This is a genomic window from Nonomuraea sp. NPDC050547 (assembly GCF_044457345.1).
Classification (GTDB): Bacteria; Actinomycetota; Actinomycetes; order Streptosporangiales; family Streptosporangiaceae; genus Nonomuraea.
In genome coordinates, this window is sequence record NZ_JBITGW010000004.1 from 114108 (window position 1) to 227954 (window position 113847).

General features: G+C 71.2%; 100 protein-coding genes (2 of these 100 running past the window's edge). 70 read left to right on the forward strand and 30 right to left on the reverse strand.

All coding sequences use genetic code 11. The features are described from left to right. Positions 1 to 231, reverse strand: the 5' end (the start) of a protein-coding gene (locus ACIBHY_RS11310) for a D-arabinono-1,4-lactone oxidase (RefSeq protein WP_397306627.1). Its footprint begins 1149 nt before the window's first position; the window shows 231 of its 1380 coding nt (coding positions 1-231); its start codon is at positions 229 to 231; its stop codon lies beyond the left edge, outside the window. A 328-nt stretch (positions 232 to 559) separates the two neighbouring features. On the opposite strand from ACIBHY_RS11310, the gene ACIBHY_RS11315 reads away from it, so the two are divergent. Continuing rightward, positions 560 to 1537 (forward strand): aldo/keto reductase, encoded by a 978-nt coding sequence (locus ACIBHY_RS11315; protein ID WP_397306628.1) that lies wholly within the window; start codon positions 560 to 562, stop codon positions 1535 to 1537. Here ACIBHY_RS11315 and ACIBHY_RS11320 read toward each other — a convergent pair. Both ACIBHY_RS11320 and ACIBHY_RS11325 read right to left on the reverse strand, forming a co-directional pair. After that, positions 1522 to 1965, reverse strand: a complete 444-nt coding sequence (locus ACIBHY_RS11320) for an NUDIX hydrolase (protein ID WP_397252370.1) — start codon at positions 1963 to 1965, stop codon at positions 1522 to 1524. The two genes, ACIBHY_RS11315 and ACIBHY_RS11320, sit on opposite strands and share 16 nt — an antisense overlap. Continuing rightward, the gene (locus tag ACIBHY_RS11325; protein ID WP_397252371.1) at positions 1955 to 2623 is read right to left on the reverse strand and encodes a TetR/AcrR family transcriptional regulator; all 669 of its coding nucleotides are present in this window, start codon (positions 2621 to 2623) and stop codon (positions 1955 to 1957) included. Before ACIBHY_RS11325 ends, ACIBHY_RS11320 begins: the two co-directional genes overlap by 11 nt. 164 nt (positions 2624 to 2787) lie before the next feature. Here ACIBHY_RS11325 and ACIBHY_RS11330 point away from each other — a divergent pair, with 164 nt between their 5' ends. The 4 genes from ACIBHY_RS11330 (at position 2788) to ACIBHY_RS11345 (ending at position 8496) form a co-directional block, all read left to right on the forward strand. Continuing rightward, on the forward strand, positions 2788 to 5892 hold the full coding sequence (locus ACIBHY_RS11330; RefSeq protein WP_397306629.1) for a bifunctional cytochrome P450/NADPH--P450 reductase: 3105 nt from the start codon (positions 2788 to 2790) through the stop codon (positions 5890 to 5892). A 243-nt stretch (positions 5893 to 6135) separates the two neighbouring features. Next, entirely contained in the window at positions 6136 to 6810 is a 675-nt protein-coding gene (locus tag ACIBHY_RS11335) for a response regulator transcription factor (protein WP_397252373.1), read from the forward strand. Beyond that, complete coding sequence (locus ACIBHY_RS11340; RefSeq protein WP_397252374.1) at positions 6807 to 8120, forward strand: ATP-binding protein; 1314 nt, start codon at positions 6807 to 6809, stop codon at positions 8118 to 8120. The genes ACIBHY_RS11335 and ACIBHY_RS11340 overlap by 4 nt, the downstream gene beginning before the upstream one ends. Beyond that, entirely contained in the window at positions 8104 to 8496 is a 393-nt protein-coding gene (locus ACIBHY_RS11345) for a VOC family protein (protein ID WP_397252375.1), read from the forward strand. The genes ACIBHY_RS11340 and ACIBHY_RS11345 overlap by 17 nt, the downstream gene beginning before the upstream one ends. Here the strand turns inward: ACIBHY_RS11345 and ACIBHY_RS11350 are convergent. After that, a complete protein-coding gene (locus ACIBHY_RS11350; protein WP_397252376.1) occupies positions 8473 to 9765 on the reverse strand; it encodes a sulfatase in 1293 nt (430 codons plus the stop codon). The two genes, ACIBHY_RS11345 and ACIBHY_RS11350, sit on opposite strands and share 24 nt — an antisense overlap. A 105-nt stretch (positions 9766 to 9870) precedes the next feature. On the opposite strand from ACIBHY_RS11350, the gene ACIBHY_RS11355 reads away from it, so the two are divergent. Both ACIBHY_RS11355 and ACIBHY_RS11360 read left to right on the forward strand, forming a co-directional pair. Next, a complete protein-coding gene (locus tag ACIBHY_RS11355) occupies positions 9871 to 10668 on the forward strand; it encodes an NAD(P)H-binding protein (protein WP_397252377.1) in 798 nt (265 codons plus the stop codon). 67 nt (positions 10669 to 10735) lie between these two features. Then, on the forward strand, positions 10736 to 10894 hold the full coding sequence (locus ACIBHY_RS11360) for a hypothetical protein (protein WP_397252378.1): 159 nt from the start codon (positions 10736 to 10738) through the stop codon (positions 10892 to 10894). Between the two features lie 7 nt (positions 10895 to 10901). Here the strand turns inward: ACIBHY_RS11360 and ispG are convergent, their stop codons facing one another. Together ispG and ACIBHY_RS11370 are read right to left on the reverse strand one after the other, a co-directional pair. Continuing rightward, the gene (gene ispG / locus ACIBHY_RS11365) at positions 10902 to 11996 is read right to left on the reverse strand and encodes a flavodoxin-dependent (E)-4-hydroxy-3-methylbut-2-enyl-diphosphate synthase (RefSeq protein ID WP_397252379.1); all 1095 of its coding nucleotides are present in this window, start codon (positions 11994 to 11996) and stop codon (positions 10902 to 10904) included. After that, entirely contained in the window at positions 11993 to 13729 is a 1737-nt protein-coding gene (locus tag ACIBHY_RS11370) for a 1-deoxy-D-xylulose-5-phosphate synthase (RefSeq protein WP_397252380.1), read from the reverse strand. Before ACIBHY_RS11370 ends, ispG begins: the two co-directional genes overlap by 4 nt. Positions 13730 to 13893: 164 nt before the next feature. On the opposite strand from ACIBHY_RS11370, the gene ACIBHY_RS11375 reads away from it, so the two are divergent. From ACIBHY_RS11375 to ACIBHY_RS11410, 8 genes are all read left to right on the forward strand, one after another. After that, positions 13894 to 14949, forward strand: a complete 1056-nt coding sequence (locus ACIBHY_RS11375; RefSeq protein WP_397252381.1) for a polyprenyl synthetase family protein — start codon at positions 13894 to 13896, stop codon at positions 14947 to 14949. Continuing rightward, a complete protein-coding gene (locus ACIBHY_RS11380; protein WP_397252382.1) occupies positions 14946 to 15899 on the forward strand; it encodes a 4-hydroxy-3-methylbut-2-enyl diphosphate reductase in 954 nt (317 codons plus the stop codon). Before ACIBHY_RS11375 ends, ACIBHY_RS11380 begins: the two co-directional genes overlap by 4 nt. Next, positions 15896 to 17284 (forward strand): family 2B encapsulin nanocompartment shell protein, encoded by a 1389-nt coding sequence (locus ACIBHY_RS11385; RefSeq protein WP_397252383.1) that lies wholly within the window; start codon positions 15896 to 15898, stop codon positions 17282 to 17284. The genes ACIBHY_RS11380 and ACIBHY_RS11385 overlap by 4 nt, the downstream gene beginning before the upstream one ends. Then, positions 17284 to 19434: a germacradienol/geosmin synthase gene (locus ACIBHY_RS11390; RefSeq protein WP_397306630.1), complete on the forward strand. Its 2151-nt coding sequence runs from the start codon at positions 17284 to 17286 to the stop codon at positions 19432 to 19434. Before ACIBHY_RS11385 ends, ACIBHY_RS11390 begins: the two co-directional genes overlap by 1 nt. Continuing rightward, positions 19431 to 20759: a family 2B encapsulin nanocompartment shell protein gene (locus tag ACIBHY_RS11395; RefSeq protein WP_397306631.1), complete on the forward strand. Its 1329-nt coding sequence runs from the start codon at positions 19431 to 19433 to the stop codon at positions 20757 to 20759. Before ACIBHY_RS11390 ends, ACIBHY_RS11395 begins: the two co-directional genes overlap by 4 nt. Before the next feature lie 133 nt (positions 20760 to 20892). After that, the gene (locus tag ACIBHY_RS11400; protein WP_397306632.1) at positions 20893 to 22338 is read left to right on the forward strand and encodes an alpha/beta fold hydrolase; all 1446 of its coding nucleotides are present in this window, start codon (positions 20893 to 20895) and stop codon (positions 22336 to 22338) included. An 11-nt stretch (positions 22339 to 22349) separates the two neighbouring features. Beyond that, positions 22350 to 22802: a hemerythrin domain-containing protein gene (locus ACIBHY_RS11405; protein WP_397306633.1), complete on the forward strand. Its 453-nt coding sequence runs from the start codon at positions 22350 to 22352 to the stop codon at positions 22800 to 22802. Continuing rightward, the gene (locus ACIBHY_RS11410) at positions 22799 to 23149 is read left to right on the forward strand and encodes a nucleotide pyrophosphohydrolase (RefSeq protein ID WP_397252388.1); all 351 of its coding nucleotides are present in this window, start codon (positions 22799 to 22801) and stop codon (positions 23147 to 23149) included. The genes ACIBHY_RS11405 and ACIBHY_RS11410 overlap by 4 nt, the downstream gene beginning before the upstream one ends. Before the next feature lie 508 nt (positions 23150 to 23657). Here the strand turns inward: ACIBHY_RS11410 and ACIBHY_RS11415 are convergent. Further along, positions 23658 to 25760, reverse strand: coding sequence for an ATP-dependent RecD-like DNA helicase (locus ACIBHY_RS11415; protein WP_397252389.1), 2103 nt, complete (start codon positions 25758 to 25760; stop codon positions 23658 to 23660). Between the two features lie 55 nt (positions 25761 to 25815). Between ACIBHY_RS11415 and ACIBHY_RS11420 the strand changes: the two genes are divergently transcribed. From ACIBHY_RS11420 to ACIBHY_RS11445, 6 genes are all read left to right on the forward strand, one after another. Next, positions 25816 to 26676: a 3-methyladenine DNA glycosylase gene (locus ACIBHY_RS11420; protein ID WP_397252390.1), complete on the forward strand. Its 861-nt coding sequence runs from the start codon at positions 25816 to 25818 to the stop codon at positions 26674 to 26676. 48 nt (positions 26677 to 26724) lie between these two features. Further along, positions 26725 to 27501, forward strand: a complete 777-nt coding sequence (locus ACIBHY_RS11425; RefSeq protein ID WP_397252391.1) for an SDR family oxidoreductase — start codon at positions 26725 to 26727, stop codon at positions 27499 to 27501. A 16-nt stretch (positions 27502 to 27517) separates the two neighbouring features. Next, a complete protein-coding gene (locus tag ACIBHY_RS11430) occupies positions 27518 to 28876 on the forward strand; it encodes a pyridoxal phosphate-dependent decarboxylase family protein (protein ID WP_397306634.1) in 1359 nt (452 codons plus the stop codon). 59 nt (positions 28877 to 28935) lie between these two features. Next, on the forward strand, positions 28936 to 31767 hold the full coding sequence (locus ACIBHY_RS11435; RefSeq protein WP_397306635.1) for an alpha-L-fucosidase: 2832 nt from the start codon (positions 28936 to 28938) through the stop codon (positions 31765 to 31767). A gap of 21 nt (positions 31768 to 31788) precedes the next feature. Beyond that, positions 31789 to 33465 carry a glycosyl hydrolase family 28-related protein gene (locus tag ACIBHY_RS11440; protein ID WP_397306636.1) on the forward strand — a complete coding sequence of 559 codons (1677 nt, stop codon included), beginning with the start codon at positions 31789 to 31791 and terminating at the stop codon, positions 33463 to 33465. A 118-nt stretch (positions 33466 to 33583) separates the two neighbouring features. Next, complete coding sequence (locus tag ACIBHY_RS11445) at positions 33584 to 35419, forward strand: family 10 glycosylhydrolase (RefSeq protein WP_397306637.1); 1836 nt, start codon at positions 33584 to 33586, stop codon at positions 35417 to 35419. Positions 35420 to 35423: 4 nt separating this feature from the next. Here ACIBHY_RS11445 and ACIBHY_RS11450 read toward each other — a convergent pair whose 3' ends face one another. Further along, the gene (locus tag ACIBHY_RS11450) at positions 35424 to 36065 is read right to left on the reverse strand and encodes a cupin domain-containing protein (protein ID WP_397252396.1); all 642 of its coding nucleotides are present in this window, start codon (positions 36063 to 36065) and stop codon (positions 35424 to 35426) included. A 207-nt stretch (positions 36066 to 36272) separates the two neighbouring features. On the opposite strand from ACIBHY_RS11450, the gene ACIBHY_RS11455 reads away from it, so the two are divergent. Next, complete coding sequence (locus ACIBHY_RS11455; RefSeq protein WP_397252397.1) at positions 36273 to 38183, forward strand: M14 family metallopeptidase; 1911 nt, start codon at positions 36273 to 36275, stop codon at positions 38181 to 38183. Between the two features lie 44 nt (positions 38184 to 38227). Here ACIBHY_RS11455 and ACIBHY_RS11460 read toward each other — a convergent pair whose 3' ends face one another. The 3 genes from ACIBHY_RS11460 to ACIBHY_RS11470 all read right to left on the reverse strand — a co-directional run bounded on the left by ACIBHY_RS11460 (position 38228) and on the right by ACIBHY_RS11470 (position 41664). Further along, positions 38228 to 39712, reverse strand: a complete 1485-nt coding sequence (locus ACIBHY_RS11460; protein ID WP_397306638.1) for a sodium:solute symporter family protein — start codon at positions 39710 to 39712, stop codon at positions 38228 to 38230. A gap of 24 nt (positions 39713 to 39736) precedes the next feature. Then, on the reverse strand, positions 39737 to 40501 hold the full coding sequence (locus ACIBHY_RS11465; RefSeq protein WP_397252399.1) for a sugar isomerase domain-containing protein: 765 nt from the start codon (positions 40499 to 40501) through the stop codon (positions 39737 to 39739). 179 nt (positions 40502 to 40680) lie between these two features. Further along, a complete protein-coding gene (locus tag ACIBHY_RS11470) occupies positions 40681 to 41664 on the reverse strand; it encodes a LacI family DNA-binding transcriptional regulator (RefSeq protein WP_397252400.1) in 984 nt (327 codons plus the stop codon). A gap of 81 nt (positions 41665 to 41745) precedes the next feature. On the opposite strand from ACIBHY_RS11470, the gene ACIBHY_RS11475 reads away from it, so the two are divergent. From ACIBHY_RS11475 to ACIBHY_RS11500, 6 genes are all read left to right on the forward strand, one after another. After that, complete coding sequence (locus tag ACIBHY_RS11475) at positions 41746 to 42945, forward strand: AGE family epimerase/isomerase (protein WP_397252401.1); 1200 nt, start codon at positions 41746 to 41748, stop codon at positions 42943 to 42945. After that, positions 42945 to 43670, forward strand: coding sequence for a 6-phosphogluconolactonase (locus ACIBHY_RS11480; RefSeq protein ID WP_397306639.1), 726 nt, complete (start codon positions 42945 to 42947; stop codon positions 43668 to 43670). Before ACIBHY_RS11475 ends, ACIBHY_RS11480 begins: the two co-directional genes overlap by 1 nt. Next, entirely contained in the window at positions 43667 to 44875 is a 1209-nt protein-coding gene (gene manD, locus ACIBHY_RS11485) for a D-mannonate dehydratase ManD (protein WP_397252403.1), read from the forward strand. The genes ACIBHY_RS11480 and manD overlap by 4 nt, the downstream gene beginning before the upstream one ends. After that, a complete protein-coding gene (locus tag ACIBHY_RS11490) occupies positions 44872 to 46173 on the forward strand; it encodes a mannitol dehydrogenase family protein (protein WP_397306640.1) in 1302 nt (433 codons plus the stop codon). The genes manD and ACIBHY_RS11490 overlap by 4 nt, the downstream gene beginning before the upstream one ends. Positions 46174 to 46309: 136 nt before the next feature. Next, positions 46310 to 47557 carry an erythromycin esterase family protein gene (locus tag ACIBHY_RS11495; RefSeq protein WP_397306641.1) on the forward strand — a complete coding sequence of 416 codons (1248 nt, stop codon included), beginning with the start codon at positions 46310 to 46312 and terminating at the stop codon, positions 47555 to 47557. Between the two features lie 43 nt (positions 47558 to 47600). Next, positions 47601 to 48902, forward strand: coding sequence for an MFS transporter (locus ACIBHY_RS11500; protein WP_397306642.1), 1302 nt, complete (start codon positions 47601 to 47603; stop codon positions 48900 to 48902). A gap of 1 nt (position 48903) precedes the next feature. Here the strand turns inward: ACIBHY_RS11500 and ACIBHY_RS11505 are convergent, their stop codons facing one another. After that, positions 48904 to 51945, reverse strand: coding sequence for a BTAD domain-containing putative transcriptional regulator (locus ACIBHY_RS11505; protein WP_397306643.1), 3042 nt, complete (start codon positions 51943 to 51945; stop codon positions 48904 to 48906). A gap of 59 nt (positions 51946 to 52004) precedes the next feature. Here ACIBHY_RS11505 and ACIBHY_RS11510 point away from each other — a divergent pair, with 59 nt between their 5' ends. From ACIBHY_RS11510 to ACIBHY_RS11530, 5 genes are all read left to right on the forward strand, one after another. Then, positions 52005 to 53507 (forward strand): MFS transporter, encoded by a 1503-nt coding sequence (locus ACIBHY_RS11510; RefSeq protein ID WP_397306644.1) that lies wholly within the window; start codon positions 52005 to 52007, stop codon positions 53505 to 53507. A 114-nt stretch (positions 53508 to 53621) separates the two neighbouring features. Then, a complete protein-coding gene (locus ACIBHY_RS11515) occupies positions 53622 to 54794 on the forward strand; it encodes a serine hydrolase domain-containing protein (protein ID WP_397306645.1) in 1173 nt (390 codons plus the stop codon). 34 nt (positions 54795 to 54828) lie between these two features. Then, complete coding sequence (locus tag ACIBHY_RS11520) at positions 54829 to 55017, forward strand: hypothetical protein (RefSeq protein ID WP_397306646.1); 189 nt, start codon at positions 54829 to 54831, stop codon at positions 55015 to 55017. 129 nt (positions 55018 to 55146) lie between these two features. Beyond that, positions 55147 to 56742: an alpha/beta fold hydrolase gene (locus ACIBHY_RS11525; RefSeq protein ID WP_397252411.1), complete on the forward strand. Its 1596-nt coding sequence runs from the start codon at positions 55147 to 55149 to the stop codon at positions 56740 to 56742. Between the two features lie 53 nt (positions 56743 to 56795). Beyond that, positions 56796 to 57290 (forward strand): beta-class carbonic anhydrase, encoded by a 495-nt coding sequence (locus ACIBHY_RS11530; RefSeq protein ID WP_397252412.1) that lies wholly within the window; start codon positions 56796 to 56798, stop codon positions 57288 to 57290. 30 nt (positions 57291 to 57320) lie between these two features. Here the strand turns inward: ACIBHY_RS11530 and ACIBHY_RS11535 are convergent, their stop codons facing one another. After that, a complete protein-coding gene (locus ACIBHY_RS11535; protein WP_397252413.1) occupies positions 57321 to 57722 on the reverse strand; it encodes a hypothetical protein in 402 nt (133 codons plus the stop codon). A 112-nt stretch (positions 57723 to 57834) separates the two neighbouring features. Here ACIBHY_RS11535 and ACIBHY_RS11540 point away from each other — a divergent pair, with 112 nt between their 5' ends. Continuing rightward, a complete protein-coding gene (locus ACIBHY_RS11540; RefSeq protein ID WP_397306647.1) occupies positions 57835 to 59082 on the forward strand; it encodes a hypothetical protein in 1248 nt (415 codons plus the stop codon). 14 nt (positions 59083 to 59096) lie between these two features. Here ACIBHY_RS11540 and ACIBHY_RS11545 read toward each other — a convergent pair whose 3' ends face one another. The 3 genes from ACIBHY_RS11545 to ACIBHY_RS11555 form a co-directional block, all read right to left on the reverse strand. Further along, positions 59097 to 59501 (reverse strand): SRPBCC domain-containing protein, encoded by a 405-nt coding sequence (locus tag ACIBHY_RS11545; RefSeq protein WP_397306648.1) that lies wholly within the window; start codon positions 59499 to 59501, stop codon positions 59097 to 59099. A gap of 45 nt (positions 59502 to 59546) precedes the next feature. Continuing rightward, a complete protein-coding gene (locus ACIBHY_RS11550) occupies positions 59547 to 60299 on the reverse strand; it encodes an alpha/beta fold hydrolase (RefSeq protein ID WP_397306649.1) in 753 nt (250 codons plus the stop codon). Between the two features lie 146 nt (positions 60300 to 60445). Then, entirely contained in the window at positions 60446 to 61399 is a 954-nt protein-coding gene (locus ACIBHY_RS11555; protein ID WP_397252417.1) for a hydroxyacid dehydrogenase, read from the reverse strand. Between the two features lie 85 nt (positions 61400 to 61484). On the opposite strand from ACIBHY_RS11555, the gene ACIBHY_RS11560 reads away from it, so the two are divergent. The 19 genes from ACIBHY_RS11560 (at position 61485) to ACIBHY_RS11650 (ending at position 79142) form a co-directional block, all read left to right on the forward strand. Further along, entirely contained in the window at positions 61485 to 63110 is a 1626-nt protein-coding gene (locus tag ACIBHY_RS11560; RefSeq protein ID WP_397306650.1) for a TIGR04028 family ABC transporter substrate-binding protein, read from the forward strand. 20 nt (positions 63111 to 63130) lie between these two features. Then, positions 63131 to 64012 (forward strand): ABC transporter permease, encoded by an 882-nt coding sequence (locus ACIBHY_RS11565; RefSeq protein WP_397306651.1) that lies wholly within the window; start codon positions 63131 to 63133, stop codon positions 64010 to 64012. Further along, on the forward strand, positions 64009 to 64776 hold the full coding sequence (locus ACIBHY_RS11570; RefSeq protein ID WP_397252420.1) for an ABC transporter permease: 768 nt from the start codon (positions 64009 to 64011) through the stop codon (positions 64774 to 64776). The genes ACIBHY_RS11565 and ACIBHY_RS11570 overlap by 4 nt, the downstream gene beginning before the upstream one ends. Then, entirely contained in the window at positions 64773 to 66290 is a 1518-nt protein-coding gene (locus tag ACIBHY_RS11575; protein ID WP_397306652.1) for a dipeptide ABC transporter ATP-binding protein, read from the forward strand. The genes ACIBHY_RS11570 and ACIBHY_RS11575 overlap by 4 nt, the downstream gene beginning before the upstream one ends. After that, positions 66287 to 67261, forward strand: coding sequence for a putative FMN-dependent luciferase-like monooxygenase (locus tag ACIBHY_RS11580; protein WP_397252423.1), 975 nt, complete (start codon positions 66287 to 66289; stop codon positions 67259 to 67261). The genes ACIBHY_RS11575 and ACIBHY_RS11580 overlap by 4 nt, the downstream gene beginning before the upstream one ends. Continuing rightward, on the forward strand, positions 67258 to 67827 hold the full coding sequence (locus tag ACIBHY_RS11585) for a CMD domain protein (RefSeq protein ID WP_397306653.1): 570 nt from the start codon (positions 67258 to 67260) through the stop codon (positions 67825 to 67827). Before ACIBHY_RS11580 ends, ACIBHY_RS11585 begins: the two co-directional genes overlap by 4 nt. Then, complete coding sequence (locus ACIBHY_RS11590; protein ID WP_397306654.1) at positions 67824 to 68375, forward strand: alkylhydroperoxidase domain protein; 552 nt, start codon at positions 67824 to 67826, stop codon at positions 68373 to 68375. Before ACIBHY_RS11585 ends, ACIBHY_RS11590 begins: the two co-directional genes overlap by 4 nt. Next, a complete protein-coding gene (locus ACIBHY_RS11595) occupies positions 68372 to 68989 on the forward strand; it encodes a VOC family protein (protein ID WP_397306655.1) in 618 nt (205 codons plus the stop codon). The genes ACIBHY_RS11590 and ACIBHY_RS11595 overlap by 4 nt, the downstream gene beginning before the upstream one ends. Then, a complete protein-coding gene (locus tag ACIBHY_RS11600; protein ID WP_397252427.1) occupies positions 68986 to 69498 on the forward strand; it encodes an OsmC family protein in 513 nt (170 codons plus the stop codon). Before ACIBHY_RS11595 ends, ACIBHY_RS11600 begins: the two co-directional genes overlap by 4 nt. A 23-nt stretch (positions 69499 to 69521) precedes the next feature. Beyond that, entirely contained in the window at positions 69522 to 72251 is a 2730-nt protein-coding gene (locus tag ACIBHY_RS11605; protein WP_397306656.1) for a glycoside hydrolase family 2 TIM barrel-domain containing protein, read from the forward strand. A gap of 201 nt (positions 72252 to 72452) precedes the next feature. Continuing rightward, a complete protein-coding gene (locus ACIBHY_RS11610; RefSeq protein WP_397306657.1) occupies positions 72453 to 73151 on the forward strand; it encodes a helix-turn-helix domain-containing protein in 699 nt (232 codons plus the stop codon). 10 nt (positions 73152 to 73161) lie between these two features. Continuing rightward, complete coding sequence (locus ACIBHY_RS11615; RefSeq protein WP_397306658.1) at positions 73162 to 74397, forward strand: condensation domain-containing protein; 1236 nt, start codon at positions 73162 to 73164, stop codon at positions 74395 to 74397. 45 nt (positions 74398 to 74442) lie between these two features. Further along, positions 74443 to 75249, forward strand: coding sequence for a lysophospholipase (locus ACIBHY_RS11620; RefSeq protein WP_397252431.1), 807 nt, complete (start codon positions 74443 to 74445; stop codon positions 75247 to 75249). A 4-nt stretch (positions 75250 to 75253) separates the two neighbouring features. Further along, positions 75254 to 75727, forward strand: coding sequence for an NUDIX domain-containing protein (locus ACIBHY_RS11625; protein WP_397252432.1), 474 nt, complete (start codon positions 75254 to 75256; stop codon positions 75725 to 75727). Beyond that, a complete protein-coding gene (locus ACIBHY_RS11630; protein WP_397252433.1) occupies positions 75724 to 76266 on the forward strand; it encodes a maleylpyruvate isomerase family mycothiol-dependent enzyme in 543 nt (180 codons plus the stop codon). The genes ACIBHY_RS11625 and ACIBHY_RS11630 overlap by 4 nt, the downstream gene beginning before the upstream one ends. Before the next feature lie 31 nt (positions 76267 to 76297). Continuing rightward, on the forward strand, positions 76298 to 76882 hold the full coding sequence (locus tag ACIBHY_RS11635; RefSeq protein ID WP_397252434.1) for an ArsR/SmtB family transcription factor: 585 nt from the start codon (positions 76298 to 76300) through the stop codon (positions 76880 to 76882). Then, positions 76875 to 77624: an SRPBCC domain-containing protein gene (locus tag ACIBHY_RS11640; protein WP_397306659.1), complete on the forward strand. Its 750-nt coding sequence runs from the start codon at positions 76875 to 76877 to the stop codon at positions 77622 to 77624. Before ACIBHY_RS11635 ends, ACIBHY_RS11640 begins: the two co-directional genes overlap by 8 nt. 83 nt (positions 77625 to 77707) lie before the next feature. Then, positions 77708 to 78070: a hypothetical protein gene (locus ACIBHY_RS11645; protein ID WP_397252436.1), complete on the forward strand. Its 363-nt coding sequence runs from the start codon at positions 77708 to 77710 to the stop codon at positions 78068 to 78070. A gap of 247 nt (positions 78071 to 78317) precedes the next feature. Further along, the gene (locus ACIBHY_RS11650; protein ID WP_397306660.1) at positions 78318 to 79142 is read left to right on the forward strand and encodes a phosphotransferase; all 825 of its coding nucleotides are present in this window, start codon (positions 78318 to 78320) and stop codon (positions 79140 to 79142) included. Positions 79143 to 79501: 359 nt separating this feature from the next. On the opposite strand, the gene recQ is transcribed toward ACIBHY_RS11650, so the two are convergent. Then, entirely contained in the window at positions 79502 to 81310 is a 1809-nt protein-coding gene (gene recQ, locus ACIBHY_RS11655) for a DNA helicase RecQ (RefSeq protein ID WP_397252438.1), read from the reverse strand. A 53-nt stretch (positions 81311 to 81363) separates the two neighbouring features. Then, complete coding sequence (locus tag ACIBHY_RS11660) at positions 81364 to 82515, reverse strand: MFS transporter (RefSeq protein ID WP_397306815.1); 1152 nt, start codon at positions 82513 to 82515, stop codon at positions 81364 to 81366. Between the two features lie 91 nt (positions 82516 to 82606). On the opposite strand from ACIBHY_RS11660, the gene ACIBHY_RS11665 reads away from it, so the two are divergent. Beyond that, positions 82607 to 83317 carry an SDR family NAD(P)-dependent oxidoreductase gene (locus ACIBHY_RS11665; protein ID WP_397306661.1) on the forward strand — a complete coding sequence of 237 codons (711 nt, stop codon included), beginning with the start codon at positions 82607 to 82609 and terminating at the stop codon, positions 83315 to 83317. 28 nt (positions 83318 to 83345) lie between these two features. Then, complete coding sequence (locus tag ACIBHY_RS11670) at positions 83346 to 83591, forward strand: type B 50S ribosomal protein L31 (protein ID WP_397252440.1); 246 nt, start codon at positions 83346 to 83348, stop codon at positions 83589 to 83591. Between the two features lie 10 nt (positions 83592 to 83601). Here ACIBHY_RS11670 and ACIBHY_RS11675 read toward each other — a convergent pair whose 3' ends face one another. Further along, on the reverse strand, positions 83602 to 84513 hold the full coding sequence (locus tag ACIBHY_RS11675) for a sugar kinase (RefSeq protein WP_397252441.1): 912 nt from the start codon (positions 84511 to 84513) through the stop codon (positions 83602 to 83604). Positions 84514 to 84688: 175 nt separating this feature from the next. Between ACIBHY_RS11675 and ACIBHY_RS11680 the strand changes: the two genes are divergently transcribed. The 9 genes from ACIBHY_RS11680 to ACIBHY_RS11720 all read left to right on the forward strand — a co-directional run bounded on the left by ACIBHY_RS11680 (position 84689) and on the right by ACIBHY_RS11720 (position 92760). Continuing rightward, positions 84689 to 85414, forward strand: a complete 726-nt coding sequence (locus ACIBHY_RS11680; protein ID WP_397252442.1) for a hypothetical protein — start codon at positions 84689 to 84691, stop codon at positions 85412 to 85414. Positions 85415 to 85500: 86 nt separating this feature from the next. Continuing rightward, entirely contained in the window at positions 85501 to 86193 is a 693-nt protein-coding gene (locus ACIBHY_RS11685) for a maleylpyruvate isomerase family mycothiol-dependent enzyme (RefSeq protein ID WP_397306662.1), read from the forward strand. 13 nt (positions 86194 to 86206) lie between these two features. Continuing rightward, a complete protein-coding gene (locus tag ACIBHY_RS11690) occupies positions 86207 to 86437 on the forward strand; it encodes a DUF6343 family protein (RefSeq protein WP_397252444.1) in 231 nt (76 codons plus the stop codon). Between the two features lie 67 nt (positions 86438 to 86504). Then, positions 86505 to 87488, forward strand: a complete 984-nt coding sequence (locus ACIBHY_RS11695) for a LacI family DNA-binding transcriptional regulator (RefSeq protein WP_379608998.1) — start codon at positions 86505 to 86507, stop codon at positions 87486 to 87488. Between the two features lie 99 nt (positions 87489 to 87587). Next, the gene (locus ACIBHY_RS11700; RefSeq protein WP_397306663.1) at positions 87588 to 88934 is read left to right on the forward strand and encodes an ABC transporter substrate-binding protein; all 1347 of its coding nucleotides are present in this window, start codon (positions 87588 to 87590) and stop codon (positions 88932 to 88934) included. Further along, positions 88934 to 89857 (forward strand): carbohydrate ABC transporter permease, encoded by a 924-nt coding sequence (locus ACIBHY_RS11705; protein WP_397252447.1) that lies wholly within the window; start codon positions 88934 to 88936, stop codon positions 89855 to 89857. Before ACIBHY_RS11700 ends, ACIBHY_RS11705 begins: the two co-directional genes overlap by 1 nt. Further along, positions 89854 to 90711 carry a carbohydrate ABC transporter permease gene (locus ACIBHY_RS11710; RefSeq protein ID WP_397306664.1) on the forward strand — a complete coding sequence of 286 codons (858 nt, stop codon included), beginning with the start codon at positions 89854 to 89856 and terminating at the stop codon, positions 90709 to 90711. The genes ACIBHY_RS11705 and ACIBHY_RS11710 overlap by 4 nt, the downstream gene beginning before the upstream one ends. Positions 90712 to 90715: 4 nt before the next feature. Next, a complete protein-coding gene (locus ACIBHY_RS11715; RefSeq protein ID WP_397306665.1) occupies positions 90716 to 92221 on the forward strand; it encodes a glycoside hydrolase family 13 protein in 1506 nt (501 codons plus the stop codon). Positions 92222 to 92232: 11 nt separating this feature from the next. After that, positions 92233 to 92760 (forward strand): carboxymuconolactone decarboxylase family protein, encoded by a 528-nt coding sequence (locus ACIBHY_RS11720; protein ID WP_397252450.1) that lies wholly within the window; start codon positions 92233 to 92235, stop codon positions 92758 to 92760. A gap of 3 nt (positions 92761 to 92763) precedes the next feature. Here the strand turns inward: ACIBHY_RS11720 and ACIBHY_RS11725 are convergent, their stop codons facing one another. From ACIBHY_RS11725 to ACIBHY_RS11760, 8 genes are all read right to left on the reverse strand, one after another. Continuing rightward, positions 92764 to 93759: a LacI family DNA-binding transcriptional regulator gene (locus ACIBHY_RS11725; RefSeq protein WP_397252560.1), complete on the reverse strand. Its 996-nt coding sequence runs from the start codon at positions 93757 to 93759 to the stop codon at positions 92764 to 92766. Between the two features lie 12 nt (positions 93760 to 93771). Further along, the gene (locus ACIBHY_RS11730) at positions 93772 to 95142 is read right to left on the reverse strand and encodes a GH1 family beta-glucosidase (RefSeq protein ID WP_397306666.1); all 1371 of its coding nucleotides are present in this window, start codon (positions 95140 to 95142) and stop codon (positions 93772 to 93774) included. Next, positions 95139 to 95942, reverse strand: a complete 804-nt coding sequence (locus ACIBHY_RS11735) for a carbohydrate ABC transporter permease (protein WP_397252561.1) — start codon at positions 95940 to 95942, stop codon at positions 95139 to 95141. The genes ACIBHY_RS11730 and ACIBHY_RS11735 overlap by 4 nt, the downstream gene beginning before the upstream one ends. Beyond that, a complete protein-coding gene (locus ACIBHY_RS11740) occupies positions 95942 to 96871 on the reverse strand; it encodes a carbohydrate ABC transporter permease (RefSeq protein WP_397252452.1) in 930 nt (309 codons plus the stop codon). Before ACIBHY_RS11740 ends, ACIBHY_RS11735 begins: the two co-directional genes overlap by 1 nt. Beyond that, entirely contained in the window at positions 96868 to 98157 is a 1290-nt protein-coding gene (locus ACIBHY_RS11745; protein ID WP_397306667.1) for an extracellular solute-binding protein, read from the reverse strand. The genes ACIBHY_RS11740 and ACIBHY_RS11745 overlap by 4 nt, the downstream gene beginning before the upstream one ends. A 183-nt stretch (positions 98158 to 98340) precedes the next feature. Then, complete coding sequence (locus ACIBHY_RS11750; protein WP_397306668.1) at positions 98341 to 100899, reverse strand: FtsX-like permease family protein; 2559 nt, start codon at positions 100897 to 100899, stop codon at positions 98341 to 98343. Next, positions 100896 to 101645, reverse strand: coding sequence for an ABC transporter ATP-binding protein (locus tag ACIBHY_RS11755; protein WP_397252456.1), 750 nt, complete (start codon positions 101643 to 101645; stop codon positions 100896 to 100898). Before ACIBHY_RS11755 ends, ACIBHY_RS11750 begins: the two co-directional genes overlap by 4 nt. Further along, a complete protein-coding gene (locus ACIBHY_RS11760; protein ID WP_397252457.1) occupies positions 101642 to 101875 on the reverse strand; it encodes a hypothetical protein in 234 nt (77 codons plus the stop codon). Before ACIBHY_RS11760 ends, ACIBHY_RS11755 begins: the two co-directional genes overlap by 4 nt. Positions 101876 to 102265: 390 nt before the next feature. Here ACIBHY_RS11760 and ACIBHY_RS11765 point away from each other — a divergent pair, with 390 nt between their 5' ends. Together ACIBHY_RS11765 and ACIBHY_RS11770 are read left to right on the forward strand one after the other, a co-directional pair. After that, positions 102266 to 102400, forward strand: coding sequence for a hypothetical protein (locus tag ACIBHY_RS11765; RefSeq protein ID WP_397306669.1), 135 nt, complete (start codon positions 102266 to 102268; stop codon positions 102398 to 102400). After that, complete coding sequence (locus ACIBHY_RS11770; RefSeq protein WP_397252459.1) at positions 102388 to 103053, forward strand: LuxR C-terminal-related transcriptional regulator; 666 nt, start codon at positions 102388 to 102390, stop codon at positions 103051 to 103053. Before ACIBHY_RS11765 ends, ACIBHY_RS11770 begins: the two co-directional genes overlap by 13 nt. A 146-nt stretch (positions 103054 to 103199) precedes the next feature. Here the strand turns inward: ACIBHY_RS11770 and ACIBHY_RS11775 are convergent, their stop codons facing one another. The 3 genes from ACIBHY_RS11775 to ACIBHY_RS11785 form a co-directional block, all read right to left on the reverse strand. Beyond that, positions 103200 to 104528 (reverse strand): MFS transporter, encoded by a 1329-nt coding sequence (locus tag ACIBHY_RS11775; RefSeq protein WP_397306670.1) that lies wholly within the window; start codon positions 104526 to 104528, stop codon positions 103200 to 103202. Between the two features lie 283 nt (positions 104529 to 104811). After that, positions 104812 to 105708: a serine/threonine-protein kinase gene (locus ACIBHY_RS11780; RefSeq protein WP_397252461.1), complete on the reverse strand. Its 897-nt coding sequence runs from the start codon at positions 105706 to 105708 to the stop codon at positions 104812 to 104814. 45 nt (positions 105709 to 105753) lie between these two features. Then, a complete protein-coding gene (locus tag ACIBHY_RS11785) occupies positions 105754 to 107508 on the reverse strand; it encodes a class I SAM-dependent DNA methyltransferase (RefSeq protein WP_397252462.1) in 1755 nt (584 codons plus the stop codon). A gap of 76 nt (positions 107509 to 107584) precedes the next feature. Between ACIBHY_RS11785 and ACIBHY_RS11790 the strand changes: the two genes are divergently transcribed. The 4 genes from ACIBHY_RS11790 to ACIBHY_RS11805 form a co-directional block, all read left to right on the forward strand. Next, positions 107585 to 108355, forward strand: a complete 771-nt coding sequence (locus tag ACIBHY_RS11790) for a PP2C family protein-serine/threonine phosphatase (RefSeq protein ID WP_397094837.1) — start codon at positions 107585 to 107587, stop codon at positions 108353 to 108355. Positions 108356 to 108518: 163 nt separating this feature from the next. Continuing rightward, complete coding sequence (locus ACIBHY_RS11795; protein WP_397306816.1) at positions 108519 to 109322, forward strand: CHAP domain-containing protein; 804 nt, start codon at positions 108519 to 108521, stop codon at positions 109320 to 109322. Positions 109323 to 109408: 86 nt separating this feature from the next. After that, positions 109409 to 112588, forward strand: a complete 3180-nt coding sequence (gene icmF, locus ACIBHY_RS11800; RefSeq protein WP_397306671.1) for a fused isobutyryl-CoA mutase/GTPase IcmF — start codon at positions 109409 to 109411, stop codon at positions 112586 to 112588. 30 nt (positions 112589 to 112618) lie between these two features. After that, positions 112619 to 113847: the 5' portion of a pyruvate dehydrogenase gene (locus ACIBHY_RS11805; RefSeq protein ID WP_397306672.1), read on the forward strand. The gene runs 505 nt beyond the window's last position; only the first 1229 of its 1734 coding nucleotides appear in the window; the start codon lies at positions 112619 to 112621; its stop codon lies off the right edge, out of view.

Consider the following 113847-nt stretch of genomic DNA (forward strand, 5'->3'; position numbering starts at 1 on the left):
GGCGACGGTCGCGGTCGAGCGCTCGGCGTCGATCTCCACCGTGGGCGGCAGGCCGTCCAGGCGGACCAGGTCGTGGCCGGTGTCGGCGACCAGGCTGAAGGAGTGGCCGCTGCCCAGGGCCCGTACGCGCGGCGCTGCCGCTACCACGCGGCGCAGCTCGTCGAGGGATTGCGGCCGGTGGACGCGGGCCGCGCCGAAGGTGACGTTGCCCGCCCAGTTCATGATCGGCATGTCGGCTCCTGATCTGGCGTCGCTCGTCCCCGCGGGCGCGACGAGCCCGCGGGGGACGAGCCCACGGGGACGAGCCTGCGGGTGTGACGAGCCCGCGGGGGACGCGTTCGGCCTCGCGCACGGATGGTGCCCCGGAAGCGCTCGCTCAGCCGCTGGATGGGCGGCAGAATACGGCACTCGCGGACGTACGGCAGGGCGAACCCCGCCGTCGCAGGCACGTCGTGGAGAGCCCCGGTTGCCCCGAAGGGAGACGCCGAAAGGCGCGGCCACGGGACGGCCGTCGCGCCGGGTGTCCTGCCCGGCTGCGCCCCGTTCTAGGGTGGAGCCCGTGGAGCAGCGAGCATTCGGCAGGACAGGACAATCCGCCTCGGTCGTCGGCCTCGGCACCTGGCAACTCGGCGCCGACTGGGGGACCGTGGACGAGCGCGACGCGCTCGCCATCCTCGACGCCGCCGTCGCGGCGGGCGTGACCTTCCTCGACACCGCCGACGTGTACGGCGACGGCCGCAGCGAACGCCTCATCGGCCGGTTCCTGCGCGAGCACGACGGCCTCACGGTCGCCACGAAGATGGGCCGTCGCGGTCCGCAGGATCCGGCCGAGTTCACCCTGAAGAACTTCGTGGAGTGGACCGACCGCTCGCGCGCCAACCTCGGCGTCGACCGGCTCGACCTGGTGCAACTGCATTGCCCGCCGACCCCGGTGTTCGACACCGGCGAGGTCTACGACGCGCTCGACACGCTCGTACGGGAGGACCGGATCGCCGCCTACGGAGTGAGCGTCGAGACCTGCGACGAGGCGCTGGCCGCGATCGCCCGGCCGGGTGTCGCCTGCGTGCAGATCATCCTCAACGCCTTCCGCCGTAAGCCGCTCGAACGCGTGCTCCCGGCGGCGCACGCGGCCGGGGTCGCGATCATCGCCCGGGTGCCGCTGGCGTCAGGCCTGCTGTCGGGGCGCTTCCGCCGCGACACCGTCTTCGCCGCCGACGACCATCGCGCCTACAACCGGCACGGCGCGGCGTTCGACGTGGGGGAGACGTTCTCCGGCGTCGACTACGAGACCGGCCTGGAGGCGGCGGCCGAGTTCGCCGCGCTCGCCCCGGCCGGGGCGAGCCCCGCGCAGACGGCCCTGCGCTGGGTGATCCAGCAGCCTGGGGTGACCACGGTGATCCCGGGCGCCAGCACGGTGGACCAGGCCAAGGCCAACGCCGCTGCCGCCGCCCTGCCCGCGCTGCCGCCCGAGACGCTGGCCGCCGTCGAAGACCTCTACGACCGCCGTATCCGCGCCCAGGTTCACAACCGCTGGTAGCCCTCACCGAGCAGGCGCAGGGCGTCGGCCGCGGCGGGGGAAAGCGCCGTACCCGAACCCAGGTCCGTGATCGGCAGCCAGGTCACCGCGTCGGTGGTGCCGTTCGTCTCGGTCACCGCCGGAGAGCCCGGGGCGACCTCGGCGGCGTAGAACAGGCCGGTCAGGTGCCAGCTCACCCCGAGCCGGGTCACCGCGTACGTCCTGGCGGCGACCAGGCGCGCGCCGGTGAGGTCGAGGCCGGTCTCCTCGCGCAGCTCGCGGGCCAGCGCCTGCTCGGGCTGCTCGCCGGGGTCGATCCCGCCGCCCGGCAGGTGCCACGCGCCGGGCGGGAAGATCGGGGAACTCTCCGACAGCCGGGTCAGCAGCAGCCGCCCGGCCGAGGTGACGATGGCGTAGGCGGAAACGCGCGTGCGTATCTCACCGTTCAAGGCGAGCCTCCGTCCCGAGGCGAGCGTCCGATCCAAGCCGAGCGTCCGGCCCAGGGCGAGCATCCGGTACGGCGAGCGCGAGGGTGGTGTCGAGCATGAGGCGCAGGGTCGATTCGCAGGCGGCGAGGTCGTAGTCGTCGGTCAGGTACCGGGTCACGATCCCGTCGAACCCGCTGAGGAAGAAGCGGGCGATCTCCTCGGCGGGCAGCGCGAGATCCTGCCCGGCGCGCGTGGCGGCGTCGGCGAGCAGGCGCGCCGCGGTGGCGTCGAGGTCGTGGGTGAACTCGGAGGCCACCTGGCGCAACACCGGGTCGCGCAGGGACAGCATGATCAGCTCCACCAGCAGCCGGTAGCGCTCGCGCTCCTCGGTGACCGTCCGCCACAGCTCGTTGACCAGCGCCGAGACCGTCTCGCCGAAGCCGGCGTCGGTGGGCATGGCCGCCTGGACCCGGGTGACCAGGGATCTGCCGAGGTCTTCCAGCACCGACCGGTAGAGCTCCTGCTTGGAGCCGAAGGTGTAGTGCACCATCGCCTGCGCGACGCCCGCTTCGGCGGCGATGGCCCTGGTGCTCCCGGCCGCGACGCCTTCGCGGGCCATGAGCCCGATCGCCGCCTCCACGATCTGCGGGCGCCGCTCGGCGGCGGGAACATGAGCCATGCCCGCACCCTATCGGCTGTGACCTGCGCGAAGTTCCGATGTCCCAACGGCCCCGACACCCCCGGACACGCAGAAGCGGGTGCTGTTCGATCGACTTAGTCGAGTGACAAAGTCTCGTGCTAGCCTGGCGGCGAAGGCGTACACCAGCAGAAGGGAACGTTCGCGTGTCCACAGCCGAGATTCCGTCGCCGCCCGCCCTGCCGATCGTCGGTCATGCCCTGAGCGTGCCGGTGGACCGGCAGGTCGCCTACCTGTGCGAGCTGGCCGGCACCTGGGGCCCGATCTTCAAGCTGGGCGCCTTCGGGGAGGAGTCCGTGATCGTCACCGGCCTCGACCTCGTCACCGAACTCTGCGACGAGACCCGCTTCCGCAAGAACGTCCACCCCGACCTGGTCAACCTGCGGCCCCTGGCGGGCGACGGGCTGTTCACCGCCTACGGCGACGAGCCCAACTGGCGCAAGGCGCACGACATCCTGCTGCCCGCCTTCTCCGTCTCCGCCATGCGCGGCTACCACGCGACCATGCTCGGCGTCGCCAGGAAGCTGGTGGACTCCTGGTCGCGGGCCGGGCAGGAGCCGGTACAGGTGAGCGCGGACATGACCCGCCTGACGCTCGACACCATCGGCCTGTGCGGGTTCGGCTACGACTTCGCCTCCTTCGAGAGCGCGGAGCCGCACCCGTTCATCGGCTCGCTCGTCGGCGCGCTGAAGTACGCCCAGGCCAAGGGCGCCTTCATCCCCGGCCTCGACGTCCTCTACCGCAAGCGCACCCGGCGCTTCCACGAGGACGTGCGCGCCATGGAAGAACTCGTCGACGAGGTGATCAGGCTGCGCAGGGAGTCGGGCGACCAGAGCACCGGCGACCTGCTCGGCCGCATGCTCCACAGCACCGACCCCGAGACCGGCGAGCCGCTCGACGACCTCAACATCCGCTATCAGGTGATCACGTTCCTGATCGCCGGGCACGAGACCACCTCGGGCGCGCTCTCCTTCGCCCTGTACTACCTGGCCAGGAACCCGGCCGTGCTGGCCAGGGTCCAGGAGGAGGTGGACACGCTGTGGGGCGACGTGGCCGAGCCCGACCCGTCGTACGCCGACGTGGGCAGGCTGAGCTACACCCGCCAGGTGCTGATGGAGAGCCTGCGGCTGTGGCCGACGGCCCCGGGGTTCGCGGTGGAGGCGCTGGCCGACACGGTGATCGGCGGCCGGTACGAGATCAAGGCCGGCGAGTCGCTGTTCGTGCTGACACCCCAGTTGCACCGCGACCCCGCCTGGGGCAGGAACGTGGAGCTGTTCGACCCCGGCCGCTTCGCCCCCGAGGCACAGGACGCCCGGCCGCCGCACGCGTTCAAGGCGTTCGGCAGCGGTGAACGGGCCTGCATCGGCAGGCAGTTCGCGCTGCACGAGGCGACGCTGGTGCTGGGACTGCTGGCGCACCGCTTCCACCTGACCGGCGATGCGGACTACGACCTGGAGGTCAAGGAGACCCTCACACTGAAGCCCGACGGCTTCACGCTCCAGGTCGAGCCCCGCACGGCCGCCGACCGCCGTACCCGCCCCGTGGCCGAGGCGGCGGAGCCGGAGCCGCAGGTGAAGAGGGCCGCGCCGGGCTCGGCGCTCTCCATCCTGTACGGCTCCAACATGGGCACCTGCTCGGCCATCGCCCACGACCTGGCCGCCGAGGCGGAGGAACGCGGCTTCGCCGCCAAGGTCTCCTCCCTGGACGAGGCCGCGGGCACGCTGGCCGACACCCCGGTCGTCATCGTGGCCGCCTCCTACAACGGCCGCCCGACCGACGACGCGACCCGGTTCATGGACTGGCTGGCCACGGTGGACACGGTGCCCGGCACGCCGTACGCGGTGCTGGGGGTGGGCGACCGCAACTGGGCGGTCACGTTCCAGCGCGTCCCCAAGCTGATCGACGAACGGCTGGCCGAGACGGGTGCGAGCCGCCTGGCCGAGCGGGGCGTGGTGGACGCCTCCGGCGACCTGGAAGGCGCCGTCGACGCCTGGACCGCCAACCTGTGGCAAGCCCTGGACGGCTCGGAAAAGGCCTCGCCGGACGGGCCCGCGTTCCGCCTGGAGTCCGTGATCAGGTCGCCCGCCGAGGAGCGCGCCGAGCACCACGGCGTGCGCCCCATGCGCGTGCTGCTCGCCGAGCCGCTCACCCACCCGGACGGCCGCCAGAAACGCCACCTCCGCCTGGAACTGCCGCGGGGCGTCACCTACCGCACCGGCGACCACCTCGCCGTCCTGCCGGAGAACCCGCCGCACCTGGTCGAGCGCGCCGCCGCCCGCTTCGGCCTCGACCCCGCCCAGCTCGTACGGCTGCGCCAGGCCCGCCGTACCCGCACCCAGCTTCCCCTCGACACCCCGGTGACCGTGCGCGAACTCCTGTCCGGCTTCCTGGAGCTGCAGCGCCCGGCCACCGCCCACCAGGTGCGCACGCTGGCCGCCCACACCCGCTGCCCCCACACCAGGGCCGGCCTGGAAGCCGCGGACCCGGCCCAGACGACGGTCCTGGCTCTGCTGGAGGAGTATCCGGCGTGCGAGCTGCCGTTCGAGGTGTTCCTGGAGCTCATGCCGGCCCTGCGCCCGCGCAACTACTCGATCTCCACCTCCCCGCTGGCCCGCCCCGACGCGGTGGACCTGATGGTCTCGCAGCTGAGCGGCCCGAACCGGACCGGCGCCGGATGGTTCCACGGCGTCGCCTCCAGTCACCTGTCCGAGGTCGAGCCGGGCGCCGCCGTGCAGGCGCGGGTGGTGCCGGGCCCGGCCGCCTTCCACGGCCTGGCCGACGAGCGCACCCCGGCGATCCTGGTCAGCGCGGGCACCGGCCTGGCCCCGTTCCGCGCCGTCGTCATGGAGCGCCTGCACCGCCGCGCCCGCGGCACGCTGCTGTGCTACTTCGGCTGCGACGCCCCGGACATCGACTACCTGCACCGCGCGGAGCTGGAGGAGGCCGAGGCGGCGGGCGTGGTCAGCCTGCGCCCGACGTTCAGCGAGGCTCCGGAGAACGGCCTGCGCTACGTGCAGGACCGGCTCCTGCGCGAGGCGGACGAGGTGTGGCGCGTGCTGGAGGACGGCGGCCGCGTCTACGTCTGCGGCGATGGCGGCCGCATGGCCCCGGCGGTGCGGGCGGCACTGGCCCGCGTCCACGGCGAGCGCACCGGCGCCGGCCGGGCCGCGAGCGAGGCCTGGCTGGAGGAGCTGCGCGTCGCCGAACGCTACAACGAGGACGTGTGGGAAGGGTCGGCTTCTCGGCCGTGAACGACCGAGCTCGCGGCTCCTCGTCACCCCGATATCCGGCGAGATCGTCGCGTGGTCTACAGCCGCATGCCCACGCCCAAGTACCGGCGCGAGATGTTCACCGAGACCGACGGTCAGGGCACCGCTCAGACCTCCACGATGTGGGCTGCCCCAGACATACGCTCCCGGAATTCCACTCCAGATCACGCTGAAGATTGCCTGAGGGGCGTTTTGTCCGGTCCGGTGGGTTCGCATAATGGGCGGATGACCAGTTCGGCGCGGGTGATGGTGATCGAGGACGCGGAGGCGATCCGGCTCGCCGTGCTGTCCGGGCTGGGGTCGGCGGGGTACGTGGCCCGCGGCGTGCCCGACGGCACCGGCTTCGAGCAGGAGCTCAACACCTTCCAGCCCGACCTGGTCGTGCTCGACCTCATGCTGCCGGGCCGCGACGGGTTCGCGCTGCTGGAGGTGGTGCGCGGGCGCAGCGACGCCGGGGTCATCGTGCTCACGGCCAGGGACGGCGTCTCCGACCGGCTGCGCGGGCTGCAGGCGGGCGCCGACGACTACGTGGCCAAGCCGTTCGAGCTGTCGGAGCTGACCGCGCGGGTCGGCGCGGTGCTCAGGCGGCTGCGCCGTACGCCGTCGACGCTGCAGATCGGCAGCCTGATCATCGACGTGGACAAGGGACTGGTCCTGCGTGACGGCCGGCCGGTCGAGCTGACCAGGACCGAGCTGCGGCTGCTCGGCCACCTGGCGCTCCACCGCGGCCAGGTGCTGAGCAAGACGCAGTTGCTCACCAGCGTCTGGGGCTACGACGCCTACGACCCCAACCTGGTCGAGGTGCACGTCAGCGCGCTGCGCCGCAAGCTCGAAAGCTCGGGCGAGCGGGTCCTGCACACCGTGCGCGGGCTCGGCTACGTCCTGGACGGACCCCGATGAGACGGTACGGCCGGCCCGCCGGCTCACTGCGCGGCCGGGTGGCCGGGGCGACCCTGCTGGTCGTCGCCGTCACGCTGGTCGTGCTGCTGCTGGCCGTGGACGCGTTGTTCGGCCTGCTGGCCAGGAACCAGGCCCAGGACCGGCTGGTCGACCGCGCCCAGTTCGCCGTCCAGCTCGACCGGCGCAAGGTCATGCCGGACCGGCTGGTGCGCCGGGTCAGCGGCGCCGGCATCGAGGCGGTGCTCGTGGACCTGGCCGGCCGCCGCCACACGCTCGGCGGCTTCGCGGCCGATCTCGGCGACCTGACCCTGACCAGGCGGCTGCCTGGCGGCGGGCTGCTCACGCTCTACGCCGACACCGAGTCGATCGACGGGCCGCGCACCACCCTGCGCATGCTGATGCTGGTCGCCGGCCTGGCGGCGCTGGCCGCGCTCGGCTTCGTGCTGCCCGTCGCGCTGCGGCGCGCGACCCGGCCGATGGACGACCTGGCGGGGCTGGCCAGGCAGATCGCCCAGGGGCAGCGCGGCAAGCGGCTGGCGCCGGAGCGTACCGACACCGAGCTGGGGCGCACCGCCGCCGCGTTCGACTCGATGCTCGACTCGCTGGAGGGCGCCGAGCAGCAGGCCCGCGAGTCGGAGAACCGCTCACGGCAGTTCCTCGCCGACGTCGCCCACGAGCTGCGTACGCCGCTGGCGGGCATCCAGGCGACGGCCGAGGCGGTGCTCCAGGCGCCCGCCGCGATGCCGGCCGAGGAGCGCGAGCGCATGCAACTGCTGCTGGTGCGCGAGACGCGGCGGGCCGGACGCCTGGTCGACGACCTGCTCGCACTGGCCAGGATCGACGCCGGGCTCGGCCTGCACCGCGAGCCCGTCCAGTTGCGGGCGTTGTGCGAGGCCGAGGCCGACCGGGTCATGCTGCGCGCGCCGGAGATCACCGTGGCGGTCGAGGGGGAGGAGGCCGCGGTGATCGGTGACGCCCAGCGGCTCGGCCAGATCATCGCCAACCTGCTCGACAACGCCCGCCGGCACACCCCGCCGGACGGCCTGGTCACCGTGACGGTCAAGGGCGAGGCCGGTGAGGCGATCGTGGACGTAGCCGACACCGGCCCCGGGGTGCCGCCGTCGGCACGCGACCTGATCTTCCACCGGTTCGTCCGCCGGGACACCGCCTCGGGCGGCGCCGGGCTCGGCCTGCCGATCGCCCGCGGCCTGGCCCTGGCCCACGGCGGCACGCTGACCTGCGAAGAGTCGCCGTCGGGTGCGGTGTTCCGCCTCCGCCTGCCAGCATGGGCGGATGGCACTGCTCCATGACATCGTGTTCGACTGCCGTCACCCCGCCGCGCAGGCGAGGTTCTGGGCGGAACTGCTCGACGACTACGCCGTGGCGCCGTACGACGAGGCGGAGCTGGAGCGCCTGCGCGCCCGCGGCCTGTCCGGCCCTGAGGAGGACCCGACGGTGCTGGTCGAAGGGCCGCCGGGGGCGCCGAGGCTGTGGTTCGTCCTCGTGCCCGAGCCCAAGACGGTGAAGAACCGGGTGCACCTCGACGTGCGCGCCGCCGACGTCGAGGCCGAGGGCGTACGCCTGCGGGCGCTCGGCGCCGTCGAGTCGGCCAGGCACGAGGACTGGATCGTGCTGGCCGACCCCGAGGGCAACGAGTTCTGCCTACAGCCCGCGCGCAGTGGCTAGCTGCTTGGCCAGGTCGTCGGCGCGTACCCGGTTCTCCAACTGGTGGGGGTCCTTGCGCAGGTCGTAGTACTCGCGGAACTTCACCCCGCCGCCGCCGTCGTAATACTCGGTGTAGATGCGGGAGCCGGTGTAGACCGAGGCCCAGACGCCTGGTCCCGGCCCGTCGGCCTGGCCGTGGAACTCCAGGAACAGGTGGCTCCGCCTGCCGCCGCGCAGCAGCGACCTGCCGTCCATCCGGGTACGCGGCCGGATCCCGGCGGCGTCCAGGATGGTCGGGGCGACGTCGATGTTGGCGGCCAGGCGGTTGTCGTCCGTGCCCTTGCCGAAGCCGCCCGCCGGCCACGACAGGTAGAACGGCACGCGGAAGGCCGGCTGGTAGGGCACGCTCTTGCCGATGTGGCCGTGGTCGGCCCAGCTGAAGCCGTTGTCGCCGATGAAGATGATCAGCGTGTCGTCGAGCTTGCCCTGCGCCACGAGCTCCGCCCTGACCGCCTTGAACAGGTCGTCCACCGACTTCAGCGTGCGCAGCTGGGCCTGGCGGACCTTCTGCCCCGCTGCCAGGTCTTGGGTGGCGTTCTGTATGTAGGGCGGTTTGTCGCTCTTGTCGGTCTCGGCCACGGCGGGGTTGCCGTCCCAGGCGGGCACGGGCAGGTTGGCGTATTTGTCCTCGGGGGTGTTCGGCCCGTGGGAGGCGTACGGCGACAGGTACAGGAACCACGGCTGGTCCTTGTTGGCCTTGATGAACTCCAGCGCGTGCCGCCTGACGAGCGTGGTCGTGTAGCCGGGGCGGCGGCCCACGGTGCCGTTGACGTTCCACTGGGCGCGGCGGTAGGCGGGGCGCATGATCGCGAAGTCGTCGAAGTTCGGCGGGGCCTGGTTCAGGTCCCAGGCGTTGAGGTATTTGCCGAACAGGCCGGTCCGGTAGCCGCCCGCGCGCAGGTGGCTCTGCACCGTGGTGTCCTGGTCGAGCCGGCCGGGGGCGGTGTTGTCGACGACGCCGTGGTTGCGGGCGTAGCGGCCCGACATGATCGACGCGCGTGAGGGCGAGCAGAGGGGCGTGGTGACGCAGCCCTGGGAGAACGCGACTCCCTGCCCGCCGATCAGGTCGACGATCGACGGGATCGCCCACTCGGTCTCCCTCCTGTGATCGTCGGTGACGATCAGCAGGATGTTGGGGCGTTTCGGCTTGGCCGCGGCGGCGGGGGCGCTGGTGACCGCGGCTGCGGCAGCCGTACCTGCGATGAAGGTTCGTCTGCTGAGTTGACTCACGTCGCTGACCTCCAGAAAGCGGTGGTCCGCAATTATTGGCCGCTCTTGTGGGTTGATTTCCCAGCGAATGGGGCATTCCCAGCTTTCCTTAAGAAGGGGTGCGGCATGAACGAGATCCTGGTTCTGGGGGCGACGGGCTCGACGGGGCGTCGCCTGACGGGCCTTCTGCGGTCCTCCGGCCATCCGGTACGGCCGGCGTCAAGGCACGGTGAGGTGCGCTTCGACTGGAACGACCGCGCCACCTGGCGGCCCGCTCTGGCCGGAGCCGACCGCATGTACGTGATGGCGCCGGACGATCTGCCGGTCGACCCGGAGTTCGTGGCGGCGGCGGTCGAGGCGGGTGTGCGCCGCATCGTGCTGCTGTCCAGCGGCGGCATCGAGGTGATGGGCGACGAGCGGCTGATGGCCGCCGAGCGGGTGGTGCGCGGTTCCGGCGTGGAGTGGACGATCCTGCGCCCGTCGTGGTTCGACCAGAACTTCGACGAGGGCGCGATGCGCGAGGCGGTGCTCGCCGGTGAGGTCGCGGTCCCGCTGGGCGAGGCCCGTCAGGCCTTCGTGGACGCCGGTGACATCGCCGCCGTGGCGGCGGCGGCCCTGGTCGGGGACGGGCACGCGGGGCGCTCGTACGAGGTGACGGGGCCGCGCGCGCTGACCTTCGCCGAGGCGGTGGAGATCATCGGCCGGGCCTCGGGGCGGACCGTGCGCTACCTGGGCTCGGAGGCGGACTACCTGGCCGTCATGACCGGGTTCGGGCTGCCGGAGCCGGACGTGCGGGCGGAGATCGAGGCGTTCGCGGCGCTGCGTGCCAAGGGCGACGCCGTACCGACCGACGTGGTGCGGCGGGTGACGGGCCGGCCGCCCAAGTCCTTCGAGGATTTCGCGGCCGACGCGAGGTGGGGTTGACACCACTCCGTCTGTAGTACTACGTTGACAGCACTTCAAACGAAGTGGTCTCAAACAAAGGAACCAGATGCGAATCAAGCTCCCCAGCTCCATCACCGGCACCACCACCGAGCAGGCCGACGGCCGCGCCGCCAAGCGCGAGCACGCGGTCCGCGCCATCCAGCCCACCGGCCGCGCCAACCTGTCCCGCCGCCCCACCGCCGCCCCGCGCAGGAGCTCCTACTGAGCCGCTCCTACTGGGGCTGCTCCTCCGCCAGGCGCAGGGCCTCCTCGATCAGGGTCTCCACGATCCGCGACTCAGGAACGGTCTTGATCACCTTGCCCTTCACGAAGATCTGACCCTTGCCGTTGCCCGAGGCCACGCCCAGGTCCGCTTCGCGGGCCTCGCCCGGCCCGTTCACCACGCAGCCCATGACCGCCACACGTAGCGGGAACGGGAAGCCCTCCAGCCCGGCCGACACCTCCTCGGCCAGGCGGTAGACGTCCACCTGTGCCCGTCCGCAGGACGGGCACGAGACGATCTCCAGCTTGCGCTGCCGCAGCCCCAGAGATTCGAGGATGCCGATGCCGACCTTGACCTCCTCCACCGGAGGCGCCGACAGCGAGACCCGGATCGTGTCGCCGACGCCCTCGGCCAGCAGCACCCCGAAGGCCACCGCCGACTTGACCGTCCCCTGCATCAGCGGCCCCGCCTCGGTCACGCCGAGGTGCAGCGGGTAGTCGCAGCGCGCGGCGAGGCGGCGGTAGGCGGCGATCATCACGACCGGGTCGTGGTGCTTGACCGAGATCTTGATGTCGCGGAACCCGTGCTCCTCGAACAGGGAGCACTCCCACAACGCCGACTCCACCAGCGCCTCCGGCGTCGCCTTGCCGTGCTTCTCCAGCAGCCGGGGGTCCAGGGAGCCGGCGTTGACCCCGATCCTGATCGGGACGCCCGCGTCCGCCGCCGCCCGCGCGATCTCGCCCACCCTGTCGTCGAACTTCTTGATGTTGCCCGGGTTCACCCGCACCGCCGCGCACCCGGCGTCGATGGCGGCGAAGACGTAGCGCGGCTGGAAGTGGATGTCGGCTATCACCGGGATCTGCGACTTGCGGGCGATGTCGGCGAGCGCGTCGGCGTCGTCCTGCGTCGGCACCGCCACCCGTACGATCTGGCAGCCCGCCGCGGTCAGTTCCGCGATCTGCTGCAGCGTCGCGTTGACGTCGTGGGTGGGCGTGGTGGTCATCGACTGCACGCTCACCGGCGCGCCCCCGCCGACCGGCACGCCGCCCACCATCACCTGCCGCGAGACCCTCGGCCTCCTCGTCGGCATTCCGAGCTCGATCATCGGGCCAGCTCCTTCCGTACGGCGTGCGCGATCCCCGGACCGGTCAGTCCCGCGTCGGCCAATAACCGCTCGCGCGAGCCGTGCGGGACGAACGCGTGGGGCAGCCCGAGATGGCGCACCCGTGTCCCGCCCGCGCACGCCTGCCCGATCGCCGCTCCCGCCCCACCGGCCACCACGCCGTCCTCGACGGTGACGACCAGGTGGTGCGCGGCGGCCACCCGGACCAGGCCGGGGGCGACGGGCAGCACCCAGCGCGGGTCGACCACCCGCACCCCCACGCCCTCCTCCGCCAGTGTCGCCGCCGCCTCCACGCACGCCTCGGCCGTCGCGCCGACCGCGACGAGCAGCACGTCGTCGCCGGTGTTCCACAGCACGTCCAGGCCTTCGGAACGTTCCACGGCGGCAAGCTCGGAGTCCGCACCGGCCTTGGGGAAGCGCAGCACGGTCGGGCCCTCCACCGCCACGGCCTCGCCGAGCAGTTCGCGCAGCCGCCGGCCGTCGCGCGGCGCGGCCACCCGCAGGCCCGGGATCGCCGACAGGATCGCCAGGTCCCACATGCCGTGGTGGCTGGGGCCGTCGGGACCGGTGATGCCCGCCCGGTCCAGGACGATCGTGACCGGCAGCCGTTGCATGGCCACGTCCAGGAGCACCTGGTCGAAGGCGCGGTTGAGGAACGTGGCGTAGACGGCGACCACCGGGTGGAAGCCCTCAAGCGCCAGCCCGGCCGCCGACACCATCGCGTGCTGCTCGGCGATGCCCACGTCGAACATCCGCCCAGGGAAGCGCCTGCCGAACGCCTCAAGCCCGGTGGGTCCCGCCATCGCCGCGGTGATCGCGACCAGGTCGGCCCTGGCCTCGCCGAGCGCGCACAACTGCTCGGAGAAGACGTGGGTCCAGGTCCGGCCCCCGGCCGACAGCGGTTTTCCGGTACGCGGGTCGCTGGCCGGGACGGCGTGCATGTGCTCGCCCAGATCCAGCTCGGCGGGGCGGTAGCCGTACCCCTTGCGGGTCTTGCAGTGCACGACGCTGGGGCTCGGCAGCGTGCGCGCGGTGCGCAGCGCGCGCTCGACGGCGGCGACGTCGTGGCCGTCGACGGGGCCGAGGTAGACGAAGCCGAGGTTCTCCAGCAGCGTGCCGAGGTTGCGGGCGCAGCCGCCGTGGGTGGGGGCGTAGGAGCGGCCGTTGTCGTTGAGCACGATGACGACCGGGCGGCCCTCGCCGTCGCTCAGGTTGTTGAGCGACTCCCAGGCCAGCCCGCCGGTCAGCGCGCCGTCGCCGACCACGGCCACCACCGCGCGGTCTTCCTCGCCCTTGAGCCTGCGGGCCTTGGCGATGCCGTCGGCGTAGGCGAGCGCGGTGGAGGCGTGGGAGTTGTCGATGTGGTCGTGCGGCGACTCCTCGCGCGAGGGGTAGCCGCTGAGGCCGCCGTGGGCGCGCAGGCTGTCGAAGTCGGCCCGCCGGCCGGTGAGCAGTTTGTGGACGTATGCCTGATGTCCAGTGTCAAACAGAAGTGTGTCCTCCGGGGAATGGAAGACGCGGTGCAAAGCAATCGTGATCTCGACCATGCCGAGGTTCGAGCCGAGGTGCCCGCCCCTCGCCATGACCTTCTCGATGAGGAACTCGCGGATCTCGCGAGCCAGTGTCCCCAGGTGCGCGGCTGGGAGAAGGCGCAGGTCGCGGGGGCAGGTGATGGTTTGGAGCAGAGATTCGTCCAGGCCAGGAGGGGCCGCCATGATCGCTCCACAAGGGTCGGCTGCGGTCGTGGTCGAATACTGGCTCCGCCGGGGGACGTCCGTGAACCGGGTGTTCCGGTCAATGGAACGACCGATTTCACTCTGGGTATTCGTGACCTAGCTTCTCGTGTGTGTCCGACGATCTCGAAAGAGGAGAACGGATCATGACGGCGGAGGTTGCGGAACCCCCCGTGGAGCCGGTCGACACGACCATCCACAGGGTCAGGACAGCGGTCGACGACCTGCTGAGCGAGTTCATCGACACCCACCCCGCTCCCGTCGCCGACCCGGAACTGGCCGAGGGCCACCGGCTCCTGCGCGAGTTCGTGGTCAAGGGCGGCAAGCGGATCAGGCCCCTTCTCTGCTACTGGGGGGCGCGCGGCGCCGGCGGCACGGACGAGGTGGCCCCGGTGGCCGCGGGCGCCGCGCTGGAGCTCTACCACGCGGGCCTGCTCATCCACGACGACATCATGGACGGCAGCGCCCTGCGCAGAGGCCGGCCCACCCTGCACAGGAGCTTGGCGCGCCCGCCGCGCCATCCGGGAGCCGAGCCCTTCGGCCACAGCGCAGCCGTTCTCCTCGGGGTGCTCGCCCAGGCCTGGTCCGACGAGCTCTTCGGCGATACGGGCGGCGCGCCCAGACGGCTGTTCAACCGGATGCGCGCCGAGGTGATCGCCGGCCAGTACCTCGACATCCAGTCGCACCTCGACCCGGAAGCCGAGCGCGCGCTCACCGTCATCCGCTACAAGACCGCCAAGTACACGGTCGAGCGCCCCCTGCAGATCGGCGGCGCCCTGGCCGGCGCCTCCCGCTCGCTCCTTGAGTCCTACTCACGCTTCGGGCTGCCGCTCGGCGAGGCGTTCCAACTGCGTGACGACGTCCTGGGCGTGTTCGGCGACCCGGGCGTCACCGGCAAGCCCGTCCTCGACGACCTGCGCGAGGGCAAGGCCACCGTCCTGATCGCGCACGCCTACGCCGAGGCCACCGGACCCGCGCTGCGCCTGCTGCGCGCCTGGCACGGCAACCCCGACCTCGACGAGAAGCGCGCCGCCGACCTGCGGCAGATCATCGTCGACACCCGAGCACTCGCCCGCGTCGAGACGATGATCGACGGCCGGGTCCGAACCGGACTTGAGGAGTTGCGGACATGCGCGATCGACCAGCACGCCCGGCAGGGGCTGACCCTTATGGCCGACCGGCTCACGCACCGCAGCGCGTGAAGCGGGTCCTGCTCGCCGCCCCGCGCGGCTATTGCGCCGGGGTGGAACGTGCCATCCGCACCGTCGAGGAGGCCCTGAAGAGGTACGGCCCGCCGGTCTACGTCCGTAAGCAGATCGTCCACAACACCTTCGTGGTCGCCGACCTCACCAAGCGGGGCGCGGTCTTCGTGGACGAGCTCGACGAGGTGCCCGACGGCTGCCTGGTCGTCTTCTCCGCCCACGGGGTCTCGCCCGCGGTCAAGGACACCGCTGCCGTCCGCGGCCTGCGCAGCATCGACGCCACCTGCCCGCTGGTCACCAAGGTGCACAAAGAGGCGGTCAGGTTCGCCGAGTCCGGCTACGACATCGTGCTCATCGGCCACGCGGAGCACGAGGAGGTCGAAGGCACGCTCGGCGAGGCCCCCGACCGCATGCACGTCGTCGACCCGGCCCGCACCGACGAGCTCGACCTGCCGGCCGACCGGCCGATCAGCTGGCTGTCGCAGACCACGCTCTCGGTGGACGAGACCATGGGCGCGGTCGAACGCCTGCGTGAGCGCTACCCCCGCCTCGTCGACCCGCCCAGCGACGACATCTGCTACGCCAGCCAGAACCGCCAGGAAGCGGTCACCGCCATCGCCCCCGAGTGCGACCTGGTGATCGTGGTCGGATCCTCCAACTCCTCCAACTCCCGGCGCCTGGTCGAGGTCGCGCTCGCCGCCGGCGCCCGCGCCGGCCACCTCGTGGACGGCGTGGCCGAGGCCGAGGAGAGCTGGCTCGACGGCGTGGAGACCGTCGGCGTCAGCTCCGGCGCCTCCGTCCCCGAGCACCTCGTGGCCGAACTGCTCGGCTGGCTCGCCGAGCGCGGCTTCGCCGACGTCCAGACCGTGACGCTGGCCGAAGAAAGCCTGATCTTCTCCCTCCCGCCCGAGCTCCGTGAGCTCCGCTCCCCGATAGGTGGTGTCCTGTGACCGAATCCGTCCTGAACAACGAGAGCCCCCTCAGCCTCGGTACGAAGGCCGCGCGCAACCTGGCGACCACGACCAAGACGCAGCCGCAGATGCAGGAGATCACCTCCCGGCACCTGCTCAAGGCGCTGCCGTGGGTCGAGGTCGTCGGCGGTGCGTACCGGGTCAACCGCCGGCTCACCTACACGGTCGGGGACGGAAGGGTCACCTTCACCAACACCGGAGCGGCTGTGCGGGTGATTCCCGCGGAGTTGTGCGAGCTGCCCGCGCTGCGCGGCTATGACGATATCGACGTGCTGACCGCCCTGGCCGACCGGTTCACGCAGCGCGAGTACGAGGCCGGATCGGTGATCGTCGAGGCGGGCACCCCGGCGACCGAGGTCGTGCTGGTGGCGCACGGCAAGGTCAGCCTGCTCGGCGAGGGCGCGTACGGCAAGCAGACCGTGCGCGGCGTGCTGGCCGACGGCGACTACTTCGGCGACAGGTCGCTGGCCGGCGAGGCGGGCACCTACGACCTGACCGTCCAGGCGGTCACCGCGTGCACCGTGCTCGCGCTGCCCAGGTCGGCCTTCGACGAGGTCGCCGACCAGACCGACGGCCTGCGCGAGCACGTCGAGGCGTGGGCCGCCGACCCCGACCGGTCGCTGAACGCCCATGGCGAGGCGGAGATCGTCCTGGCCTCCGGCCACACCGGCGAGCCGACGCTGCCGGGCACGTTCGTCGACTACGACCTGGCGCCGCGCGAGTACGAGCTGAGCGTCGCCCAGACGATCCTGCGGGTGCACACCCGCGTGGCCGACCTGTACAACGAGCCGATGAACCAGACGCAGCAGCAGTTGCGGCTGACGGTGGAGGCGCTGCGCGAGCGCCAGGAGAACGAGCTGGTCAACAACCGCGAGTTCGGCCTGCTGCACAACGCCGACCTCAAGCAGCGCATCCACACGCTGACCGGCCCGCCCACCCCGGACGACTTCGACGAACTGCTCGCCCTGGTCTGGAAGAACCCGGCCGTCCTGATCGCGCACCCGCGGGCGATCGCCGCGTTCGCCCGCCAGTGCACCGAGCGGGGCATCTACCCGCAGAGCGTGGAGGTCAACGGGCAGAAGGCGCCGTCGTGGCGGGGGGTGCCGATCCTGCCGTGCAACAAGATCCCGGTCAGCGACTCCGGCCTCAGCTCGATCATGGCGATGCGGGTGGGCGAGGCGGCCCAGGGTGTCATCGGCCTGACCCGCACGGGGCTGCCGGACGAGTACGAGCCCGGCCTGTCGGTGCGCTTCATGGGCATCAACGACAAGGCCGTCATCTCCTACCTGGTCACGACCTACTACTCCGCGGCGGTGCTCGTGCCGGACGCTCTCGGCATCCTGGAGAGCGTCGAGGTGGGCTGATGGCGTATGAGCTGCCTGACTTCTACCTGCCGTATCCGCCCAGACTGAACCCCCATCTGGAGACCGCCCGCGCGCACACCCGCGCGTGGGCGGCCCGGATGGGCTTCTTCGACGACCCCGACATCTGGGGCCCCGCCGACCTGGAGGCGCACGACTACGGCCTGATGTGCGCCTACGCCCACCCCGACTGCCCGGCACAGGAGCTCGACCTCGTCACCGACTGGTACGTCTGGGTGTTCTTCTTCGACGACCACTTCCTGCACGCCTTCAAGCGCACCAAGGACCTCAAGGGCGCCCAGGCCTACCTGGACCGCATCGACCTGTTCATGGCCGACGACCCGCCCGAGCCGACCAACCCGGTCGAGCTGGGCCTGAAGGACCTGTGGGCCAGGACGGTACCGGCGATGACGGACGGGTGGCGGCGCCGCTTCGTCACCGTCACCCGCGATCTCACGCAGGAGTCGATGTGGGAGCTGTTCCACATCGACTCGGGTCTCGTCTCCAACCCCATCGAGTACATCGAGGCGCGCAGGAAGGTCGGCGGCGCCCCCTGGTCGGCCTGCCTGGTCGAGCACGCGGTCGCCGCCGAACTGCCCGCCCGCCTCGCGAGCACCCGGCCGATCCGGGTGCTCACCGAGACGTTCGCCGACGCCGTGCACCTGCGCAACGACCTGTTCTCCTACCAGCGGGAGGTGGCGGCGGAAGGCGAGCTGTCCAACTCCGTGCTGGTCTGCGAGAACTTCTTCGGCTGCGACACCCAGCGCGGCGTCGAGATCACCAACGACATGATCACCTCGCGGCTGCACCAGTTCGAGCACACGACGCTCACCGAGCTGCCGGTCCTGTTCGCCGAGCACGCGGTGGCGCCGCACGAGCAGGAGCGGGTGCTGCGTTACGTCAAGGGCCTGCAGGACTGGCAGGCCGGCGGCCACGCCTGGCACCTGGCCTCCAGCCGCTACACCAAGGCCAGGCGCGAGCACGGCCCGCTCAACGTCTCGCCCGCGCACGTGAAGAGCGGCCTGCGCAACTTCTCCCACCGCCCCTACACCGAGACCACGGTACGGCTGCCGCAGATCTCCATGCCGTTCACCGTCCGCGACAACCCGCACCTGGAACAGGCTCGCGCGAACGCGGTGCGCTGGTGCCGGGAGATGGGCTTCGGCGACGGCCTGCCCGGCCTGCCGTCCACAGCGCTGTGGAGCGAACGGCAGCTGACCAGCTTCGACTTCGCGCTGTGCGCCTCCGGCCTGGCCCCCGACGCCTCAGCGGAAGCCCTCGACCGGGCGACCCAGTGGCTGGCCTGGGGCACCTACGCCGACGACTACTATCCGCAGGTCTTCGGCGCCAGTCACGACCTGACCGGCGCCAAGCTGTCCAACCGGCGGCTGCGCGAGTTCATGCCCCTCGGCCGGCTCCCGCTCACCCCGGCCGTCAACGCCGTGGAGCGAGGGCTGGCCGACCTGTGGGCACGCACCGCGGCCCTGCTCTGCGAGGAGGACCGGCGGGCCTTCCGCCACGGTGTCGAGGTCATGCTCGACAGCTGGGAATGGGAGATCGCCAACCTCATCCAGAACCGGGTGCCCGATCCGGTCGACTACCTCGAGATGCGCCGCCTGACGTTCGGCGCCGACCTCACGTTCAACCTGGCCCAGCTCCATCTCCCGCGGCGCCCGCCCGGCGAGCTCTTCCGCACCCGCGAGCTCCTCGCCCTGTCCAACGCCGCGGCGGACTACGGCGCGCTGCTCAACGACCTGTTCTCCTGCCAGAAGGAGATCCAGTTCGAGGGTGACCTGCACAACGCCGTGCTGGTCATGCGCAACTTCTTCGACTGCGACCTGGACGGGGCCGTCACCATCGTCAACAAGCTCATGACCGCCAGGATCACCCAGTTCGAGCACGTCGCCGGCACCGACCTGCCCGCCATGCTCGACGCCCGCGGCGCCGACGACGAGACGCGGAACGCGGTCGCCCGCTACGTGACCGGGCTGCAGGACTGGATGGCCTCCGTCCTGCGCTGGCACGCCCAGACCACCCGCTACCCCGAGACCGAGCTACGCCGCCGCTCCGCCGTCCGCTGGACCCAGGGCCCCACCGGCCTCGGCACGGCGGTCCGCCGGATCCACTCCCTGCTACCGATGGGCGCGCCATGACAGAATCCCTGCTCAGCCTCGGGACCGCGGCGGCGCGCAAGCTCGCCACGACCACCAAGACCGTCCCGCAGATGCGGGAGATCACGCCACGCCACCTGCTGCACGTGCTGCCGTGGGTGGAGGCGGTCGGCGGCGTGTACCGAGTGAACCGGCGGCTCAACTACACCGTGGGCGACGGGCGGGTGAGCTTCACCTCGGTCGGCGCCGCCGTACAGGTGATTCCGGATGAACTACGCGAGCTGCCGTCGCTGCACGACTTCGAGGATCCGGCCGAGCTGCGGGCGCTCGCCGAGCGCTTCGTCCAGCACGACCTGGTCGAGGGGCAGGAGGTGCCGGACGGGCAGATCGTGCTGGTCGCGCACGGCAAGGTCGCCAGAACCGGCATCGGCGGGTACGGCCGCGCCACCGTCGTCGGCATGCTGGCCGACGGCGACCACCTGGGCGACCTGACCGGCGAGGGCGCCCAGCCCGCCAGAGCGCTGACGGCCTGCACGGTGCTGGTGCTCTCCCGGGAGGACGCCGGCCGCCTGCGCGAGCGCTCCGACAGCCTGCGCGAACACCTCGACCGCCCCGCCAGGACCGGCCCGAGCAACAAGCACGGCGAAGCCGAGATCGCCATGTCCGCCGGCCACAGGGGCGAGCCGACGCTGCCCGGCACGTACGTCGACTACGACCGCGGGCCCCGCGAGTACGAGCTGAGCGTGGCCCAGACCGTGCTGCGGGTGCACACGCGGGTCGCCGACCTCTACAACGGGCCGATGGACCAGACGGAGCAGCAGCTCCGCCTGACCATCGAGGCGGTGCGCGAACGGGAGGAGCACGAACTCGTCAACAACCGCGACTTCGGGCTGCTGCACAACGTCGACCTCAAGCAGCGCTTCCAGACCCGCACCGGCCCGCCCACCCCGCACGACATGGACGAGCTGCTGTCACGCCGCCGCAGCTCCCACTACTTCTTCGCCCACCCCCGGACGATCGCCGCCCTCGGCAGGCAGTGCACCGCCCGCCGCATCCAGCCGGATGTCACCGAGGTCAACGGCGCCAAGGTGATGGCCTGGCGCGGGGTGCCGATCCTGCCCACCGACAAGATCCCGATCAGCGAGCAGGGGCTGAGCTCGATCATCGTCATGCGTACGGGGACGGAGAAACAGGGCGTGATCGGACTGACCCGCACCGGGCTGCCCGACGAGCACGAGCCCGGACTGTCGGTGCGCAAGCTGGGCATCGACGACAAGGCGATCATCAGCTACCTGGTGACCACCTACTACTCGGCGGCGGTGCTGGTGCCCGACGCGCTCGGCGTACTGGAGAACGTCGAGGTCTGAGTACGTCGGCGGGATGACGTCCGGGGTCGGCCGTCCGGCCGACCCTCGGGGCGCCGTGCTGGGTATTTCGGCTGATCCGCGGGGTGCTGGTGTTCCTGGAGTATCCATCGGGAACACGAAAGAAAGGCCCCCAGTGCGTATCCGTACCGCCCTCGTCCTGCTGACCCCGCTGGTGGCCGTGGCCGCCTGCGGCACCGCCGCCACCACGGCCAAGCCCCAGCCGAGCGCGCCCGCCGCGGCCTGGCGTCCGTGTCCCGGCGGCGAGGGGGTCGAGTGCGCTGACGTCACGGTCCCGCTCGACTGGAGCCGGCCGGGCGGCCCGGTCATCGAGATCGCCGTGGCCCGCAGGAAGGCGCCCGTGTCCGAGGGCACGATCGTGTACCTGCCCGGCGGCCCCGGTCAGCCGGGCGTCGAGATGCTCATCGGGAGCAAGAAGTTCGGCGGGCTCGAACGCCGCCACGACATCGTCAGCATCGACCCGCGCGGCGTCGGCGCCAGCAGCCCGCTCACCTGCCCGGCCGCGCAGGTCATGGCGCTCGGGCCGGAGCGCCTCCCCACCACCGACGCCCAGTTGCGCGAACTGCGTCAGGCCTCCGCCGCCCTCGCCGAGGCGTGCAGAAAGGCCACCGGGCCCGCGTTCGACCACCTCGACAGCGCCAGCGCCGCCCAGGACCTCGACCGGGTCAGGCAGGCCATCGGAGCCGACAAGATCACGATCTACGGTCACTCGTACGGCACGCTGCTCGCCCAGGAGTACGCCGCCAGGTTCGGGCAGCGGTTGCGCGGAGCCGTACTGGATGGAGTGATGGACCACAGCCTGGACCGGCGGACCTTCACCGTCAGCGCGGCCAGGGCGCTGGAGGAGTCCTTCGGGCAGTTCGTGACGTGGTGCGCCAAGGACAAGACGTGTGAGGTGGACGATCCGGTCGCGGCCTACCGGCGGGTGCTCGCCAAGGCGGAACGCGGCAAGCTGGGCGAGGACGAGAACGGGCGGGCGTGGACGCCGTACACGGTGACCGCGACGATCGACGCGATGCTGTTCACGCCGTCGTGGCCGGCCGTGGGCCTGTTCCTGAACACACTCGACAAGGGCAGGCCGTGGCGGACCGACGGCGACGACACCCTCCCCAAACGGATCAACCACGCCGACCCGATCGTCTGCCAGGACTACGCGATGGCCTACCGCGACGCCGCCGAGATCAAGGCCGACCTCGCCGCCGCGGCCGCCGTCGCGCCGACCGTCCGCTACTCGCCGAACGCGATGAAGGCGGTCCTGACCTGCCAGGGCTGGCCCGCGCCGGTCAAAAACCCGCAACACCCGCCCACGTCCGGGGCGACCACGCCACTGCTGCTCCTGCAGAGCCGCTACGACAACGCCACCCCGGTCACCTGGGCCTCGAACGTGGCCAGGCACCTGGGGAAGCGGGCCCGCCTGACCGTGCTGCCCGACTGGACCCACGCCATGAAGCTCTACAACAAGGGCTGCCAGGCACGTTACGCCGCCGACTACCTGTCCTCGCTCAAGCTCCCGCCCGCGAGCCCGGCATGCACCGGCACGCCACCCGGCGTGACCCTCTAGGATCGGGGCCCGTGAACCAGATCGCCGCGTTCGGAACCCAGCTCATCGAGGTGCACGACTGGCTGAGGAGTGAGCTCGCACGGTTGCGCGAGGACCTGGAGTCCGGCGGACGCCCGGCCGACCTGCGCGCCCACTGCCTGGCGTTCTGTACGGCGGTGACCCGGCACCACACCGGCGAGGACGGCGTGGCCTTCCCCGCGCTCGCCGAAAGCCACCCGGAGTTGCGGCCCGTCATCGCGCAACTGGAGGAGGACCACCAGCTGGTGGCGCACCTCCTCGAACGCATCGAATCCCTGGACGGCAGCGACCCCGAGGCCGCCCTGTCCGAGCTGGACGGCCTGACCGCCATCCTGGAGTCACACTTCACCTTCGAAGAACGCAAGATCGTCGCCGCGCTTGATGCCCTTGACCTGCCTGAATGGCGGGACCATCGGCCCGACTACCTGGCGCGGGACGACTCGTGAGCACCGAGATCGAGGAACTGGCCGCCCGGTTCCGCACGTTCGTGGAGGCCCGGGACTGGGAGCAGTTCCACACCCCGAAGAACCTGGTGATGGCGCTGGCAGGGGAGGTGGGGGAACTGGTGGCCGAGTTCCAGTGGCTGGCTCCCGGCGAACCGCTGGATGAGGCGGCCATGGGGCGGGTGCGGGCTGAGCTTGGGGACGTCACCGGGTATTTGGTGCGGTTGGCGGACGTGCTCGGCGTGGACCTGATCGCCGACGCTCACGCCAAACTGGACCAGAGCGAGAAGCGATACGACGCCGACACCTACCGAGGCTCAGCCCGCAAAGCCCCACCCCTACCCCCTTAACCCCACCCGACCTCCTGCCCTTGGGCTTTCCACCCGGGCTTCCCGGCCCGGCTCCCTCCCGGGACTTCCTAGGCCTGCGACTCCGGCCCCCGGCCTGGCCTTCGGGCCTCGGCTCGCAGCCCGCGAAGCCTCCGCCGTGCGCCGCCGGCCCTGGCTCCGGGATTACCAGAGGTGTGTCCTGGACGTCTTCGGGGCGATAGAAGCTGGTGCCGCCTACCGTCTGGAGGTCGTTCTCTGGCAAGGCCGGTGATCTGGGTTTCGGGTGGCTGGAGCAACGCGGTTACCTCGTGGGCGACTGTTTCGGTGGGCACCGCCTTGCTGTACGCGCAAGCCGCGCCGGAGGCGCACGTGAGGGCGTCCGAGCGGAGCGAGGTCCATTGACCAGGGCGGGCTCCAACTGCCTGACCACTTGGCTGGGCAACGGGTGGGACCTAAAGAAAGAACGCCCGACCGAAGGGAGGCCCTTTGACCCAGGAAACGTGCGAAGCGAAGCGGAGCACCATGCCTTTCAGAGGCCCGCAGCCTCCAGCCGGGCCGTCAGGGTGGTGTTGCGGCGGTGGCCCAGGCGGTGGACGGCGAGGTCGAGGGCGTTGCGCTGGCCCACCAGGACCACCCAGGAACGTGCCCGGGTCACCAGCGTGTACAGCAGCCGCCGCCGTAGCATGATGCCGCCCGACTCGGCCACCATCGGGGCGACCACGAACGGGTACTCGCTGCCCTGTGCCCGGTGCACGCTGATCGCGTAGGCGTGGGTGAGGTCGTCGAGTTCGTCGAAGGTGTAGGTGACGAGGTCGCCGTCGTCGATCTGGACGTCGGCCTGGCGTTCCTCGGGGACGAGGCGGGTCAGGGTGCCGGTCTCGCCGTTGAAGACGCCTTTGTCGTAGTTGTTGCGGATGGGCATGACCCGGTCGCCCACGCGGAAGAGGGTGGCGCCGGACCAGTGTTCCGGCTTGTCGGCGGCGGCGGGGTTGCGGACCTCCTGGAGGCGGCGGCCCAGTTCGGCGGTGCCGGTGGTGCCTTTGCGCATGGGGGAGAGCACCTGCACCTGGGCGGGGGTGATCTGTTGTTTGCGGGGGATCGCCACCGTGGCCAGGTGGACCACCCGGTCGGCGATCGCCTCCGGGTCGTCGAGTTCCTCGAACCAGAAGCCGCCGCCGCCCGGCAGCGCGGGCAGGTCTCCGGCCCGGATGCGGTGGGCGGCCTTGATGATGGCGCTGCCCTCGGCCTGGCGGAAGACGCGGGTCAGGCGTACCCGGGGAATGCTTTCCACGGCGAGCAGGTCGGCGAGTACGCTGCCGGGACCCACGCTGGGCAACTGGTCGCTGTCGCCCACGAGCAGCAGGTGCGTGCCGGACGGCAGCGCCGCGGCCAGTCTGGTGGCCAGGCCCAGGTCGAGCATGGAGACCTCGTCGACCACGACGAGGTCGGCCCGCACGGGAGTCTCGTCGAACAGCGCGTCGGGGTCGGGTTCGTGGGCGAGCACGCGGTGGATGGTCATCGCGGGCAGCCCGGCCAGCTCCGACAGGCGTTTGGCCGCCTTGCCGGTGGGGGCGCAGAGCGTGACGGCGCCGCCCATCGCGCGTACGGTCGCCGCCAGGGCCTTGACCGTGTGGCTCTTCCCGCAGCCCGGCCCGCCCGTGAGGATCGACAGGGTGCTGGTCAGGGCCATGGTGACGGCGGCGCGCTGGTCGTCGTCGAGGCTTTCGTCCTCCTGGTAGGAGCGCAGGGTCAGCGTGGAGCGGGCGCGGGCCAGCCGGGCGAGTTCGGTGGTGAGCCTGAGCTCGCGGCTGTGGAGCTCCTTGGGGTAGACGGCGTCGGCCTCGCGCACGACGCGGCGCTCGGCGGTCAGCGCGTCGAGGCCCTGCCTGATGAGGTCCTCGTCCTGCTCGATGAGGTCGATGGTCTGGGTGACGAGCGCGGTGGGGGACAGGAAGCAGTGGCCGCCGCCGCTGGCCGCGGCGTCGAGCCGGTCGAGCAGCGCCGCCTGGATCCGCTGGGGACTGCTCTCCGGTACGCCGGAGCGCAACGCGATCCGGTCGGCGGTGGCGAACGCGATGCCCCTGACCCGGTCGATCAACTGGTAGGGGTCCTTGGCCAGCACCTCGCCCGACTCGGCGCCGAACACCTGGTAGATCTTGGCCGCGAGCAGCGGGCTGACCCCGAAGCCCTGGAGCACGACCATCAGCTCGGCGACCGCTTTCTGCTCCCGCCAGGCCTCGACGATCTGGGCCTGGCGGACGGGGCCGATGTTGATGACCTCGCGCAGGCGGCCGGGCTCGGCGTCGATGACGGTGAGGCTCTGCTCGCCGAAGTGCCCGACGATGGCCTGCGCCAGCCTCGGCCCGATGCCTCTGATCAGGCCGGATCCGAGGTAGAGCTGGATCGCGCGGATCGTCGACGGGGTGATCCGCTCGCAGCCGGTGACCGCGAAGCGGCGGCCGTGGCGCGGATGGTCCTCCCAGGCGCCCAGAAGCCTGACCGTTTCGCCGGGCTGCACCCCGCCCAGCGCCCGCCCGGCGGCCACGAACCCGGGCCGGCCGTCGCCGCTCATGCGGGCGACGGTGTAGGCGTCGTCACGCACGAAGACCAGCTGCTCGACGGACGCTTCCACGTCTCGAACATTAGGCCATGGCACCGACAGAGAACCGCACGCCTACCATGATGCGGTGGAGACGCTGGAGGAGCGGGAGTGGCGGCGGCGGGCCGAGGCGCACGAGCGCCGGGTCGACGCCTGGGTCGGGCCGCATCTGCGCAGGCGGCAGGAGCGCGAGACGCATCCGGTCGAGGACTTCCTGTTCAGCTACTACAGCTTCCGCCCGGCGAAGCTGCGCCGCTGGCACCCGGGCGCCGGGGTCGTGCTGCTGGGGGCCGAAGGGCTCGGGGCCGAGTACGTGGACGTCGAGGGCGGGCAGCGGCTGGACACGAAGGGCCTGCTGGACAAGCGGCTGGCCATGGTCGAGTGGACGGCGCGGCTGCTGGGGGCGACCGCCGGCCGTACCGGGCAGTTCGGGTGTTTCGGGATGCACGAGTGGGCGATGGTCTATCGCACCGATGCGGTACGGCACGCCAGGCAGCCCCTCAGGATGGCGCCCAAGGAGATCGCGGCGGTGGTGGAGGCGCGCGGGGTGCGTTGCAGCCACTTCGACGCGTTCCGGTTCTTCACGGAGGCGGCCAGGCCGCTCAACGTGCTGGAGCCCACCCGCGAACGGCAGGCCGAGATGGAGCAGCCCGGCTGCCTGCACGCGAACATGGACCTCTACAAGTGGGCCTACAAGCTGTCGCCGCTGGTGCCGAGCGAGCTGATCGCCGACTGCTTCGCGCTGGCGCGGGAGATCCGCGAGGTGGACATGCGAGCCAGCCCGTACGACCTGAGCGCGCTGGGCCACCGGCCGATCCCGATCGAGACGTCGGCGGGGCGGACCGAGTACGCCGCGCTGCAGCGGGGGTTCGCGGAGCGGGCGGCGCCTCTGCGCGCGCGGCTGCTGGGCGTGTGCGAGGAGCTGATGGCGATTGACGCCCCGGTGTGAGGAGAACTAGGTTCTGGATACCGGCTGGTCGGTACAGGAGCGTGGTGTATGCACATCAGGGGCAAGGTCGCCGTGGTCACCGGAGCGGCGGGCGGGATCGGGCGGGCGATGGCCTCGCGCTTCGCCGCGGAGGGTGCCGCCGGGGTCGTCGTCGCCGACCTGGACGGTGACGGCGCCGCCGCCGTGGCCAAGGAGATCGGCGAGCGGGCGGTAGCCGTACAGGCGGATGTGTCCGTCGAGAGCGAGGTGGCGGCGCTGGCGAGCACGCCCTTCGGGCCCGTCGACCTCTTCTGCTCCAACGCCGGCGTCATCGCCGGCCACGGGCTGGACGCGAGCGACGCGGAGTGGGGCACGTTGTTCGGGGTCAACGTCATGGCTCACGTGTACGCCGCTCGCGCCGTGGTGCCCGGCATGGTCGAGCGGGGCGGCGGCTACCTGGTCAACACCTGTTCGGCCGCCGGGCTGATCAGTTGCCCCGGCGACGCCCCCTACGCGGTCACCAAGGCGGCGGCGATCTCCTTCGCCGAATGGGTCTCCATCCACTACGCGGGCAAGGGCGTCAAGGTCAGCGTGCTGTGCCCGCAGGGCGTGCGGACCGGGATGCTCCGGCGCGGCGTCGAGGAGGACCACCTCACCGCGCGGGCGGTCGGCGCCTCCGGCCCGATCCTGGAGCCGGAGGAGGTCGCGGCCGCGGTCGTCGCGGGCGTCGAGGCCGAGCGGTTCTTCATCTTCCCGCACCCCGAGGTGCCCGAATACGTGCGGCGCAAGGCCGGCGACCCCGACCGGTGGCTGGCCGGGATGTCGCGGTTCGTGGAGTCGTTGTAGCGGATATGGTGCCCGGGTGGAGGAACTGAGCCGTCTGTTCCGCTTGGCCGCCGAGCATGGGGCCGGCTACCGCCGCTCACTGCCCGACCGGCCCGTCGGCGTGCCCGTCGACCAGGACGCGCTGGTCGAGGCGTTCTCCGGGGCGTTGCCCGACGGACCCACGCCGCCGGAGCGGGTGCTGGCCGAACTGCTCGCCGCCGCCGCGCCCGGCCTGGTCGCGAGCGCGGGGCCCCGGTACTTCGGGTTCGTGGTCGGCGGCGCCTTGCCGGCGGCGAGCGCGGCCGACATCCTCACCGCGGGCTGGGACCAGATGGCGACCAACGTCGTCTCCTCGCCCGCGGCCCTCGCGGCCGAGGCCGTCGCCGGGGGCTGGCTGAAGGAACTGCTGGGGATTCCCGCGTCGGCTTCGGTGGGGTTCGTCACGGGATGTCAGGCGGCCAACACCGTCGGCCTGGCCGCCGCGCGGCACCAGGTGCTCGCGGAGGCGGGCTGGGACGTGGAACGGCGCGGGCTGTCCGGCGCGCCGCCGATCCGGGTGCTGGCCGGAGCGGAGCGGCACGGGACGATCGACCGGTCGCTGCGGCTGCTCGGCCTCGGGACCGACGTGGTGGAACCGGTGCCGGCCGACGCGAACGGCGCCATAGACCTCGGGTCACTGCGGGAAAAGCTGCGCGCCGGTCCCCTCATCGTCTGTCTTCAGGCGGGCAACGTGAACACCGGCGCCTGCGACCGGCTCAGGGAGGCGTGCGAGCTGGTCCACCGGCACGGCGGGTGGGCGCACGTGGACGGGGCCTTCGGGCTGTGGGCGGCGGCCGGTCCTTCCATCCGGCACCTGGTGGACGGCTTGGAGCTGGCGGATTCGTGGGCCTGCGACGGGCACAAGTGGCTGAACCTTCCCTATGACTCGGGGTTCGCGTTCTGCGCCCGGCCCGAGGCGCACGGGGCGGCGATGTCCTACGCGGCCGCGTACCTGGTCGGGTCGGGGGGCGCGCCGGAGGGCGCGGACCTCACCGCGGAGTCCTCGCGGCGGGCCCGCGGGTTCGCGGTGTGGGCCGGGCTGCGGGAACTGGGGCGCGACGGGGTCGCGGCGCTGGTCGAGCGCTGCTGCGCTCTTGCTCGCCGGTTCGCCGACGGGCTGGGCGCGGCCGGGTTCGAGGTGGTCAACGACGTGGTGCTCAACCAGGTCCTGGTCGGGTTCGGCGACGACGCGCGTACGGAACGGGTGGTGGCGACGGTCCAGGCGGACGGCACGTGCTGGGTGGGTGGCACGACCTGGCGAGGACGGCGGCTGATGCGGATCTCGGTGGCGAACGCCACCACCACCGAGGCCGACGTGGACCGCTCGATCGCCGCGATCATCCGCGCCTCGGTATAGGCGGCCGCACGCTTGACCGCGTTGCAACCGCTTGCAATCATCGGATGTCTGGAGGTGCCATGCGATCTCGCGCACTCGCCGTCATCCTGGTCCTGTTATCCGGCCTGCTCTGGGCCCTGCCTGCCCGGGCGGAGGTCGAGCATCCGCGTCAGAAGTGGATGCGCGACTCCACCGCCGGGCTCTTCCTTCACTGGGGCATGTTCACCGCCCCCCGCCACCTCGACTGCGCGGCCTGGGAGCGCGACGTCACCGGGGGTGGCTGGACCGCCGACTACTGGGTGGACGAGGCGCGCAAGCTCGGCGCCTCGTACATCGTGCTCGCGACCTTCCACAGCAGACTCGGGTACGCCCGCCCGTGGCCGTCCAAGATCCCCGGAAGCTGTGCCACGGAGCGCGACCTGCTCGGCGAGCTGGTGGCGGCCGGCAAGGCCAAGGACGTGCGGATCATCCTCTACATGACCGACGACCCGCAGTGGCACAGCGAGCAGGGCGTGCGGACCCTCGACTCGGCCGCCTACTCCGCCTACAAGGGCCGGCAGGTGGACCTGACCACGCGCGACGGCTTCGGCATGTATTCCTACGACCTGTTCTTCGAGGTCATGGAGAACTACGCGGACCTGGCCGGCTTCTGGATCGACAACGACAACGCCTACTGGGAGCGCAACCGGCTCTACGAGCAGATCAGGGAACGGCGCCCGTCCTGGTTGCTGAGCAACAACAACGAGGACACGCCGATCATGGACACGGTCAGCAACGAGCAGAAGACCGGCATGACCCCGTCCTACGACTACCCGCAGGCCGTGTGGACGCCGATGCCGCGCCTGGTCGAGGCCGACTACAAGCTGCCGACCACCGGCCAGTGGTGGTACGACGGCGGCGACCACCCCGTCGACACCCGGCTCAGCACCGGCCGCTACATCACCAACGCGGGCTCGTCCATGAAGTCGCTCATGGCCGAGACCCCGATGGTCAACGGGAGGTTCCCGCCCCAGCAGGAGGCGTTCAACAACTTCATGGCCGGTTGGGTCCCGCCCATCCGCTCCGCCCTCTACGGCACCGAGGGCGGCGGCTACATGTACGGCGGCATGCGGCCGGGCTTCTGGAACGACGGGGCGCACGGGGTGATCACGGTGGAGCCGGGCGCCCGCACCCAGTACGTCCACGTGGTGACCCGCCCCCGCACCGACCACGTACGGCTGCGCGACAACGGCTACCGGGTCACCCGCGTCAGCGACCTGCGTACCGGCAGGAGCCTGCGCTTCCACCAGTCGGCAGGACACCTGACGATCCTGGGCGTCACCGACTGGGACCCGTACGACACCGTCTTCAAGGTCGAGACAGCGGGCCGGCGCTTCTACCACGACAAGATCCGCGCCACCGCCCCAGAACTCGTCGACGGAAATTTCTCGACCTACTGGGATAACAAGGGCCAGCTCCCTGCCTCCACCACCCTCGACCTGGGCCGCCGCCGCGCCCTCACCTCGCTGGCGGTCAACCAGCGTGAAGGGTCGCCCACCTACGCCCGCGAGAGCTTCGGCCGTCCCGAGGACTCCGCGCGCGTCAAGGACTACCGCGTCTTCCTGAGCTCCGACGGCAAGACCTGGGGCGGCCCCGTACGCTCCGGCGCCCTGCCCAGCGCCCGCGGCGTGCAGTTCATCGACCTCGGCGAGCAGAGCGCCCGCTACGTCAAGCTGGAGGTGCTCAACACCTGGGGCGGCCCGCAGGCCCCGCGCTACCACCGCCAGGTGCAGATCGACGAGATCAAGGTCGCCTACGCGCACCCGTTCTCGGCCGGCCCCGCCGCGCCCCTGGAGGCCGAGCACGCCGACCGCGCCCGCGGCGCCCGGCCCGACCTGTGCCGCACCTGCTCCGGCCACGCCCGGGTCACCGGCCTGCGGCACGGCACGCTGACCTTCGACGACGTGACGGCGCCCGAGGACGGGACCTACCGGCTGCAGCTCGACCACACCTCCGGCACGGACACCTCGGTGAGGGTCGCGGTGAACGGGGCCGCGCCCGTCGAGGTCCCGGTCAAGGCCGACGCCGAGGACGTGCCGGTCTCGACGGCGCTGGCCGTACCGCTCAAGAAGGGCGCGAACACGATCGTGCTGTCGGCGAGCGCGGCCGGGATCGACCGGATCGCGGTCGCGCCCCTGCCGCCCGCCTCCCAGGTCCCGACCACGACGCTGACCGTCGAGCCGGGCGGGCTGCAGTGGGCGGGTCCGGGTCAGCAGGCGATCAAGGTCTCGGCCACGCTGCGCCTGGACGCCGACGACCAGCTCGACCAGGTCAGGCTGGCGCCGGCGGCCCCGCAGGGCTGGACGGTCCAGGGCGACCCGGCGACCGCGGCCACGCTGCGGCTCGGCCAGACGCTGTCGGCGACCTGGACGCTCACCTCGCCGCCCGGCCAGGACGTCACCGCGGCCGACATCCCGATCACCGCGGCCTTCCAGGTGCTCGGCCGCCCCGCCCAGACCTCCAAGCAGGTCCGGGTACGGCCCCGCCCGGCCGACCGGGTATGGATGCGCGAGGCCGAGGACTCGGCCAACCAGCTCGGCAGCTCCGGAATCACCGGCTGCGGCCCGTGCTCAGGCGGGCAGAAGGTGCGCAATCTGGGCGGAGGACCCGACGCGTACGTGCTGTTCGAGAACGTGAGCGTGCCCTCGGCCGGGACCTACACGCTGTTCGCCGACTACACGGTCAACGGTCCCCGGTCGTTCTTCGTCACCGTCAACGGCGGCACGCCGGTCGAGGTCCAGGTGGACGGCGTCGGCAACAACACGCCCTACACCACCCGGGTCCCGGTGACCCTCGGCGCCGGGCAGAACACCATCAAGATCCACAACGACACCGGTTCCGCACCCGACCTGGACCGGCTCTCGCTCGGCTGACCCACCCGGAGGAGCACCGCCATGCACGACACCGTGACCCGCCGCGCCCTGCTGGGCGTGGCGGTGGCCGCCGCGGCGGTCCCCGCACTCGCCACCCCGGCCCGAGCGGCCTTATCCGAGGAAGACCGCGGGCCCAAGGACGACTCGGCCGCGCTCCTGGAGCAGTGGGCGCAGGCGCCCGGCGCGCACCCGCTCGTCCCCGACGTCTCCCGCGCCGGCTACCGCCTCGGATCCAGGCTGCCCAGGCACGGGCGCGTGGTGACGAAGGTGACCGACCACGGCGCCAAGGCCGACGGGAGCACCGACTGCGCCCCGGCCTTCGACGCCGCGCTCAGGGCGGCCGGGGAGCGGGGCGGCGGCGTCGTGCTGGTGCCGCCGGGCACGTACCTGCTGAACTCCCCGGTCTTCATGCACTGGTCGAACGTGGTTCTGCGTGGCTCGGGCCGGGACCGGACGATCCTGCGCTTCGCCAGGAGTCTCGACGACGGCTACCGGCCCGCCCGCCAGTCGAACGGCAACAGCCGCTGGTCGTGGACGGGTGGCCAGGTGTGGTTCATCTCGCCGGAGCGCCGGGCGCTGTCGGAGTCGGAGGACTTCGCCGGCACCGAGAACTGGCTGATGGGCGAGACGCTCGCCGAGGTGTCGGCGGCCACCCGCGGCGCGCGCACGCTCGTGGTCTCCGGCACCGCCAAGCTCCGCGCGGGCGACATGGTGCTGCTGGAGACCGAGAACCGGCCCGACGCGGGGCTGCTGAAGCACCTGGCCGGCGACATCCCGGGCACCCGGGCCTATGACTGGCCGCGCCGCGCGCCGCAGCTGGTGACCGGATCCGGCGGGCAGTACGTGCAGTACGCGTCCTTCCAGTGGCCGGTCAGGGTGGCGGCCGTCCTGGGCCCGCGCATGGTCAGACTGGCCGAGCCGATCCGTTACGACCTGCGCCCGGAATGGCCGGCCCGGCTGCGCGCCCTGGGCCCGACCGTGCACGACAGCGGCGTCGAGCACCTGACCATACGCAACGCCGTCGTCCCGATGACCGCCCACAACCGGCACCCCGGCTCCAACGGCGTCTGCTTCCAGGCGGTGCACGACTGCTGGGCCCACGACGTCCGGGTGGAGAACTGCGACCTCGGCTTCGGCTTCACCACGGCCAAGTCGAACACGCTCAGCCGCGTGGCCGTGGGCGGCCGGGCCGCGCACCACAGCTTCGCCTGCCGGATGCAGTCGCACGACAACCTGGTCGAGGACTTCGAGATCGAGGCCTTCACCGTCCCCGTGCCCGCGGGCGCCGTGCACCACGGCCTCAACCTGGAGGGGCTGTCCTCCGGCAACGTCTGGCGGCGCGGCACCATGGCCGAGGGCACCTTCGACACCCACCGCGGCCTGCCGTTCGAGAACGTCAGGACCGACATCACCCTGGTCAACAACGGCCGGGTCGGGGGCTCGGGCGCCTCGGGGCCGTTGTTCGGCGCGCGCATCGCCCACTGGAACGTCCGCATCATCGGCGGCAGCCCGTACGCCCTGACGATCGCCGACGTGGCACCGCGCAGCGTGTCGATCGGCATCCAGGGCGCGAGCGGCGGCAGCGAGCTCACCCCCGACTTCACCGGTGACCTGGAGGCCTTCCAGGGCGATCACGGGGTACGGCCGCGCGTCCAGGACCTTTACCAGGCGCAGCGGGAGATTATTGACAGGGACTGATAGGGAGAAGAAGCTTTCTTTCGTGACGACAGGTCGTGGTGTCTTAGCCGTCCTTGCCCTCCTTCTCACGTCCCTCCTCAACCCGGCGCCAGCCGCGGCGGCAGCCGTGGCGTGCGCCGTGGATCCGGCCACGCCCAAGCGGCAGTTCCGCGCGATGTGGGTGGCCAGCGTCGCCAACATCGACTGGCCCAGCGCCACCGGGCTGAGTGTGGCGGCGCAGCAGGCCGAGTTCCGCTCATGGCTGGACCTGGCGGTGCAGAAGCGGATGAACGCCGTCGTGGTGCAGGTCAGGCCGACGGCGGACGCGTTCTGGCCGTCGCCGTTCGAGCCGTGGTCGAACTGGCTGACCGGGACGCAAGGGGGCAACCCCGGCTACGACCCCATGGCCTTCATGGTGGCCGAGGCGCATGCCAGGAACCTGGAGTTCCACGCCTGGTTCAACCCGTACCGGGTCGCCAACCACGCCGACCCTAACCGCCTCATCTCCACCCATCCGGCCAGGAAGAACCCCGGCTGGCGCTTCGCGTACGGCGGCAAGCTCTACTACAACCCCGGCATTCCCGCCGTGCGGTCCTTCATCCAGGACGCGATGATGGACGCGGTCACCAAGTACGACGTGGACGGCGTGCACCTGGACGACTACTTCTATCCGTATCCGGTCAGCGGGCAGGCGATCCCCGACTCGGCCACGTTCGCGCAGTACCCCAACGGCTTCACCAACATCAACGACTGGCGGCGCGACAACGTCAACCTGCTGATCAAGGAGCTGGGCCGGCGCATCCACGCGGCCAAGGCGCACGTGCGGTTCGGCGTCAGCCCGTTCGGCATCTGGCGGAACGCGGGCGCGGACCCGCTGGGCTCCAACACCTCCGGCCTGCAGTCCTATGACGCGATATATGCGGACTCGCGGCGGTGGGTGAAGGAAGGCTGGCTCGACTACATCACCCCCCAGCTCTACTGGCACATCGGCTACAACGTCGCCGACTACAAGGTGCTGACCGCCTGGTGGGCCGGCGTCGTCAGGGGCACGGACGTGCAGCTCTACGTGGGCCAGGCCGCCTACCGCGCCGGCGTCGACCCCGCCTGGCAACGCACCGCCGAACTGTCGGACCACCTCACCTACAACCGCCAGCATCCCGAGGTACGCGGCGACGTCTTCTTCAGCGCCAAGGACGTCAAGGCCAACCGGATCAACAGCGTCTCCACGATGACCGCCGCCCACTACACCAAGCCCGCCCTCCTGCCCGAGCACGGTTCGGCGGCGGCGCCGGGCGCACCGTCGATCACCTCGGCCACCCGCGGCGGCGGCGGCGTGGCGCTCGCCTGGCAGGGCGGCGGCACCGCCTACGCCGTCTACCGGGTGAACGGCTCGCCCGCCGCCGACCCGTGCTTCTTCGCCGACGCGCGCAACCTGCTGATTACCACCCGCGCCACCACGTTCACCGACGCCACCGCCGCGGCCGGCAGCACGTACACCTATTACGTGAGCGCGCTCAACCGGACCCACCAGGAGAGCGGCCAGAGCGCGGGCCGGGTGGTGACCGGGGGCGACGGCGGCACGTTCAGCGTCATCGTCGACAACGCGGGCGCCGGATTCACCGCCGGGGCGAACTGGGGCACCTCAACCTTCTCCGCGCAGCGTCACGGCGCCGACTACCGGTACGCCCCGCCGGTGGCGGCCAGCGACCCGGCGTGGTTCAGCGCGGCGATCCCGGCGGCGGGCAGCTACCGGGTCGAGGTCTGGTATCCGGCGGATCCGGGCTACAACAGCGCCACGCCGTACCTCGTCGCGGGGCAGACCATCAGGGTCGACCAGCGGACGGGCGGCGGGACGTGGCGCGGCCTCGGCACCTTCACGCTGCCCGCGGGCACCGCGAACGTCGTCGGCGTCAGCAGGTGGACCTCCACCACCGGCTACGTGATCGCGGACGCGGTGCGGATCACCAAGGTCTGACCGCTCAGTAGGCGCGCAGGTGGCCGCACATGCCCAGGCGCGGCTCCGGCACGGCGGCCGACACCCCGGCCGCGGCGAGCAGCGTGCTCTCGCCGCGGCCGAGGTGGTCGAGCCGCACGGCGGTCTGCCGCGTCTGCGCCAGGATGCGCGACTCCCACAGCTCACGCCAGCGCGCCACCTTCGGCGCCACCAGGTGTACGGCGAGGGCGTGCAGCTCGGCCAGCGCCTGCGGGCCTTCGGCCCGGACCCGCTCGCGCCAGACCTCGAAACCCCGGACCGCCAGATCCCTGCGATCCGGGTCCGGGGGCAGCGCCGCGGCCCGCGCGTAGGCCTCCCGGGAGGCCAGGATCTCCTCGGGGAAGATCATGACGGCGTCACCGGCCTCGGGCAGCCCGGCGTTCTCCATGACGACGAGGATCTCCAGCTCACCGAGCACCCGGTGGACGGTGCCCGGCGTGAACCACACCACCGTGCCCGGCTCCAGCGGGTGCTCGCCGTACCCCTGGGCGCTGAGGGTGGCGAGCGTGCCCTCGCCCTTCAGCACCACGTAGCCCTCGGTGGATGCGGTGTGGAGATGAGGGGAGCCGCCACAGTCGTAAGGGCGCAGGTGGGAAAGGCCGACCGCGCCCGGGAAACCGTTTTCCATGGCGTCCATACAAGCACGCGAGCCTTGCCGGGCGTGCCGCCGCGGCTTTCAATGATCTCCTAGGCTGATCTAGGAGGAGCCGTGCGTGGCTTACGTGTGTCAGCAAGTGTCCTCGCCTTAACCCTGTTAGCCGTTCTGTCCGCGACCCCTGCCGTGCCCGCCGCCGTGACGGCGGCGCCCCCGGCGGAACCGGAACCCGCCTCCCTCATGACCCTCTCGGTCCCCGACCGCGCGACCCTCGAACGCCTGGTCGCCCAGGGCACCGACCTCACCGAGCGGGTACGCCCGCAACCGGACGGCAGCATCCGTGCCGACGCCGTCCTCACCCCGAGCCAACTGGCCGAACTCCGGCCGCTCGGCGTCGCCAAGGCCGACCCGGCCGCCCCCGCTCCCGCCCCGCCCCAGGCCAAGGGCGCCGCCGTCGCCGACCAGATCGTGATCGAGCGCGCCGTCTTCTGGAAGACCCGCGACGGCTACTTCCTGTCGGTCGAGGCGACCAGCAGCGCGGGCGGGCCCGCCGTGCTGACCGCCGCCTGGCGCGGCTCCCGAGGCAGCGGCGGCCAGGTGCCGATGGTCGCGTACGTGGACGCGGGCGCCTATCTCGGGCACCAGTTCGCGACGCCGTCCCCGGTCGCGAGCCGCCCGCAGTGGGTCACCGTCACCTCGGCCGGCGGCGGCACCGCGCAGGCCCGGGTCAAGGAATGGCCCGACGGCGAACGGCCCGACCGTAACGTGCCCGGATACCAGAAGGACTTCGTCACCCAGTACATGCCGCCCGACCAGCTCAACGAGCGCGTACGGGCGCTGCACCGGCGATATCCCCGCCTGACCGACATCATCGCCCTGCCCAACAGGACGAACGGCTACCGCCGCCACGCCCAGGGGCAGTTCGGGACCGTGGTGGTCACCTCGCTGGCCTACGGCTCCGAAGGCGGCAACGACCTGGCCGTGGAGCTGGTGGACCCGGGCGCGCCCGACCGCCCGCTGCGGGTGACCGTCAACGGCAAGATCATCTCGGTGAGCCTCGCCACCGGGCCCACCGGCGCGCTCGCCAGTACCGCGGCCCAGGTCGTCGCCGCGATCAACGCGGGCGCCGGAACGCTGGTCAAGGCGGCGCCGTACCGCAACGACCCGGGGACGGGCGTGGTGGCGGCCGCGGCGCTCACCCAGCTGACCGACTTCCTGAAGGCGCCGGCGAGCGTCTCGCGCAAGCCCGCGACGGTGCTGGCGCTGCGCGTCGGCGAGCGGCGGGACGGCTCACGCACCGGCGTGCTCGCCTACGCCCAGGAGCACGCCCGTGAATGGGTGACCCCGCTGGTCACGATCGAGGCGGCCGAGCGGCTGCTGCGCAACTACCATCGCGACCCGGCCACCCGCAGGCTGCTGAGCCGCACGGACATCTTCATCGTGCCGACGGTCAACCCGGACGGCGCCAACTACAGCTTCTACGACTTCAACCTGCAGCGGAAGAACATGGTCAACCACTGTCCCGCGCAGCAGGCCGACCCGGCCCTGCGCAACACGTGGGGCGTGGACATCAACCGCAACTACGCCTCCGGCTCGCTGTTCGACGGCTACTTCGGCGCCTCCACGAACTGCCAGAGCGGCAATTTCGCGGGCCCCGCCGAGCACTCCGAGGCCGAGAGCCGCAACGTGATCTGGCTGGCCAAGACCTTCCGCAACATCAAGTTCGCGCTCAACGTCCACAGCTACGGCGGCTACTTCATGTGGCCGCCCGGCGCCTACAAGCTCGACGGCCGAGTCCCGCTGCCCCGGCCGAGCGCCGGCGAGGAGGCCTACTTCCTCAAGTCGGCGCGGACGATCGAGGAGGCCATCGCCTCCTCGCGCGGCACCGTGACCTGGCCGCAGCAGACGGGCCCGGTCACCGACGTGCTGTACTCGGCGGCGGGCAACTCCGCCGACGAGCTCTGGTACGACTACGGCGTCTACGGCTGGGACTTCGAGGTCGGCAGCGACATCTGGGACCCGGTCACGAAGACGTGGCAGGGAGTCGGCTTCCAGCCGCCCTTCGAGGAGGGGCATCAGGAGGCGCTGGAGTTCGCCACCGGGCTCATCAGCCTGATCGGCGTCGCGGCCGACTACCGGCGTAAGGATTGAGGCACGGGTGCCCGCTCCGTCGAGGGGCGGGCACCGCGCCCTGATCACGCGCGGGCGCTGACCTCCGCCTCGTCGCCCAGCGAGTCCACGAGCTCGTCGGCCTTCTGGCCGCGCCACGGCAGCAGGAGGCCGACGAGCACGAACACCGCCAGCGAGCACAGCACCGGCCCGCCGACCTCCACCCACCGCGGAACCACCACGACATACTTGACCAGCGCGAACACGACCAAGCCCGTGGCCCACGAGGCGATCGCCGCGAACGGCCCGCAACGCCGGAAGGCCGGCAGCATGCCCAGCAGCATCGGGATCGCGATCGGCCCGACCAGCGCCCCGAACCACAGGATGATCAGCCCGAGCACCCCGCCGAAGCTGTCGGCGGTCAGCGCGATGCCCATCGACAACGCGATGAACAGGAACGTCGCGACCCGCCCCGCCAGCAGTTCCTTGGCCGAGGACAGGTGACCGGCGCGCTTCCAGACCGCGGGGACGATGTCGCGGATCACCACGGACGAGATCGCGTTGGCGTCGGAGGAGGTCATGGCCATCGTGTGCGCGAACATCCCGGCCAGCACCAGCCCGATCAGGCCGCTGGGCAGCAAGGACTGGGTGAGCAGTGCGTACGACTGGTCCGGCTGCGCCAGCCCCGGCAGCAGCACCGGCGCCGCCCACATCGGGAAGAACAGCACCAGCGGCCAGACCAGGTACAGCCCGGCCGACAGCAGCGCCGCCCGGCGCGCCGAGGCCCCGTCGGGCGCGGCGATGAAACGCTGGGCCAGGTTCCAGGTGCCGCCGTTGTAGGACAGCGTGTTGATCAGCAGGTAGACCATGACGAACGCCATCGTGTACGAGCCGTTGAACGGCTGCCCGTGCCCCTCCGGCAGCCGGTCCCACAGCGTCCAGATCGCCGGTACGCCGCCCAGCTTCGCCAGCACCGCCACGAACAACGTGATCCCGGCGACGAGCTGGATGACGAACTGCCCCAGGTCGGTCAGCGCGTCCGCCCACAGCCCGCCGATCGTCGAGTAGATCAGCGTCACGCCGCCGGTCAGCAGCACACCCCACGCGATCGGCACCCCGGCGAACACCTGCAGCAGCAGCGCCGTCGCCGCCCACTTGGCGCCCACGTCGAAGACCTTCAGCGCGGTGCCGCTCCACGCCAGCACCTGCTGCGTGGGCACGTTGTAGCGCGTGGACAGGTACTCCAGCGGCGAGATGATGCCCAGCCGCCGCCGCAGCCTCGGCCAGCGGGGCGCGAACAACGCCGACCCGATCAGCATCGCGATCGTGATGCCCAGCGCCCACCAGACGTAGAGGGTGAAACCGGCCGTGTAGGCGATGGCGGCGTTGCCGACGAACACCGCTGCGCTGTAGCCGGACATGTGGTGCGAGATGCCGGACAACCACCACGGCATCCGGCCGCCTGCGGTGAAGAAGTCCCTGGCGTCGTGGACGCGGGACTTGGCCCACCATCCGATCGCCAGCATGACGAGGAAGTATCCGCAGATGACCAACCAGTCGAGCACGCCCATGGAGGCTCCTTGGGGGGTTGAGGATCACAACCAGCGCACGCGCCCGCGGAAGCGGTGCAGGAACACGGCGTTCGCCTCGTCACCGCCGGGGGCGTTGCCGCTGCGCCAGATGTCGGGCTTCGCGCCCCGCTCCGCCAGCAGCGCGATCGCCGCGGCCATCAGGCAGTTGAGCGCGTAGGCGTTGGCGAACGTGGAGATCGCGCCGATCCGCTCGGTGATCCCGTCGATCTCCAGTACGGCGTCGCCGACCGGCACCTTCGTGTCCACGTGCACGTCCACGAGGTCGTGCAGGTTCTTGCCTGACGGGTGGCGGGCCGGGTGGTCCGGTGCGGTGGAGTCGGCGTGGATCCGCGACGACACCCCGATGACCGTGGCGCCCCGCTCACCGGCCGTCAGGGCCGCGTCGATGAGCGCCGCGTTGATCCCGTAGGCGTTGACCAGGATGAGCAGGTCGTCGGCGCCGATCCGGTTGTCCTCGACCACGAGCCTGCCGTAGCCGGGGGTGCGTTCCATGGCCATCGAGCGCAGCGCGCCGCCGGACAGCAGGGTGCCCTCGTCCAGGACGGCCGAGACGTTGACCAGGCCGCCCGCCCTGAAGAACACCTCCTGCGCCGCGAGGTTCGAATGGCCGCCTGGCCCGTACACGAAGATCAGCCGATCCCGCGCGGCGTGGTCGGCGACCAGCGTGGCGGCGGCCTGGATGTTGCCGGCCTCCTCGGCCTCGATGCGGGCCAGCAGGTCGGTGATCGTCTCGAAGTAGGCGCGCATGAGCGCGGCGGGTCCGGTCACGGGCTCGACTCCTCCGGCCGGGGCATGAAAGCGATTGCACGGAATCTAGGCCGACCTCTCGTTCGCGGTCAACCCCCGCGACCTCTTCACCCTGACCGCGGCCCGGCGGTCATGCCCTCGCCATGCCACGCCCTCTGCCGGTCATCGCCGGAGCCCCTGCGGCGCGGCCGGTGTCCTGCCTACGGAGTGGGACCGGTGGAGTCGCGGGGGGTGAAGACGCCCGGCAGGCGGCGCGACTCCGGGGGCGCGTCGGGGGCCTCGATGTGCCTGGTCAGGACCTCCATGGCGGTCTGGCCCAGGTCGTCCATGGGAGCCGAGACCGTGGTCAGGCGGGGGGTGACCGTCTGGGCCAGCAGGACGTCGTCACAGCCCACCACGCTGCGGTCGCCGGGCACCGACACGCCACGCCCCGCCAGCTCGGCGAGCACCCCGCACGCCATCAGGTCGTCGAAGGCGAACGCGGCCGTGGCGGAGGTGCCGATCAGCGCCTCACCGGCCTGCCGCCCGCCCTTGTACGTGGCGCGGAACGGCCCGAGCTCCACCAGGTCCACGCCCCGCCCGCGCGCCCACCGGCGTACCGCCTGCGAGCGCCGCCCCGCCGCCCATGACGCGCTCGGCCCCGCGAGCAGCGCGAACGAGCGATGCCCCAGCCCGTACAGGTGCTCACCGGCGTCGAACAGCGCGGCCGTGTTGTCGCACACCACCGAGGACATCTCGCGCAACGTCCGGTTCACCAGCACGATCGGCAGGTCGCCCGCCGCCTCGCGCAGGGCGGCCGCGGGCGAGCGCGGGGAGGCGGCGATCACCCCGTCGACCTTGCCGCGGAGCTGGTTCACCAGGCGTACCTCGGTGGCCGCGCTCTCCTCGGCGTCGATGAGCATGAGCGCGCTGCCGACCCGGTCGGCGGTGCGCTGCACGGCCCGTACCAGCAGAGGGAAGAACGGGTTGGTGATGTCGGGCACGAGGAGCCCGACCATCCCGGCCCGCCCCGTGACCAGCCCGCGCGCCGCCGAGCTGGGCTGATAGTCGAGCTCGCGGGCGGCCCGCAGCACCCGCTCACGCACGACGGGGCTGACCAGCTCCGGCCGGTTGAACGCGCGGGACACGGTCGCCGCCGACACCCCGCACACGGCGGCGATGGAGTAGATCGTCGCGCGGCCCACCTCACGCTCCCTTCTTGACGGGTAACTCTAGCGAAGACAGAATCCATGCAATCGCTTTCATTTCACGACCCTAGGGGCAGCATGGGGCCGGAACACGCGGCACGCCGGCAACTCGAGGACGTCATCTTCCCGTTCTGGCTGGCCAACGGCATCGACGAGGTCAACGGCGGCTACTACACCTGCTTCGACAACCGCGGAAGGACGCGGCTGTCGACCGACAAGTACACGTGGTCACAGGGCCGCTTCGTGTGGTTGCTGGCGCGCGCGGCCCGCCTCGCCGAGCGCGGCCTGCTCACCCTGGACCCCGCCGAACTCCTCGCCCACGCCGAACGCGGCGCCCGCTTCCTGGTCGATCACGCGGTACGGCCCGGCGGCACCTGCGCCTATCTCCTGGACGAGACGGGCACCGAGAAACCGTCCGAACGCAGCATCTACGCCGACTGCTTCGTGGCGATGGGCCTGTCCGAGCTGTCCAGGCAGACCGGCTCGGCGGAGTGGCTGGACGTGGTGGACCCTATCCTCACCAGAGTCGCCGACGACATCACGAACGGCGACCCGCCGACCCCGCCCTACCCGCTGCCACCCGGCCACTCGGGCTTCGGCGCTCGCATGATCCTCCTGAACGCCCGCCTCGACCAGGTCCGCGCCCACGAGCGCACCGGGGGAGAGGCCGCGGGGCCGCGGGGGGAGCTGGCCGATGCCTTGCGGGGGGTGCTGGCGCATCGGGAGGAGACGGGGCTGTTCGCCGAGGTTCTGGTCGGCGATCCCGGACAGCGTGACACCGTCCTGGCCAGGCACCGCAATCCCGGCCACGCCCTGGAAGGCGCCTGGATGGTGCTGGAGGCCGGGGAACTGCTCGGAGATCACCGGGCGGACCGGCAGGTGCTGGACAGCATCTCCAAGCTCTGCGCCACCGGCTGGGACGTGGAGCGGGGCGGGCTGCTGCGCTACACCGACGTGACGGGCCGGCGGGGCGGCGGGCCGTACGAGGAACTGATCGTCAGGACGTGGACCACGAAGTTGTGGTGGGTGCACACGGAGGCCGCCTACAGCACCCGCCTCGCCGCCGTGAAATATGGCGACAAATCGGCGGAAAGGTGGTTCGGGGAGGTCTGGGACTACACGCTGGACACCTTTCCCGGGCGTGATGACGGGGCGGAGTGGGTGCAGATCCGTGATCGGAACGGGCGGCCGCTTGACGAGGTGGTGGCGCTGCCGGTCAAAGATCCGTACCACATCGCCAGGAATCTCATGCAGATCGTCGAACTGGGGGAGGGCTGATGCGGGTCAGCGTCCACGCCGACCGGGCGGCCACCGGCGCGGCGGCGGCGCGGGCGGGCGCCGAGGCTCTGCGCGAGATCCTGGCGGCACAGGACGAGGCGCGGGTGGCCTTCGCGGCGGCGCCGTCACAGCGCGAGATGCTCGCCGGTCTGCGCGCCGCCCCGGGCATCGACTGGTCGCGGGTGGTGGCGTTCCATCTGGACGAGTATGTGGATCTGCCGGCGGACGCGCCCCAGCGCTTCGCGGCCTTTCTGCGGGAGGAGATCTGGGGTGTCGTCGGGCCCAAGGCCGTGCACGAGATCGTGCCGGCTACGGACCCGGCCGCCGCGGCGGAGCGCTACGCCGCGCTGCTCGCGCGGGACCCGCTCGACCTGGCCTTCCTGGGCATCGGCGACAACGGGCACCTGGCCTTCAACGATCCGCCCGTCGCCGACTTCGCCGACCCGTTCGCCGTCAAGGTGGTCGAACTGGACGAGCCATGCCGCAGGCAGCAGGTGAGCGACGGCTGCTTCGCCACTCTCGACGAGGTGCCGCGCCGCGCGGTCACGCTGACCGTGCCCGCCCTGCTGGCGGCGCGCCGCCTGGTGGTCACGGTCCCGGGCGCGCGCAAGAAGGCCGCGCTCCAGGCCGCCCTGCACGGCCCGCTCACCACCGCCTGCCCGGCCTCCGCCCTGCGTACCCACCCCCGCTGTACGCTCTTCGCCGACCAGGAGGCAAACGGATGAAGATCGTCGACGCGCGGGTCATCGTCACCTGCCCAGGCCGCAACTTCGTCACCCTGAAGATCACCACGGACGACGGGGCGACCGGACTCGGCGACGCCACGCTCAACGGCCGCGAGCTGGCGGTCGCCTCCTACCTGCGCGACCACGTGGCCACGCTGCTCATCGGCCGCGACCCCGCCCGCATCGAGGACACCTGGAACTACCTCTACCGCGGCGCCTACTGGCGGCGCGGCCCGGTCACGATGACCGCGATCGCCGCCGTCGACACCGCTCTCTGGGACATCAAGGGCAAGGTGGCCGGGCTCCCGGTGTACCAGCTGCTCGGCGGCCGTTCCCGCGAGGGCGTCACGGTGTACGGCCACGCCAACGGCGAGACCGTCCCGGAAGTCCTGGACGAGGTGGCCCGCTACACCGAACTCGGCTACAAGGCGGTGCGCGTGCAGTGCGGCGTCCCCGGCCTGCCCGTCACCTACGGCGTCAGCCAGGACAAGATGTTCTACGAGCCCGCCGCCGCCAGGCGGCCGGTGGAGGCGACCTGGTCGAGCGAGCGGTACCTGCGCATGGTCCCCGAGCTGTTCGCCGCCGCGCGTGACCGCTTCGGCCCCGACCTTCACCTGCTCCACGACGTCCATCACCGGCTGACCCCGATCGAGGCGGCCAGGCTGGGCGCGAGCCTGGAGGAGTACGCGCCGTTCTGGATCGAGGACCCGGTCCCGGCCGAGCTGCAGGAGGGCTTCCGGCTCATCAGGCAGCACACCACGACGCCGATCGCGGTGGGCGAGGTGTTCAACTCGATCTGGGACTGCCAGCAGCTCATCACCGAGCAGCTCATCGACTACATCCGGGCCACGGTCGTGCACGCGGGCGGCATCACCCACCTGCGCCGCATCTTCGACCTCGCCGCCCTCTACCACGTCAGAACCGGCTCGCACGGCGCCACCGACCTGTCGCCGGTGTGCATGTCGGCCGCGCTGCACGTGGACCTCGCGGTGCCGAACTTCGGCATCCAGGAGTACATGCGCCACACCGAGCTGACCGACGAGGTCTTCCCGCACGGCTACCGCTTCGCCGACGGCTACCTGCATCCGGGTGAGGAGCCGGGGCTCGGGGTGGAGATCGACGAGAAGCTCGCCGCCCGCTACCCGTACGACCCGGCCTACCTGCCGGTCAACCGGCTGCTTGACGGGAGCATGCACCATTGGTGAGGCTCAGCCGTACCTCGTATGAGGGGGCTTTCCTGCCGGGCGCGACGGGAATCGTGCATCTCGGGATCGGCGCCTTCGCTCGCGCGCACCAGGCCGTCTTCACCGAGGAGGCGATGGCGGCCACCGGCGACGACCGGTGGGGGATCTGCGGCGCCACCATGCGTGGCCCCGGTGTGGTCGAGCAACTCGGCCCGCAGGACGGCCTCTACAGCGTGCGCGCGGGCGGCGACCTGCGCGTCGTCGGCGCGGTCACCGAGGTGCTACGGCCCGGCGACGACCTGCTCACCGACCGGCTGGCCGCGCCGGGGACCCAGGTGGTCACGGTGACGATCACCGAGAAGGGGTACCGCGCGGGACCCGCCGTCGACCGGCTCGTGGCAGGGCTGCGGGCCAGAGCCGCCGCGGACGCTGGGCCGATCACGGTGCTGAGCTGCGACAACCTGCCCTCCAACGGGGCCAGGCTGGCCACCCTGGTCAGGGCGGCCGCGGAGCCGCGGCTGCTCGGCTGGATCGGCGAGCAGGTCCGCTTCCCCTGCACGATGGTGGACCGGATCGTGCCCGCGAGCACGCCCGCCGACCTGGCCGAGGCGGCGGCCCGGCTGGGGCTGGAGGATCGGGGGGCGGTGGTCGCCGAGCCGTTCCTGCAGTGGGTGATCGAGGACGACTTCGCCGCCGGGCGGCCCGCCTGGGAGAAGGCGGGGGCGTTGCTGGTGGCGCGGGCGGGGCCGTACGAGGTGATGAAGCTGCGGCTGCTGAACGGCAGCCACTCAGCGCTCGCCTACCTCAGCGCGCGCGAGCACGTCGCGCAGGCGCTCGGCGAGCTTCGTGAGGCGCTCGTGCGCCTCATGGACGAGGTGACGCCGACCCTGGGGGAGCTTGACGGCGTGGACCTGGGCGCGTACAAGGCCTCGCTGCTGGAGCGGTTCGCCAACCCCGAGTTGCGCCACCGCACCGCGCAGATCGCCGCGGACGGCTCGCAGAAACTGCCGCAGCGGCTGCTCGATCCGGCCCGCGAACTGCTCGCCGCCGGGCGCGAGCCGCGGTGGATCGCGCTGGTCGTGGCGGGGTGGATGGCACACGTGAGTACGGCCGCCGCCGTGGACGACCCGCTGGCAGGACGGCTCGGAGCCACCGGTGACGCGGCGCGGGTGGCGGGGCGGCTCCTGGCGGTCAGGGAGGTGTTCGGCGAGGACCTGCCGGAGCACCCGGGGTTCCGTGAGCTCGTGACCGAGGCGCTGGAGCGGATCATGGCCGAGGGGGCGGCGGCGACCGTGCGCGCGTACCTCGCCGAGCCGTAGGGTCTCCGCTCCCGGGAGGAGGGCGGCCCGCGGCGCTACACCGGCTGGGGTAGCGGCGCGGGGGCTGCGCGGCGGACGCGGCGGACGGCGTCCCGCAGGACGGTAGGGGCGTAGCCGATCGCGAAGGAGATCCCAGATGATCACGCACGCCGCCCTCGCCGCCGCCGCGTTCTCGCTCACCACGGGGCCGGTCGCCGACTGGGTGAAGGAACACGCCGTCCCGCTGGCCACGATCGACCCGGCGGCGCCGCTGGACGACCTCGCGCCGCTGGCCAGGATGGTCGGGGACGCCAAGGTCGTGGGGCTGGGCGAGTCGACGCACGGGGCGCGCGAGGAGGCGCTGCTCAAGCACCGGCTCCTGCGGTACCTGGTGGAGAAGCGCGGGTTCCGCACGATCGCGTGGGAGGAGGACTGGACCACCGGGCAGCTCGTCGACCGCTACGTCGTCACCGGGAAGGGCGACCTGGACGCGGTGGTGAAGCAGATGACCACGACGTGGCAGGCCGAGGAGATCAGGGACGTGCTGCGCTGGCTGCGCGCCTACAACGCCGAGCACGCCGACAAGGTGCGCTTCGTCGGCGTGGAGTTCTACGCCACCCGCCCCGCCGCGTACGACGCGGTGATCCGCCACGTGGCGAAGGCCGCTCCCGCCGAGCTCGAATCGGTCAGGGCGCACCTGGCGGAGATCCGCCCGCCCTCCGACGACGTCGGCAAGTACCTGCGCGAGCTGTTCGAGAGCGGCCGGGACATGAAGCCGTACATCGTCCACGCCCGCGCCGCCTACGACGTGGTCAAGGCGCTGCCGGACTCCCGCGCGCAGGCGCTCGCCCTGCACAACGCCCGCCAGATCGTCTCGTTCTTCGAGTACCTGGACCGCGGGGCCGACACCGGCTACCGCGACCAGCAGGCCTCGCGCAACCTGCGCTGGTGGCAGCGCTTCTCCGGCGACAAGGTCGCCTACTGGGCCGCCAGCGCCCACACCGCCAACGCCCCGGATCTGCGCCTGTCGCTGCCGCCCGCCCCCGAGCGCCGCTTCGCCAGCGCGGGTTCGCACCTGCGCCGCTGGTACGGCCCGCGGTACCTGTCCATCGGCTTCACCTTCGACCACGGCACCCTGAAGATCGGCGGCAAGCCGGTTCGCATCCCCCGCCCGCCCCGCACCTGGGCCGACCGCCCGTTCGGCGACGCCGGCATCTCCCAGTTCGCCGTCGACCTGCGGGTCAAGACGCCGCCTCAGCTCAACCGGCCCACGAAGATGCGAGGCATCGCCAACTACGACCCCAAACGCCCCTTCGACTACTACATGTACGGCGGCGCGATCACCCAGTGGTTCGACGTGATCGTGCACCGGCAGGCCGTGACCCCGCTGCGCATGCTGGGCTGAAGCTTATTGACACGATGCGAGCAGTGCGTGAAGCTTTTCGCGCATGACGGGTATGGCGGATGGAACCGGCGCGACGGGCGTGGCCACGGCACGGTCGCGCCGGGCGCTCGTGGCCGGATCAGTTGGAAATTTCATCGAATGGTATGAGTTCGGGGTCTACGGGTACTTCGCCACGATCATCGCGGCGAACTTCTTCGCCCCCGCCGGGGCGAGTGATCTCGAAGCCCTGGTCAAGACGTATGCCTCGTTCGCCCTGGCGTTCTTCTTCCGGCCGCTCGGCGCCGCCGTCTTCGGCCGCCTGGGGGACCGGATCGGCCGCCGCCCGCTGCTCATCCTCGTCGTCCTGCTCATGTCCGCCGCGACCGCGCTGATCGGCGTCCTGCCCACCTACGACACGATCGGCGCCGCGGCTCCCTGGCTGCTGACGCTCGTCCGGATCCTGCAAGGACTGTCCGCGGGCGGTGAGTTCGGCGGGGCCGTATCGCTGATGACCGAGTTCGCGCCCGACCGCAAGCGCGGACTGTACGGGTCGTGGCAGTCGTTCACCGTGGCGCTCGGGCTGCTCGGCGGGGCGGGGGCGGCGGCCGTCATGGCCACCCTGCTGTCCGAGGCCGATCTCAAGGCGTGGGGCTGGCGCATCCCCTTCCTGCTCGCCGTCCCGCTCGGGGCGGTGGCCCTGTGGCTGCGGCTCCGGCTGGAGGAGACGCCGTCGTTCACGAACCGCGAGACGCGAGTGAAACCCACCGCGGGCGAGACCGCGCGCGCCATCCTGCTCGGCATCGCCCGCCTCATGGGCTGGTCGGCGGCCGGATACACCTTCCTCGTCGTCATGCCGTCCTACCTGCAGACCACCCTCAACGCCACCTTCCAGCAGGCGCTCATCGCCACCGTCGTGGCCAACCTGGGGTTCGCGCTGGCCATCATCCCGGCCGGGATCCTCAGCGACCGCTACGGCCGGCGCGTCGTCATGACCACCGGCGCCGCCCTCATCGTCGTCCTGGCGCTGCCTCTCCTGAACGTCCTCCAGGACCCCGGCGGCTCCCTGGCCCTGAAGGCCGCCGCCGTCTTCGTGGCCGGAGCCGTGGTCGGCCTGATGGCGGGGCCGGGGCCGGCGATGCTGGCCGAGATGTTCCCCACCAACGTCCGCTACACCGGCCTGGGCCTGGCCTACTCACTGTCGAACGCGGTGTTCTCCGGCTCGGCGGGGCTCATCATCACCCAGCTCATCAAGAACACCGGCGACGCCGACATCCCCGCCTACTACGTGATGGCCACCTGCCTGATCAGCACCGCCGCCCTCCTGACCCTCCGCGGCGGCGCCCACAAGGAACGCCTCCGCTCCTGACTCACGGGGCGCTCGTGTAGGCGGTGGCGAAGGCCGCCTCGCCCAGGGCGGCCTTGGCCCGCTCCGTCGCGCGGGCGATGTCGTCGATCTCGTCCGGTGAGGCCGGGGTGCTGTGGGCGACGCGGCTGGCGGCCGCCGTGCCCAGCAGACGGGCGGCCTCCTCCGGCTCGGCCACCGTGGCCAGCGCCTCCATGGTGCCCGCGATCGTCCGCGGATCGCCGATCTTCCTGGAGGCCACCAGCGACTCCCGGAACAGCTCGCGGGCCTCCGGCTCCCTGCCCTGCATGCGCCGGACATGGCCCAGCTCGTTCAGGACGGTCGGGACGAACAGCTGCGGATCGACGTCCGGGCCGCGCGGCACGCCACGCAGCAGCACGGCGATGTGCTCCTCGGCCAGCTCCAGCCGTCCCGAGTGCCGGGCCGCGATGCACAGGCCCATCCTGGCGAAGATCGTGCCCTCCTTGTAGCCCTGGCCGTCGGCCAGGCGGAGCGCCTCCAGGCAGGTCTCGATCCCGCGGTCGTAGTCGCGCCGGTAGGCGGCGATCCAGCCCAGCCACGACAGGCGGCGTACCTTGTCCGGCCACAGGCCCAGTTCCTCGGCCACCGCGGCGTCCTCGGTGAAGATCCGGACGGCCGCGTCGTAGTCGCCGCGAATCTCCTCCAGGCCGCCCAGCCACTCGTTGGCCTGCAGGACGCCCCACCGGTCGCCGAGCTCGGTGAACAGCCGCCTGCTCTCGTGACCGACCCGGTCGAGCTTGTCCAGTTCACGCAGGGTGAAGGCGTCACGGGACTGCCGGCTCAGCGCCACCGCGACGCCCCACCGGTCGCCGAGCTCGCGGCAGGTCGCCAGTGCCCGGTCCACCACGGCGGTCGCGGTCGGCATGTCGGTCACCCCGTACTGCACGAACAGCTCCGCCCGCGCCCGCGCGGCCGGGTCGGCGATCTCCAGCGCCGCCTCCCAGTCCACGCTCTCACCCAGTAGCAACGCGAACCCGGCCCGCCAGGCCCGCGCCTTCTTCACCTCGACCCCGTCCGGCAGGTCGGGGCCGGACAGGGCGAGGTCGAGTGAGCGGAGGGCCTCGTGCAGGCGGCCGCGCAGGTACCAGTGCCACGACAACGCGTTCACCAGCCGCAACGCCTCAGAGGCCGGCGCGGAGTCGAGGGCGCTGCGCAGGTTCGCGGACTCGGCGTCCAGGTCGCGCATCCAGCGCACCTGCTCGGCGCCGCGCAGATGCCCCTCCGCCCGCTCGGCGAACGAGGTGTAGTAGGCCACGTACGCCCGCCGTACCCGATCGGTCTCGCCGGCGTCGTCCAGCCGGCGGCGGCAGTAGGCGGCGACCGACTCCAGCAGCCGGTACCGCACCCCGGACGGCCCCTCCACCACGGTCACCAGCGACCGGTCGACCAGCCGCGCGAGCAGCTCCATCACGTCGAGCCCGCCGTCGCCGCACAGGACCTCGGCCGCCTCCAGCGTGCACCCGTCCGCGTGTACGGCCAGCCGCCGCAGCACCACCCGCTCGTCGTCGGTCAGCAGGGTCCAGCTCCAGTCGATCATCCCCATGAGCGTCTGCTGCCGGTCGGAGACCCCGCGCTGCCAGCCGGACAGCACCCGGAACCGGTCGTCCAGCCGCGACACCAGCTCGTGGATGCCGAGCGAACGCACCCGGGTGGCCGCCAGCTCCAGCGCCAGCGGCAGCCCGTCGAGCCGCCGGCACAGCTGCGCGACGGCCGCCGCCGTGGACGCGTCGAGCACGAACCCGCGCGCCGACGCCGTGGCCCTGGCCATGAACAGGCGTACCGCGTCGGAGGCCGCCACCGCGTCGAGCCCCTCCTCCTCGGGCAGCCCCAGCGGCGGCACGCTCCACAGCGTCTCGCCGGCCACGCTCAGCGGCTCCCGGCTGGTCGCCAGGATCCGCAGCCCCGGCGCGGCACGCAGCAGCGACTCGGCCAGCTTCGCCGCCTGGTCGACGACGTGCTCGCAGTTGTCCAGGACGAGCAGCATGCGCCGCGCGCGCAACGTGTCGGCCAGCCGGTCGAGCGCGTCGCCCGGCCCGGCGCTGTCGCGGATGTCCAGCGCGGCCAGCACGGCGTCGGCCAGCGAGGCGGTGTCGCGGTCGTAGGCGGCCAGCTCGACCAGCCACGCCCCGTCCGGGTACGCGCCGGTCAGCTGGGCGGCCGTGGCGATGGACAGGCGGGTCTTGCCGACGCCGCCTGAGCCGGTGAGCGTGACCAGCCGGCTCGTGCCGAGCAGCTCGCGTACCTCGGCCACGGCGCGGTCGCGGCCGATGAGGTCGTCGACGGTGGCGGGCAGGTTGGTGACCGGGCGCCGGTCCTGGCCGCTGAGACCCGGGTCCTGGCGCAGGATGCGCGCCTGCAGGTCGGCCAGCTCGGGGGACGGGTCGAGGCCCAGTTCGTCGGCCAGGCGTTCGCGCAGCTCGCCGTAGGTGGCCAGCGCGTCGCTCTGCCGTCCCGCCCGGTACAGGGCCGTCATGTGCACGGCGCGCAGCCGCTCGCGAAGGGGGTGCTCGGCCACCAGCTCGGCCACGTCGACCGGCTCGCCGGCGGCCAGCCGTACCTCCGCGAGCTCTTCGAGGGCGGCCAGCCGCTGTTCCTCCAGCTTCGTGATCGGCGCGCGCGTGAACTCCATGTCGGAGAAGTCGGCGTACGGCGAGCCGCGCCACAGCTCCAGCGCCTCGGCCAGCAGCCCTTCTCCGGCCAGCCTGGCGAAGCGCAGCGCGTCCACCGCGTCCGGCGCGACCTGCAACTGGTAGCCGGGCGCCCGCGAGACGATCAGGTTCTTGCCGCCCGGCTCGGCGTCCTCCAGCGCCTTGCGCAGCTGGGAGACCCGCACCTGCAGCGCGGCGGCCGGGTTGGCCGGCGCGTCGTCGCCCCACAGGTCGTCCACGAGCCGGTCCGTGGACACCACCCGGCCGTCGTGGGCCAGCAGGTCCGCGAGCAGGGCACGCACCTTCAGCCCCGGAATCGAGACGACCTCTCCGGCGTCCGTCCAGACGGTCAGTGGTCCCAGCACTCCAAAACGCATACGAAGCACCTTAAGGCGCTGGAAAGGAGACCAGAAGCGCGTCCGGCCACTGTGGAGCCATGAACACGACCTCGACCGCCGGCAAGCGCGACTGGATCGCACTCGGCATCCTCAGCTCGATCGCCCTGCTGCTCTCCATCGACGTCAGCGTCCTGTACCTCGCGCTGCCGCACCTCAGCTCCGAGCTGGGCGCCAGCGCCCCGCAGCAGCTGTGGATCATGGACATCTACTCCTTCATGCTGGCCGGCTTCCTGGTGACCATGGGCACGCTCGGCGACCGCGTCGGCCGCCGCAAGCTGCTGCTCATCGGCTCGGCCGCCTTCGGCGTGATCTCCGTCGCGGCGGCGTTCTCCTCCAGCGCCGAGATGCTGGTCGTGACCCGGGCCCTGCTGGGGATCGCGGGAGCCACGCTGATGCCCTCCTCGATGGCCCTGATCCGCAACATCTTCCGCGACCCCAAGCAGATGGGCGCCGCGATCGGGATCTGGTTCAGCTGCTTCATGGTGGGCATGGCCGCGGGTCCGCTCGTGGGCGGGCTGCTGCTGCAGCACTTCTGGTGGGGCTCTGCCTTCCTGCTGGGCGCGCCGTTCATGGCCGTCGTGCTGATCGCCGGTCCGCTGGTGCTGCCGGAATACCGCGACGGTACGGCCGGCCGCCTCGACCTGGCCAGCGTCGCCCTGTCGCTCGGCGCGATCCTGCCCGCCATCTACGGCCTGAAGGAGATCACCAGGAGCGGCTGGCAGCCGCCGGCCCTCGTGGCCGTCGCCGCCGGTCTGGCCATGGGCGCGCTGTTCGTCCGCCGCCAGCGCCGCCTGGCCGACCCGCTGCTGGACCTGCGCCTGTTCGGCAACCGCGCCTTCGCCGCCTCCCTGACCATCCTGATGCTCGGCGGCGTCGTCATGGCCGGGGTCACGCTGACCGTCACCACGTTCCTGCAGTCGGTCGCGGGCCTGTCCCCGCTGGCCGCCGGGCTGTGGATGATCCCGCCGAGCCTGGTCATGATCGTCGCCCTGTCCGCCGGTCCCATGCTGGCCCGGCGCGTCCAGCCCGCGTACGTGATGGCCGGTGGCCTGGCGCTCGGCGCGGCCGGCATGGCGCTGATGACCTTCGCCGACGCGACGAGCGGCGTTCCGGTCCTGGTCGTCGGGCTGGTGCTGGCCCAGGCGGGCATCGCGCTGCCGATGGGCCTCGGCAACGGCATCATGATGGCCGCCGCCCCGCCGGAGAAGGCCGGTTCCGCCGCCTCGATCTCCGAGACCAGCGGCGAGTTCGGCGTAGCGGTGGGCGTCGCGGCGCTGGGCAGCCTGGCCGCGGCCGTCTTCCGCGCCGGTCTTCCGGCCGAGGTGAAGGCGGACACCCTGGCAGGGGCCGTAGCCGAGACGCTGGGCGACCCGGCGCTGCTGGCCGCCGCCCGCGCGGCGTACACCTCGGGGCTGCACGCGGCGGCCGGGGTGGGCGCGGCGCTCTTCCTGGGCCTGGCCGTCCTGACGGTGACGGTCCTGCGCGCCCGTGCCGGGCGCGGCGAGCGGCCGGTCGCGCTCGCCGAGCAGGTGGCCGCCTGAACCCCCGATCGGAGCGCCCCGCCGGACCTGTGCCGGCGGGGCGCTCTTACGTGGAGTTAGCAGGCGCTCCAGTGGTATCGGCGGCACCATCCGCTACGAACAAGGAGATCCGCCTTGACCGACGACCCTTCGCGGCGCTCCGTCCTGGGCCTGCTGGGCGCGGCGCCGCTGATGGCGAGCACCGGCCGGGAACCGGCCGCCGCCGGCCGCTCGCTGGAGGCCTACGACGACTACATCCGGGACCTGGCGGACCAGGACCGGTTCTCGGGGACCGTGCTGGTGGCCCATCGCGGCCGCGTGGTCCTGTCCCGCGCGTACGGCATGGCGGACAGGGAACGGAAGATCCCCAACGGCCCCGACACGATCTACGCCCTCGCGTCGGCGTCCAAGCCGTTCACCGGCCTGGCGATCGTCCAGCTGGCCCAGCAGGGCAGGCTGAGGTTCCACGAGAAGCTCAGCACCTACCTGGACGGCTTCCCCCCGGACGTCGGCGCCGTCACCGTGCACCAGATGCTCACGCACACCGGCGGCATGACCGACCCGACCAACAGCGCCGGCGGCGGCGACAAGATCCTCAACAGCATCGAGGAGGCCGAGGCCGAGGGCAGGAAGCAGGCCCGTGAGCAGAAGCTGCGCTTCGTCCCCGGCACCAGGAAGGAGTACGCCAGCATGGGCTACAACGTCCTCGGCGAGATCGTGGCCGCGGTCTCCGGCATGCCGTTCCACGAGTACATGCGCGAGCACGTCTTCCAGCCCGCGGGCATGCGGCGCTCGGCGTACTACACCAGGCCCCAATGGCTGGACGACGAGCGCATCGCGCACCCGTACATGCTGCAGGAGGACGGCTCCCGCATCGACGGCGTCCGCAACCTCGACAAGGGCGGCACGATCGGCGTGAAGGGGTCCAACTCGGCGCGCGGCTTCATCGGAGCGGGCGGCGGCAACGCCTTCGCCTCGGCCTCCGACCTGCTGCGCTTCGCCTGGGCGCTGAAGAACCACAAGCTGCTCAACCGCGCCTACACGGAGATGTGGCTGAGCCCGAAGATCTCCGGGCCGTCCCCGGGAGTTCCCGATCCGCGCCGTGGGGAGAGCTTCCACGCCTACGGCCCGATCGCCCCCATCTTCAACAACCAGCGTCTCATCACGCACGGCGGCGGCATCGCCGGCGGCTCGACCAACTGGAGCGTCTACCTCGACACCGAGTGGACGGCCGTGGTGCTCTGCAACTACGACCTGCGCGATCTCCAGCAGATCATCGAACAGGAGCGCGAGGCGATCGCCGGGTAGCGTGAACGGCCTGATCGAGCGTGGAGGGGTTGGCATGGAGTACACCCGGCTGGGGTCATCGGGACTGAAGGTCTCGCGCGTGTGGCCGGGCATGATGAGCTTCGGCCACTCGCGGGCCTGGCAGCTCGGCGAGGACGCGGCGGAGCCGATCGTCCGGCGCGCGGCCGAGGTCGCCGCGCTGGAGGCGCCCTACCGGCCGCACGCCGTGAGCGGGCACGCGTGACGGCTCTCAGGGAGGATGTCGCGCCGCGGGACCGGCACCTGAGGAGGAGACGAGCCCTGGGGCGGCCGCACTAGGCGGATAAGCCTCACGGCGGTGGTGGGTTGATCGCGGCTCCTCCAGGCTTGCCGTATGTCGTTGATTTCCGTGGCTTTAGCGGCGGTCGTGGGGTTGTCGCCGATCGTCCCCACCCCTCCGCCTCCTGTCCCGAGTACGCAGCAGGCCCGGCCGCACCCGTTCGCGCCCGTGCCCTTCCCGCTGCCGTCCGGCCTGGACAGCGCGTCCAAGGCCCCGCACACCCCCGAGCCCGGCGCGCCGTCCTGGTGTCCCGCGGTGCCGGGCCGGCGGGTGGAGTGCGGCACCGAGCCGCGCCCGCTGGTCGCCGGCAAACCGGAGCTGGGCACCGTCGAGGTGGCCTACGCACTGGTGCGCCGGGAGAACGAGACCGCCCCCGCCAAGAACACCGTCATGGTCAACCCGGGCGGGCCGGGCGGCGCGCCCGTCGTCCTGGCCGGCTGGTACTCCATGCTGCTCGGCTCTCTGAGCCCCGACCACGACCTCCTGCTGATCGACCCGCGCGGCACCGGCTACTCCGGCGCGGTGGCCTGCGGCACCGATGGCTTCCTGTGGGCCGACCGGGCCGAGCAGCGGCGCATCGTGGACAGGTGCGGCGCCACGCTCGGTCCGCGTGCCGCTGGATACACCTCCGCCGCCACGGCCGACGACTTCGACGCGGTCCGGCGGAAGCTCGGCCTCGGCAAGGTCGTCCTGTACGGCATCTCCTACGGCACCTACCTGATGCCGATCTACGCCGAACGCCACCCGGGCACCGTGCGCTCGATCGTCCTGTCGGGCGCCTACCCGGTGACCTTCGACCCCTTCGGCGCCCCGAGCGCCAGGGCGATCTCGCTCAGCCTGCGCCGGATCTGCGAGCGCAGCGGCGCCTGCGACGGCGGCGCCGCCGTACGCGATCTGCGCAAGGTGGCCGCGATGCTGCGGGCCGGGCCGATCGACCTCACGATCACGGTCGGGGGACGGCCCCAGACGGTGAAGCTGACCGAGAGCGTCCTGGCCCAGATCCTCACGTTCACCGCCAGCGGCGGCCTGGGCGGTTCCCCCGACGAGGTCTCGCTGATCGGCACGATGCCCGCGCAGCTGCACCGGGCGGCGAGGGGCGACACCGGCCCGCTGGTCAGCGCGATGACCGCGCTCTTCCAGCAGACCGCCGACCAGGGCGTGCCGGACATGGGCCTGACCATCGCGGTGGTCTGCAACGACTACACGCGCCCGTGGTCGGTGGACGCGCCGATCCGGCAGCGGTGGCGGCAGTTCGAGCGGGCGCTGAAGCGGGCCGACCCCCACGGGTTCGGCGCCTTCAGCCGCGAGGGCTACGCCTTCAGTATCCCCGACGGCGGTGAGGTGTGCATCGGGTGGCCGAAGGAGGGTACGGCCCGGCCGTACGCGCTGAGCGGCAAGCTGCCCGACGTGCCCACGCTGGTGGTCTCCGGCGACCTGGACAACAACACGGCGGCGGAGAACAGCAGGCTGAGCGCGGCCCAGTTCCCCCGGGCGCGGTTCCTGTCGGTCCCGAACACCGGGCACGTCGCCGAGATGGACGCCTCGGGGTGCGCCGTGGGCCTGGTCAGCGGGTTCATCCGGGACGAGCGGCTCGGGGACACCTCGTGCCTGGCGAAGATCCCGCCACTTAAAGTGAACAAGCCCTATTGATTGTGTAGGGAATGAGGGTAATTTGAGAGGCCCGACCCCTGGGAGGTAGTGCGATGAGCGTCACCGACGAACTGCTCGCCAACGCCGACCGGTACGCCGCCACGTTCGACAAGGGTGAGCTGCCGCTCCCGCCCGCGAAGGGCATCGCCGTCGTCGCCTGCATGGACGCGCGGCTCAACGTCTACGGCCTGCTCGGCCTGCGGGAGGGCGACGCGCACGTCATCCGCAACGCCGGTGGCGTCATCACCGCGGACGAACGGCGCAGCCTCGCCATCAGCCAGCGGTTGCTGGGCACCACTGAGATCATCCTCATCCACCACACCGACTGCGGCATGCTGACCTTCACCGACGACGCGTTCAAGGAGGCCATCAGGGCCGAGACCGGCATCAAACCGGACTGGTCCGCGGAGGCGTTCTCCGACCTGGAAGGCGACGTCGTCCAGTCGGTGTCGCGCGTGAAGGCGGACCCCTTCATCCCGCACCGCGACGAGGTGCGCGGCTTCGTCTACGAGGTGGAGACCGGCCGGCTGCGCGAGGTGAAGGCCTGACGCCGGGCGCCGGGGGCCCGCCTCCGGCGCTCAGCCCGTCGCCTGCTTCGGCGCGGCGATCAGCCCGTAGATCACCAGCACGCAGAGCGCGATGCTGATCACCGAGTAGACCGGGTAGGCGCTGAGAAAGGCGAACTGGCCGATCATGGCCAGCGCGGCGAAGATCGCGCCCAGCCACCTGGCCCAGATCTGCCCGGCCAGGATGCCGAGCGCCACCGCCACCTGGACCAGGCCGAGGATCAGCCAGATCCAGCCCCAGGTGTTGTAGTCGAAGACCAGGAGCTGCCCGCCGGAGGTCAGATAGTACTCCTGGCGGAAGAAGGCGATGATCCCCTGGATCACGTGGAAGAAGCCCAGGATGACGCCCAGCATTCCGGCGAATCCGAGCCAGCCGGAGCGGCCGGCGGGTTCCGTGTAATACGCGTTCATCATGTGGACGTGCCCCCGTGGGAGCGGGCGCGACAGGGCCTTGTCCTATACGGGCCGAGAATTTGCCGCCCGATGGCCGCCGAACGGGCATTCCTCTCTGAACGAGGGGGTGGCGATGTCCGAGGAGCCGCAGGACGCCGAGGTGCGGGCGGAGCTGGCGCGGCTGCGGGCCGAGGTTGCCGAGCTGCGGGGCCGTACCGGCGGGGGAAGGTGGCGCGCGGTCGTCTCCGCGGTGCTGATCACGCTCGGCTGCGTGTTCGTCCCGCTGGCCGGCGTCGGCTTCTGGGCCGCCAACGAGGTCTCGGACACCGAACGGTACGTCGAGAACGTGACGCCGCTGGCCGGTGATCCGGCCATCCAGAACGCCGCCGCCACCCGGGTCACCGGCGCGGTCATGCGGGCACTCGACGTCCAGGCGATCGTGGATCAGGTCGCCGGCAGGCTGCCGCCGCGCGTCGGGGACAAGCTCAAGGGGCTGTCCGGGCCGATGGCCGACGGCGTCGAGGGCTTCGTGCGCGACAAGGTCGGGCAGGTCATCGCGAGCGACACCTTCCAGACCGTGTGGGTACAGGCCAACCGGGTCGCGCACAAGCAGCTCGTCGCGGTGCTGTCCGGCGAGGGCAGCCAGCTCCTCAAGGTGAACGGCGGCGCCGTCAGCCTCGACCTCGGCCCGATCATCGACCGGGTCAAGCAGAAGCTGGTCGCCTCCGGCCTCGGCCTGGCCGCCTCCATCCCCGAACTGCACCCCACGATCGAGCTGTTCGACTCGGCCGAGCTGGTCACCTGGCAGCGCTGGTACGGCTGGCTGATGACGCTCAGGTGGGCGCTGCCGGCGCTGGCGCTGATCCTGCTCGCCCTCGGCGTCTGGGTCGCGAACAGCCGCCGCCGCGCCCTGGCCGGGGTGGGGATCGGGCTGATGGCCGGCATGCTGGTGCTGGCCGCCGCCCTGGCCGCCGGGCGCGCCGCCTACCTCGGCTCGGTCGCCCGGCACGGGCTGGACCAGGCGGCCGCCGCGGACCTGTTCGACACGCTGGCCCGCTTCCTCAGAGGCGGGCTGCGTACCGTGCTGGTGCTGGGCCTGGTGATCGCCGCCGCGGCGTTCTTCACCGGCCCGTCCGCGACCGCCGTCAGGACGCGCTCCGCGCTGAAGCGGGCCATCGGCTTGGCCGGCTCCCGGCTGGACACCGGCCGCTTCGGCGCCTGGCTGGCCCGCAACGCCACCCCGGTGCGCGCCGGGCTGGTGGCGCTGGCCGCCCTGGTCTTCGTCTTCTGGGACCGGCCGACCGGCGCCGTGGTGCTAGGGATCACCGTCGCGACGCTCCTGCTCCTGGGCGTGGTGCAGTTGCTGGCGCGCGGCTCATGAACGCGACGCGCGGTTCATGTGCGCGGCGCGCCGGACAGGTGCTCGCCGAGGCGGTCCAGGGACTCCAGCCAGGCCGCCCTGACGTGCTCCTGGCCGTCGCCCCAGTGCTGGAAGCGCAGCGCGGTGCCGGCCTCGTCGCCTGCCAGCGTCACGGTCACGACCGCGTCGCCGGAGGTGAAGACGAGCCTGGCGGGGGCGCGGGCCTCGTGGTAGACGCCGCCCAGCGTGGTCTCGAAGCCGTGCTCGCCGACCAGCGTGACCTCCCACGCGCCGCCGGGGCGCGCGTCGAGGAGGACCCGGTCGGCGGGCGTGGTGAAGATCCGGGGACCGAACCAGCGGGCGAAGCACCCGGGCGTGGTCCATGCGGTGTACACCTGGTCGGGGGAGGCGGCGAGCGTGCGTTCGATGGAGTACTGCATGGCCCCACGGTGCGCCGCCGCGCTTACGGTCCCCTTCCGGCGGGCTTAAGGGCGGAGAAACCCGGCGACGTCGGCCGCGAACCGTTTGTGGCGGAACGTCCCTAGGTGGCTGGCTCCGGGATACACCAGCAGCTTCCCGTACGGCAGGCCGTCCGCGGTATCACGGAACAGCTCGGGCGTGTAGGCCAGATCGCGCTCCCCGCCGACGACCAGGGCGGGAACCTCGATCCCCGCCAGCCGGTCGCGCAGGTCGAAGGAGTCCTCAGCCTGGGCGAAGTGCAACATGTCACGCGGGTCGGCGGGACGGATCGCCGGATCGGCCAGCCACATGAGCGCGGTGAAGAACGCCCGGGTCAGCGGGTTGGCGCCGGCCAGCGGGGCCAGGTGGTGGGCGCCGCGGCGACCGGCCGCGACGGCTTCGGTGTAGCGGAGCTGCGCCAGCCGGGTGCGCGGCGGCAGCGTGTACGCGGCCCCCGCCACCACCACGCGGCGCACCGCCTCCGGATGGTCGGCGGCCAGTTGCAGGGCCAGGGAACCGCCCGAGGACATGCCCAGCACGTCCACCGGCCCCCCGAACCGCCGGCCGATGGCCTCGGCGTGCTGCCCGGCGATGTCGCCCATGGTGGTGCCCTCGGGCATGCCGGGCGCGCGGTTCACCGCGTGGACCCGGAAGCGCTCGCCCAGGGCGGTCAGGACGGGGCGTTCGCCGGCGGCGGGCTTGGCGGAGTGCTCGGGCGTGAACCACCGCAGCACGACCAGCGGTTCACCGGCACCCGACTCCGACCACGGAAGCTCCATGCCTCCCAGTCTGCGCTCCCCGCCCGCCCCACGCGCGCTCCTCCCCACCCCGCCCAAACCCCGCACAGCGACAAGCCCCGCGCCGCCCCAAGGCTTCTCGGCTCGCCTGGCCTTCTTGCCGCGTTCCCGGTCCGAGGGTGAGGGGGTCAGGCGAGGCGGGCCGCGGTTTCGCGGGTCAGGGCGTGCAGGAGGGGGCGGCCGGTGGCGAAGCGTTCCAGTTCGGCCGCCACCAGTTCGCCCAGCAGCCCGCGCTCGGCCCCGAGGCTGCCCGCGATGTGCGGGGTCACCACGACGTTCGGCAGCGTGAACAGCGGTGATCCCGGCACGGGCGGCTCGGGGTCGGTGACGTCCAGGACGGCGAACAGGTCGGGCCGTCCGGCCAGCACCTCCAGCAACGCGCTCTCGTCGAGGACGGCACCCCTGGCGGTGTTGATCAGCGTCGCGCCCGGCTTCATGGAGGCCAGCAGCGACCGGCCGACCAGCCCGCGCGTCTGCGCCAGCAGCGGCGTGTGCACGCTGACCACGTCGCTCGTGGCGAACACCTCCTCCAGCCCGGCCATCCGCACGCCCTCGTAGGAGGCGGACGGGTCGTAGGCCACCACTTCCAGGCGCAGCGCCCGCAGCCGGTCCGCGACCAGCCGGCCGATCGCGCCCAGCGAGACGAGGCCGACGCGTGAGCCGTACAGGCCGGGCTGGGGTGTGCGGGGGAGCGGGGCCGTGGCGGCGCGGGCGTTCAGGACGTAGCGCCACCCGCCCTTCAGCGCGTAGACGATCTGCGCGTAGGTGAAGTCGGCGACGGGCACGGCGTTGGCGGTGTAGGCGGAGACGAGGGGGATGCCGCGGTCCCAGAACTCCGGGGTGACGATCTTGCGGACCGATCCGGCGGCGTACAGGACGAGCTTGAGGCGGGGCATCGACTCCAGCAGGGCCCGGTCGAGCATCGGGGCGCCCCAGCTGGTGCAGAGCACGTCGGCCTGGGTGGGGCCGGGGTGGGCGGCGGGGCCGTACACGATGTCGGCCTGGGCGCGGATGCGGTTCAGGACGGGTGCGTAGACGTCGGGGAAGACCTGGGGGTCGAGCACGAAGGCCGCGGACAGCACACCGACGACCCTACATTTGCCTACTTTTCTGGTAGGTATTAGGGTTTTGTCGCGTAAGCCCCCAGAAGTGAAGGGTCGTCGTTCCATGTCCTCAACCAGACCTGCGGTCTTCAGCGTCGCCATGCTCGCCGTCGTAGGGCTGCTGAGCTCCTGTGGAGGCGGCACCGGATCGGCCGCGGGAGCCAAAGCCGCCGACGGCAAGCCCGTCTACGGCGGCACGCTCACCTACCTGGAACACCAGCCGCCCACGTGCCTCTATCTGCCGGCGGCCGGGTTCTATCCGAACGGCGGCGTGCTCAACCAGATCACCGACAAGCTGACCTGGCAGAACCCCGCGACCCTGAAGATCGAGCCGTGGATCGCCACCAAGTGGGAGGTGAACGACGACGCCACCGAGTACACCTTCCACCTGCGCGACGGCGTGACCTTCAGCGACGGCAGCCCGCTCGACGCCGCCGCGGTCGCGGCCAACTTCGACGTGTACGGCAAGGGCGACGAGAAGTTGAAGCTGCCCCCGGCCGAGTTCGTCAACAACTACGAGCGCTCCGAGGTCGTCGACCGGAAGACGGTGAAGTTCTTCTTCGACAAGTCCTCGCCCGGCTTCCTCCAGGGCACCTCGGTGATCGGCGCGGGGCTGGTGTCGAAGAAGACGATCGGCCTGCCGTACGAGGAGCAGTGCCAGCTCAAGAACGTGATCGGGTCGGGGCCGTTCACTCTGGCCAAGCAGATCGTGGACAAGGAGATCGACCTCCAGGCCCGCAAGGACTACAACTGGGCGCCGCCGTCCTCCGAGCATCAGGGCCGCGCGTACCTCGACCTCGTCAAGATCATCGTGACTCCGGAGGACAACGTGCGCGTCGGCGCGCTGACCTCGGGGCAGGCCGACTACGTGCGCTACGTGCAGGCCTACGACGAGCAGACGGTCAAGGGGGCCGGCTTCACCGTCAAGGCCGAGCCGACCCGCGGCGTCAACAACGGTCTCTACCTGCGTCCGGGCAACAGCATCCTGAAGGACGTCAAGGTCCGCAAGGCGCTGCAGAAGGGCACGAACGCCAAGGAGATCGTCGACACGCTCTTCACCGAGAACTATCCGCAGGCCACCTCGGTGCTCAGCCACCTGGCCCAGGGCTACGTGGACCTGTCGAAGGAGCTGGCCTACGACCTCGACGGGGCCGGCAAGCTGCTCGACGAGGCCGGCTGGACGCGCGGCGCCGACGGCACGCGGGAGAAGGGCGGCGTCAAGCTCCAGCTCGGCGTCTTCGTGGCGGGGCCGCAGCCGCTGTCGAAGCAGACGCTGGAGCTGGTCGCGCAGCAGTGGTCCAAGCTAGGGATCAAGCTGGAGATCCGTCCCGCCGACGCCGGCACGATGGCCGTGGACATCAAGGACGCCGAGAAGACCGCCGTCTCCCACAGCATGGTCGGCCGCGCCGACCAGGACGTGATCAAGAGTCAGTTCCACAGCAAGAACCGCGACGTGATCCTGTCCGCGGACAAGACGCTCGACACGCTGCTGGAGGAGCAGTCCGCGCTGGCCGACGTGGCGCGCCGTAACGCCAAGGTCGGCGAGATCCAGCGGTACGTGATCGAGCAGGGCTACGCCATCCCGCTGTTCGAGGAGCCCCAGGTGTACGGCGTGGCGCCGTACGTCCAGGGGGTGGCCTTCGAGGCGGTGGCCCGGCCCAGCTTCTACTCGGTCTGGCTCAATAGATGACGAAATATCTGGCTAAGAGGGTGGGTCAGGCGCTTCTGGTGCTCTGGGCCGCCTTCACCGCCGCGTACATCCTGCTCCAGGCCATGCCCGGCGACTCCATCCTGATCAAGTTCCAGAACCCGGAGCTGGGCCTGTCTCCCGAGCAGATCGCCGAGATCCGCGCCTACTACGACGCCGGTGGTTACCTGCACACCGTCCTCGGCTTCCTGCACGGCGACTTCGGCTACTCGGTCGACACCGGCACCCCGGTGCTCGAACGGCTGGCCGAAGGGCTGCCGGAGACGGCCAAGCTGGCCACGGCCGCGTTCGTGCTGGCGGTGCTGCTGGCCGTGCTCATCGCGTTCGCCGCCGCCCACAGCTCGCGGCTGCGCGGCGTGCTGCTGGCGGTGCCGTCTTTGTTCATCTCGGTGCCGGCCTTCTGGCTGGGCATCCTGCTGATCCAGGTGTTCTCCTTCCGGCTCGGGCTGGTGCCGGTCATCGGCGGCAGCGAGATCCAGCAGCTCATCCTGCCGGTGCTGACGCTGGCGGTGCCGATCTCCGCGCCCATCGCGCAGGTCCTGGCCCGCAGCCTCGACCAGGTCTTCACGCAGCCGTTCGTCCCGGTCGTCGCGGCCAAGGGCGCCTCGCGCTCGTGGATCCTGTGGCGGCACGTGGCACGCAACGCGCTGCCGCCCACGCTGACGGTGGCCGGCCTGACGTTCGGCGAGCTGATCGCCGGTTCGGTCGTGACCGAGACCGTCTTCGGCCGCAACGGCGTCGGCCGCCTCACCGAGCAGGCGGTCAACGCCCAGGACACGCCGGTGCTGCTGGCCGTGGTGGTGCTGGCCGCGACGGTGTTCGTGCTGGTCAACTTGCTCGTGGACCTGGTGTTCCCGGTGCTCGACCCGAGGCTGGCGCGATGAGGTGGCTGTCCTGGCTCGTGGTGGCCCTGGTGGTGCTCTGGGCGGTCGTGCCCTGGTTGTTCACCGGCTACGACCCGCTGAACGGCGTACCCGCGGAGAAGCTGCAGGGGCCCAGCGCCGCCCATTGGTTCGGCACCGACGCCGTGGGCCGCGACGTGTTCGCCCGCGTGGTGCACGGCTCCGTGCACTCGCTGTCGGGCGCGTTCGTCGCGGTCGGGGTGGGGCTCGTGCTCGGCACGCTGCTCGGGCTGCTCGCGGGGTCGGCGGGCGGGCCCGCCGACGAGGTCATCATGCGCCTCATGGACGTGCTGCTCTCGGTGCCCGGCCTCCTTCTCGCGCTGACCGTGATCATCCTGCTCGGCCCCGGCACGGTGAACGTGGCGATCGCGGTGGGTGTCGGCTCGGTCGCCGCCTTCGCCCGCCTCGCCCGTGCCGAGGTGGTGCGGGTACGGCGCAGCGACTACGTGGAGGCGGCCTTCGGCAGCGGCGGCACCTTCGCCGCGGTCCTGTGGCGGCACGTGCTGCCCAACTCGCTCGGACCGGTCGTCGCGCTGGCCGCCCTGCAGTTCGGCGTGGCCATCCTGGCCATCTCGACCCTCGGCTTCCTCGGGTACGGGGCCGAGCCGCCCACGCCCGAATGGGGCCTGCTGATCTCCGAAGGCCGCAACTACCTGGCCACCTCGTGGTGGCTGACCACGCTGCCCGGCGCCGTCGTGGTCGCGGTGGTGCTGGCCGCCGGCCGTATCTCGAAGGAGATCCGATGAGCCTGCTCGACGTCAGGGACCTGCGCGTCTCCTATGGGGGGCACGAGGCGGTCAAGGGCGTCTCGCTGAGCGTCGGGGAAGGCGAGTTCGTCGCGGTGGTGGGCGAGTCCGGCTCGGGCAAGACCACCACGGCGAACGCGATCATCGGCCTGCACCCCGGCGACAGCGGCGAGATCCTGCTCAACGGCACCGACATCGCCCGCTGGTCGCAGCGCCGCCTGCGGGCGATCCGCGGCGCCCAGATCGGACTGGTCCCGCAGGATCCGTCGAACTCCCTCAACCCGGTCAAGAAGGTCGGCGTCCAGATCGCCGAGACCCTGCTCATCCACAGGCATGGGGACAAAACCTCGCGGCGGCGCCGGGTCCTGGAGCTCCTGGAACGCGTCGGCCTCGACGACCCGGCGAGAAGGGCCGGGCAGTACCCGCACGAGCTGTCCGGCGGCATGCGCCAGCGCGTGCTCATCGCCGCCGCTATCGCGCTGCGGCCCAGCCTGATCATCGCCGACGAGCCGACCAGCGCCCTGGACGTGACCGTGCAGCGCCGCATCCTCGACCTCATCGACGACCTCAGGCAGGAGTACGGCACTGCCGTCCTGCTGGTCACCCACGACCTGGGCATCGCGGCGACCCGTTCCGACCGGCTGGTCGTGATGCGCGACGGCCGGGTGGAGGAGGGCGGCGGCACCCGCGAGGTGCTGGCCGCCCCGGCCGCCGGCTACACCAGGCGGCTACTGGCCGACGCGCCCGCGCTGAGCGCCCGTGCCTTCAAGGAGCCGCCGCCGCAGGCCGGGCCCGCGATCGTGGTGCGGGACCTGGTGAAGGAGTTCGGCGGTTTCCGCGCGGTGGACGGGGTCTCCTTCGAGGTGGCCAGGGGCAGCACGCACGCGCTGGTGGGGGAGTCGGGCTCCGGCAAGACCACCACCGCCCGCATCGTCACCCGCTTCGAGAAGGCCGATTCGGGGAGCGTGGAGATCCCCGGCGTCACCGAGTTCCGGCGCGGGGTGCAGCTCGTCTACCAGAACCCCTACGGCTCGCTCGATCCCCGGCACAGCGTGGCCAGGATCGTGGAGGAGCCGCTGCGCAACTTCCGGCTCGGGGACCGGGCGGCCCGCCGTACCCGGGTCAAGGAGCTGCTCGATCGGGTCGCGCTGCCCGAGGCGCTGCTGGAGCGCAGACCACGGGAGCTGTCCGGAGGACAGCGGCAACGGGTGGCCATCGCCCGCGCGCTGGCCGTGGAACCCCGGGTGGTGGTGCTGGACGAGGCGGTCTCCGCGCTGGACGTGACCGTCCAGGCGCAGATCCTGGACCTGCTGGAGCAGCTCCAGCGCGACCTCGGCCTCACCTACCTGTTCATCTCGCACGACCTCGCGGTGGTGCGCCAGATCTCTCACACCGTTTCCGTCATGAACAAGGGACGCATCGTGGAATCAGGGACGACGCAACAGATCTTCGACAGCCCGCAGGACGACTACACCCGCGAGCTGCTCGCCGCCGTGCCGGAGCCGGTGCGATGACCCGGCTCGGCTTCTTCACCCGGCTCCTGGACGACGTCCCGCCCGCCGAGCGCTACCGGCTCGCGCTGGAGCAGATCGTGCACGCCGAGCGGCTCGGCTTCGAGACCGCCTGGGTCGCGCAGCACCACTTCGACGGCGAGGAGGGCGGGCTGCCCGCGCCGCTGGTGTTCCTCTCGCACGTGGCGGCGCGGACCGAACGGATCAGGATCGGCACCGGGATCATCACGCTGCCGCTGGAGCACCCGGTGCGGGTGGCCGAGGACGCCGCCGTGCTCGACCTGCTGTCGGGCGGGCGGCTGGAGGTCGGCGTCGCCGGCGGCGGCACGCCCTCGGCGTTCGAGGCGTTCGGCAAGGACCCGGCGCGGCGCGGTGAGATCTACGCCGAGCACCTGGACGTCCTGGTCAACGCCTGGTCCGGGGGCGATCTGGGTGGCGGGAAGCGGCTCTACCCGCCGGGGCCGAGACTGCTGGACGCGATCTGGGAGGCGACGTTCTCGGTCGGCGGCGGCGAACGGGCCGGGCGGGCGGAGCACGGGCTGATGCTCTCGCGTACGCAGCCGCGGCCGGAAGGGCGGCCCGAGCTGTCGCTGGCGGAGATCCAGAAGCCGATCGTGGACGCCTACTACGCCGCCCTGCCCCCGGGGGTGGCGCCGCGGATCATGGCCTCGCGCACCGCGTTCGTCGCCGACACCCGCGAGGAGGCGCTGCACTGGGCCGCCCAAGGGCTGGCCAGGCCGGGCCTGCCGCAGCCCGACGGCGGCGGCGTGGACGAGCTCATCGCCGCCTGGGACGCCCACGTCGGCACCCCGGAGGACGTCGTGGCCAGCCTCAAGGCCGACCCGACACTCAAGCGGGTCACCGACCTGGTCTTCCAGGTGCACTCCATCGACCCGCCCCACGAGCAGGTCCTGCGCTCCATCGAACTGCTCGCGACCGAAGTCGCCCCCGCCCTGGAAGGGAGCACCGTATGACCGCCGACGTGATCGACCGGCTGGCCGGCATCCAGCCGGGTTCGCGCCTGGACCAGCTGCGCGAACGCCGCCCCGACGCCCGCGAGCACGCCCAGCGCAGCTACGAGGCGCTGTTCTGCCCCGAGACCGAGGAGCACGTCACACTCATCGAGCGCGACGCCGTGGCCGCGTTCGTCGCCGGGCTGCACCGCGACGACGCCGTCGCCGGCTTCTACGCCGAACGGCTGGGCGAGCTCGCCCCCGACCTGCTCACCCGGGTCAAACAGGAGATCGACACCGGCCGGACCACCGGCCCGTACGGCGCCTACGGCGAGCCGGAACTGGCCGCCGAGAGCACCGTCGGACCCGTGCACCGCTCCAAGCTCGACGGCCGGCTGGCCGCCGCCTTCGACCACGCCCACCTGCTGGTCTTCCGGCCGCGCGAGGCCCAGGCGGAGCATCTGCAGAACCTCCTCGACGCCGGCTGGAGCACGACCGGCATCGTCACGCTCTCGCAGCTCGTCGCCTTCCTCACCTACCAGGTCCGCGTGATCGCGGGCCTGCGCCTGCTGGGAGCCGCCGCGTGAATTTCACCCAGGACCGGATCGGCTGGCGGCCGTGGCTCGCGCCGCTGGCCGAGGAGGAGCTCACCGATGAGCACTGGGAGGCGCTGGTCGACAAGGCGCGGGCGGCTTCGCCGTACTTCCTGCTGCTGGCGCGCGATCCGCACGTGCTGCACGCGCGCACCAAGACCGACAACGACATCTTCTACAACGCCGACGGCGGGCTGCCGCGCGCCGAGCGCGAGCTGGCCGCGACCGCGACCTCGCGCCGCAACGGCTGCGTCTTCTGCGCGTCGGTGCACGCCCGCTTCGCCAGCCACTACGCCAAGCGCACCGCCGACGTGCAGCGGCTGCTCGACGGGGGCGTCGAGGCGCACCAGGACGAGCGCTGGCGGGCGGTCATCGACGCCTCCGCCGCGCTCGCCGAAACGCCCGGCACGCTGGACGCGGGGCACCTCGCGGCGCTGCGCGCGGCCGGGCTCGACGATCTGGCCATCAGCGACGTCATCCATTCCGCCGCATTTTTCAACTGGGCCAACCGGCTCATGCTGTCCCTTGGAGAACCCGAATGAGCACTCTCGACCATCTTGTCTACGCCGTGCCCGACCTTCTGGAGGGGGTGGCCGCGTTCGCCGAGCGGACCGGCGTGACGCCCGTGGAGGGTGGCGCCCATCCCGGCGGCACCGCCAACTTCCTCGTCGGCCTGGGCGAGGGGGCGTACCTGGAGATCATCGGGCCTGACCCGTCGGTCGCGGGCGCGCGCCCGCGCGCGTTCGGGCTGGAGTCGCTGACCGCGCCGGCGCTCGCGGCCTGGGCGGTTCGTCCGGTCGACATCGACGCCACGGTACGGCAGGCCCGCCAGGCCGGCTACGACCCCGGTGACGTGCAGCCGCTGTCGCGCCGCAAGCCCGACGGCACGCTGCTGGAATGGCGGCTGACCAGGCGCGAGGACCCGGCGGGTGTGCGGCCGGTGCCGTTCCTCATCGACTGGGGCGCCACGGCGCATCCGTCGGCGTCGGGGCTGCCGCCGCTTGAGCTGGTCTCGTTCACGATCGCGCACCCCGAGCCGGACGCCCTGGCGGCCGACCTGAAGGCCGTGGGCGCCACGGCCGAGGTCGTCGCGGGCGAGTCCGTGGCGCTGCGCGCCGTGCTGGGCACGCCCGAGGGCCCGGTGACGCTGGCATGAGCACGTTGCGCGACTACCTGAAGCAGAAGCGCGCCGCACTGCTGGCCCGCCGCGAGAAGCCGTCGGACGGGCCGGTGCCGCTGCGCGCGAGCGTCACCGCCGAGGGGCGCAGCGGCGTACGCCGCATCCGCATCCGCGAGCACCAGATCCTCAGCGACAGTGCCGCCGACTTCGCCGGATACGACCTCGGACCCGGCTCACCCGAACTGCAGGCCGGGGTGCTGGGCAGCTGCGTCACGCACATCTTCCTGATCAAGGCGGCCGAACTGGAGGTGCCGCTTGACTCCCTGTCCGTGGACGTGAGCGCCACCTACGACCCGCGCGCCCAGGCGCCGGGCAACACCGGCATCCCGGTCTACCCGCAGGACTTCCGCTACGTCGTGAAGATCGACTCGCCCGCCTCCGACGAGGACCTGGCCAAGCTCCACGCCGAGGTCGAACGCGTCTGCCCGATCCTCAACCTCATCCGCAACCCGCAGGACATCAAGGGGGAGGTAGTGCGGGTCTAGAGCTTTTTGGGAAGAATGTCCGAGTGTTCGATCATGCACCTAGCGCAGGGCTGCGCGCTCCCCGCGCGGCCCTGGCCGGCGACGCCCCAGCCATCGACCTCAACGGCCCGTGGAGCTTCCGGCTCAGCCCGGACGCCCACGCGAGCCTGGACTTCGTCCATCCCGGCTACGACGACTCCGCGTGGGATCGGCTGCCCGTGCCCGCGCACTGGCCGCTGCACGGGTACGGCTCGCCCGCGTACACCAACGTCTCCTACCCCTTCCCGATCGACCCGCCGAACGTCCCGGACGACAACCCGACCGGCGACTACCGGCGCGTCTTCGAGGCGCCGGAAGGCTGGGACGACGCGGTGCTCCGCTTCGACGGCGTCGACTCCCACGCCAGGGTCTGGCTGAACGGGCACGAACTCGGATTCACCACCGGCAGCCGGCTGGCCGCCGAGTTCACCGCGGGGCCCTGGCTGGTGCCCGGCCGCAACGTGCTGGCCGTCCGCGTCCACCAGTGGTCGGCCGCCAGCTACCTGGAAGACCAGGACATGTGGTGGCTGCCCGGCATCTTCCGCGACGTGACGCTCACCCGCTCCACCGCCGACCTGTTCGTGCACGCCACGCACGACGGGCGGCTCTCGTTCGAGGGCGACGGGCTGCTCAGCGTCCCGGCGCTCGGCCTGACCGGCCTCGAACCCGGCGTGGAGGCGCGGCTCGACGTCACGCCGTGGAGCGCCGAGAACCCCTTCCTGTACGACGCGGTCCACGTCGGCCCCACCGAGACCGTGCGGCTGCGGATCGGGTTCAGGAGCGTGTCCATCGAGGACGGCGTGCTCCTGGCCAACGGCGTGCCGCTGAAGCTGCGCGGGGTCAACCGGCACGAGTTCCATCCCGACCACGGGCGGGCGGTGCCGTACGAGACCATGCGCGAGGACGTGCTCCTCATGAAGCGCCACAACGTCAACGCGGTCAGGACCAGCCACTACCCGCCCCACCCCGCCTTCCTCGACCTCTGCGACGAGTACGGGCTGTGGGTGATCGACGAGTGCGACCTGGAGACGCACGGCTTCGGCCAGGTCGGCTGGCGGCGCAACCCCAGCGACGACCCCGCCTGGGCCGACGCCTACGTCGAGCGCATGCGGCGCATGGTCGAACGCGACAAGAACCACCCGTCCATCATCATGTGGTCGCTCGGCAACGAGTCCGGCACCGGCCGCAACCTCGGCCTCATGGCCGAGTGGGCCCGCGAGCGCGACCCGTCCCGCCCGCTCCACTACGAGGGCGACGTGACGTGCGCGGACACCGACGTCTACAGCCTCATGTACGCCTCGGTCGCCGAGGTGGAGGCCATAGGCAAGGGCACGGAAGCCGCCCTCGACGACCCCGCCCTCGACGCCCGGCGGCGGCGCATGCCGTTCGTGCACTGCGAGTACGCCCACGCGATGGGCAACGGCCCCGGCGGCCTGCTCGACTACCAGGACCTCTACGACACCTACCCCCGGCTGGCCGGCGGCTTCGTCTGGGAGTGGATCGACCACGGCCTGCGCCACGAGAAGCTCGGCCACGCCTACGGCGGCGACTACGGCGAGCCGGTCCACGACTCCAACTTCGTCATCGACGGCCTCGTCTTCCCCGACCGCACCCCCTCACCCGGCCTGCTGGACCTGAAGGTGGTCTTCGCACCCGTCCGCATCACCTTCCCGTCCGCGGGCGAGGTCTCCATCGAGAACCGGTACGGCTTCCGCGACCTCGCCCACCTGCGCTTCGAGGCGACCGTCGAGGACGTGACCACGATCCTGGAAGTCCCGGCGGAGGGCGGCGTGATCAAGCTGCCCGGGTCTCCGGCCACCTCGGACGAGACCTGGCTGACGGTCCGCGCCGTGCTGGCCGCCGACGAGCCGTGGGCGCCGGCGGGCCACGAGATCGCCTGGGGTCAGATACGCCTGACCACCCCGGCCCCCTCCTCCCCGAGGCCGGGCGGAAGCCTGGCGGGGGCCGAATTCTCGCCGGGCACCGGGCGGCTGGTCCGCTTGTTCGGCATCGAGGTCGAGGGGCCGAGGCTGGAGCTGTGGCGGGCGCCGATCGACAACGAGCGCTTCGGCGGCCTCGACTGGCACTGGCGCACCATGGGTTTGCACCGCCTGACGCACCGCGTGGACGCGGCCGACCGGGACGGGGACCGCCTGACGGTCGTCACCCGAGTCGCCCCGGCCGCCTCCGACCTGGGCCTGCGCACCACGTACACGTGGACAGGCGTGGACGACGGCGTGCTGCTGGAGGTCCACGTGGTGCCGGAGGGCGAGTGGAAGCACCCGATCCCACGCCTGGGCGTCGCGATGTCACTCCCCACCGCCTACGACCAGGTCACGTGGTACGGCCGCGGCCCCGGCGAGGCCTACCCGGACACCGGCCTGGCCGCCAGAGTGGGCCGTTGGTCGGCGACCGTGGACGAGCTCCAGACCCCGTACGTGTATCCCCAGGAAAACGGCCACCGCGCCGAGGTCCGCTGGGCCACATTGACGGACGAGACAGGCGCGGGCCTGCGAATCGGGGGTCACTACGGCCTGACGGCCCGCCGCTGGACCACAGCAGATCTGGAGGCAGCCCGCCACCGGCCCGACCTGGTGCCGGGAGACCGCATCCACCTCAACCTGGACCTGGCCCACCACGGCATCGGCTCCGCATCCTGCGGTCCAGGCGTCCTTCCCCACTACGAACTCCAAGCCCGGCCATCCACCCTCACCCTCCACTTCACCCACCCCTAACCCCCTCCCGGTGAACCAGACGCCACGGCGGCCCCTGGGGTGCGGTGCCGTGGTGGCTGGTCAAGGGGGCGGTCGTCGCGGCGGGGTGGTGTGAGCTGGACGACCGTTTCCTGGATGGGGGCCGGCCGGAGTATGGCGGGCGGGATGGGGGCGGCTGGGCCGTAACAGAAAAGCGCCCTTATGGGGCTAGTGTGGCCTGTCGTGAGTGGAGAGCTGAAGGAGCGGGTCCGGGAGCTGCGGGCGACCGGGCAGTCGCCCAAGGAGATCGCCAGGGCGCTCGGCGTCAAGCCGTCCATCGTCGCCCCCCTGGTGCGGGAGATCGCCGCCGAGACCGCCGGCGGTGCCACGCCCGAGCTGGTCGGCAGCTGGGTGAGCACGGGCTGGAGCACCGGCCTGTCGGTCGCCCCCGACCGCGGCTGGACGGACGCGGCGGCGGGCGAGCCCGGCACCGGCGGCCTGGTCAGCGTGCTGGTCGCGCGCCGCCACGGCTACAACCGGGTGTCGATCTGTGGGTATCTGGCCGATGTGTACTGCCTGGGGGTCAAGGTCACCCACGGCCCCGAGATCATGGACGAGCGCGGCATGCGCCAGTTCCGCGACTTCTTCTTCAGCGACTACTCCGGCTACCAGGAAGCCCCGATCGAGCTGGCCAGGCAGATCGTCTACGGCTCCGAGGAGTACGCGAGCGGCCTGGGCTTCTCGTCGTTCGAGGATTTCGAGCAGGTCAAGGGGCATCTGGGCGACCTGGAGGGGCCCTCGGCGATCACGTTCGGCCGGGACGGGCGCCCGTTCTACGTCCCGAGCCCGCAGGACGACCAGAACAAGGTCCACCGCCAACTCCGCCGCGCGGTCGGCGACGACTTCGACTACGTCGAGATCGACGTGGAAGACGATGCTTAGGTAGCGGTTCATGATGGAGGCGCCGCTCACCTGGGGACAGCAGGACGTCTGGCGCGCGGTCGTCGCGGCCGAGCCGCAGGAGCAGTACCTGAACCTCGCCCGCCTCTTCGCCCTCCAGCACCCGGTCACGCCGGAGCAGGCGCGCCACGCCCTCGACCGGCTGATCATCCGCCACGAGGCGCTGCGCACCCGGCTCACCGGCCCGCGCGCGACCCCGCGGCAGGCGCTCGCGGAGTCCGCGGCGCCGCAGGTCGAGGTGGTGGAGGGGGAGCGGCCGCACCGGGTGTCCGAGCGGCTGTCGGCGGCGCCGTTCGACTACTGGAACGAGTGGCCGCTGCGGGCGGCGTTCCTGGTCGCCGACGGGTACGTGCGCCAGGTCGTGCTGGTGCTCTGCCCCCTCTCCGTGGACGGGCCCGCCGCCGACCTGGTGGTGCGCGACTTCCGCGTGCTGCTCGGGCGCGGGGAACCGCCGCCGCACCAGGCCGACCGGCCGCGGGACCTGGCCGCGTGGCAGGTCTCGGGCGACGGGCGCGGGCACTCCGACGAGGTGGTCGCGTGGTGGCTGGAGCAGTACGCGCGCATCGACCCGTTCGAGCTGACCGCCACGCCCAAGCGGCCCCGGTACATGGAGGCGACCATGTCCTCGCCCGCGCTGGCCGCGGCGGTGCGGACGGTGGCGGCGCGACGACGGGTCGCCTCCTCGACGGCGCTGCTGACCGGAGCCGTGAGCCTGGCGGGTCGGCTGACCGGGCAGCGCACCTGCGGCATGCGGGTCAACGTCGACAACCGCTCCGACCGCGGACGGCGGGACGTGGTGTCCACGCTCGCCCAGGAAGGGCTGGTCGTCCTGGACCTCGGCACCCCCGACTTCGGCGAACTGCTGGCGCGGGGCCGGCAGGCGGTCTCGCGGGCGGATCGCCGGGCGGAGTTCAACCCTTACACGATGGAAGAGGCGCTCGCCGGACGGGTCAGGACGTTCGGCCGGTTCGACGACCGGCGGCCGGGCCGGCGCGACCAGGCTCCCGAGCTGGACGCGCGGCAGATCCGGCTGGCCATGGACAAGACCGACCTGGCCTGGACCGATGCCATGGACCGCAACATCTGCGACTTCCACCTGCGGGTCGCCGGGGAGCCTGACCGCATGGAGGTCTCGCTCTACGCCGACACCGGATTGCTGTCGCCGCTGGCCATCGAGGCGTACCTGCTGGATCTGGAGCGGCTGTTCGTGGAGGAGTCCCTGGTCTGAGTCCCCGGGAAGGAATACGATCACCGCAACTACGGTGGAGGTCGCATGTCAGAGGCGCAGGAGATCACCTTCACCGGCACGCGCGGGCCCCTCGCCGCCCGCCACTGGCCCCACCCCTCGCCGCGCTACGTCGCCCTCCTCGTCCACGGGTACGGCGAGCATTCCGGCCGCTACGAACACGTGGCCGCCCACCTGGTACGGCACGGCGCCGCCTGCTATGCCGTCGACCACATGGGACACGGCCGTTCGTCGGGCGAACGCGTCCTGATCCACGACTTCGAAGAGGTCGTCACCGACGTACACCAGCTGGAAGAACGCGCCAGGGCCGACCACCCGTGGCTGCCCGTCGTGGTCGTCGGCCACTCGATGGGCGGCATGATCGCCGCCCGCTACGCCCAGCGCTACGGCGCCGACCTGGCCGGGCTCGTGCTGTCCGGCCCGGTGATCGGCTCCTGGGACGTCATCGGCGTCCTGCTCGCCATGGACGACCTGCCCGACATCCCGATCGACCCCGCCACGCTCTCGCGTGACCCGGCGGTCGGCGCCGCGTACGCCGAGGATCCGCTCGTCTGGCACGGCCCGTTCAAACGCCCCACGTTGCAGGCCTTCGCCCGCACCCTCGGCCAGATCGCCGGTGGCGGCTCGCTCGGCGACCTGCCCACGTTGTGGATCCACGGCGAGGACGACCAGCTCGTCCCGCTCAGCGGCAGCCGGGGCGGCGTCGAGGCGATCAAGGGCGCCCACTTCAGCGAGCGCGTCTACCCGGGCGCCCGGCACGAGGTGTTCAACGAGACCAACAGGGACGAGGTCCTGCGGGAGGTCACCGCCTTCGTGGACCGGGTCCTCCCCTAGCCTCGTGGATCGATTCCGCGCCATCGTGGACGTGCACGTCCTGCTCCTGCGTGCGCCGGAGGAGGTGCTGCTGATCCGGCGGGCCGGCACCGGCTACCGCGACGGCCAATGGCACCTGCCCAGCGGGCACCTGGAGCCGGGCGAGACGGTCGTGGAGGGCGCGATCAGGGAGGCGCGCGAGGAGGTCGGCGTGGTGATCGCGGCCGCCGCGCTGCGGTTCGTCCACGTGATGCACCGCTCGCCCGACCGGGTCGGGCTGTTCTTCGCCGCCCTGGAGTGGGCCGGCGAGCCGTACAACGCCGAGCCGCACAAGTGCTCGGCCATCGGCTGGCATCCGCTGGCCGGGCTGCCCGCCGACACCGTGGACTACCCGGCCGCCGCGCTGGCCGCGATCGGGCGCGCGGAGCCGTTCGCCGTGTTCGGGTGGCCGGCCGGAGGCGATGATTTCCCCGGCGGGGCCGGGTCTATCCCTGTGTGAGCGCCGTCCTGCTCGAACGAGCCGTCAGCTACACCCTCGGCAGCCTGGTCCTGGTCAGACCCGAGCTGCTGGGCAACCGGACGCCCTGCGCGCGATGGGATCTGCGCGCGCTGCTCGACCACATGAACGACTCCCTGCTCGCGCTCGCCGAGGCGGGCGACCTCGGCCACGTCGCGCTCCGGCCCACCGGCTGCGAGGGCGATCCGGCCGGGATGCTGCGCCGCAGGGCGTGCCGCCTGCTCGCCGCCTGGCCGGAGGTGTCCCGCTGCTCGCAGGTCGCCGTCGGGGACGCGTGGCTGGCGCGCGAGGTGGTGGCGGGGGTCGGCGCGATCGAGGTGGCCGTCCACGGCTGGGACGTCGCCGCCGCCTGCGGTGACGTCCGTCCCGTGCCGGAGCCGCTGGCCGCCGCACTGCTCGATCTCGCGCTGGGGTTCGTGGACGACGATGACCGGCCGCACCGCTTCCATGCTCCGGTACGGCCCGCCTCACCTGCGCGTTCTTCCGATCGGTTGTTGGCGTTCCTCGGCAGGTCGGCTTGACAGTTTTATTTTTCAAGGGCAGCCTGGAGGCATGCACGACATCGCGGTGATCGAAGATCCGGCCGCGGCCGAGGCGTCACTCGATCCGATGCGCACCCGGCTGCTGGCCGCTCTCGCCGAACCCGGATCGGCCACCACGCTGGCCGCGAAGGTCGGCCTCGCCCGGCAGAAAGTCAACTACCACCTCAAGACACTCGAGAAGCACGGCCTCGTCGAACTCGTCGAGGAGCGCAAGAAGGGCAACTTCACCGAACGCGTCATGCGGGCCTCCGCCGCGTCGTACGTGATCTCGCCCAGCGCGCTCGGCGCCGTACAACCCGATCCCGCCCGCGCGCCCGACCAGCTGTCGGCCCGCTGGCTCCTCGCGCTCGGCGCCCGGCTCGTCCGCGAACTCGGCGAGCTGATCACCGGCGCGGCCAAGGCCAAGAAGCGGCTCGCCACGTTCGCGATCGACGGCGAGGTCCGCTTCGCCTCCGCCGCCGAGCGTGCGGCGTTCGCCGAGGAACTGGCCACCTCGGTCGCCGTCCTCATCAGCAAATATCACACCGAAGAAGGACGCGATCACCGGCTGCTGATCGCCGTCCACCCCGTCGTCAAGGAGCAAGGGCATGGGTAAGGACTTCTCCATCCAGAAGGACACCGAACTGCGGGCGACCCCCGAGCAGGTCTGGGACGCCATAGCCACCGGACCCGGGCTGAGCTCGTGGCTGTTCCCCTTCGCCATCGAACCGGGAGTGGGCGGCGTCATGCGCCTCGACGTGCCCGGCGTCACCGAAGAATCCACGATCACCGGCTGGGACCCGCCCCACCGCCTGGCCGTGAAGAGCGCCGAGGGCGAGGACGGCACCTTCCAGGCCTACGAATACCTGATCGAAGGCCGCGACGGCGACACCACGGTCCTGCGCTTCACCCACTCCGGCCACGCCGGCGAAGGCTGGGGCGAGGAGTTCTTCTCCAGCCTCAACACCGGCTGGGACCAGTACTTCCACACCCTCGCCCAGTACCTCCTCCACTTCCCCGGCCGCACCGCCGTCTACGCGCTGGCCGAGGGCCCCAAGGGCCAGAAGGACCTCTGGCCCAGGTTCAGCGCCGCACTCGACCTCCCCGCCGCCCCCGAGGAAGGCGACCGGGTACGGCTGACGCCCGACGGAGCCGAAGGCGTCGTGGACTACGTGGTCATCTCGGGGGACAAGGGCTTCATGTTCGGCGTACGGACCGCCGACGCCTTCTACCGCTTCCACGGCCTGGGCGAGGGCATGGGCGGCGGCGTGGACATGGCCGTCCACCTGTTCGGCGCCGACGACGCCAAGGAGACCGAGCGAACCTGGAAGACCTTCCTCGCCGACACCTACAGCTGAATCCGGCGTCCCGTTGAACCGGGTGGGGAGGCGAGCCCGTACTGCTCTTCGTCACAGACGGAAATGACGAACAGGAGTACGACATGTTCGCAAGAAAGCTCGCCTTCGCCACCGTCATCGCCGGTGCCGCCGCGGCCATCGGCATGGCCCCCGCCGCGAACGCCGCCGCCCTCCAAAAGGTCACGGTCAAGGTCACCAACAAGGCGTCCTTCACCGCCACGGTCTGCGTGACCGACAACCTGGGCGGCGGTTGCCGCGACATCGGCCGGGGCAGATCGCAGCTCTTCCGCGTGGAGCCCGGCCGCGGTACACCGGTCAACGTCCGCGTCCTCGCCAGAAACGGCGGCAGCGACGACATCTCGGTGGTCACGGGCAGAACCTCCCTGACCTTCGAAACCCGAGGCAACCGGACCCGCCCGACCGTCAAACTCACCTCCCGCCGCTGACCCCCGTACGGCCGTGACGTCAAAGGCCTCAAGCCGCACGACCGTGAGGTCACGAAGCCTCAACCCGCACGACCGTGAGGTTACGAAGCCTCAACCCGCACGACCGTGAGGTCATGAAGGCTCAAGCCGCACGACCATGAGGTCATGAGGCTCAAGTCCGCCCGGATCGCTGAACCTGAATACTGGCCCGATGCGCCCAGAAGACCTCCGCCTCATCTCCGAGACTCTCGGCAGCCCGGTGACATCGGTGTCAACGCTGGCAGGCGGCTTCTCACACGAGACGTGCCTCCTGGAGCTCCCCGACGGTCAGGTGGTGGTACGGCTGGGCGGCCCCGACCCGGCGATCGAAGCGGCGGTGATGGCGGTGGCCCGCGACCACGTCCCCGTCCCAGAGGTCCTCCACCTGCTGCCAGAAGCCATGATCCTGGAATACGTCCCCGGCATCCCCCTGACCAAGGCCTTCACCGAACCGGGCATGAAGGAACTGGGCCAAGAGGTAGGCCAAGTGGTAGCGAGAATCGCCACCGTCACCTTCGACCGCCCAGGCTTCTTCGCCGACGCGGCCCTGTCCATCCCCCCAGAACCCCCATGGTCATCCCAACTCCCGGAGATGGCCGCCACCTGCATGGCCGCAGCGGGCCACCGCCTGGACCCCGCCACCCGAGAAGCCTGGCTGTCCCTCTGCACCACCCACGCCCCGGCCCTGAGCGAGATCGACACCCAGCCCTTCCTGGTCCACGCCGACATCAACCCCAAGAACATCCTGGTCACCCGACGAGACGGCACCTGGCAGGTGGCCGCCATCCTGGACTGGGAGTTCGCCTACTCAGGCTGCCCGTACGGCGACGCCGCCAACATGACCCGCTTCGGAGCCGACTACCCCGAGGACTTCGTGGACGCCTTCCGCGAAGCCTTCGGCGGCCACCACCCGCACGATTGGGAGTATCTGGGCTGGGTCCTGGACATGTTCGCCCTGAGCGACCTGGTAACCCGCCCACCCGGCCACGAAATAGCCGACCAAGCCGCCACCCGAATCCACACCCTGACCACCCAAACCCCACCCCACCCCTAACCAGCCGCCCCCACCACACAGCCCGGAACACTCCGTTTTCGAGCCTGGGGCAACCTCAGAGCCACTCGCCGAGCCGCTCCTTCTCACGCCGAGACCGTCTCGGTCGCAACCCAGGCTCCCGCCAACAGGAACTCAGCCGGGTGGGTATGGACCCCGGCTGACCGGCTCACGACCCGGGGAGCGCGAGGGGCCGGAGGCCTCTCGCCGGGGGTGCGGGGGCTTGCCCCAGCTGTCACTGCCCGAGTCCTCGGCGCGCAGCGCCCCTTCGCGAGGACCACGCAGCGGGGGTGCGGGTGCTCGCCCCCGCTGTCACTGCCCGAACCTCATGGCGCGCAGCGCCCTTCGCGAGGACCACGCCCTTAGGAGTGGAGGGTTTCGAGGACCTGGGGGCCGAACTTGGCGAGTTTGTTTTCGCCCACCCCGCTGACGGTCCCCAGCTCCGGCAGTGTCGTCGGGTTGCGGGTGGCGATCTCGCGGAGTGTCGCGTCGTGGAAGATGACGTACGCCGGAACCCCCGTCTCCTTCGCCGTGGCGGCACGCCACGCACGCAGGCGTTCGAACCGGGGAGCCGCCTCCGGCGTGAGGTCCACCACCTCGCGGGACTTCGACGAGCCGCCGCCCGAGCGCGACGGGGTGCGCGGCTTGAGGTCGCGGCGGAGGTTGACCTTCTGCTGGCCGCGCAGCACCCCCGTGCTCTCGTCGGTCAGCACCAGGGCTCCGTAGGCGGGTTCGACGGCCAGGATGCCCTGGGCGAGGAGCTGGCGGACGACTCCGTGCCACTCCGGCCCGGTCAGCTCGGTGCCGATGCCGAAGACGGTGAGCGTGTCGTGGCCGAACTGCTCGACCTTCGCCGTCTTCTTGCCCAGCAGGATGTCCACCGCCTGCCCCACGCCGAACTTCTGCCCGCGTTCCCTGGCCAGCCGCAGCACTGTGGACAGGACCTTCTGGGCGGGCACGGTGGCGTCCCAGGTTTCCGGCGGGGTCTGGCAGGTGTCGCAGTTGCCGCAGGGAGCGGTGCCTTTTTCGCCGAAGTAGTCGAGGAGCATGACGCGGCGGCAGGTCACGGTCTCGCAGAGGGCGAGCATGGCGTCCAGGTGGAGCGCCTGGCGGCGGCGGTGGGCCTCGTCGCCCTCCAGCGCCAGGCGGCGGTGCTGGACGACGTCCTGCAGGCCGTAGGCCATCCACGCGGTCGCGGGCTGGCCGTCGCGGCCGGCCCTGCCGGTCTCCTGGTAGTAGCCCTCCAGGGATTTCGGGAGGTCCAGGTGGGCGACGAAGCGGACGTCGGGTTTGTCGATGCCCATGCCGAACGCGATCGTGGCCACCACGGTCAGTCCTTCCTCGCGCAGGAAGCGGGACTGGTGCAGGGCGCGGGTGCGGGTGTCGAGGCCCGCGTGGTAGGGGATGGCGGCGATGCCGTGGTCGGAGAGGTGCTCGGCGATCTTCTCCGCCGAGGAGCGCGACAGGCAGTAGACGATGCCGGCCTCGTCGGGGTGCTCGGTGCGGATGAAGTCGAGGAGCTGCCGCTTCGGCTCGCTCTTGGCGGTGATGCGGTACTGGATGTTGGGCCGGTCGAAGCTGGCCACGAAGTGCCGGGCCTGCTCCAGGCCGAGGCGGGCCGAGATCTCGGCGTGGGTCTCCGGGGTGGCGGTCGCGGTGAGGGCGATGCGGGGGATGTCGGGCCAGCGTTCGTGGAGGCCGGAGAGCATGAGGTAGTCGGGGCGGAAGTCGTGGCCCCATTGGGAGACGCAGTGGGCCTCGTCGATCGCGAACAGGGCGACCTCGCCCTTCTCCAGCAGGCGCAGCGTCGAGTCGACGCGCAGGCGCTCGGGAGCCAGGTAGAGGAGGTCGAGCTCGCCGGCCACGAAGGCGTTCTCCACCCGCTGGCGTTCGTCGAAGTCCTGGGTGGAGTTGAGGAAGCCGGCGCGGACGCCCAGCGCGGTCAGCGCGTCGACCTGGTCCTGCATCAGCGCGATCAGCGGGGAGATCACCACCCCCACGCCCTGGCGGACCAGGGCGGGGATCTGGTAGCACAGCGACTTGCCGCCGCCGGTCGGCATCAGGACGAGCGCGTCGCCGCCGGCGACCACGTGCTCGATGATCTCCTGCTGGCCGGGCCGGAAGGAGTCGTAGCCGAAGACGCGGTGCAGGACCTCCAGGGGCGTATCCATGCGGCTACCTTACGTGGCGAGGGAGGAAGGGTCAGGGCGTTCGCCCACGGCGATCAGGCCGACAGGCCCCGTGAGACAAGGCGATCGTAGGCGATCAGGCCGACAGTCCCGGTGAGACAACAGGCGGCGACCGCGATCATGGCCACGGGGAAGCCCATCAGCGCCGCGATCGGGGGCGCCACCGCCTTGGCCACGGTGATCGGTAGGGCCAGGGCGCCGCTGATGGAGGCGTAGGCGGCGGTGCCGTACCTCTCGGCCAAGAGCGCGGGGCGGGCGATGGTGGCGACGCCGAAGCCCAGCCCGAACAGGACCACCGCGCCGATCGCCCCGGCCACGCCGCGGCCGGCGATCGGCAGCAGCAGCGCCGCGCCGCCCTGCAGCGCGAAGACGGCGGCGGCCACAGGCGCGACCCGGAAGCGGCTCTGCAGGCCGGTCGTGACCACGCGGCCGGTCACCGAGAGCACTCCGAGCAGGCCCGCGACGGCGGCGGCGAAGACGGGGGAGTGGCCGAGCGCGATCAGGTACGTGACCAGCAGGATGCCCATGACCGACACCGCGCCGGTCTGCGCCAGGAAGGCGAGCGCCAGCAGCCAGAACGGCCGTTCGCGCAGGGCCGCGCCGACCGCCGCGCGCGAGGGCGGCGGGCGTTCGGCCGCGCGCCTCCGCACGGTCAGCCAATGCAGGGGTACGGCCAGCAGCCCGTACCCCACGGCCAGGACGACCAGGGCGGCGCGCCAGCCGTACCGCTCGACGAGCAGGCCCGTGACCGGCAGGAAGATGCTGGACGCGAACCCCGCGACGATCGTGACGGCCAGCAGCGCCCGCGGCCGCCGCGCCGCGTCGAACCAGGCGACGATCACCGCGAAGGCCGCCTCGTACAGCACCATCGCCGACGCGACCCCGAGCACCGCGCAGACGAGATAGAGCTGAACGAGGTTCTGCACCTGTGACCAGGCGAGCAGCGCGCCCGCGCCCAGGGCGGAGCCGAGCGTCATCAGCCCGCGCCCGCCGCGCCGGTCGAGCCAGCCGCCGATCAACGGCGCCACCAGCCCGGACAGCAGGATGGACAGGGTGAGTGCCCCGGTGAGCTGCGGCACGCCCGCCCGTAGCTCCCGCGACATCGGCATGATAAAAACCGAAAAAGCGTAATAAAGCACGCCGAAGCCAGCGGTCTGCGTGATCGCCAGAGCGGCGACCATCCGCATCCCCTGCGGAGGAGACCCACGCCGATCCTCCACGATCACACCCAAGACCCTTCCCCCGGGCAATCACGCTATGTGGTGATATGCATCACCTATGGGCTATGTCGTCACAGGAGGCAGCAAGGGAATCGGGCGCGCCATCGTCGAACGCCTGCCCGGCACCGTCGTCGTCATCGACAGGGAACCCCCCGAAGGCCACGACGACCGCGTGATTCCGGTGCTCGGCGACGCCGCCGACGAGCAGGTGGCGCGCGAGGCGGCCCGCCGGGCGGCCCCGCTGACCGGCTGGGTCAACAACGCGGCCGTCTTCGGCGACGCCTCCCTCCACGACGCGCCCGTCGAGCGCGTGCGCCGCCTGATCGCCGCCAACCTCGACCTCGCCGTCGTCGGCTGCGCCGTCGCCGTCCAGACCTTCCTCCGATCCGGTACGGCGGGCGCCATCGTCAACCTCACCTCCCACCAGGCCACCAGGGCGGTGCCCGGCGCCCTCCCCTATGCCACAGCCAAAGCCGCCGTCGAGGGCCTGACCAGATCCCTGGCCGTCGAGTACGGCAGGCACGGCATCCGGGTCAACGCCGTGGCCCCGGGCTCGGTCGCCACGGGCCGCTACGAGGAGATGGCCACCCCGGAGATCGAGCGCGAGATGGCCCGCCTCCACCCGGTGGGCCGGGTGGCCAGGGCGGATGAGATCGCCGCCGTCGTGGCGTTCCTGCTGTCGGAGGAGTCGTCGTTCGTCAACGGCGCCACGGTCCCGGTGGACGGCGGCAGGACCGTACTCGGATTCGACCCCGAAGCCAGGGAATGAAAACCATTGCCACATGGTTGAGGCGGCCATGAAGAAGAACCTGCACCCCGAGTACCGCCCGGTCGTCTTCCGCGACAAGAGTGCGGATTACGCCTTCCTCACCCGATCGACCAGGTCGAGCGCCCAGACGATCGAGTGGACGGACGGCCGCGTCTACCCGGTGGTGGACGTGGACGTCTCCTCCGCCAGCCACCCCTACTACACCGGCCGCGGCCGGGTCCTGGACACCGCGGGCAGGGTCGAGCGCTTCAGGCAGCGGTACGGAAGCGAGTAAGGGTGGCCGTTCAGCCCGCGCCCGCCTGGGCCGTACCCGCGCCGAACCGCGGCAGGTCGGCGCGGGCCGGTAGCGTCTGCCACTCGCTGGCGCCGGTCGTGGCCGCCGCGCTCAGCATGCTGCCGCGCGCCAGGCGCTCGGGCGGGGTGAGCCCGTCCAGGGCGGCCGAGATGTAACCGGCCGCGAACGCCTCCTCCGACCCGGCCACGTCCACGACCGGCACCTGCGTGCGCGGCACGTCGTAGCGCATCCGGTCGGCGCGCACGCTGAAACCCTTCGTACCCCGGCTGACCACCACCTCGCGCTCGGGCGTGAGCGCGGGCTTGACCAGGTCGAGCTCGTCCTGGTCGACGAACAGCAGGTGGGAGGCGCGGGCCAGCTCGCTCAGGACCTCCTCCGCCTCGCGTACCGACGGCCACAGCGAGGGCCGGTAGGTGACGGCGAAGGAGATCAGGGCGTCGGCGTTGCGCGCGGCGGTGACCGCGATGCGCACCGCCTCCAGGCAGTCGCGGCCGAGCGCCGCGGTGGTCCCGGTGATGTGGAGCAGGCGCGCGGCCCCGATCCTGTCGATCGGGACGTTGCCCGGTGACAGGCGGGTGCCCGCGGAACCCCCGTGGTAGTAGGACGTCAGGCCGGGGTATCCGACCCGCGACTCCTTCAGCAGCAGCCCCGTTGTGGCGCTGTCGTCGACGCGCGTGTCGGCGATGTCCACGCCCTCCCCGCGCAGTACGGAAAGGGCCCGCGCGCCGAGTTCGTCGGCGCCCACCTTGCCGAGGAAGGCCACCCGGTGCCCGAGCCGCGACAGGCCTATGGCCAGGGAGAACTCCGGGCCGCACACGTCGAGCCTGGCCTCGTTGTCGTGGCGGACCCGGCCGCTGGAGACGACACCCATGACGGCGCCCAGGGTGTAGACATCGGTCATGGAGCCTGACTGTAGCCGCACATAACGGATTTCTGCGCTTTACCCCTGGTCGGGACCGTGATCAAATATTTCTCGTAACTTTAGACAACCTTTTCCACTCCCGGTGCCTCAAAGTAGTAGAGGAGCTGGCTATCCCGAGCCGGCTCCAGAGAACGGGGAGAGGATTAGCACCCTCATGAAGAAGATCGCAGTAGGCGCCATCTCCGCCATGGTCGGCGGCGCGATGCTGCTGACCGGTGGCGCCGCTTCCGCTCAGCAGAAGACGTCATCCGTAGACATCCAGAGCATTTCGCCGAACCCGGTCGTCGTCCCCAAGGGCGGCGAGGAGGACGCGTTCATCAGGGTCAACGCTTCATCTGACGTTGACAAGGTCACGGTGAAGGTCCAGCCCGAGGGCGACAGCTTCCGCACTCTCAGCGAGAAGACCGTCACCCAGCACAGCTGGCGCTTCGCCGTGTCGTTCGACAGCAACGACCCTGAAGGCAAGTGGAGCGCCATCGCGGAGGCGTGGAAGGACGGCAAGAAGGTCGCCGAGGACAAGGCGTACTTCTCCGTCGACGTCGAAGACGCGGGCAAGGCCGACAGCCGGATCACGCGCTTCAGCGCCGACCCGTCCAAGGTCCGCAAGGGCAAGTACATCCACTACACCGGTCGCCTCCAGGCCGACGACGACGGCTGGGAGGGTGCTCGCGGCGAGAAGGTGAACATCTACTACCGCGCCAACGGCTACAGCACCTGGAAGTGGGTCGCCTCCGGCAAGACCGGGTGGGGCGGCAAGTTCTACGCCAAGTCGCGTGCCTGGAAGTCCGGCACGTTCAAGGCGGTCTTCAACGGCAGCGACGAGCTCAACGGCTCCGAGAGCCGTCGTGACTACGTGCGTGTCGTTCGCTGGCACCACTGAGCACTAGGCGCCATCTGAGAGCCCGGTCCCGCAGGGGCCGGGCTCTCGCATGTTCACGACGGCCTCAGCGAGGTAGCTAAGAGGGTATGGAGCTGCTGAAAGACTTCGACCCGTTCGACATCTTCGACGCCGAGGCGGCGCGCCTGGACGCGTTCTTCTCCGGCCTCGACGCCGCCGGGTGGGACCGGCCCTCGCGCTGCGCCGGATGGTCGGTGCGCGACGTGCTCGGTCATCTCGCCGGGGAGGAGCTGTACAACCACGCCGCCCTCGACGGCACCGTGCAGCAGCTCATGGCCCGCCTGGCGGGCGAGGGCGTCACCGGCTTCAACGACTTCAACGAGTGGTGTGTACGGCGGCGCCGCGCCGTACCCCTGTCGGAGGTCCTGGCCGAGTGGCGGGAGAAGAACGGCGAGACCCGCGCCCGCATGCGCGCCCTCGGCCGGGACGCGACGCTCGACACGCTCGCCGGCCCCTACCTCGTCGGCGACCAGGCCTTCCACTACGACTCCGAGTACGCCACCCACGCCGACGACGTCGGCGCGCCCGTCACGGAGGAGGAGGTCGAGGGCAGGACGCTCTGGCGGGTCGCGGTGGGCCGCTTCGCCCTGGGGGAGCACGACGCGAAGATCCAGGTCGAGCAGCCGGCCGACCACATCTGGGTGAACGCCGACGGCCACGAGGCCACCCTGTCCTACCCGGAGTTCGTCAACGCGACCGTGGGCCGTCCCGACGAGCGGACCGATCCGCGGATCGCGGAGGCACTGAGGTGCCTGGCCTGAGAGGGGGCCGATCATGTGGTTGCGCAACCGCGAGGGCACGGAGCCGCTGAGCGCGCGCAGCCCGGTGCGCGCCCGCCGGATCCTGTCGGTGATCGCGCTGGTCGTGGGCACGGCGCTGGCGATCTTCTGCCTGTTGCGCGCGATGAGCACCGGCGAGGAGGTCTGGCGCTGGGAGGCGGCGATCGCCGGGTTCGTGGCCGTGGTGGCCGCGGCCGACCTCCTGGTGCTGCGCCGCCGCCGCTAGGACGACCTCTACGTAAGTGAGCGCAAGCCAGTGTAAATTCTTGCGTGAATAGTCGTATGATTTGCGCATGACACGACGACTGGCAGAGGTGGCCAAGAAGGTCGGAGTGAGCGAGGCGACGGTCAGTCGCGTGCTCAACGGCAAGCCCGGGGTGTCGGACGCCACGCGGGAGGCGGTGCTGACCGCGCTCGACGTCCTCGGCTACGAGCGGCCGAGCCAGTTGCGCGGCGACCGGGCCAGGCTCGTCGGCCTGGTCCTGCCCGAGCTGCAGAACCCGATCTTCCCCGCCTTCGCCGAGGTCGTCGGCGGGGCGCTGGCGCAGCAGGGGTTCACGCCGGTGCTGTGCACCAGGACGGTCGGCGGGGTGACCGAGGCCGAGTACGTCGATCTGCTGCTGCAGCAGCAGGTCAGCGGCGTGGTCTTCGCCGGTGGCCTGTATGCGCAGGCCGACGCCGCGCACGGCCACTACGAGCTGATCCTGGAGCGCAAGCTGCCCACCGTGCTGGTCAACGCCGCCGTCGAGCACCTGGGGTTTCCGCAGGTCTCCTGCGACGACACGGTGGCCGCCGAGATGTCGCTGGCCCACCTGCGCGCGCTGGGCCACGAGCGCATCGGCATGGTGCTCGGCCCCGCCGACCACATGCCCTCGCGGCGCAAGCTGGCCGTGTTCCTGTCGAGCGGGGGCGATCCCGAGCTGGTCGAGCAGACGATGTTCTCGCTGGAGGGCGGGCACGCGGCCGCCGCCAGGCTGGTCAGGCGCGAGGTGACCGGCATCGTGTGCGCCAGCGACCTGCTGGCGCTGGGGGCCGTGCGCGCGGCCAGGCGGGCCGGGCTGTCGGTGCCCGAGCACGTCTCGGTCATTGGCTACGACGACTCCGCGCTCATGAACTGCACCGATCCGCCCCTCACCACGGTTCGCCAGCCGATCGACGCGATGGGCAGGGCGGCGGTCGACCTGCTGGTCGCGCAGATCGGCAAGGCGGCCGTGCCCGCCGACGAATTGCTGTTCGAGCCCGAGCTGGTGGTGAGGTCGTCGACCGCCCGCGCCTAATCGTTATCTTGCGTATATCTGTCGAATTATTGCAGCCTTCTGTTCGCGAACCTATCGTGTGGGCCACACCACAGGGATCGCACCAGAAGGGTCAGATCCATGCAGAGCAATCGCAGAGCCCTGGCACTGCTCCTCATCGCGGGGCTTGCGGGACCAACGGCATGTGGCACGTCCACACCCGCCTCGAAGACCGAGGGCGGCAAGGTGACGATCAAGGTGGCGTGCCAGCCGGCCAAGAGCGACCCGCGCAACCGCAAGGTCTGGGACGATGACGTCGCCGCCTTCCAGAAGGCGCACCCGGACGTGACGGTCGTGAGCACGGACCAGCAGCCGTGCTTCGACCCCAAGACGTTCGGCCCCAAGCTGGCCGGCGGCCAGGTGGAGACCGTCTTCCGGGTGCCGGTGACCAACACCCAGGACGTGATCGCCAAGGGCCAGGCGCTCGACATCTCCGGCCTCACCGGTGAGATCAAGAACTTCGCCGACCTCTCGCCCGCCACCATGACCCCCTACAGCGCGGGCGGGAAGGTCTACGGCATCCCGACCAGCACCTACAGCGTCGGCCTCGTCTACAACCGCAAACTGTTCACCCAGGCGGGACTCGACCCGAACAGCCCGCCCAAGACCTGGGCCGAGGTCCGGGAGGCGGCCAAGAAGATCGCCGGGATCGGCGCCGGTTACGTCGGCTACGGCGAGTACAGCGGCGGCAACACCGGCGGCTGGCACTTCAACCAGGCCATCTACGGCCGCGGCGGCGAAATGGTGACGCCCGACGGCAAGCAGGCGGCCTTCAACAGCCCGGAGGGCAAGGCCGTCCTGCAGTTCCTCAAGGACCTGCGCTGGAGCGACAACAGCATGGGCACCAAGCTGCTGGTCGGCTGGGAGTCGCTGATGCAGGCCATGGGCAGCGGCAAGACCGGCATGATGCTCGGCGCCCCCGACGTCGTGCCCGACCTGGTCAACAAGTTCGGCGGGCAGATCGCCGACTACGGCATCGCCCCGTTCCCCGAGGCCAAGGCCTCGCTGAGCGGCGGTGAAGGCTTCATGATCAACCCGAAGGCCACGCCGGAGGAGGCGAAGGCCGGACTGCGATGGATCGACTTCTACTGGACCACGCCGGGCCAGGGCGCCTTCGACTACGAGCGGGCGAAGACGATCGGCAACCCGGTCGGCCTGCCCAACAACTCGCTGTTCGGCGACTCGCCGTCCGGCAAGAAGATCGCCGACCTGCAGAAGCAGCACGCCACGCTGCCGGTGGAGAACTTCTCGCCCTTCGTCGAGGGTTCGGCAGCGGTGCCGCCGAAGCTGGAGCCGCCGAAGGCGCAGGAGCTCTACGCCATCCTGGACGTGGCCATGTCGGCCGTGCTCAGCCGTAAGGACGCCGACCTGGACAAGCTGCTCACCGACGCGGAGAGCAAGGCCAACGCCGTCCTGGCCAAGAGCTGATGCTGATCGCGGATGCCGGGGCGCGGCGGCGGGCACGCGTGCCGTCGCGGCTCGGCCGTTCGATCCGGCGCAACCTGACCGCCTACGGGTTCCTGTGCGCGGCGCTGGCGTGCTTCGCGGTGTTCGCGTGGTACCCGATGGTGCGCACGTTCATCCTGAGCTTCCAGCAGACCAACCTGATCGACGCGCCGACCTGGGTCGGGCTGGACAACTTCCGCACCGTGGCCGACGACCCGGCCTTCGGCGAGGCGTGGCTCAACACGCTGGAGTTCACCGTCCTGGCGCTGCTGTGCGGGTACGTGGTGCCGTTCGCGATCGCGATCGTGCTCAACGAACTGCGGCACGCGCGGGCGTACCTGCGCTTCGTGGTCTATCTGCCGGTCATGCTGCCGCCGATCGTGTCGGTGCTGATGTTCCGGTGGTTCTTCGACCCGGGGCCGGGCCTGTTCAACCAGATCCTGGACGTGGTGGGCATCCCTCCGCTGGCCTGGCTCGACTCCACCAGCACCGCGTTGATCTCGCTGGTGATCGTCTCGACCTGGATGAACCTGGGCAGCGGCACGCTCATCTACCTGGCCGCGCTGCAGAACATCCCCGGCGAGCTGTACGAGGCGGCCGAGCTCGACGGCGCCGGAGTCTGGCGGCGCATCCGCCACGTCACGATCCCGCAGACCAAGCTGATCCTGCTGCTCATGCTGATGCTGCAGATCGTCGCCACGATGCAGGTGTTCATCGAGCCGTTCATGCTCACGCTCGGCGGACCGGAGAACGCCACGCTCACCGTCGCCTACCTCATGTACCAGTACGCCTTCGTCTACGGCGGCAACTACGGCGCGGGCGGCGCGCTGGGCCTCATGCTCATGCTCGTGCTGCTGGCCTTCGCCGCCGTGCAGCTGCGGCTGAACCGCCAGGACCGCCCATGACCCGGACGATCATCTCTCCGTTGCAGCTCGGCTCCCGCTGGGGCAGGCGCGTCTACTGGCTCGTGCTGGTGACCGTGCTGGTCACCTTCACCCTCGCCTTCGTCTTCCCGCTCTACTGGATGATCACCGGGGCGATGAAGACGGGCGAGGAGATCGCCCAGATGCCGCCCACGTTCTTCCCGGCCAACCCGAGCCTGGACGCCTTCCTGGAGGCGTGGGAGCTGTTCGACATCGGCACACTCCTGCGCAACACCGGCGTCTACGCGCTCGGCGCCTGGGCCTTCACCATGGTCATCGACGTCACCGCCGCGTTCGCGCTGTCGAAGCTGCGGCCGATGTTCGGCGGCTTCATCCTCGGCGCGATGCTGGCCACGCTGATGATCCCGCCGATGGTGATGCTCATCCCGCTGTACGTCACCGTCGTCGACCTGGGCCTGCTCAACACGCCGTGGGCCATCTGGTTCCCCGCGGCGGTCAACGGGTTCAACATCTTCCTGCTCAAGCGGTTCTTCGACTCGATCCCGCGCGAGCTGCTGGAGGCCGCCGAGATCGACGGGGCCGGCGCGGCGCGCGTGCTCTGGTCGGTGGTGCTGCCCGTCTCGCGGCCCATCCTCGGCGTCGTCTCCATCTTCACCGTGGTCAACGTCTTCAGGGACTTCGTCTACCCGTTCCTCGTCCTGTCCGACAGCGACAAGATGACGGTCTCCGTGGGCCTGTCCCAGACGGCCGGCCAGGTGACCCAGAACGCGATCATGGGCGGCCTGGTGATCGCCGGCATCCCGACCGTCATCGTGTTCTTCCTTTTCCAGCGGCACATCATGGCGGGCCTCACCGCCGGAAGCATCAAGGGGTAACCACATGTCGCAAGCGTGGTGGCGGGGGGCCGCGATCTACCAGGTCTACCTGCGTAGTTTCGCCGACGGCAACGGGGACGGCGTGGGCGACCTCGCCGGGTTGCGGGGGCGGCTGCCGTATCTGAAGGACCTCGGCGTGGACGCGATCTGGCTCAACCCCTGGTACCCGTCGCCGATGGCCGACGGCGGCTACGACGTGGCCGACTACCGCGGGATCGAGCCGGTCTTCGGCACGCTGGAGGAGGCGGAGAAGTTCATCGCCGACGCCCACGAGCTGGGCATCAAGGTCATCATCGACGTGGTGCCCAACCACAGCTCCACCGAGAGCGCCTGGTTCAAGGAGGCGCTGAGCGCGCCGGAGACGCGTGAGCGGTTCTGGTTCCGCGACGAGCCGAACGACTGGCAGTCGATCTTCGGCGGCCCGGCGTGGACGCAGGTGGCCGACGGGCAGTGGTACCTGCACCTGTTCGCACCGGAACAGCCGGACTTCAACTGGGACTCGCCCGAGGTGCACGCCGACTTCGAGAACGTGCTGCGCTTCTGGTTCGAGCGCGGCGTGGACGGCTTCCGCGTCGACTCGGCCGCCCTGCTGTTCAAGGACGCCGAGCGCTGGCAGGACCTCGACCCCGTCCACGACGTCTACCGGCGCTGGCGGGAGATCGCCGACGAGTACGGCGACCGCATCCTCATCGGCGAGGTGTGGCTGCCCGATCAGGAGCGCTTCGCCCGCTACCTGCGTCCGGACGAGCTGCACACGGCCTTCAACTTCGACTTCCTGTCCTGCCCGTGGGAGCCGGCGGAGCTGCGCCGCGTCATCGAGCTGACCCTCGCCACGCACACCCCCATCGGCGCGCCGCCGACGTGGGTGCTGTCCAACCACGACGTCACCCGCCCCGTCACCAGGTACGGCAGAGCCGACACCACCTTCGCCCACGGCGGCGCCCTGCACGGCACCCCTTCGGACCCGGAGCTGGGCACGCGCCGCGCACGGGCGGCGGCGCTGCTGGCCATGGCCCTGCCCGGCTGCGTCTACGTCTACCAGGGCGAGGAACTGGGCCTCCCGGAGGTCGAGGACCTGCCGGACGCCACCCGCCAGGACCCCATGTACGCCCGCTCCGGCGGCGCCAACCGGGGCCGCGACGGCTGCCGCGTCCCGCTGCCGTGGTCGGGCGAGTCGGCCCCGTTCGGCTTCGGCGGCCACCCGACCTGGCTGCCGCAGCCGGCGGACTGGGCGTCGCTGACCGCGAAGGCCCAGACCGGCGACCCGGGCTCGATGCTGTCCCTCTACCGGGCCGCCCTGCGCCTGCGCCACGAACTGCTCGGCGACGGCACCCTGACCTGGCTGCCCATGGGCGCGCACGTCCTGGCCTTCACCCGCGACTCCGGCCTGACCTGCGTGACCAACCTCGGCCCCGACCCGGTACCCCTCCCACCCGGCGAGATCCTGCTGGCCAGCGGCCCGCTGACCGGCGACCACATCCCCCAGGACACCACCGCCTGGCTGATCTAGCATCGGGACGCGTGACCAGACTCACCCCTTCGCGCCCCGACCGGCTGGACCCGGACGCCCGCGCGGTCTACGACAAGATCACCTCTGGACCGCGCGGAGCCTCCGTGACCGACGCGGACGGCGCCCTCATCGGCCCGTTCAACGCCATGCTGCTCAGCCCGCCGGTCGGCGACGCGCTGCAGGAGCTCGGCGCCGCCATCCGCTACGGCTCCCGCCTCACCGGCCGCTGCCGCGAACTGGCCACGCTGGTCGTCGCCAACCACTGCGACAGCGCCTTCGAACGCCAGGCGCACGAAACCCTGGCCCGCGACCTCGGCTTCACCGAAGGGCAGCTGGCGTCGCTGCGCGCCGGTGAGGAGCCGCCACTCGACGACGAGGAGGAGGTGGCCGTCCACCGGATCGCCCGCGCCCTGGTCACCCGGGGCGACCTGGACGAGGAGGAGTACACGCTGCTGGCAGAGCCGGTGCTGTTCGAGCTGACCACGCTGGTCGGCTACTACCGCACGCTCGCCCTGCAGATGCGCGTCTTCCGCGTCTAAGTTCTAGGCCGACTCGCGGATGATCAGCTCGGTCGGCAGGATGACCGGATCGGCCGGACCGTGCTCGAACAGCGCCAGCAGCAGCCGCACCATCGCCGCCGCCTGGTCGAAGACCGGATGCTTCACCGTGGTCAGGGGCGGCTCGGTGTACTTGGCCGCCTCGATGTCGTCGAACCCCACCACCGCCACGTCATCGGGCACCCGCCGGCCCGCCTGCCGCAGCGACTGCAGCGCGCCGACCGCCATCAGGTCGTTGGCCACGAACACCGCGTCCAGCGCCGGATCGTCGTGCAGCAACTGCCGCATCGCCGTCGCGCCCGACTCGCGGGTGAAGTCGCCCACCGCCACGATCGAGCGGCGGTCGGAGTCGCGCAGCACGTTGCGGTAGCCGGTCAGGCGGTCCTGCCCGGCGATCATGTCCAGGGGGCCGGCGATGGTCGCGATGCGCCGCCTGCCCGTCTCCAGCAGGTAGCGCACCGCCGACTCGGCGCCGCCCACGTTGTCGTTGTCGACGAACGGGATGTCCACCGGTACGGCCGGCCTGCCGTACGAGACGACCGGCACGCGCAGCCGCGAGACGGCGGCGGGCAGGGGGTCGGCGCCGTGCATGGAGATGAGCATGACCCCGTCGACGTGCCCGCCCGCGATGTAGCGCTCCACGCGCGCGTGGCTCTTGGCCGATGAGGCCAGCATCAGCACGACCTGCTTGTCGGCCGACTCCAGCTCGACGCTGGCCGTCCTGATCACCGTGGAGAACAGCGGATCCTCGGAGAAGACCCGCGTCGGCGGCTCCGAGACGACCAGCGCGATCGAGTCGGTACGCTGGGTGACGAGGCTGCGGGCCGCGCTGTTGGGCACATACCCGAGCTCGTCGATCGCCCGCAGCACCGCGTCGCGGATCCCCGGCGCCACGGTCGTCTGACCGTTGACGACCCGCGAGGCGGTCGCGCGCGAAACCCCGGCCCGCGCCGCGACCGCCTCCAACGTCGGACGTTTCATCACGCTAGGAATCTACAGTCCGTTCCTGGCTATGACGTCGCGGTACCACAGGGCGCTGTCCTTGGGGGTACGCGCCTGGGTGTCGTAGTCGACGTGGACGATGCCGAAGCGGCGGCGGTAGCCCTCGGCCCACTCGAAGTTGTCCAGCAGCGACCACACCAGGTATCCACGCAGGTCGGCGCCCTGTCGCACGGCGTCGTGGGCGGCTCGGAGGTGGCTGTCGAGGTAGGCGAGGCGGTCGGCGTCGTGGACCCGGCCTCCTTCCACGACGTCCTCGTAGGCGGCGCCGTTCTCCGTGACCATGAGGCCGACCTGGGGGTAGTCGCGCGAGAGCCGTACCAGAAGCCTGGACAGGCCGGACGGGACGACGGGCCAGCCCATCGCGGTCCTGGGGGCGTCCACGGAGGTGAAGGCCACGTCGTCCGAGCCGGGCCAGGCCGGGTCGGCGGGGGTGCCGGGGGCGGACGCCACGAGGCAGGGGTTGTAGTAGTTGACGCCGACGAGGTCCACCGGGGCGTTGATGAGGGTCAGGTCGCCGTCGAGGATGTGCGCGGTGCCGCCGTTGCGCTCGGCGGCCGCGAGCACCTCCGCGGGGTAGGCGCCGCGCAGCGCGGGGTCGAGGAACTGGCGGTTGAGCAGCGCGTCGATCCTGCGTACGGCCGCCGCGTCGGCCTCGGACGGCTCGGCCTGCGGATCGTTCACCTGGGCCGTGGTCAGGACGGGGGCGGCGTTGACCACCAGCATGATGCTGCGGGCCCCGGCGGCGCGCAGTTGCCTGGCGGCCAGGCCGTGGCCGAGCAGCAGGTGGTGGGCGGCGCGCATGGCGGCGGCGGGGTCGGTGCGGCCGGGGGCGTGCACGCCGTTGCCGTAGCCGAGGAACGCCGAGACCCAGGGCTCGTTGAGCGTGGCCCAGTGCTCGACGCGGTCGCCCAGCCTCGCGTGTACGGCTGCCGCGTACTCGGCGAAGCGGTAGGCGGTGTCCCGGGTGGCCCAGCCGCCCCGATCTTCGAGTGGTTGGGGGAGATCCCAGTGATAGAGCGTCACGTAAGGCGAAATTTCGGCCTTAAGTAGCTCATCCAGGAGTCTGTCGTAAAAGTCGAGGCCTGCCGGGTTGATCGCGCCCGAGCCGGTCGGCTGGACGCGGGGCCAGGCGATGGAGAAGCGGTAGGCGGCCAGGTTGAGCTCGCGCATCAGCTTCACGTCGTCGGCGTAGCGATGGTAGTGGTCGCACGCGACGTCGCCGGTGTCGCCGCCGACGACCTTGCCGGCCGTTCTCGAGAAGGTGTCCCAGATCGACTGGCCGCGCCCGTCCTCTGTGGCCGCCCCCTCGATCTGGTAAGAGGCCGTGGCGGCACCCCAGACGAAGTTTTCCGGGAAAATCATCCCTTAACAGCTCCTTGCATGATTCCACCGATGATCTGCTTGCCGAACACGGCGAAGACCAGGACGAGCGGCAGCGTGCCGATCGCCGTCCCCGCCAGGCCGAGCACGTAGTCGTTGACGTAGCCGCTGGCCAGCGTCGAGAGCGCGACCTGAACCGTGGGGTTGTCGGGGGTCAGCACGACCAGCGGCCAGAAGTAGTCGTTCCAGGCCGACATGAACGTCAGCATCCCGAGCACCGCCATCGCCGGCCTGGCCACGGGCAGCACCACGTGCCAGAACAGCCCCCACGTGGTGGCGCCGTCGACCCGCCCCGCCTCCAGCAGTTCGTTGGGCAGCGCGCGCTCCAGGAACTGCGTCATGAAGAACACCCCGAAGGCGTTGACCAGGGCGGGCACGATCAGCGCGTACATCGTGCCGGTCCACTCGACCTTCACCATGAGCATGTAGAGCGGGATGATCCCGAGCTGGGCCGGGACCATCATCGTGCCGACCGTGATCAGCAACATCGCGTTCCTGCCGCGGAAGCGCAGCTTGGCGAAGGCGAAGCCGGCCAGCGTCGACAGGAACATCACCGCCACCGAGATCGCCCCCGCCACCAGCACCGAGTTGGCCAGCGCCAGCGCGAACGGCACGGTGTCGAAGACGCGCGAGACGTTGGCGAGGAAGTTGCCGCCGGGCAGCAGCGGTGGCGGCACCTCGGCCAGCGCCGAGTTGTGCCGCGAGGCCACGACGACGCTGTAGTACAGCGGGAAGGCGGAGAAGAAGGCGACGGCGATCAGCGTCAGGTATCGGAGCCGCATCACAGACCGCCCTTCATCCGGCGCGTGAGCAGGTAGTTGATCCCGGCCGCCAGGACCACGAAGAGGAACATGATCCAGGAGGCCGCCGAGGCGTACCCGAAGTCGAACTTGGTGAAGCCGTGCTCGTAGACGAACAGCGAGAGCGTCTGGAACTGCCGGTCGGGACCGCCCGTCACGCTGGAGCCCCCGAACAGCAGCGGCTCGGCCAGGATCTGCATCGCCCCGATGGTCGAGACGATGACCACGAAGACGATCGTGGGCCGGATCATCGGCACCGTGATCCTGCGCAGCTGCGTGAGGTTCGACGCGCCGTCGATGGTGGCCGCCTCATACAGCTCCCTGGGTACGGCCTGCATAGCCGCGAGGAAGATCAGCGCGTTGTACCCGGTCCACCGCCACATGATCATGACCGAGATGGCGATGTGCGACGTCGCGGTGCCCGCGGCCCAGTCGATGGTGCCCACCCCGAACCAGCCGAGCACCCAGTTGATCAGCCCGAAGTCCCGTCCGAACAGCTGGCTGAAGATCACCACGACCGCGACCACGCTGGTCACGTTCGGCAGCAGCAGGCTGATGCGGAAGAACGTCTGCATCCGCAGCGGCCGGTTGAGCAGGTGCGCCAGCCAGATGGCCAGCAGCAGCTGCGGCACCGTCGAGATGACCCCGATGGACAGCGTGTTGAAGGTGGCGTTCCAGAAGTAGGCGTCACCGAGCAGCGTGCCGAAGTTCCCGAGCCCGACGAACGTGTGCACGTCGGACAGCAGTGTCCACTCGTGCAGTGACACCCACGCGGTGTAGAGGAGCGGGAACAGCCCGAAGGCGCAGAACAGCAGGAAGAAGGGGGCGACGTACGCATACGGCGACACCTTCATGTCAACGACGTGCCGTCTGCGCCTCCTGGACAGCGCCCTCAGCGAGATGACGCTCATTTGATCTTCGCGACGTCCTGGAGGACCTGCGCCCACGCCTCGTCGGGCGACTGCTTACCCTGCTCGACCCGGCCGAGTCCGTTGCCGATCGCGGTGCGCACGTCGGCCTCCTTCGGGCCGAGGTGCTGGGGCTTGAGTGCCTTGGCGGCGTCGGAGTAGATCTTGCCGATCGGGGCGTCGCCGAAGAACGGCTTGGTGAACGTCTGGATCGACGGGTCGTCGTAGAGCGCCGGGATCGAGGGGAAGGTGCCCTCCTCCTTGAAGACCCGCGCCTGGTTCTCCTTGGAGGTGAGGAAGTCGATCAGTTCGGCCGCCTCCTTGGCGTGCTTGCCCTGCTTGGGGAGCATCAGGTGGGAGCCGCCGCTGTTGCCGGAGCCGCCGGGCACGGCCGCGATGTCCCATTTGCCGGAGGCGTTCGTGGCCTGCTCCTGGATGTAGCCGGTCATCCAGGCCGGGCAGATGATCGTGGCGAACGAGCCCTTGGCGAAGCCGGTGTTCCACGGCGGGGAGAAGGCGGCCAGCTTGGCCGACAGGTTGTTCTGGGAGATCTGGTTGGACAGGTCCCAGGCCTTCTTCACGTCGGGGTTGGAGTCCACGATGATCTTGTCCGTGGGGTCGTACAAGCCGACGGGCGCCTGGTTGACCATCGCGCGGAAGATCTCGCCGGGGGAGTCCACGAACTTGGCCCCCGCCACGTTCGCGGCCGCGAACTTCTTGCCGGTCTCGATGTAGGACTCCCAGGTGGGCCAGAGCCCCGCGACCTCGGCGCGGTCGGTGGCCAGCCCCGCCTTCTTGAACAGGTCCTTGCGGTAGCACATGGCCAGCCCGCCGACGTCGGTGCCGAGGCCCAGCACCTGCGCGCCGTCCTTGCTGATGCCCTGCTGCCACTTCCAGTCGAGGTAGTCGGCCTGCCGCTTGTCCAGCCCGAACTGCTTGAGGTCGTGGAACTTGCCGGTCAGCGCGGTGAACGTGCTGATGTAGCCCACCTCGACCGCCTCGATGTCGGCCGCGCCCGCGTTGGTCGCCAGCCGCTTGACCAGGTTGTTGTGGTGGTCGTTGAACTGAGTGACCTGCTCGACGATCTCGACGTTCGGGTGCGTCTTCTTGTACTCCTCATAGAGCGGCTTGAAGCCGAAGTCGCCGAAGAGGCCGACGGTGAGCTTGACCTTCTCGGCGGGCTTCGCGGAGGAGGCCGTGCCCGCGGTCTCACCGCCGCCGCCTCCGCAGGCGGTGACGGCGAGAGCGAGCATCAGGGGTACGGCGAGCAGTCGCAGACGAGGGGTCATGGAAACCCTCCAAGGCTTTCCTGGGAACGATGAGAGAGCGCTCTCTCAGAGTTATCTCGCCCTTCACTGCAGCTCGTCAACGGAGGTTAGATAACGATCCGAGCGACATAAGAGAACGCTCTCTCGGTGTTTCCTGGCTGTTTGCCCAGGTCGCGCCGGTCGTTCTTCGGTTTGGGAGCGCTTTCATGCCACCCGCTCGCTGCGCCGTACCAGCCGGCGGGCGGGCAGGTCGTACGCCAGCCCGACCACCGCGCACACCACCGCCACCGCCGCTGGCGCCAGCCAGAGCGGGCCGGCCGGCCACGGGCGGCCGAGGAAGCCGATGCTCAGGAACATCAGCGGCACCGCGCTCATCAGCAGGCCGGCCACCGACGCCGTGAGCGCGATCAGCAGCGCCTCCCAGCGGATCATCGAGCGGATCTGGCCCGGCGTCGCGCCGAGCCGCCTGATCGCGGTCAGCTCCGCGCCACGGGCCGCGGTGGTGGCGACCAGCCGGTTGGCGACCGAGACCAGCACGTACCCGAGCAGAACGGCCAGCACCGCGATGTTGATCCACAACTGCGCGGAGGTCTCGCCCGCCTGCGGCGAGGTGGCGGCCGAGGCGACGCTGAGCGCGGGCCAGCGCTCGCTCAGCTTGTTCAGCGCCGACGGGTCGGCCGTGCGCACGAACACGGTCGAGTCGAGATCCGTGGTGGTGTGCCCGGCGACCAGGTCGCGCGCGAGCACGATCGGGCCGAGTCCGAGTGCCCGGCTGTAGGTGGCCACGACGCGGGCCCTGACCTTGGCGCCGTCGCCCAGCACGAGGTCGCGATGCTCGCCCACCGAGCCAGAACGCTCGTCGATCGCGATCGACGGCCCCTTGAGATCGGCCAGACCGCCCTTGGTGACGCCCAGGTCGACCAGGCCGCGGGCCTCCGGCCCGAGGACCATCGCGGAGCGCGCCATCGCCGACTCGGCGCCGTCGCCCAGGGCGAGGCCGCGTCCGATGACGGTCGTGGTCGACGCGGTGACGGCCGAGCTCACGCCGGGCACGGCCCGGACCTCGCCGAGCAGGTCGCGCGGGATGCCGCCATAGGCGGGCGCGGTGATGACGGCGTCGGCCCTGAGCGTACGGGCGGTCTCGTCGGCGGTCGCCCGCATGACGGTGGTGTGGGTCAGCGCGTTGCTGGTGCCCAGCGTGATGACCATGCCGAGCGCGGCGACCGCGCCGGCCGTCCTGAGCGCGTAGCCGTGGGTGTTGGACACCGCGAGCCAGAGCGGCGGGGACACACGGGCGGGCAGCACCCGGACCAGCAGGCCGGTGGCCTTCTGCACCAGCCTCGGACCCGCCAGCGCCAGGCCGATCACCGACAGCAGGCCGCCCATGCTGGGGCCCAGGACCGCGACCTCGCCGCGCAGGAACAACGGCATCGTCGACAGACCCATGGCGGCCAGGATGATCAGCAGGCCGCTGTTGAAGCGTACGGCCGACGGCCGGCGCGGCTCGCTCTGCGCGTCACGCACCGCGGCGACCGCGGGCATCTTGGACGCCGAGATCGAGACGGCCCAGGCCGACACCCGCACCACGCCGAGCAGGACCAGCGCTGCGGCGGCGGCAGGGATCGGGCTGTAGGTCAGCGGGAGCTCTGGGGGCAGCAGGCCCAGATGGATCAGCAGATCGCCGAAGTGGGCGGCCAGGTAGTAGCCGGCGGCGGCGCCGGGCAGCAGGGCCGCCAGGGCGGCGGTCATGCCCTGGACGGCGACCAGCTTGCGCACCTGGCGCGGGGTCGCGCCGGCCGCGCGCAGCAAGGCCAGGTCGCGGCGCTGGCGGGTGATCGACAGCGAGATGCCGCCGCCCACGACGAAGCCGACGATGAGCATGCTGATGCCGCTGATCGAGCTGGGCAGGGCTATCAGCATGCCGCGGGCGGCGGCCGTACCGGGGGACTCGGCGTCGCCCTTGTCCGGCCCTGTGCGTACCTCGTAGCGTTCGCCGACCTTGCGGTGCACGGCCTCGGCCAGGTTCGCCGGGTCGGTGCCCGGTGCGGCGCGCAGCGCGATCAGGTCGACGGTGCCCGCGCGCGGGCCGCTCGTCCGGCCGGCCAGCTCGGCGGCGGTACGGTCGGCGAAATACAGATCGGGCCCGTCCATGACACCGGTGACCCGGTACTCGCCCCGCCTGCCGCCCGCGACGACCTCGATGCTCGCGCCCTGCCGTACGGCCAGCGCCTTGGGCACCACGATCTCGTCGCCGGCCCGCGGCGCCCGGCCACTGATCAGCTTCCCCCCGGCAAGGGCCGCAGAATCCCACCCATGCCCGGTCCCCGCCACGGCTTGGCCCGCCGATGCGGCGCCACCCTCCACCTCTTTCTTTGCGCCACCCTTCACGTCGCTCTTGGCGTCGCTCCTTCCGTCGTCCGGCGGTGTGGCGTCGCCCTTCAGGTCGCCCAGGGGTGTGGCCGGGAAGCTCACGTCACCCGTGGCCGAGGCGACGCCGTCGAGGCGGGCCAGTTCACCCGCCAGTGTGGCCGGCAGCACGGCCCGCTCGGGCAGCGCAACGGGCAGATCGCCCTCCTGCGCGAGGCTCTGCGGGGCGGAGACGAGCACGTCGGCGTGGACGAGCCGCTGGCCGGAGATGTTCGAGCGCAGCCCCGACTCGATGATCACGCCGGTCCCGGTGATCAGCGCCATGCCGCCGAACACCGCGAAGAAGGCCACGACCAGCCCACCGAGCCCCGACATCGCGAGCGCGGTCCTGATCACAGCGCACCCCCCACAGCGTGTACGGCGAGCCCGCCCCGGGCAAGCTGGGTGAGCCGCGCGGCCAAGTCCTCCGCCGACGGCTCGGCCAGGACGTCGACCACCTTCCCGTCCGCCATGACGAGCGCGTCGTGCGCGCGAGCCGCGGCGGCCGGATCGTGGGTGACCATGACGACGGTCTGCCCGAGGTCGTCCACCAGGCCGCGCAACAGGTCCAGCACCTGGGCGGCGCTACGCAGGTCGAGCGCGCCCGTGGGCTCGTCGGCGAAGACCACGTCCGGCCGCCCGGCCAGCGCGCGAACGATCGCCGCCCGCTGCTGCTGCCCGCCGGACAACTCCGCAGGCCGGTGGCGCAACCGATCCTGCAACCCCACCCGCTCCACCAGCTCGCCGATCCAGGCACGATCGGGCCGCTTGCCCGCCAGCCGCAGCGACAACGTCAGGTTCTCCTCGACGGTGATCGCGGGCAGCAGGTTGTAGGACTGGAAGACGAAGCCGATGTGCTCGCGGCGCAGGACGGTGCGCTTGGTCTCGTTCAGCGAGCCGACGTCGACGCCGCCGATCGTGACCGAGCCGGAGGTGGGCTGGTCGAGGGCGGCGGCGCACTGGATCAGCGTGCTCTTGCCCGACCCCGACGGGCCCATCACGGCCACGAACCGGCCCTGCGGAAAGCCGAGCGACACGTTGTCGAGTGCCACGAGCTCGCCGTACTTCTTCGTGACCGAGGTGAGGGTGACGACGTGGCTCATGCCCGGCGCCCCGAGACGTGGCTGACGATGAGGCCGGCGATGCACGCGACGGCGACGAGCCCGGCGACGATGCCGATCGCCGCGGTTCCATGGAGGATGTTGTTGGCGATCACGTTCACCACCGCGCTCACCGTCAGGACGAGCCAGAGGACGGCACGGGTGGCGGTTCTGCCCACGGGGCTCCGCTTGCCGGGGGCGCTCTTCGGGCTGATGCGGTAGGGATCGTTCATGAGAAGAACCCTAGAAAGCACCCTGAGCTGCAGGAATCCCGCGAGCTACCCACGTCACGGTAGTGCAGGCGGTAAGAAGATCCGTCCAGTTCCCCAACAGTCCGGTCGCACCCCGCCCAGGCCCTTGCGGGCCTTGGTCGCCACCCGGCAGGCCCCCGATCGCGACCTGGCAGGCCCCGGTCACGGCCCGGCGGGCACGGCCGCGACGCGGTCGGCTCCGGTCACGACCCGGCAGGTCCCCGATCGCGACCCGGTCGGCTCGACCCGGTCGGCCAGTGGTCGCGACTTGGCCGCTTGTCCCGCAGCGCTGCGTCGATCCGTCCGAGTACGCGGCGCGGCTCACCCCGAGTGGAGGCGCCACGCGCACGACCGCGCGCGGACCGCGGCCGGATGCGCCACGCGCATGACCGCACCCAGACCGCGGCGGGCCGGTTGACCGTCGGGGCGCGCGACGGAACGATGGCTCTGACCAGCCCCGACGGAGGGCCGACCATGATCGAGGTGGAACTGCCGTGCGAGTCGTGATCGCCGAGGACGACGCCCTGCTGCGTGAGGGCTTGGTCCTGCTGCTGACCGGCGAAGGCATCGAGGTGGCGGCCGCCGCGGGGGAGCCGGAGGGCTTCCTGGCCGCCGTCGAGGAACACCGCCCCGACGTGGCCGTCGTGGACGTCCGCATGCCGCCCACCCACACCGACGAGGGCATCAAGGCGGCGGTGAAGGCCAAGCGCCTGCATCCGGAACTGGGCGTTCTGGTGCTGTCCGCGTATGTGGAGCAGGCGTTCGCCACCGACCTGCTGGCCGTCGGCACCCGCGGCATCGGGTACCTGCTCAAGGAGCGGGTCGGCAAGGTCGAAGAGTTCCTGGACGCGCTGAACAGGGTCGGCGACGGCGGCACCGCGATCGACCCCGACGTGGTCGCCCAGCTCTTCGCCCGCCGCCGCGACCCCCTCGACCAGCTCACCGCCCGCGAACGCGAAGTCCTCTCCCACATGGCCCAAGGCCTGGGCAACATGGCGATCGCCGAGAAGCTGGTGATCTCGGAAGGCGCGGTGCACAAGCACATCCGCAACATCTTCGCCAAACTCGACCTGGCCCAGACCGACCGCGTGGACCGGCGCGTGGCGGCAGTGCTCGCCTACCTGGACAACACACCCCCCGACCCAAACCCAACCAGATAACAACCCACCCCACCCCCTTCCGGACCACCCCCCAAACCCCCGCTCGGCGGCCCGAGCCGAGCCGAGGGCGGGGTCTGGGGCAAGGCAGGGGCAGGGCTCAAAGGGCGAGGCAGTGGGGCGCCGACTGGCTGGGTGAGGGGGTGGGGTTAGGGGGTGGTGGGTTGGGGGTTGGGTTCTGGGGTGGGTTCGTGGTCCAGGGGGTGGGCCAGTTCGTCGGCGGGCATGCGGGCCAGCAGGATGGCGATGATGGCGATCGGGAGCGGCAGGATGCCGGCGATGATGAACGTCGGGGTCAGGCCGATGGCCACGCTCACCGGGCCGGCCAGGGCCATGGAGACGGGCATGAAGACCAGGGAGACGAAGAAGTCGAGGCTGGATACACGGCCCAGGAGTTCCGGGGGTACGCGGCGCTGGAGCAACGTACCCCAGATGACCATCGGCGCGCTGAACAGGGCGCCCAGGATGAACGCGGCCAGCACGATCAGCCAGATGTTGGAGGCCACGCCGATGAGGATGAAGGGGAGGCAGGCGAGGCCCCACATGAGGTTCATGGCGGTCAGGTAACGCTTGGGGAGTTTGCGGCTGGCCATCACCAATGAGGCCAGGGCGCCGCTGATGCCGAAGGCGGCCATGACGATGGCGTGTTCCTTCGGGCCGCCGCCCGCGCCGTCCTTCACCGCGAACGGGATGAGCACCTCCATCGGGCCCATCGTCACCAGGATCATCAGCGAGGCGAAGAGCAGGGTGGCCAGGAGCCACGGGGTCTTCAGCATGTAGACGAAGCCGTCGCGCAGGTCCTTGGCCATGGATCTGACGGGGTGGCCGGTGTCTCCCTCACTCTGGTCTCTGCGCAGCGGGACCGGGCGCATGAAGACCAGGAAGATCGTGGCCACGATCTGCGTACCGGCGCCTACCGCGAGGGCGGCGGCCGGGGACTGGGCGGCCACCAGGAAGCTCGCGATCGCCGGGCCCGCCGCCTGCATGACGACCGGGCGCAGGACGCCCTCCACGCCGTTGGCGGCCAGCAGATGGTCGGCGGGGACGATGGAGGGGAGCATCGCCGAGTAGGCCGGGTAGTAGAAGCCGCTGCCTATGCCGCGCACGAAGGCGACCACGGCCAGGTGCCAGATCTCGATCACGCCGGTCAGCGCCAGGGCGGCGATCACCATGGCGGAGGCGGCGAGGACGAGTTCGGTCGTCAGGAGTACGCGGCGCTGCGGGACCCGGTCGGCGATCACACCGCCGAGCAGCACCGTGGCCACCATGCCGACCGCGGCGCCGGTGGAGACGATGGAGAGCTCGCCCGCCTTGCCGTCGAGGGCGATCACCTGCCAGACCATGGCCATCAGCCACAGGCCCTCGCCCAGCATGGACGCGGTGAGTGAGCCCGTCAGCAGGCGGTACTGGCCGTGCTGGAACGGGCGGAGCGGTCCGCGCAGCCAGCGCGCACCCTGTCCGGCGACGGGCTCGGTCATGGTGAGAGTCTCCTCGGGGAATGTGATGGGCACCACTATTGACCTCGGGACCGACAAAAACTCATCGGCCTCACGCTCCCGACACCCATCGAGACCGGGCAAGGGGGCGCGCCACCGAACAGCAGAGGGAGGCGCGCCAGGGCTGAGGGCCGCCGTAGGGCGGGAGGGCCTGGAGAGCCGGTGGCAGGTGGGCCGGCAAGAGGAGCGGCGAGGCGGTGAGGGGGAGGGAAGAGCAGTCAGGAGGAGAGACGGGGGAGGGGAGACCGGGGGCGGTGAGGGTGGGTCAGGGGGTTAGGGCTCGGCCTACTATTCGGGCGTACATGCGGCCCGGACTGGGGTCGGGGGCGAGGAAGCCGGGGAGCATCGGCAGGCCCTGGGCCAGGGGGTCGAGGCGGCGGTACAGGGTGGCGGCGTCGGCGGGGCGGGATTCGGGCGTCTTCTCCAGCAGGGCGGCCAGGATCGCGGCCAGTTCGGGAGGCAGGCCGGGGATCTCCGGTGGCGACTCCTTCACCTGCTGTTCGAAGACCACGTAGTCGGTGGGGCCGGTGAACAGCTGGCGGCCGGTCAGCATCTCGTGCAGGACGCAGCCCAAGGAGTACAGGTCGCTGCGCGGGTCGGCGAGGCCGCGTTGGATCTGCTCGGGCGCCATGTACGCGGGTGTGCCGAGGATCTGGCCGATGCGGGTGAACTGGCCGAGGTCGGTTTCGCGGAGCATGGCGAGCCCGAAGTCGAGGACCTTGACGCTGCCGTCCGGGCAGAGCATGAGGTTGGTGGGCTTGAGGTCGCGGTGGCAGATCGCCAGCGCGTGGGCGGCTGACAGGACGGCGGCGGCCTGGGCGGCGATGGCGCAGGCCCACGGCACCGGCAGCGGCCCGTGCTCGCTGACGACGTCGGCCACGGTGACGCCCTCGATGAACTGCATGACCTGGAACAGCCGTTGTTCGTGGGTGCCGAAGTCGTACAGGACGGGGGCGCCGGGGTGTTCCAGGCGGGCGAGGATGCGGGCCTCGCGGATGAAGCGCCGCTCCAGTTCCTCGTCGTCGGCGCTGAATCCGCGCATGTGCAGGAGCTTCACGGCGACCCTGCGGTCGAGGTGGCGGTCGTGCCCGGAGTAGACCGCGCCCATGCCGCCCTGCCCGAGCGGGAGGTCGTCGAGCTCATAGCGGTCGCCGATGACCATTCGCCCCTCCCCGCAGCCTTTCGGGAAAAAACTACACCGTCAGGACTACGGGTGCAGATGCCCGTCGATCAAGCCGTCGAGGCCGAGACGGATCAAGGACTGGCCCAGCGCGCTGGCCTCGCGCAGCGCGTCTTCGAGATCGGCCAGCTGGCGGAAGGCGGCGCCGTACTCGCGCTGCTCCTCCATGGACACCCGGGGCAGGCGCGTGCGGCGGGCGTCGAAGCGGCTGGAGCCGGTCGTGGCGCGGCCGCCCGCGCCGCGCAGGAAACCGGCGAGGAAGTCGGCGTCCAGGCGGCGCGGGTCGACGCGGTAGAGCGTGAGGTGCGGGCCGAGCACGCCGTCGGGCTCGCCGATGACGCGGACGCTGGAGTAGGAGGCCACGACGTCGCCGGGTAGTACCGGGACCAGACCGGTGGACGGCGTGGTGCGGCCGGACGGTGGCGAGCCCTGCGCCACGTCGTCGGCGGTCAGCACGGGCAGCTCGCCGCCGTCGGCGGTCATGCGCGGCGGTGCCTGCAGCACCGCGACCAGCCCTTCCTTGATGAGGTCGCCGACGGTGGTGACGGGCCGTTCCAGCGGCTGGTCGAGAACCTTCAGATCCGGCGGTACGGCGGAGGCCGCCAGAAACCTGTCACGGGCCTCGGTGAAGGCCCTGCCCAGATCCTCCAGGCGGCGATGCCGGGCCGGGGTCATGTCGACCTCGTCGGCGAGCAGGTCGATGATGCGTACCGTCTGCTCGGAACGGTCCTCCAGGTGCGCGCGCCAGGCGGGCTCGACGGCGGACAGGTCGTCGGTGGCGTCCACGATCAGCACGTCGGAGGGCGGGCGCTCGCCCTGCGTGGGACGGCGCAGCAGCCACAGGTCGGAGCCCGGCAGCGCGATCACCGCGCGCAGGGCGCCGGCGCGCAGGAGGTTGGCCCGGATGCGGCGGCCGGGCTTGCGGCTGGCGGCGGCGGGCGGCATGAGGATCGCGACCGTGCCGCCGGGCCGGACGTGGGTGAGGCAGTGCTGTACCCAGGCCAGTTCGGACTCGCCGCGCGGCGGCAGGCCGTGCTCCCAGCGGGGGTCGCCGGTGAGCTCCTCGTAGCCCCAGGCGCGTTCGTTGAAGGGCGGGTCGCAGACGACGGCGTCGGCCTTGGCGCCGGGGAAGCCGTCGCGGCGCATGGAGTCGCCGGCGACGATCTCGGCCTCGTGGCCGCCGAGCCGCAACCGGGCGGCGGCGATGCGGGCGGAGGAGGCGCTGAGGTCCTGGCCGAGGTAGCGCGGCCCGGGGACGGCGCCGGCTGCGGCCAGGAGGAGGGTGCCGACGCCGCAGGCCGGGTCGAGAACGGTCCCGCCCTCCGGCACGGCCAGCCGTACCATCAGCGCGGCCACTTCCTCGCGGGTGACGGACAGCTGGCGGGAGTGGGCTTCCAGGTAGCGCTCGCAGAGGAAGTCGTAGGCCGCCGCGGCGCCCTCCTCGCCGGCCAGCTCGGTGATCATCGCGGCCAGCTCCGGGTCCGGCACGCTCTCGCCGCCGGTCAGCAGCGCGCCGGCCTCGGCGACGAGCTCGCCGAGCCGCAAATCTCCGGCGGCTTTCAGGCGTTGCCACACCCGGTCGGCCAGTGATACCTGGTAGGACTTCCCATAGCGCAGCAGCCAGGCCTCGACCTGGCGCAGCAGGAACAACGGCTGGTTGGCGGTTCCGCCGACCGGCTGGGGGAAGTCGTCGTGGCGGCGTCGCCAGTTGCTGACCGCGGCACGCCCGACACCGGCGAGCCGGGCGATGTCCCCGGCGTTGACGGTGGGGTCGTGGCTCATGACGCCCACAGTAGTTCACAAGAGTCTTCAGCGCATCTGCTTGTGAAGTCTTTCAACCAATGATTTACTGCAGGGTATGAAGCACAACATCCGCTATGCCGCGGGATCAGACGTGGGCCGCCGCAGAGAGCAGAACGAGGACGCGGGCTTCGCGAGCGCCCGCCTGCTCGTCGTGGCGGACGGCATGGGCGGGCACGCGGCGGGAGAGCTGGCGAGCTCGGCCGCGATCGCCGTCATGCGCGAGCTGGATGCGTCGCTTCCCGAGACGGGCGCCGATTTGGAGGCCGCGCTGGAGGGCGCCGTGCACGAGGCGGCGCGCCGGCTGGTCGAGCTGGCCGACATCGACCCCGCGCGCCGGGGGATGGGCACCACGGTCACCGCCACGCTGTGGGACGGCTACCGCTTCGCGCTGGCTCATCTGGGTGACTCCCGTGGGTACCTGCTTCGCGACGGTGCTCTTTACCAGATCACCAAGGATCACACACTTGTGCAGTCCATGGTGGACGAAGGGCGGATTACCGAGGACCAGGCGGCGGTGCATCCGCGCCGGTCGATGGTGCTGCGCGTGCTGGGCAGCGAGGGCAGGGCGGAGCCGGACATGTCGCTGCGCGAGGCCGATCCTGGAGATCGCTACCTCCTCTGCTCCGACGGGCTGACCGGGGTCCTGGGGCCCGAGATCCTGCACGAGATCCTGACCACTGTGGCCGACCCGGCCCTCGCCGTCCAGAGGTTGATCGATCTTGCCAACCAGGGCGGCTCGCCGGACAACGTCACCGTCATCGTGGCGGACGTCGTGTCACCGGGGGAGGGTGACGCGAAGGTCTTCCGCGTCGGGGCTGGTTCCTAAGCCGCGTAGTAGCTAGTCACCCGCGCCACAAAAGCCACATTTTGCCACCCCAGTGACTATCTTCCGGATGTACGGCACGCGATCACGAAGGCGCTACTACAGTCCATCGTGATCTGCCGGTTATCTGGGAGGAGTCGTCCTGGACCCGATCGCTGAAGATCTTCTGGAAAAGGTCCGCCCGGAGCTCGGATACCGGGAAAAGGGCGGGCAGCACACCAAGTTCGGCGAGTGGTACGCGGATCGCCTCCAGGATCCCCAGTACAAGAACGCGCCGTGGTGCGACATGTTCATCGCGTGGGCCGCGGAGAAGGCGGGCGTCGGCGAGTACGTCGGCCAGTTCGCCTGGACACCCTCGCACGCCGCCTGGTTCATCAAGCAGGGCGCCTGGTCGCGCACGCCCGAGCCCGGCGCCCTGGTCTTCTACGACTGGAGCGGCGGCAAGAGCTACAAGGGCGTCGACCACGTGGGCATCGTGGAGAAGGTCGACGGCACCAAGATCCGCACCATCGAGGCGAATGTCGACAAAGTCTGGTTAAAGCGGAAATTTCGTGACCAGGAGAAAGTCGTCGGCTACGGCCTGCCCCGCGTGGTCAAGGAGAAGACGCTGGCCGGCACGCTCCAGCCCACCGAACAGCCCACCGCCTACGCCCCCGAGCTCAAGACCTACACCGAGATGCCCGCGAACGATTCCCCGCTTGACCTCCTCGGCACCCCGCAGGCCCTGCTCGCCTTCATCGTGCTGACCACCGTCGTGGTGAGCTTCCGCCTGGCCGGCCGTAGTCGTGGCACGCACCGCAGGGTCCTTCGCGAGCTCGTCCCATGGAACGCGCCAACCCCGGAGCCCCCACCGGAACCAGTGGAACCTCCGGTGCGCGAACGGGCGCCCAACCGCTTCCACGAAGGGCCGCCGCCGATCCATCGCACCCACGTCAGAACGCGGGGCCGCAGGCCGTACGAACGCCTCTGAGAGGGGCGGTCACCTGCGACGCTGGGCATTTAGTAGGACGTCCTAGTAGTTTGTAGGTGAGGCCCCTCACGAAGGAGTGATCTGGCGTGCACGTTCCGGCCCACCCTGTTCGATTCGTGACCGCGGCGGCGTTGTTCGACGGCCACGACGCCGCGATCAACATCATGCGCCGCATCCTGCAGACCCAGGGCGCGGAAGTGATCCACCTCGGCCACAACCGCTCGGTGGACGAGGTCGTCACCGCCGCCATCCAGGAGGACGTCCAGGGCGTCGCCATCAGCTCCTACCAGGGCGGTCACGTCGAGTTCTTCTCCTATCTCGTCGAGCTGCTGCGCGAGCGCGGCGCCGGGCACGTCAAGGTGTACGGCGGAGGCGGCGGCGTCATCGTCCAGGACGAGATCGACCTGCTCCACTCCCGCGGCGTCACCCGCATCTTCTCGCCCGAGGACGGCCAGCGGCTCGGCCTGCCCGGCATGATCAACAAGCTGATCGAGGAGTGCGACGTCGAGCTCGGCGGCGCCCCCTCGACCGAGGCGGTGCTCTCCGGCGACCAGGCCGCCCTCGCCAGGGCGATCACGCTGATCGAGTCGGGGCGCGCCGAGGAGGAGCTCCTCGCGGGCATCCGCGGCGCCCAGCGCCACGCCCCGGTGCTCGGCATCACCGGCACCGGCGGCTCCGGCAAGTCCTCGCTGACCGACGAGCTGGTCCGCCGCCTGCGCGTGGACAACGACGACAAGCTGCGCATCGCCGTCATCGCGATCGACCCGACCCGCAGGCGCGGCGGCGGCGCCCTGCTCGGCGACCGCATCAGGATGAACAGCCTGGGCGCCCAGACCTTCTTCCGCTCCCTGGCCACGCGCGGCGCGGTCGCCGAGGTCCCCGAGCACCTGGACGACGTGATCGCCGCCTGCCGGGCGGCCGGCTACGACCTGGTGATCGTGGAGACGCCCGGCATCGGCCAGGGCGACGCCGGCATCGTCCCCCACGTCGACGTGCCCATCTACGTGATGACGCCCGAGTTCGGCGCGGCCTCCCAGCTGGAGAAGATCGACATGCTCGACTTCGCCGAGGCCGTGGCCATCAACAAGTACGAGCGCCGCGGCGCCGAGGACGCCCTACGCGACGTGCGCCGCCAGATCGTGCGCAACCGCGAGGCCTTCGGCGCCAAGCCGGAGGACATGCCCGTCTTCGGCACCATCGCCGCCCGCTACAACGACGCCGGCGTCACCGCCCTCTACCAGCACGTCAAGGAACTGCTGGCCGAGAAGGGCCTGCAGGCGGGACCGGGGCTGCTGGCCAGGGTCCAGGGCCGCACCTCGCAGGTGTCGGCGGCGATCGTCCCGCCCGCGCGGGTGCGCTACCTGGCCGAGATCGCCGAGGGCGTGCGCGCCTACCACGCCGAGACCCTGGCCCAGATGGACGTGGCCCGCCGCCGTCAGCAGCTCGCCGCCGTCCGCGACATGCTGGGAGAGGACGCCTCGCGCCTGGACGAGCTGCTCGGCCGCGCCGAGTCCGACCTGTCGGCCGAGTCCCGCGCCCTGCTCGCCGACTGGCCCGCCACCAAGGAGGCCTACCGGGCCGACGAGCTCGTGGTGAAGGTCCGCGACAAGGAACTGCACACGCCGCTCTGGCGCGAGACGCTGTCGGGCAACCGGATCCCCCGCGTGGCCCTGCCGCGCTTCGAGGACCACGCCGAGCTGCTGCGCTTCCTCAGGAGCGAGAACCTGCCCGGCCGCTTCCCGTTCACCGCGGGCGTCTTCCCGTTCAAGCGCGACGACGAGGACCCCACCCGGATGTTCGCGGGAGAGGGCGACCCGTTCCGCACCAACCGGCGCTTCAAGCTGCTGTCGGAGGGCCAGCCGGCCACCCGCCTGTCGACGGCGTTCGACTCGGTGACCCTGTACGGCCACGACCCCGACCTGCGCCCGGACATCTACGGCAAGGTCGGCACCAGCGGTGTGTCCATCGCGACCCTGGACGACATGAAGGTGCTCTACGACGGCTTCGACCTGGCCGCCCCGAACACCTCCGTCTCCATGACCATCAACGGCCCCGCCCCGACGATCCTGGCCTTCTTCCTCAACGCCGCCATGGACCAGGCCCTGGAGCGCGACCCCGACGCGGACCCGGACGCGGTGAGAGCCGCCACCCTGGCCAAGGTGCGGGGGACCGTACAGGCGGACATCCTCAAGGAGGACCAGGGCCAGAACACCTGCATCTTCTCCACGGAGTTCTCGCTGCGGATGATGGCCGACATCCAGGAGTGGTTCATCCAGAACCAGGTGCGGAACTTCTACTCCGTCTCCATCTCCGGCTACCACATCGCCGAGGCCGGGGCGAACCCGATCAGCCAGCTCGCCTTCACCTTGGCCAACGGCTTCACCTACGTCGAGGCGTACCTGGCGCGCGGGATGAACGTGGACGACTTCGCGCCGAACCTGTCGTTCTTCTTCTCCAACGGGATGGATCCCGAGTACTCGGTGCTCGGTCGCGTGGCCCGCCGCATCTGGGCGGTGGCGATGAGGGAGAGGTACGGCGCGGGCGAGCGTTCCCAGAAGCTCAAGTACCACGTCCAGACCTCGGGCCGGTCCCTGCACGCCCAGGAGATGAACTTCAACGACATCCGCACCACGCTGCAGGCCCTGATCGCCATCTACGACAACTGCAACAGCCTGCACACCAACGCCTACGACGAGGCGGTGACGACGCCGTCGGCCGAGTCGGTGCGCCGCGCGATGGCCATCCAGCTGATCATCAACCGCGAGTGGGGCCTGGCGCGCAACGAGAACCCGGTGCAGGGCGCGTTCATCATCGACGAACTCACCGACCTGGTCGAGGAGGCGGTGCTGCGGGAGTTCGAGCGGCTGTCGGACCGCGGCGGCGTCCTGGGCGCGATGGAGACCGGCTACCAGCGCGGCAAGATCCAGGACGAGTCGATGCTCTACGAGACCCGCAAGCACGACGGCTCGCTGCCGCTCATCGGCGTCAACACCTTCCGCAACGGCGACGACGGCGGGGAGCCGCACAAGAAGCTGGAGCTCGCCCGCGGCACGGAGGAGGAGAAGCGCTCGCAGCTCGACCGGCTGCACGCCTTCCACGAGCGCAACCGCGCCGAGGCCCCCGCGGCCCTGGCGAGGCTGCGCGAGGCGGCGATGTCGGACGGCAACGCCTTCGCGGCGCTGATGGAGGCGGCCCGGGTGTGCTCGCTGGGCCAGATCACCGACGCGCTGTTCGAGGCGGGCGGGCAGTACCGGCGCAACGTTTAGGTCGGCCCTAACCAGGTCATGGTTCGGGGCATGACGACCCTTGCCGAGCAGTTCGTACAGGTCTTGATTCAGGCCGGCGTGGAACGGGTCTACGGGGTCGTGGGCGATAGTCTCAACCCCATCGTGGACGCGATCAGGCGCTCCGGCTCCATCGAATGGGCACACGTGCGCAACGAGGAGGCCGGGGCGTTCGCCGCCGCCGCCGAGGCCCAGGTGACCGGGCGGCTGGCGGTGTGCGCCGGCAGCTGCGGCCCCGGCAACACCCACCTGATCCAGGGCCTGTACGACGCCCAGCGCAGCGGCGCGCCCGTGCTCGCGCTGGCCTCGCACATCCCGAGCACGCACATCGGCACCGGCTACTTCCAGGAGACCCATCCGGAGCGGCTGTTCACCGAGTGCAGCGTCTACTGCGAGGCGATCAACTGGCCGGCCCAGATGCCGAAGGTGCTGCGCAGCGCGATCCAGCACGCGATCGGGCTCGGCGGCGTCGGCGTCGTCGTGCTGCCCGGCGACGTGGCCCACCAGAAGGCGGCAGCCCCGGTCGGGCGGCACGACATGCTGGTGCGGCGCGGCGTCGTGCATCCGCCGGCCGACCAGGTCGCCCAGCTCGCCGGCGCGCTCAACGCGGCCGAGAAGGTCACGCTGTTCTGCGGCGCGGGCGTGCGCGGCGCCCACGACGAGGTCATGTCGCTGGCCGCGCGACTGAACGCGCCCGTCGGCCACGCCCTGCGCGGCAAGGAGTGGATCCAGTACGACAACCCGTTCGACGTCGGCATGAGCGGCCTGCTCGGGTACGGCGCCTGCTACGAGGCGATGAGCGAGGCCGACCTGGTGGTGCTCGTCGGCACCGACTTCCCCTACACCGACTTCCTGCCGGGCACGAAGACCGTGCAGATCGACGCCGACCCGGCGGTGTTCGGCCGGCGGACGCCGCTGGACCTGGCCGTGCACGGCGACGTGGCCACGACGCTGCGGGCCGTACTGCCGAAGGTGGAGCAGAAGAGCGACCGGCGCTTCCTCGGCAAGATGCTGCGCGAGCACTGCAAGAAGCTGGAGCACGTGGTCGAGGCCTACACGCGCGACATCAAGGACAGGGCGCCCATCCACCCCGAGTACGCGGCGAGCATCCTGGACGAGGTGGCCGCCGACGACGCGGTCTTCACCGTGGACACCGGCATGTGCAACGTCTGGGCGGCCCGCTACCTCACCCCGAACGGCCGGCGGCGGGTGATCGGCTCCTTCAAGCACGGCTCGATGGC

Bases quoted from the DNA above. Each gene is read 5' to 3' on its own strand.
- ACIBHY_RS11395 (WP_397306631.1), top strand. From the start codon at position 19,431: ATGACAGAATCCCTGCTCAGCCTCGGGACCGCGGCGGCGCGCAAGCTC.
- ACIBHY_RS11730 (WP_397306666.1), bottom strand. From the start codon at position 95,142: ATGATTTTCCCGGAAAACTTCGTCTGGGGTGCCGCCACGGCCTCTTAC.
- ACIBHY_RS11690 (WP_397252444.1), top strand. From the start codon at position 86,207: ATGTGGTTGCGCAACCGCGAGGGCACGGAGCCGCTGAGCGCGCGCAGC.
- ACIBHY_RS11450 (WP_397252396.1), bottom strand. From the start codon at position 36,065: ATGGAAAACGGTTTCCCGGGCGCGGTCGGCCTTTCCCACCTGCGCCCT.
- ACIBHY_RS11550 (WP_397306649.1), bottom strand. From the start codon at position 60,299: ATGGAGCTTCCGTGGTCGGAGTCGGGTGCCGGTGAACCGCTGGTCGTG.
- ACIBHY_RS11715 (WP_397306665.1), top strand. From the start codon at position 90,716: ATGTCGCAAGCGTGGTGGCGGGGGGCCGCGATCTACCAGGTCTACCTG.
- ACIBHY_RS11530 (WP_397252412.1), top strand. From the start codon at position 56,796: ATGAGCGTCACCGACGAACTGCTCGCCAACGCCGACCGGTACGCCGCC.
- ACIBHY_RS11760 (WP_397252457.1), bottom strand. From the start codon at position 101,875: ATGAACGATCCCTACCGCATCAGCCCGAAGAGCGCCCCCGGCAAGCGG.
- ACIBHY_RS11575 (WP_397306652.1), top strand. From the start codon at position 64,773: ATGAGCCTGCTCGACGTCAGGGACCTGCGCGTCTCCTATGGGGGGCAC.
- ACIBHY_RS11325 (WP_397252371.1), bottom strand. From the start codon at position 2,623: ATGGCTCATGTTCCCGCCGCCGAGCGGCGCCCGCAGATCGTGGAGGCG.
- ispG (WP_397252379.1), bottom strand. From the start codon at position 11,996: ATGATCGAGCTCGGAATGCCGACGAGGAGGCCGAGGGTCTCGCGGCAG.
- ACIBHY_RS11595 (WP_397306655.1), top strand. From the start codon at position 68,372: ATGAGCACTCTCGACCATCTTGTCTACGCCGTGCCCGACCTTCTGGAG.
- ACIBHY_RS11495 (WP_397306641.1), top strand. From the start codon at position 46,310: ATGATCACGCACGCCGCCCTCGCCGCCGCCGCGTTCTCGCTCACCACG.
- ACIBHY_RS11640 (WP_397306659.1), top strand. From the start codon at position 76,875: ATGGGTAAGGACTTCTCCATCCAGAAGGACACCGAACTGCGGGCGACC.
- ACIBHY_RS11370 (WP_397252380.1), bottom strand. From the start codon at position 13,729: ATGGCGGCCCCTCCTGGCCTGGACGAATCTCTGCTCCAAACCATCACC.
- ACIBHY_RS11700 (WP_397306663.1), top strand. From the start codon at position 87,588: ATGCAGAGCAATCGCAGAGCCCTGGCACTGCTCCTCATCGCGGGGCTT.
- ACIBHY_RS11675 (WP_397252441.1), bottom strand. From the start codon at position 84,513: ATGACCGATGTCTACACCCTGGGCGCCGTCATGGGTGTCGTCTCCAGC.
- ACIBHY_RS11785 (WP_397252462.1), bottom strand. From the start codon at position 107,508: ATGAGCCACGACCCCACCGTCAACGCCGGGGACATCGCCCGGCTCGCC.
- ACIBHY_RS11660 (WP_397306815.1), bottom strand. From the start codon at position 82,515: ATGCGGATGGTCGCCGCTCTGGCGATCACGCAGACCGCTGGCTTCGGC.
- ACIBHY_RS11520 (WP_397306646.1), top strand. From the start codon at position 54,829: ATGGAGTACACCCGGCTGGGGTCATCGGGACTGAAGGTCTCGCGCGTG.
- ACIBHY_RS11735 (WP_397252561.1), bottom strand. From the start codon at position 95,942: ATGCGGCTCCGATACCTGACGCTGATCGCCGTCGCCTTCTTCTCCGCC.
- ACIBHY_RS11335 (WP_397252373.1), top strand. From the start codon at position 6,136: ATGACCAGTTCGGCGCGGGTGATGGTGATCGAGGACGCGGAGGCGATC.
- manD (WP_397252403.1), top strand. From the start codon at position 43,667: ATGAAGATCGTCGACGCGCGGGTCATCGTCACCTGCCCAGGCCGCAAC.
- ACIBHY_RS11765 (WP_397306669.1), top strand. From the start codon at position 102,266: ATGCGCCACGCGCATGACCGCACCCAGACCGCGGCGGGCCGGTTGACC.
- ACIBHY_RS11375 (WP_397252381.1), top strand. From the start codon at position 13,894: ATGACGGCGGAGGTTGCGGAACCCCCCGTGGAGCCGGTCGACACGACC.
- ACIBHY_RS11440 (WP_397306636.1), top strand. From the start codon at position 31,789: ATGCACGACACCGTGACCCGCCGCGCCCTGCTGGGCGTGGCGGTGGCC.
- ACIBHY_RS11580 (WP_397252423.1), top strand. From the start codon at position 66,287: ATGACCCGGCTCGGCTTCTTCACCCGGCTCCTGGACGACGTCCCGCCC.
- ACIBHY_RS11425 (WP_397252391.1), top strand. From the start codon at position 26,725: ATGCACATCAGGGGCAAGGTCGCCGTGGTCACCGGAGCGGCGGGCGGG.
- ACIBHY_RS11775 (WP_397306670.1), bottom strand. From the start codon at position 104,528: ATGACCGAGCCCGTCGCCGGACAGGGTGCGCGCTGGCTGCGCGGACCG.
- ACIBHY_RS11725 (WP_397252560.1), bottom strand. From the start codon at position 93,759: ATGAAACGTCCGACGTTGGAGGCGGTCGCGGCGCGGGCCGGGGTTTCG.
- ACIBHY_RS11695 (WP_379608998.1), top strand. From the start codon at position 86,505: ATGACACGACGACTGGCAGAGGTGGCCAAGAAGGTCGGAGTGAGCGAG.
- ACIBHY_RS11345 (WP_397252375.1), top strand. From the start codon at position 8,104: ATGGCACTGCTCCATGACATCGTGTTCGACTGCCGTCACCCCGCCGCG.
- ACIBHY_RS11665 (WP_397306661.1), top strand. From the start codon at position 82,607: ATGGGCTATGTCGTCACAGGAGGCAGCAAGGGAATCGGGCGCGCCATC.
- ACIBHY_RS11685 (WP_397306662.1), top strand. From the start codon at position 85,501: ATGGAGCTGCTGAAAGACTTCGACCCGTTCGACATCTTCGACGCCGAG.
- ACIBHY_RS11500 (WP_397306642.1), top strand. From the start codon at position 47,601: ATGACGGGTATGGCGGATGGAACCGGCGCGACGGGCGTGGCCACGGCA.
- ACIBHY_RS11680 (WP_397252442.1), top strand. From the start codon at position 84,689: ATGAAGAAGATCGCAGTAGGCGCCATCTCCGCCATGGTCGGCGGCGCG.
- ACIBHY_RS11460 (WP_397306638.1), bottom strand. From the start codon at position 39,712: ATGGGCGTGCTCGACTGGTTGGTCATCTGCGGATACTTCCTCGTCATG.
- ACIBHY_RS11540 (WP_397306647.1), top strand. From the start codon at position 57,835: ATGTCCGAGGAGCCGCAGGACGCCGAGGTGCGGGCGGAGCTGGCGCGG.
- ACIBHY_RS11355 (WP_397252377.1), top strand. From the start codon at position 9,871: ATGAACGAGATCCTGGTTCTGGGGGCGACGGGCTCGACGGGGCGTCGC.
- ACIBHY_RS11340 (WP_397252374.1), top strand. From the start codon at position 6,807: ATGAGACGGTACGGCCGGCCCGCCGGCTCACTGCGCGGCCGGGTGGCC.
- ACIBHY_RS11475 (WP_397252401.1), top strand. From the start codon at position 41,746: ATGGGGCCGGAACACGCGGCACGCCGGCAACTCGAGGACGTCATCTTC.
- ACIBHY_RS11645 (WP_397252436.1), top strand. From the start codon at position 77,708: ATGTTCGCAAGAAAGCTCGCCTTCGCCACCGTCATCGCCGGTGCCGCC.
- ACIBHY_RS11745 (WP_397306667.1), bottom strand. From the start codon at position 98,157: ATGACCCCTCGTCTGCGACTGCTCGCCGTACCCCTGATGCTCGCTCTC.
- ACIBHY_RS11480 (WP_397306639.1), top strand. From the start codon at position 42,945: ATGCGGGTCAGCGTCCACGCCGACCGGGCGGCCACCGGCGCGGCGGCG.
- ACIBHY_RS11600 (WP_397252427.1), top strand. From the start codon at position 68,986: ATGAGCACGTTGCGCGACTACCTGAAGCAGAAGCGCGCCGCACTGCTG.
- ACIBHY_RS11705 (WP_397252447.1), top strand. From the start codon at position 88,934: ATGCTGATCGCGGATGCCGGGGCGCGGCGGCGGGCACGCGTGCCGTCG.
- ACIBHY_RS11620 (WP_397252431.1), top strand. From the start codon at position 74,443: ATGTCAGAGGCGCAGGAGATCACCTTCACCGGCACGCGCGGGCCCCTC.
- ACIBHY_RS11710 (WP_397306664.1), top strand. From the start codon at position 89,854: ATGACCCGGACGATCATCTCTCCGTTGCAGCTCGGCTCCCGCTGGGGC.
- ACIBHY_RS11670 (WP_397252440.1), top strand. From the start codon at position 83,346: ATGAAGAAGAACCTGCACCCCGAGTACCGCCCGGTCGTCTTCCGCGAC.
- ACIBHY_RS11560 (WP_397306650.1), top strand. From the start codon at position 61,485: ATGTCCTCAACCAGACCTGCGGTCTTCAGCGTCGCCATGCTCGCCGTC.
- ACIBHY_RS11455 (WP_397252397.1), top strand. From the start codon at position 36,273: ATGACCCTCTCGGTCCCCGACCGCGCGACCCTCGAACGCCTGGTCGCC.
- ACIBHY_RS11790 (WP_397094837.1), top strand. From the start codon at position 107,585: ATGAAGCACAACATCCGCTATGCCGCGGGATCAGACGTGGGCCGCCGC.
- recQ (WP_397252438.1), bottom strand. From the start codon at position 81,310: ATGGATACGCCCCTGGAGGTCCTGCACCGCGTCTTCGGCTACGACTCC.
- ACIBHY_RS11615 (WP_397306658.1), top strand. From the start codon at position 73,162: ATGATGGAGGCGCCGCTCACCTGGGGACAGCAGGACGTCTGGCGCGCG.
- ACIBHY_RS11435 (WP_397306635.1), top strand. From the start codon at position 28,936: ATGCGATCTCGCGCACTCGCCGTCATCCTGGTCCTGTTATCCGGCCTG.
- ACIBHY_RS11635 (WP_397252434.1), top strand. From the start codon at position 76,298: ATGCACGACATCGCGGTGATCGAAGATCCGGCCGCGGCCGAGGCGTCA.
- ACIBHY_RS11570 (WP_397252420.1), top strand. From the start codon at position 64,009: ATGAGGTGGCTGTCCTGGCTCGTGGTGGCCCTGGTGGTGCTCTGGGCG.
- ACIBHY_RS11390 (WP_397306630.1), top strand. From the start codon at position 17,284: ATGGCGTATGAGCTGCCTGACTTCTACCTGCCGTATCCGCCCAGACTG.
- ACIBHY_RS11755 (WP_397252456.1), bottom strand. From the start codon at position 101,645: ATGAGCCACGTCGTCACCCTCACCTCGGTCACGAAGAAGTACGGCGAG.
- ACIBHY_RS11585 (WP_397306653.1), top strand. From the start codon at position 67,258: ATGACCGCCGACGTGATCGACCGGCTGGCCGGCATCCAGCCGGGTTCG.
- ACIBHY_RS11535 (WP_397252413.1), bottom strand. From the start codon at position 57,722: ATGATGAACGCGTATTACACGGAACCCGCCGGCCGCTCCGGCTGGCTC.
- ACIBHY_RS11545 (WP_397306648.1), bottom strand. From the start codon at position 59,501: ATGCAGTACTCCATCGAACGCACGCTCGCCGCCTCCCCCGACCAGGTG.
- ACIBHY_RS11505 (WP_397306643.1), bottom strand. From the start codon at position 51,945: ATGCGTTTTGGAGTGCTGGGACCACTGACCGTCTGGACGGACGCCGGA.
- ACIBHY_RS11780 (WP_397252461.1), bottom strand. From the start codon at position 105,708: ATGGTCATCGGCGACCGCTATGAGCTCGACGACCTCCCGCTCGGGCAG.
- ACIBHY_RS11740 (WP_397252452.1), bottom strand. From the start codon at position 96,871: ATGAGCGTCATCTCGCTGAGGGCGCTGTCCAGGAGGCGCAGACGGCAC.
- ACIBHY_RS11360 (WP_397252378.1), top strand. From the start codon at position 10,736: ATGCGAATCAAGCTCCCCAGCTCCATCACCGGCACCACCACCGAGCAG.
- ACIBHY_RS11525 (WP_397252411.1), top strand. From the start codon at position 55,147: ATGTCGTTGATTTCCGTGGCTTTAGCGGCGGTCGTGGGGTTGTCGCCG.
- ACIBHY_RS11510 (WP_397306644.1), top strand. From the start codon at position 52,005: ATGAACACGACCTCGACCGCCGGCAAGCGCGACTGGATCGCACTCGGC.